This is a genomic window from Allomuricauda sp. NFXS6, assembly GCF_040148835.1.
Taxonomy (GTDB): domain Bacteria; phylum Bacteroidota; class Bacteroidia; order Flavobacteriales; family Flavobacteriaceae; genus Flagellimonas.
In genome coordinates this window covers 173,014-288,356 of record NZ_JAGEMG010000002.1, presented here as the reverse complement: position 1 = coordinate 288,356, position 115,343 = coordinate 173,014, and the positions used below count along the sequence as shown (strand labels likewise).

Genomic DNA, 115,343 nt, shown 5'->3' with positions numbered 1-115,343 from the left:
ACAGTTCCGAAGGAGTGGTTTTTGTTCCTGCCTTTGCAGGCTTGGGGGCTCCACATTGGAACCAGAAAGCACAAGGCACTATTTTTGGACTTACCCGGGGAAGCACCGATGCCCACATAGCACGCGCCGCTCTCGAGTCCATTGCCTACCAAACCATGGACATTCTAAAAGCCATGGAGGCCGATTCGGGAATTTCCATAAAAGAATTGCGTGTTGATGGCGGGGCTACGGTAAACGATATGTTAATGCAGTTTCAAGCCGATGTATTAAATACTGTTACGGTTCGACCTAAGGTTGTGGAAACCACAGTGATGGGTGCTGCGTATTTGGCAGGTCTGGCCGTTGGTTACTGGGAAAGTCCGGAAGAAATCCAAGATATATGGCAGACCGATGTGCATTTTAAGCCCACAGAAGCGCGTGAAGCAATCGATGAAGGCATCAAAAGTTGGTACAAGGCCATCAAAGCACTGGAATTCTGGACAGAAAACGCTTAATTTTCAAATAACATATACACTAATATTCCCTTATATGACTCCTTTTGTATCTGAAATTGTAGGTACTTTTTTGCTGATGGTACTCGGATGTGGCGTAAATGCCAATGTCTCCCTACAAAAAACCTACGGAAATGGTTCGGGCTGGATCGTAATCTCCACGGGGTGGGCCTTTGCTGTTTACACCGGCGTTGTTGTTGCCGGCCCTTACAGTGGTGCGCACATTAATCCTGCAGTAAGCATTGGGCTTGCTGTAGCTGGTGAATTCCCATGGAGCGAGGTTCCAAGCTATATTTTGGCCCAGTTCATCGGCGCCATGTTCGCTGCATTTTGCGTATGGCTCGTAAACAAAGAGCATTTTAATGCCACTGAGGATGGCGGGACCAAGCGAGGTGTTTTCTGCACTGCGCCTGCGATACCCAATACATTTACGAACCTTTTTTCGGAAGTATTGGGCACTTTTGTGTTGGTGTTTTCCGTACTTTATTTTACCGATGCCGTACTTTCTACCGATAATGCAATTATAGGTTTAGGTTCTTTGGGTGCTTTACCTGTTGCCCTGATTGTTTGGGGTATTGGTCTGTCCTTGGGGGGGACTACGGGCTATGCCATAAACCCAGCAAGGGATTTGGGACCTCGTATTGTCCATGCGCTACTGCCCATAAAAAATAAAGGCAGTAATGGTTGGAGCTATGCTTGGATTCCTGTTATTGGTCCTATTTTGGGCGCGGCAATAGCCGCTTGGGTTGCGCTAGCTTTGCAATAATCCCTTTAGGACGCAATGGCTTGGGCGGCAATGTACGCTCCTGTCCATGCATTTTGAAAATTAAACCCGCCGGTAATTGCATCCACGTTGATGATTTCGCCTGCAAAGTACAGGTTAGGGTGCAATTTACTTTCGAAAGTCTTGAAGTCGATCTCCTTTAAATCCACGCCGCCGGCGGTAACAAATTCTTCTTTAAAGGTACTCTTGCCTTCCACCTTAAAAGATGCGGCTGTCAATTGTTCCGCCAATGCTTGAAGCTGCTCTTTTTTAATGTCGCCCCAACGTTCCTCGGGCGCTATATTCGCTGCTTCCACCAAACGTTTCCACAAGCGCTTGGGAAGTTCGGTTACATTGGTACGCATCACGGTTTTTTTAGCTTCCACGCCTTTCAATTCCTTTAGGTAAGCTTCCATGGATTCTGTGGTGTAATCGGGCAACCAGTTTACCTTTATTCTAAAAGAATAATTGTAATCGTGGAGCATATTGGCCCCCCAGGCAGAAAGCTTCAAAATGGCCGGACCACTCAAACCCCAATGCGTGATCAAAAGTGGACCATCGGCATAAAGAACTGCATCGTCCTTGATCTTACTTTTTAGGTTCAGATTTTTTGTATCGGTATGGAATTTTTTTTTGGAAAGCACTTCCACCGTCGCAAAAGTGCTTATCCCTTGAATACCCTTGATTCTTTCATCAGTAATATTGAATGTAAACAATGAGGGCACAGGTGGAATAATGTGATGTCCCAAATTTTCCAGTTGCTTCCAGATTTTTGGGTTGCTGCCCGTTGTGAGCATCAATTTTTTGGTTTGGTAATGCTTGTTCATTGTGGTTACCTGCCACCCTTCATCCGTTTTATTGATGTCCTTTACAGAACTATTCTTCAAAACTTGAATCCCTAGGCGATTTGCTTCGCCCACCAAACAATCTATAATACTTTGTGAAGAATCGCTTTTGGGAAATACGCGTCCGTCCTCTTCAATTTTAAGGGGCACTCCCCGTTCCTCGAAAAAACCCATGACATCCATAGGAGCATGTTTATGAAAAGGGCCCAAGAGTTCTTTTTCTCCGCGAGGGTAATTAGTGGTCAACTCTTTGGGCAAAAACGCTCCGTGGGTGACATTGCATCGGCCACCTCCTGATACCTTTACTTTGGACAATACGGTTTTACCCCTTTCAAAAATGGCAATCTTCAAATCAGGGGAAAGTTCCGCTATTTGATTTGCCGCATAGAATCCTGCTGCCCCACCTCCTACTATTATGACATCGTACATTACTTCACACGTTCCGGATAATTGGTGATGATTCCATCGACCCCGAACTCAATCATTCTCTTAATATCCTCGGGTTCGTTTACCGTCCAAGTGTATACCTTAAATCCCTCTGACTGGATTTTTGCCGTATTTTCTCGCGTAAGTGCTTTAAAATGTGGGTTTATGGCAACCGCATTGAGTTCTTTTGCAACTTCAATGGCTTCCAGAGGGTCTTTTTCCGTTAATACGGCTATTTTGATATCTTTATTTATGTCCCTAATTGCCCTAAGCTCATCCCATTTAAAACTGGAAATCACAAAATTTTCCAGGCTCCATCCTTCCTTTTCTATATAATAGTTAACAATATGATTGACCCTATTGGCAGTTCCCCCACCCTTAAGCTCAATGTTCAAAGCAACCTTATTGTTCATCAGTTTTAATACATCCTGCAGCATTGGTATTTTATGCCCACCTTGCAAGGTGAGCTGGCGGACTTGAACAATGTTATACTCTTCAATATTTCCCGTGGAATTGGCCAATCTATCCACTTTTTCATCGTGAAATACAACGGTTTCCCCACTGGAAATATTGAACACATCGATTTCAATCATATCAACACCGAGTTCCATGGCTTTTTGTACCGATGCCAAGGTGTTCTCGGTCTCATGGCCCATGGCTCCACGATGTCCAATGACCAATGGTTTGGAGTTTGTCATTTCGCAACTAGTTAAGAGTAGGGTAGCTCCAAGGGCTACGAGTATATTTTTCTTCATTTTGGTTCGGTTTTGAAGGCTAAAAATACAATTTGCAAATGAAAAATATCAATTCCCTACCTTAAAGATATAGGATTGAAGCGGTTCCAGTTCTATCTGGATTTTTCCTTGCCCATGGATCACGGACATTTTCTTTTGCACCGCTCCGTAAAGTTCCTCAGTCAATGGATATTCACCATCGGCCAACAGCCATTTATCCGTTACATCTTCAGGTATTTTGAATTCAAAGGAATAACTTTTATGCTCATCAAAATTGGACAGGATGATGAGTTTTTCATCGGCGGACCATCTTACGTAGGATAGCACCCTATGGTCGTACCCTTCTGTATTATCCTTATTATAAAAGTGAGTTTCCTGGTACTCACCCATCAAGGCTTCACTATTTATAGTGAAATTCAGAAGTCGTTTGTAGAATTCCCTCAAACTTTTTTCCTCTTCGGATAGTTGACCGCCATCAAATTTTTTATTGTTGACCCATCGCTGGTGATGCGGGACTCCGATGTAATCAAAAATGGAAGTCCGTGTTGGACTGCCAAAACCGGCATCTTCTGCAGCAGGCTCCCCCACTTCCTGCCCAAAATAGATCATGGTGGGCGAGGTGCTTATGGTAGCGGAAACTACCATTGCCGGTTTTCCCAATTGAGCATTTCCAACAAAATCGGAACTAGCGATTCGTTGCTCGTCATGATTCTCCAAGAAGTGGAGCATATGGTGCTCTATGTCCGCCATTCCTTTTTGCACTACAGGAATGTGGTCTGTCCACCCATACCCCTTCATAATGTGTTTGATGCTGTCATAGAGCTCAACTTTATCATACAAATAATCCATTTTACCTTGATGTATGTAAGCTCTGTACAAACTTGGGTTGTACACTTCGGCCAATAGGAAAGCATCGGGGTTTTTCATTTTGATATTGGAGTTAAGATAGCTCCAAAATTCTACCGGTACCATTTCAGCCATATCAAAACGAAATCCATCCACACCAAAATCTAACCAATATTGGGTAATGTCCTTAAACTTATGCCATGAGTCGGGCAAAGTTTTGTCCTTCCAAAACTCATAATGGGCCTTGTGATCTTTTTGCCGGTATTCCTCAGGAAGTTCTTCAAAGTCCTTGGTGCCATCGGGACGTATTCCGTAATTGATTTTTACGGTTTCGTACCAATCATTAAAATGAGGTTGTGCCAGTCGGGAGCCATTTCCGGTCCATTTGGCAGGAACTTCTTCAAATCTGGAATCTGTCAACCTATTTCTATCTCCGCCCAGTGGCAGATAACCATCCTGCCATTCGGGAACTTTAAAGGGTTCTCCGGGGATATAATAAAAGTTGTTGTTGACGTCGTACCCCTTGGATGTATCATCCGAAGCACCAAAATCCTCCACGCCCTCAGGATTGGTCAACCCTTCATAATTTCTTGCGACATGATTTGGAACAATGTCAATGATTACTTTTAAGCCAGCATCGTGGGTCCTTTGAATCAATTGTTTGAACTCTTCCAATCGTTTTGATGGGTCGGTTGCCAAATCGGGATTTACGTTATAGTAATCCTTTACGGCATAGGGTGATCCTGCCCTGCCTTTAACCACATCGGGGTCATCATTCGAAATTCCGTAGGCTGTATAGTCGTTAATTACGGCATGATGCGGAACTCCTGTGTACCAAATGTGCGTAACGCCCAAATCTTTTATCTCTGCCAAGGCTTTCTTTGAAAAATCGGCAAACTTGCCCACCCCATTTACCTCAATCGTGCCCCAAGGTTTATTGGTGGTGTTGGTGTTTCCGAAAAGGCGGGTAAATACTTGGTAGACTACTTCTTTCTTTTTCATAGGTAGAGGGGTAGACGTTTGGCCTGGTTTATCTTTGCATGAAATTAGTACGATAGTGGTTAGGAATAGAATAAAGTTAGAAATTGTTCTCATTCCAAAGTTTAGGTAGCGCATAAGGTCAATGTACAATGGAGTCCCTGATCACTAAAGTTGGTTCCAAGATTTTGGTTTGATAGGTTTCTTCCTCGGCTTCGCTCTCTACCTTATCTATCAACATTTTTGCTGACTCTTCCCCCATTTTCTCACCATGCTGGGCCACAACGGTAAGGCTTGGGTTGGCGTATCTGGACAAAACACCATCCGTAAACCCTATAAAAGAAATGTCCTCGGGGATTCTTAACCCTTTCTCCTGCACCAATCGCATGCTGTACACAGCAAATATTTCGTTTACGCAGAGGACGGCGTCAGGCTTTTTGGTATTTAAAAAGTTTTTGATGGAAGCTTCGTCCATTTCCATGGAAGACATTTTCAAAATCATGGATTCATCAATACCCATTGTGGTTTCTCCAAGTGCCTTGCGGTAGCCCTTTGTGCGAGCTTCACTTACGCTAAGGTAGTTCTCGGTAGTAATCAAAGCAATTCGTTTTTTCCCTTGATCTATAAATTTTTTGGTAGCCTGGTAGGCGCCAAGTTCATCGTCTATGATTACCTTGTCACAATCCACTTCGTGGGTTATCCTGTCAAAAAGTACTACGGGAATACCCTGCGCAGTTACCTCTTTCAAGTGATTGTAATCGCCCTTTTGTTGTGTTTCGGAGGAAAGGGACATGATAAAACCATCGATACTTCCATTGGCCAACATTTCCATATTTATGACCTCTTTGTCGAAAGACTCTTCTGACAGACATACAATTACATTATAACCACGGGCATTGGCATATTTTTCAATTCCGCGAATTACGGTGGTAAAAAAGTGGTGTACAATATCGGGAATGACAACCCCAATGTTTTTGGTGCGCTTGTTCTTTAAACTTATGGCAATGTTATTGGGCTTGTAATTGTAAAGTTTAGCAAAGGCCTGTACTTTCTCTTTGGTATCCCTACTGATTTCCTCACTATTCTTTAGTGCTTTGGAAACTGTGGAAATGGACACTTCGAGTTCTCGGGCGATATCTTTTAAGGTAATCTTGGCTTTCAATGATAAAATTTTTGTGACAAACTTATTCCAGGTCGAAAATTACTTAATAATCATACAAAGCCCTGCACAACTCCCGATTTTTTAACAATTGGGGAACAACACTTTTTTCAAGTTATTTATTGAAAAGTTACCGATTAAAAATTAAATTTTTTTATTCCTTCGGTTATTACTAAATTCACAATTCCTACCAACATATTTAAGGATTAAGCAAACAAGTAAACTGAAATTTGTGAAATCTACACTTATTAAAGTTATCAACACGAAACCGTTTTCGTTATATTTTGCAATATACTTAAATTTAGATTAACCTTTTTTTTATATATGTTTAACACTTGAATTAAGATTAACTAAACTTAAATTAATTATTTATGAAGATTACGCTACTAAGAAGCTTTCTTTTGCTTGGAGCATTTTTATGCTTTGGGTTGGTTAAAGCTCAAACAGTATCAGGTACCGTTTCGGACGCAAATGGACCGTTGCCAGGAGCAAGCGTATTGGTAAAAGGTACTACCAATGGTACGCAGACCGATTTTGACGGGAACTATACTCTTAACGATGTGGAAGATACCGCAACATTGGTGTTTAGCTACATTGGTTACAAGACCGTTGAAATAGCGGTAAATGGACAATCCAGTATCGATGTTTCCTTGGAAGAAGACGCACAGGCTTTGGATGAGGTAGTAATTATTGGTTATGGTCAAACCACTGTAAAGGATGCAACCGGTTCTGTAGCCGCTGTAACCTCGGAAGAATTTAACGGAGGTGTAATTGCCTCACCTGAACAATTGATTCAAGGTAAAACCGCTGGTGTACAGATTACTCAAGCAAGTGGTGAGCCTGGAGCCGGAATGAACCTTAGGATTCGTGGATCGAACTCCATTCGTTCCAACAACAACCCACTTTTTGTTGTGGATGGTATTCCATTGTCCGGGGAATCAACAACCCCTTCAGGTGGTGACGTAATCAATGGTAGCAATGCCACCAGAAACCCCTTGAACTTTATCAACCCGAATGACATTGAAAGTATGTCCATTCTAAAAGATGCTTCCGCTACTGCTATCTACGGGTCTCGTGGTGCAAATGGTGTTGTAATCATTACCACTAAAAGTGGTAAAACGGGTCAAGGCGGTGTTTGGGAATTCAATTCCAACCTAAGTATTTCTTCCCCAGCTAATGAATATGATTTATTCAATCGCGATGAGTTCTTGTCGGCTACAGCCGAAATAAGAGGCCAAGCCAATGCAGATGCAGCCGATTATGGCTCCAATACGGATTGGCAAGATTATATCACCAGAACTGTTGCTTCACAAAATCAGAACCTGTCGTATTCCAGAAACTACGGTAGCGGTAATGTAAGGGCAACCTTTTCTTACGGTAAGCAATTTGGTGTGATTGAAAAATCCGCACAAGAGCGTATCACAGGAAGAATAAATGCTAGCCAACGATTCTTGGACGATAAGTTACGTTTGACCCTTCAAGCTTCGCTTTCACGAGTAAACGACGACGCCCCACCTATTAGTGGTACTTCAGGAGCAAGTGGAAACTTAATTGGTGCAGCTTACGCAGCCAACCCAACATGGCCAGCAAGTCCAAGCTTTTTCTTGGAAGGAAACCAGTTGAACCCAGCCAACTATTTGGCGAGCTGGCAGTCCGTTACCAAAACCAATCGTGCCTTGATCAACGTTTCTGCAGAGTACGATATTTTGGATGAGTTGACCGCTAAGGTAAGTGTTGGTTACGACGATTCGGAAGCCGATGCCATTACCTCCATTTCTGCAGACGCAAACAACTTTAACCGTGTTACCGGAAATGGACAAACCGCATTTAACAACTTGAATGCGTCTAGTCAACTTTTGGAAGCAACACTTAATTACCAAAAGGATTTCGACAATTCTTCCTTAGACGTTATTGTAGGTTATTCCTTCCAAGATTTCCGAAGAAGGGGATTCAACTCCCAAGGGTGGCGAGCACCAACGTCCGATTTGAATGCCATGGGTGAACTTTTGATCGAAGATGTGAATAGTATCCGAAACAGTATTGACGGGCCCTACCAACAAGCAGGTTTTGCCCCTAATGGTACTTTTGTGAACAGCATCAATCCTTTTGATGAATCAGCCGAATTAGGTATTTCATCGGGTCAATACACTTCTGTTTGGATAGATACTTTCGATAATACCGATGAATTGCAATCCTTCTTTGCCAGAGCCAACTATAGTTTGATGAACAAGTTTTTATTCACCGCAACTGTTAGGGCAGATGGATCGTCGAGATTCAGTGAAAACAACAGATACGGTTACTTCCCATCTGGTGCCTTTGCCTGGAAATTGAATGAGGAAGACTTTATCGGAGATACCTTCTCTACCTTGAAGTTGAGGTTTGGTGCTGGTATCACCGGTAACCAAGAAGGTTTGGGTTACGCCAACTACTTAAGAAGAGAAAGATTCAATGAGCCTGGAATATCTGACAATGGTGACATAATTCGTCCTGGTTCAGATGTGGTAGCAGTGCAAAACCCAGAATTAAAGTGGGAATCTACATTGGATTTGAACATTGGTATTGACTTTGGTATCAATATGGACCGGTTCAACGGATCTGTTGATGTGTATCGAAAAGAAACTCGGGATCTTTTGTTTAGAAGGGATGCCGCAGCTCCTGCTGCCGACCCATTTGTTTTTAGAAACTTAGAGGATGGCACAGTAATAAACCAAGGTATTGAAGTAGCATTGAACTACGACTTTGTGCAAACAGAGGATGTAACGTTCTCCACTTCCTTTAATGTTGCTTACAATGATAACAAGGTGGAAGGATTGAATGGACTGACTGCTAACTTTGGTGAGTTGAACGGACCTGGACTTACGGATGCCTTTGTCCAACGTTTAGGTGAAGGAAGGTCTTTATTCTCATACTACATGGCCGAATATTCGGAAGACAGCAGTGGCAACCCTAACTTTAATCCTGATGCGAAAGACTTCGTGGACAAAGATGGACTTCCTGATGTGAACGCAGGTCTATCCCTTAACCTTAGGGTGAGAAATTGGGATGCCTCAGCCTTCTTCACAGGGCAATTTGGTTTCCATGTGTACAATAACACGGCCAATGCCTTCTTGAATACGAATACTTTTAACCTGACTTCCAATGTAGACCAAAGGGCCTTGGATGTCAACACCACTCAAGAAATTTCCACATTGTACTTGGAAAAAGGTGACTTTGTTAGGTTACAGAACGCCAATATTGGTTACAATGTCCCGTTAAGTGGCGAGGGTACTCTAAAAAGTCTAAGATTGTCACTTACCGGACAAAACTTATTCTTGATTACTGACTATAGCGGATTGGATCCTGAAGTATCCTCAAGCACTGGAGATTTTGGTACTGGGATTCCAAGTGCTAGTATTGATTATACTGCTTTCCCAAGACCAAGAACAATAACTTTGGGGATCAACGCTAAATTTTAAAAAAAAGAGCAATGAAAAATATTTTAAAACACACAAACAGATATTTGGCACTTCCCCTGCTGGCAGGGGTCATGCTGACTTCTTGTACTGACTTAGAAGTAGAACCTACTGATTCCCGGTTAGCTGATGGCTTCTCAGGTTTGTCATCAGAAGCCTCTACTAGTCAAGTTACTGCGATGTACAACGATTTATATGGTTATTTTGGCACGCAAGCTAACCTGTATGCCTTGAACGAGGTAACCACCGATGCCCTTTTGGTTCCAACCAGAGGAGCTGACTGGGGGGATAACGGAATATGGCGACAATTGCACCAGCACTCTTGGACTCCAGAGCACCAATATATATTAGGTGTATGGAACGAATGGAATGGACTGCAATTAAGAGCCAGTGAAATTTTGGACACACGTTCAGAATCTTCCTCAGAGGCTAATGGGCATGCTTCATTCATAAGAGGCCTTGCTACGTTTATTATCTTGGACAACTTTGGGCAAGTACCGTTTAGAGATACGGAAGCTGCAGATCCCTTGGCAGACCCAGGGGTGTTGACCGGTGAAGATGCAGTCAGTCAAATCATAAGTGATTTGGACACCGCTATTGCCAATCTTCCTACATCTGCTGCAGGAGACGACAATGTGAGAGCTACCAAAGCTGCCGCAAGATACTTGAAAGCCAAAGTGCTATTGAACAGACATATCTATAATGGCTCAGGTAGTGCAGATTCCGCAGATATGAACGAGGTTATCTCCTTAGTTGATGCTATTGAAAATGATGGTTACGAATTAGCCGCTGATTACTTTGATATTTTTGTACCTGGTAGTGATACCGAAACTATTTGGTACGCACAGGCCTCGGCAGGTGCTAGAATTTTTCACACCTTGCACTATAGATCCACAGAATTAGGTGGAGGGGGCTGGAACGGCTTCAGTACCCTGGCCGAGTTTTACGACTTGTTCGAGGGAGATGCCGACAGTAACAGAGGTCTTAACGACGGTACCTTGCAAGATGGACAAGAAGAACGAAGAGGATTTGTTCCTCCAAACGGTGTTCCTTTTGACGGTAGTTTTGGTACAGATGAGAATAGTGATGGGATTGTTGACGGTTCCAACGTAGGTTTCGGGTTCTTAATCGGGCAACAGTACGGGCCTAATGGAGCTCCACTCGAAGATAGAAATGGTAATCCTTTGAACTTTACCAGGGAATTCTTAAGCTCGGTAGATGGACAACCAAGCCTAGTAGATAACAACGAGGTAACCGGTATCCGTGTCATAAAATATAACCCAAGGGACGGTGCATTTAACAACCACATCATTTTCTTTAGATATTCAGACGCCTATTTAATGAAGGCTGAAGCTATGCTGAGAAGTGGTGGAGATCCAACTGCCATGATCAATGAATTAAGAACAATCAGGGGAGCTGCACCTCTTGGAACAGTATCCGAGCAAGATCTTTTGGACGAAAGAGCTCGTGAATTGTATACCGAAGGTTGGAGAAGAAACGATTTGATTCGTTTTGGCCAATACACCAAAGATTGGGATTTTAAAGAAGATGACGCAATAGGAAATGCAGACCGTCAGTTGTTTCCTATCCCTGCCAACCAACTTATTCTTAACCCTAACTTGGTTCAGAACCCAGGCTATTAGAACAGACAAAGTTTAAGTTGTTTAATATATGGAAAGACCACCGATCGGTGGTCTTTCCTTTTTGATATGAAGCATATTAGTCAATTATTAATTCTTTCTTAGCAAAACATTAATGTATTTGGTGTCTGCCATGCCAAGGAATTATTTATATTACTCCTGCTATTGAAAAAAGAAATGAAAGGACAGTTCTGGATAATTTTTGGATTCTTGTCTATCTTGATAAGCTGCGGCACTCAAGAGCAGCAAACATTATTTGTTCTCAAGGACGCCAAGCACACAGGCATCACCTTCAACAATAGCCTAAAACAGACCCCGGATCTCAACATCCTAAACTACCTATATTTTTATAATGGTGCAGGAGTATCTGCGGGCGATTTTAATGGAGATGGATTGGTGGATCTATACTTCACTTCCAACCAAGGTGAAGATAAATTATATCTAAACCAAGGCAACCTTACCTTTAAAGATGTAACCGTTGCATCAAACCTAGTGAACGATACTGGCTGGACCACCGGCGTCACCCACGCCGATGTGAACAACGACGGCCTTCTGGATATATACGTTTGCAAAGTGGGAGACCACGAGACCATTCGCGGTCAAAACCTGCTCTACATAAATCAAGGGAACAACTCAAAAGGCATTCCCATATTTAAAGAACAAGCTGCCAATTATGGGCTCGATTTTATTGGCTACTCCACACAAGCTGCTTTTTTTGATTATGACTTGGATGGTGATTTGGATATGTACCTTATGAACCACTCGGTAAATCCAAACCGCTCCTATGGCAAAGGAAGCAAACGTAAAATCGTAGATTCCATGTCTGGTGATATTCTTTTTAAGAATGAAAATGGAAAATATATCAACGTATCAAAAGAAGCGGGCATCTTCCAAGGAACCATAGGGTACGGATTGGGACTCGCTATAAGTGATATCAACAACGATGGATACCCCGATATTTACATCGGTAACGATTTTTTTGAAAACGATTACCTCTATATCAACCAAAAAGATGGTACGTTTAAAGAGATTATTTCTGAAGATGATACGAAACTAGGCCACACCACCCATTTTTCCATGGGTAATGATATCGCCGACATTAATAACGATGGTTTGACGGACATTTTATCCCTGGACATGCTTCCAGAAGATTTGGAGGCCTACAAAACATCGGGGCTGGAACACCCCTACCCTGTGTACCAACAATACCTAAAAAACGGGTTTGCCCCCCAATACATGTCAAATGCACTACATTTAAATTTAGATGGCGAAAACTTTGGGGAAATTGCGAATTTGAGTGGTATCGCAGCCACTGAATGGTCGTGGGGAGCCCTTTTCGCAGATTATGACAATGATGGCTTTAAGGATCTATTTGTTTCCAACGGAATTCAAGGCGTCACCAACGATATGGATTATATCAATTATATATCCAATGAGGAAATTCAAAAAAACATAGAACAAGGCTTGTCCGACAAGGATATGGAACTTATCGACCGTCTGCCCAAGAAAAAAGTACAGAACTATTTCTATAAAAATAAAGGAGGTACAGAATTCGAAAATGTCACGGCCACCTGGGGACCTCAAATAGACTCATACAGCAATGGCTCCGTGTATACCGATTTGGATAACGACGGCGATTTGGATTTGGTGGTCAACAATGTGAACCAAGAAGCCTTTATTATGGAGAACACCCTAAAGGGTGGCAATTTCCTTAAAATCCAGTTTGATGGGAGTCCTAAAAATAAATTTGGCATCGGTGCAAAAGCAATTGTTTTTGGTAAAAATGGAAAATCGGTCCAAGAAAATATCCCCACCCGTGGATTTATGTCGGCCAAAGACAACAGTCTAAACTTTGGTGTCGGCAAAGATTCCATAATTGATTCCATTCAAATTGTATGGCCACAAGGAACCTTTGAAACCCTAAAACATGTAAAAGCAAACCAAATATTAAAGGTTTCGCAGTCCAACGCATCTGGCGACTACTATGCAACAAAGCATAACAAAACAACATCCAACTATACGACATTAAATAAATTGGACTTTGTCCATAAAGAATATCCAACCTTGGATTTTGACCGAAATCCGCTTATCCCATTTGCCTATTCCAATGAAGGCCCGTCTATCTCCGTCGCAGATATCAACAACGATGGCTTGGATGATATCTTTATCAGTGGGGGTAAAAAACAAGCTTCAAAACTGTACCTACAAGATGATGAAGGTAAGTTCAAAGAACATCAAACTGATATTTTTGAAGAAGATGCCATCAACGAAGATACCGACCACGTGTTTGCGGATATTGATAATGATGGTGACCTTGATTTGATCGTGGTCAGTGGCGGCAATGAGTTCACCAATGGAAAACCATTGCAACCCAGGCTGTACCACAACAATAACGGTACATTTTTAAAAGAAAAAACTTTGGCACAAGTTGAAATCAATGCATCTAAAATAGATGCTATGGATTTTGACAACGATGGCGACTTGGACCTGTTTATCGCTTCCAACGCTGTACCAACTCAATTCGGAGAAAAGCCAAAGCAATTCCTTCTAGAGAATGATGGAACAGGAAACTTTAAAGAAGTAACCCCTTCCTTTGCTCCAGAACTTCAAGATGTTGGAAACATAAAAGACTTTGTGTGGAAAGATATTGATGGCAACGGATTCCCAGACCTTATCGTAGCCGGACATTGGACTCCAGTAACCATCTTTATGAACAACGGGGAACAGCTTTCTTCTCAAAAAGATAACGGACTTGACAATACAAATGGATGGTGGAACAGCATTGAACTTGCAGATTTGGACAATGATGGCGATTTGGATATTCTTGCAGGTAATTGGGGTCGTAACACAAAATTCAGCGCATCCCTGGAAAAACCCATCACCCTATACATCAACGATTTTGACAACAACGGATCCATTGAAACCGTAGTGACCCATTTTCATGGTGAACGAGAGACCGCTTTTGCTTCCAAAGATGAATTGGCCAAGCAAATGCCCTTTTTAAATAAAAAATTCCTCTTCTACAAAGATTTTGCAAAAGCCTCACTAGAAGAACTTTTTGGGAAAGATAAATTAGAAGAAGCCACCAAAAGAAAAGTGTACACTCTAAGCACTTCCTATTTTGAAAATGACGGCAATAACAACTTCTCGGAGAAGCAATTACCCCACTTGGTGCAATCCTCATCCGTAAACGATATTTACTTGGTAAAAAACGATAAAGAAACGATTAATGAAATATTAATGGTGGGCAATAATTTTGAGATAAGTACCCAACTTGGTAGATTGGATGCTTCACACGGATTTTTATTGCAGAATGATGAACACGGCAATGTGGGTTGGAAGCAAAACTTGGGAATATCCGGTGCCGCCAGAAAAATTGAAAAAATAACAATCAATGGGAAAGAAGAGTTCATCATAACGATGAACAATGACGCTCCCGCTTTTTTGGTCAAAAAACAGAACGATAAATGAAACTGAAAATTATAACCATAGGGCTTCTGCTCATAGGCGTAGTGGCATGTAACAATAAAAAAGCTGCCCAATCGGAGGAAGAAGTGAAATCCGAAACACTTTTCACCCTTTTGGAGCCAGAGGAAACAGGTGTTACGTTTATCAACAAGGTAGAGAACAAGAAAAATTTCAACATATTCAAATACCGGAATTTCTACAATGGAGGTGGTGTGGCAATTGGTGATATCAACAACGATGGGCTACAAGATATTTACTTGACCGGGAACATGGAACCCAACAGACTTTACCTGAACAAAGGCAACATGAAGTTTGAGGATATCTCCGAAAGTGCAGATGTTCTGGGCAACAAACCATGGTCCACAGGTGTAGTTATGGTAGACATTAACCATGATGGCCTTTTGGATATTTATGTGAGTAATGCAGGGAACATGGAAGGTAACAACCATGATAATGACCTTTACATCAACAACGGAGACCTAACCTTTACCGAGAAAGCCGAAGAATACAATCTGGCCAAAACGGGATTCACTACCCATGCCTCCTTTTTTGATTATGACAAAGACGGTGATTTGGACGCCTATATTCTGAATAACAGCAACATTCCCGTGAGCAGTTTAGGCTACGCCGAACAACGCGAAGTAAGGGCACAAGATTGGGAAGGGGTACCCGACATTTTTAAAGGCGTTGGGGATATGCTCCTAAGAAACGACAACGGCAAGTTTGTAGATGTTAGCGAGGACGCTGGAATCTACGGTAGTTTGATTGGTTTCGGGCTTGGAGTCCTGGTTACGGACTTTAACGGTGACCTGTATCCCGATATCTACGTATCCAATGATTTTTACGAGAGGGATTACCTTTATATCAATCAAAAAGACGGGACATTTTCCGAGGAAATTAATGACTGGGCCTCTCATTTGAGCCTTTCCGCCATGGGTATCGACATCGCCGACATCAATAACGATGGACACAACGATATCTTTATTACCGACATGCTACCGGAAAAAGAGCAAAGAGTAAAATCTGTGATGGAATTTGAAGGCTACAATGTTTTTAACCTGAAGCAGAACAAGGATTTTGGTCAGCAATACATCCAAAACACCCTGCAACTCAACAACGGGAACGGTACATTCTCCGAAGTGGCCTATTACAGCGGTGTCGACGCTACCGACTGGAGCTGGGCCGGACTTATGTTCGATATGGACAACGATGGGCTCAAGGACATATTTATCACCAACGGTATCAACCACGACCTTACCGATTTGGATTTTGTAGATTTCTTTGCCAACGAAATAGTGCAAAAAATGGCACTGACAGGTAAAAAAGAATCCATTGATTCGATCATTAGCAAAATGCCTATCAAGCCGCAGCCGAACTACGCCTACAAAAATAATGGGGACATATCCTTTACCAACGCCAACAAAGAATGGGGATTTGAGCTTCCATCACGTTCCAATGGAGCAGCCTATGCAGATTTGGACAATGATGGTGACCTGGACCTAGTAATCAACAATGTGAATACACCAGCATTTATCTATAGAAACAACGCAGAATCGCAATTGGACAACAATTACATCCAATTAAAGTTCAAAGGTCCGGAAAACAATCCATTTGCCGTGGGCACCTTGGCCAAAATTTATTTTGATGGCAACATCATAAACCAAGAATTGATTCCATCAAGAGGTTTCCAATCCTCCATACAATATGATATGACCATTGGTCTGGGAAAATCGGAACAATTGGACTCCTTGCGTATTGTTTGGCCGGACGAACGTACACAAAAATTTGAAAATGTAGCGGCCAATCAAATGGTGACGCTGGATCATGCCAATGCCACAGAAACCTATACCATACCTAAAAAAGAATCCAAAAAATCCTTTCTGAAAGAAATCGACGCGGATAGGGTATCAACACACAAAGAGGATAACTATAACGATTTTGACTACGAAGGACTTATTTCCCACAAGCTTTCCCAAGAAGGCCCATCGTTAGCTGTTGGTGATGTAAACGGGGATGGCAACGAGGACTTCTTTATCGGAGGGGCAAAAGGACAACCTGGAGCTCTCTACATACATACAGGAAATGGAAATGTTTCACCAAAAAAGATTGCTGTTTTTGAAGAAGATTTGGAATTTGAGGATGTCGCGGCAGCATTTTTTGATGCCGATGGTGATGGTGATCTCGATTTGATTGTAGGTTCCGGTGGAAACAACGTTGGTCTGGAAAGAAATTATAGAGCACGCCTATATTTGAACGATGGCAACGGGAACTTTTCAAAATCAAAAAACGAACTACCATCAACATTTAAGAACATCTCCACCATCTCTCCTTATGACTATGACGATGACGGGGATATGGACCTTTTTATAGGGTCGCGCAGTGTGGTAGGGGCTTATGGCATAAATCCAGATCATCTCCTTTTGGAAAATATGGGGGACGGTACCTTCAACAATGTTACCGAGCGCTTGGGGTACGACCTAAAAGATGCGGGGATGGTAACCGATTCCAAATGGGAAGATATGGATGGTGATGGTAAAAAAGACCTAATTGTTACTTCGGAGTGGGACACCCCGAAAATTTACAAAAACACCGGCAGAAGGTTATCCAAAATGAACAGTTCGCTGGATAGTCTTTACGGTTGGTGGAACACGGTGGAAGCTGCAGATTTGGATGGCGATGGGGACCATGACTTAATTTTGGGCAACCAAGGCTTGAACCTTCACTACAAACCAACGGATTATGCCCCAATGAAATTGTACATCAATGATTACGACAACAACGGAACCATTGAGCAAATCATGACCATACAAGAAAATGGTGGTGATTACCCCATTCATCAAAAGAGAGAGCTTACGGAACAATTGCCATCGCTTAAAAAACAAAACCTTAAGGCATCCGACTATGCTGGCAGAACCATTCAGCAACTTTTTCCCAAGGAAGTAATGGACAAATCCATTGTAAAGAGAGTAGAAACCTCTGCATCGGTAATAGCAATTAACGAGGGGGGCGGAAAGTTTACCATCAAAAATTTACCGCCAAGAGTGCAACTTTCCTGTGTCTGTGACATCACTTGTACCGATGTAAATAATGACGGCAATTTGGATTTGATTATGGCGGGCAACAACTATGAGTTCAAACCACAGTTCTCAAGATTGGATGCAAGCCAAGGGAACCTGCTATTGGGCGATGGAAAGCTTGGTTTTACCTGGCAAGACTATGAAACCAGTGGGTTCAAAATCAGGGATGAAGTAAAATATTTGAAGCAGTTCAAGGATAAAAACGGTAAAATTTATGTTATTGCGGCCGTTAACAACAAAAAACCAAAGATTTTTGCTTTAAATGAATAGATTTGCCACCATATTACTTGTAATAGTCCTTTTGGTTTCATGCAACAAGGAAGGTAGTCTGTTTGAAAATCCAGAACCTCAAAAAACGGGCGTGGATTTTACCAATACGCTTACCTCTTCCGAAGACTTGAGCATTTTAGATTACCTCTATTTCTATAACGGAGGAGGTGTGTCCGTAGGCGACATCAACAACGACGGTCTGCCCGATATCTTCTTTACCGGGAACCAAGTCAAAAATAAATTGTACCTCAACAAAGGTGATCTGAAATTTGAAGATATTTCAAGTGCTGCCGGAATCCAAGGAAACAGCGATTGGAACACCGGCGTTACCATAGCCGATGTGAACGGGGACGGATTCTTGGATATTTATGTTTGTGCGGTGGTGGGCATCAACGGGTTTAACGGTTTCAACGAACTGTACATTAACAACGGGGACAATACGTTTACCGAAAGCGCCGTCAAGTACGGTCTGGATTTTGATTCGTACAGTTCCAATGCCGCCTTTTTTGATTATGACCTGGATGGTGATCTGGACATGTACCTGCTCAACCATGCCGTACATACCCAAAATTCCTTTGGCCGTTTTGATTTAAGGTATGAGCGCCGTTATGAAACAGGGGACAAATTGCTTCGCAACGATAATGGCAAGTTTAAGGATGTTAGCGAAGAAGCAGGCATTTATGGGGGTATCAACGGTTATGGCCTTGGTTTGGCCATTGCCGATTTTAATCAAGATGGATACCCGGATATTTATGTGGGCAACGATTTTCATGAAGACGATTATTATTACCTCAACAATGGTGATGGCACCTTTACCGAAAGTTTGAAACAATATTTTGGACACACCTCTCGGTTTTCCATGGGCAACGATGTGGCCGACATCAACAACGATGGGCGACCTGATTTACTATCCTTGGATATGCTTCCTGAAGATGAAGTTGCTCTAAAATCTTCCGAAGGTGATGATAACGTCCAAACCCAAAAAATGCGAATAGACCGTTTTGGGTACCATTATCAGTTTACCAGAAATATGCTGTTCGTCAACCAGCCCGATGGAAACTTTATGGAAACTGCATTAATGAGCGGTATTGCGGCCACCGATTGGAGCTGGAGCGCTTTGTTCGGGGATTATGATCTCGATGGGCATCAAGATGTGTTTATTTCCAATGGAATTCCGAAAAGACCCAATGACCTGGATTTCATCAAATTTGTGTCCAACGACCAAATTCAGCAAAAGATAGACAATACCAAACTTGTAGACCAGCAAGCTTTGGAGCTGATGCCATCAGGAAATGTACATAATTATGTGTTTCAAGGCAGCGAAGAACTTCATTTTGAGAACATGTCCAATAAATGGATTATCAAAGACACGCTTGTTTCTGGAGCCACCGCAATGGGCGACCTTGATGGCGATGGCGACCTAGACTTGGTTACGAACAACATCAACCAGCCCGCATCCTTGTATATCAACAAAACGAACGACAAGGGCAATTACTTAAAACTGAAGTTCAATTACACCGAGAAAAATATTTTCGGGATTGGAACCAAGGTTTATTCCTATCAAAATGGTAACCTACAATTCAAAGAATTGTTCCCAACACGAGGTTTTCAAGCATCTTCTGAACCAATGATACATTTTGGTTATAAAAATGTATCAGAAATAGATTCGATTAAAATCATTTGGCCGAACAAGACCAATCAGGTATTAAAAAATGTAGCCGTAAACCAAACGCTTACGGTAGAACCAAAAAACACTAGACCTTTTGATTACCATTCCCTTCGGGAAACTAAAAAACCGTTGTTCAGTCCAGTCGACGGCAACCTAGGTTTGGATTTTACGCATACGGAGGACAATTATACCGACTTTAACCGCGAAAAAATGATACCCTACCAAATATCGGATAGAGGACCCGCATTGGCCATAGGTGACTTAAGCGGGGATGGAATAGACGATATTTTCTTCGGAGGTTCCAAATACGAGCCTTCACAAATCTTTGTACAGCAGGATTCCATTTTTGTGAACCAAAAAATGGAAAGCATCCAAAAGGATTCCATTTATGAAAATGTTTCGGCAACCATCGCAGACTTTAACAACGATGGCAAAAATGATCTGATCACCACCTCAGGCGGTGGCGATTTTTACGGAAAATCCGAACCATTGATGGATTCCTATTACATTCAAAAAGATACCGTTTTCACAAAGGCAGCGCTTCCAGAATTTTATCAAAATTCGTCAGTCTTAAGGCCCTTTGATTTTGATGGTGATGGTGATCTGGATGTTTTTGTAGGCGGACACACAATTACCGCCAAGTTTGGAGCGCCGGCCAGTTCCTATTTGCTTGAAAATGATGGTGGAAGTTTCAAAGTCAACAAAAATTTTGAAGCGTTTTCCAAAGGAATGGTCACCGATGCCCTTTGGAGCGATTTTGATGGTGATGGGATTACAGACCTGATTCTCGTTGGGGAATGGATGTCGCCCAAGTTTTTGAAATACCAAAATGGTTCTTTTAACGAAGTAGAACAGGATAACATTTCTGGACTATGGCAAACTATTGAAGCTTTTGATATAGATGGTGACGGGGACATGGATTATCTGCTTGGCAACTGGGGCACCAATTCCAAGTTTAAGGCTTCAGAGGAGCATCCCATGAAGCTATATTTTAACGATTTTGATGACAACGGCCAAACAGAGACCGTAACCGCCATGGAGAAAAACGGTAACTATTATCCATTGGAGACATTGGATGGCTTGGCATCACAACTGGTATACCTTAAAAAGAAATATACCACCTATAAATCCTTTGCCGGTAAAACCGTAGAGGAAATTTTTGGGGAAGATGTATTGGATTCGTCTACCCTATTGAAGGTAACTACGCTAAAATCAGGTTATTTACGAAATGATGAAGGTAATTTTATCTTTATACCCTTCAAAAATGAGCTTCAAGTATCCCCTATTATGTCGTTTTTAGTAGCTGATTTTGATGGTGATGGAAGTACCGAGGTGCTCATTGGCGGTAATTACTTTGGCGTGAAGCCTTATCACGGTAGGTTCGATTCGTTTCCAGGTGCGCTCATCCAAAATGAAAGCAACATTGTTTTGGGCAATCAATTGGGATTGGATTTCACCAAAAAGTCAATTCGACATTTAAAAACAATTACACTCAATAATAAAAAATATTTGTTAGCTGTCTTCAATAATGATAAAGCACAAGTCTATAAAATCAATGATTAATCGCAAGGCCATGAAAAAAAGAATAAGTTTAATCGCCGCACTGTTGTTGGTTTTGGCATCATGTCAAAAAAAACAGGAACCCGTTGAAGTCTCCCCGGAAGAATTTCATGCATCCGTGGACAAAGTGATCGAAATAATGATCCATGACATATTCTCGCCTCCAGTGGCCAGTAGAATATTTGCATACTCCAATATTGCAGCATACGAAATTGTAGCCAAGAAAAACGATACATACAAATCCTTGGCAGGTCAGGTAACCGATCTAAAAAGTATTCCAGACCCAAAAAACAGTGAGAATGTCAACTACGAAATGGCTGCCTTGATCGCTCACATGGACATTAGTAAAAGGCTTATTTTTTCTGAAGAAAGAATGGAAAGCTTTAGAGATAGCCTTTATACCATTTGGATGGACAAGAACGAAACCGTTTTTAACGCCAGTAAGGAGTACGGATTGGAAGTGGCCAACTTTGTTGGGGAATGGATGGACAAGGACAACTACAAAGAGACACGTACCATGCCCAAGTTCTCCGTGGACTCTGACGATCCATCGCGATGGCAACCCACTCCCCCGGCCTATATGAACGGAATTGAGCCACATTGGGAGAAAATCCGTCCCTTCGCAATCGACTCCGCGCAGCAGTTCAAACCCATTCCGCCGCCAGAATTCTCCATGGAAAAAGACTCTGATTTTTACAAAGAGGTAATGGAAGTTTACGAAGTGCGAAAAAGTATGATCGGGAAAGGTGACAAATCCGAGGAAATTGCCATCGCACAGTTTTGGGATTGTAATCCTTATGTTTCAGTAACCCGAGGACATTTGATGTTCGCGACAAAAAAAATTACACCTGGAGCACATTGGATAGGCATTACCAAAATAGCATCCCGAAAAACAGATGCTGATTTTGCCAAAACCATTTACGCTTATACCAAAACTTCCATTGCAATAGCAGATGCCTTCATAAGCTGCTGGGACGAAAAATACAGAAGTAATCTTATTCGTCCGGAAACTGTGATCAACGAGTATATCGATGACAGTTGGGAGCCTGTACTGCAAACGCCTCCGTTTCCAGAATATACCAGCGGGCACAGCGTGGTATCAGGTGCAGCGGCCATAGCCCTAACCGATATCTTCGGTGACAACTTTGCCTTTGACGACGACACCGAAGTGGCCTACGGCCTTCCGGTGCGTTCCTTCACCTCTTTTAAACAAGCATCCGATGAAGCGGCATTGAGCCGAATGTATGGGGGAATCCATTATCGTGCGGCCATTGATGTAGGTATAAAACAAGGTAGAGATCTAGGGAAATTTATAGTGGACAAATTGGATATGACAAAAGGCTAATCCGTATTTTTGCTCCTTAGTTATGAGGAAGATTATTTCTATAGTCCTAGCCCTTGTGGTAGGAGCGGTGTTGTGGTATTTATTTTTAAAGCCCCAGGATTACCAGGTTAATTTTAAGGCAAAAGCCATTCCTGGAACCATATTCGAAACCGTAAAGGCTTGGAACAATGGCTTTGACTCGGTAGTCCCTGTGGATTACATCAATCCCAGTCATTTTGTGCAAACTGTGTTGGTAAACGATTCCATTCACGTTTACGAATGGGAAATAAACCGAGTCCACGATTCGTTGAGTGAAGTTCAGGTAAATATCAAGGATGTCAATAATTCCGTTGGCAATAGGATTGCTGTGCCTTTCTCCGATACGGATTTTGAAAAAGGCTCCAGAAAATTGCTTTTGGATTTCAACAGTTTCCTAAACGAACATCTGGAAGGATTCAACTATTCCATAGAAGGAGAAGCGGAGATATTTTCCTCATTTTGCGCTTGCGTCAAACTAAAAACAACGCCCGAAAACAAAGCCAAAGGGATGATGGCCAACTATAACTTTTTAGATGGAATCCTTGCACAAAATCAAGTCCAATTGAACGGCCCTCCTTTTGTTGAAGTATTGGATTGGGATTTGGAGAACAACAGTCTTTCCTATAATTTTTGTAATCCCATCATCCGATCGGAGAAACTTCCGAACCACCCGGATATTGAATACAAGCGCATCTTTGGTAAAAACGCCCTCAAAGCGGTCTACCATGGCAACTATATTACTTCTGACCGTGCTTGGTACGCACTATTAGATTATGCCAAAGAAAATAATATACCCGTAGAGAAAAAGCCTATCGAGGTATTCCATAACAATCCCAATATGGGAGGGAACGAATTGAAATGGACCACTGAGGTGTTTATGCCCATAAAAGAATCCGATGAATAAACTTGTACTGGCTTTTTTACTGATCGTAGCACAAGCCTGTGCCCAAAAAACCTATTTGGGCGAACTGGACCAATTGGGCAAATTTCCGTCCAAGCTTAAAGAAGTTTCCGGAATGGAGATCGACAAAGAGAGCAAAATCTGGGTCATCGAAGATAGTGGCAACAAGGACAATATTTACAGGGCGGATAAAGATGGTAATATCCAGGAATCTTTGGAAATAGACCATGCTAAAAACAAAGATTGGGAAGATTTGACCATGGATGCTAACGGAAATCTATACATCGGAGATTTTGGCAATAACAAGAACGCTCGTGAGGATTTGGTCATTTATAAAGTGCCAAATGATGAAATGGACAAAAAAAAGCCCAATGCCGATAAAATTGAGTTTCGATATCCACAGCAAAAAGATTTTCCTCCCAAAAAAGACAGTCTATATTTTGATACAGAAGGTCTTTTCCATTTAGATGACCATTTGTACATCTTTACAAAAAATAGGACGAGACCTTATTCAGGAAAAACCTTGATATATAGAGTACCCGATACGGAAGGTGAATACGAAGCAGAGTTTTTGGGGGCTTTGTTCCTTTGTGCAGATCAAGACCATTGTTCGGTAACCAGCGCCGACATTTCTCCCGATGGCAAAACCATTGCCCTGTTAACCTATGGTTTCGTGTTTTTGCTGACGGATTACAATACTCCAGATTTTACCAAATCATCCATCAGAATCATTGACCTACAAACCAACACTCAGGTAGAATCGATCTGTTTTTATGATAATGGTACACTTTTGATTGCTGACGAGGAGAACCATTATGGAGGTCGGAAGCTTTACGAACTGAAGCTGGATTAAAATCCAAAAAATTAAACTACAGACAAACCTTGAACATTTGGGCCTATATTTAGAAGTCATTAACCCATTGAGCATTTTGAACATAAAACTTAGTTCTAGGCCTCAGTTCGAGTGATTTTGAGAAACGAAAAATCGTATCGAGAACCTTTTTTAGATAAAAATTCTTTTTCTCAATACAAATTTCACTCATGCTGTCTTGAAATTCACTCGAAATAACGAATTTTATCAAAATGCACAACGGGTAAGTCATTATATTTTTTGTGACTTCAAAACATTTCTTGGGACAGGACACACCAAATCAACCACTTAATAAATTGTTCAATTTGCTTTTACTCATTTTATTCTTGACATTTGGGCACTATGATTCCCAAACAACAACATAGCCTACAGCTATTAAAAGAGCACTTTGGTTTTGATACTTTTTTACCCAATCAGCAAGCCATTATCAACAGTATTATCGAAGGAAAAGATCTTTTGGGCATAATGCCTACAGGTGGCGGAAAATCGGTTTGTTTTCAGTTACCCGCAATTCTGCTTCATGGAACGGCCATCGTGATCTCACCCCTGATCGCTTTGATGAAGGACCAAGTGGATGCCCTGCAGGCCAACGGTATCCCTGCGACATTCTACAATAGTAGCCAAGTTGCGGAAGTGCAGAGCGAAATCCTAAAAAAGCTTCGGTCAACTGAAATCAAACTCCTGTACGTAGCACCCGAAAGCCTGCCGCATTTAATGCCGTTTTTAAACGAGGACAATGTAAGTTTGTTCGCAGTCGATGAAGCACACTGTATTTCGGCTTGGGGACACGATTTCCGCCCAGCTTATACACAATTGGGCAAGCTGAAGGAGGTTTTCCCCAACGTTCCCATTGCGGCCTTTACCGCCACGGCCGACAGTGCCACGCAAGACGACATTCTCAAACAGCTCAACATAACAAATGCCGAAAGGCACATTGCCTCCTTCGATAGGAAAAACTTATTCCTTGAAGTGCGTCCGGGCACCAACCGATTCCCGCAAATAGTCCGATTTTTGGAGCAGCGCAGAGACCAAAGTGGAATCATCTACTGCCTAAGCCGAAAAGGTACTGAAAAACTCGCCGAAAAATTAAACAACAACGGATTCAAAGCACAAGCATACCATGCCGGAATGGATACTGAAGCCCGTAATCAGGTACAGGAAGACTTTGTCAATGACCGCACACCTATAATCGTGGCCACCATTGCCTTTGGGATGGGCATTGATAAAAGCAATGTACGTTGGGTAATCCATTACAATATGCCCAAAAACATAGAGAGTTACTATCAGGAAATTGGTCGTAGCGGTCGCGACCGTTTGCCTGCACGCACCTTGTTGTTTTACAGTTTTTCCGATGTTATACAGCTGCGCAAGTTTATAGAAGAATCGCAAACAAAAGAAGTGCAACTGGCCAAATTGGAGCGTATGCAGCAGTTTGCCGAGGCCCTGAGTTGTCGCCGTATTGCCTTGTTGAACTATTTTGGCGAGCATGTTTCAGAAAATTGCGGTAATTGCGATAACTGTAAAACACCGCCCCACTTTTTTGACGGCTCTATCTTGACACAGAAAGTCTGTTCGGCAGTGTATCGATTAAAAGAGCAGGTGGCCATGACCATGCTGGTGGATGTGCTTCGCGGCGCTCAAAATGTACAAGTGTTCGATAAAGGCTATCAAAACATAAAAACCTACGGTACGGTAAAAGATGTCTCTTGGCAAGATTTGCAACAGTATATCATCCAAATGGTGAATCAGGGTATTTTGGAAATCCGCTTTCACGAGAACGGACGTTTGTTGCTCACACCTTTGGCCAAGCAGATTTTATTTGAAGATCGAAAAGTCCAGCTCGCCACACTTCAAAAAGCAGAAAAAACAACCCAGGGCAAACGTACCGAAAAAACACAAGCAGTTGGTTTGTTCGATAAATTGAAAGCCCTTCGTACAGAAATAGCCATTGAAGAAAACATACCCGCCTATATCGTGTTCAGCGATGCCGCTTTGCGCGATATGGAAGCCAAACTCCCCGAAACCGAAACCGATTTTATGCAGGTAAGTGGTGTGGGCGAAGCAAAAAAAGACAAATATGCCACATGTTTCCTTAAAGTTATCAACGCTTGGGCAGCCTCCAAGAAAAGTACCCAAGAACTCTCGTTTTCACTGTTTGAAAAAGGTATGACAGTAGCCAATATTGCCACACAGCGGGAATTGAAAGAAGATACCGTATATGGCCATTTTCAAAAAGCGCACGAAGAAGGTAAGCCTATCGATCTATACCAATTTATTTCCGAAGAAGAGGTTAGGAAAATACAAGTTGCCAAAACCGAGCTCGGTGATCAGGTTGAAGGGGTAAAATCTTACTTTATGTATTTTGAGGAGCAGATTCCTTACTGGAAAATCAGAATGGCACTGTATCTTTTGGAAAACAAAAGTTGATGGCTATTGAAGTATTTAAAAACAAAAAACTGATTTACAGTGTTTTAAAAATTTCAAATGAAATATTTGTATCTTTAAAAACAACAATTTAATATAAAAATGGAACCTAAAGCCATTACAGTAAAAGAAGAACTCATCGCCTGGATTCGCGAAATAGAGGATATATCCGTATTGCAACATTTGGAAGCCATAAAAAACCGTAGCGAAAAACCCTTTGATTTTGATGAAGAATGGGATAAAGGCTATACCGTGGAGGAGGCAAGGGCAGAGATGTATAAACGGATTAAGGCATATCCTTGGAAAAAGTAACTTTCACAAAACATACAATTGATTATTTTGATGAACTGGTTTTTTCGCTATTTATGGCAGGATATTTTTCGTATGAAGAAATTGCCCAAGGCTATGTGGATAAGATTATCCATTTCATTATAACGGACATACACACATTTCCCCATAAAAAAACACCACCTAAGTTAAAACATTTAGGGAGTCGTTACATCTTTTACAATTCTACTTCCCGAACCACGTGGTACCTCTTTTTTGAAAAAAAGGACAACAACTACATTATTACGGGCATCTTGAACAATCATTGTGAAGAAGCAAAACATATTGCGCCCAACCCATAGCATCATTTTGAGTTAATTCCTAAATGATATTAAAACCCAAATCCAACACCAAAGGCAAAACGCAAACCATCTGTACTGTTAAAAAGTCCAAAATTTGCAGACAGCACATCGGCACCGTTTACGAAAAACCCTCCACCATAAGAATTGTGCCATTTATGGGAATCATCACCAGGAAACCACACACGGCCATAATCGAAACCAGCATAAAATCCTGGATTCACTGGCAATAGTCCTGTTTTGATTCCCCTAAAGCTATATCGAAGGTCCGTATTTTGATAGTAGGCCGTTTTACCGGTAAAACGTTCAAAGCGGAATCCTCTCAGACCATTGTCACCACCAATACTCGCTGCTTGATAAAATTCGTAACCATTTCCAATGGTAAAATGACCCTTGAACTTTGTGGCCAACACCAACTTGCCATCGGCAGTAAGCCTATGATCTATAGCAAAGGACGGGATGACATATCCGAACGATCTTGAAGATTCGTCCAAATTGGTCTTAAAACCTCCCTCCAGTGTAAAACTCATGCCCAAGGTGGGAAATGCTTCGCTATCGGTATTGGAATAGCTGTATTCAGCATCAACCCCAAAGAAATTCAAATTACTTTCTTCTCCATTTTCGACATAGAACTCATTGATGAACCTATTTTCGGTTTCTTCAACCTCAATATTTTCATATGCGACGCCCAGTCGTACTTTTGAACCGTAAAATCCGCGCCACACCAACGAAGGTGCAAACCTGAATGTCTGAATCCGTACCCTATTATAATCCAACTCCAAGGGTTCCTCGTCGTCATTGTTGACCGTTTCATTACCAAAACCAAAAAAGTTGCGCGTGAAATTTGGACTGGTGAACCTAAAATCCAATTCAAAATTTACCTTGTTGAATATATGGGCAAACTCACCGGTATAGCCAAAATCAAAGCCTTTGGTGGCAAAATAATAGGCGGCATTGAACGTATGCTGCTGTGTGAACGGATTTTTCCTGAAACCATTGTAAGTATACGTGTCGGTTACTCCTAACCTTAAGCCATCATCAGGGTTGTAGCCAGCAGTAGGTAATACCTGATTGTTACTGGCTTTTATATTTAAAAATTCATAAGTATTGGTATCGTAATCGTTTACCCTTTTAATTTTTCCCCCATAGGCATCATCAAAAGTGTTCTTCTTGGTCTTAAAATCGTAGACAACAAGCTTTTTGGAATCTTCGGAAGTTTGGTACACATCATTGTTTTGTCCACCTGCAATGCGCACCTTTATTTTTGAGGTTTCCGTGTTGGCATCGAATACATCATCATCATCCAAACCATAGATCCAAATTTCCTTGGTGTAATCTGGACTATACACCTTATGGAAGAACAAATCTGTATAATCCCCGCCTTTTATTCTATAGGCACTTACCTCAACATCGCCATCTGGGAGCGAAACAATATTAAAATAATCATCTTTGTCCGTTCCTGTGATTACGCTGTATTTGTTCAAAACTGCGTAGTACTCCTTGGCGGTTTCCACCAAATTTTCCTTTCGCGCCAAAAGTATCCTTTTGATTTCTGTCAAAGTTTCATCCCTGACTTCCTCGGGGAAGGCCAAGAATGCATCATCAATAATTTCCCCGTTCAAGTTTTGCTGTATAAATGCTGCCTGATCTATCCACATTTGCAGATCCGTCTCCGATAGCAAGGCCATATCCAAGGCAAATGTTCTTGGAGATGAAGTAAGTCCTTTTACGCTCCTTATTTCTTTATGGAATCCTTCAAAAATACGAAGATTGGGTACCGCCCTAGAACCAAAATTCATGATGACCCCATCTCCCCATCTGGAAAATACCTGATCTCTGTCCCTGGCAATGGGTTTATACACTTTGTTTCCGTTTTCCGTCTCAAACTCGGCCCATCTCCATTGATCTACATGCCTATCCCAATCTCCGATAAGGATATCAAAAAGTCGGGCCTTCACATATTCTTTCTGGTCTATGCTGTATTCCTCATCTTCCCTTAATTTCTCCATGAGGTCGTAAGTGCTTTCGATTTTTTTAGTGTACCCAAAACTCTCGAGATTGTCATGGCCATCCGAAACATGCTCCTCTATCATATACAGTCCGTCGCCAAACTCCTTGTTATAATCCCCCAAAACAGATTGTTTGGGCACATAGTAGAGCGCAGGGTTGGTGTGGTACATTCCCAAGGCATCGGAAAGTTTACCTATGGTAAAAGGAGCATAAGGATGGGCACCGGTGTATAGGTCCAACAACAGTTCCTCGGTATAGGTATCCGAAAACTTTCCTATTATAAATTGGTCTTGAAAGGCAATGGCCTGAAGGTATCTTTCGGCACTTTTTCGCAGCGCCCTCATTACATACTCCCTGCCATCTTTATCCGCCAATCGTAAAGAATTGGATTGATTCCCCCCACCTTTTCTAACAACGCTCAATCCACCAAAAAGGGTATCTAGCCGTACGGTAGGCGCCTTTACCTTGGTGGCGTAGTATTTTCTGTAACGCTCTCCCCACAACCATTTATGAAAACCACTTTTATCAATTTCTTCCTCATCGTATACGGACGCATATTTATAAGCAGGGAATTCATCCGCAAGTTCAATGCTCTTGCTTGACCTGTCAGGTGGAAGTACTTGGGTTTGAAACAGCAACTCATGGGAAGTCGTATCGGCACCATAAAATTGAACTCGGGATGAACCATCTTTATAGATTTTTAATATGGCATATCCTGTTCTTCCAGTTGAAAACTTACTACCGTTCAATAGACGGGTAGCCCCTGTTTTTGCTCCGGAACCGCTAACTATCTGAGGCTTACCATACTCCTCGATATATTGAAGCGAGTGCTCATGGCCCGAGGCGAAAATAATCTTGTCCGAGTATTGCGAAAGTGTCAGTATTCTGTTCCTAAGTTCATCATATCTTTTATTGGATAGGTCCTCTGCTGTGGCCCCAGAAGTTTTTCTCAAAAGATTGATAGCGGTTCCCAATATGGGTAGCGGCACCTTACCTCCGCTGGGATAAAGGCCTTGCTTAAATGAAAATTGGCCGCCGTGCGAACCGTAGGTAAATATGGGATGGTGCAAAGCAATAATAACCGTTTTGTCCCGGTTTTTTTTAATCAGGCTTTCCAGTTCTTCAAAAAAACGGCCCCTATCCCTTATTTCACACTCATCATTTATGGTAGGGTGCTTATCCCAATTGACCAAGTACCACTCCGTATCAATGGCGATTACCATCACCTTTTCATTGATTTCTATTTTTTCGATGGGACATCCATTTTCTGGTTGGTACGCATCATTGTAATCCAAAACATCTTCAACATATTCCTCTTCTCGTTTCAAGCCGACCAAACCTTCGTTGTACCAATCGTGATTGCCTGGGATAAACAATTTTTTACCTTGGAAATCTTCCAATGTTCTTAATTGGGCATCTAAATGGCTTTTGGCCTCCAAATAGGCAATGGTAGAGTCTTTTTTGTCGGGTAGGCCGGCAGGATAAATATTATCCCCTAAAAAAATCGTCGTGCTATTGCTATCCGCTCGGTCAAGAACCTTTTTAAAATTCTTTAATGTTGGATTGAGGTTGCCTATTGGGGATTTTCCGGCATCACCGATAAGGTAAAAGGTATGCTCGACTTCCTTTTCGTCCGTCTCGACATCCGCAGAAAAAGGCTCTGCATATTTTGTTTGGTAGGTGGCACAACCAGTAACCAACACAGTTAAAAGGACCAGCACGTAATGTTTTTTCATATATACGGGGTTGATTCCAAAATTTTGTACTTTGGATGCTCTAATCTGGTAATATGTCGGAAATTGTTGAAAAAACTAAACACTTCGTCTCTAAACTGTTAACGGAGGAGCTTGATTCCAAGTTCTTGTACCACAACTTACGACATACCGAACGAGTGGTTAAAAGTACTAAAGAATTGCTCAATTTTTATAAGCTAGAGGAGGTTGACAACGAAAGATTGTTGTTGGCAGCTTGGTTCCACGATGTTGGGCATATAAACGGTTGGGAAAATCACGAGGAAAGCAGCTGTGAAATCGCCAAGGAATTTCTCAAGGAAAATGATTACGATGCCGAAGGGATAGACCAAGTATGTTCGCTAATCATAGTGACAAAAATGTGCAACGAACCTTCCAATCTCCTGGAGGAAATTATCCGCGATGCCGATACATCACATTTTGCCAAAAAAAGCTACTGGGAAACCACCGATTTTTTAAAGGAAGAACTCAAAGCCTTGGGCATTGCAGATTATTCTGCCAAGCAATGGCGGGACAAGAACATTAAAATGTTCCGTGCCAAACATCATTTTTTCACCGATTATGCCAAAGAAAATTGGGAAGAAGGAAAGCAACAAAATTTAAAAAAGCTTCTCAAAGAAAAAAAAGCGGAAAAAAAGATTGCCAAAAAAGAAGCCTTAAAGGCCAAATATAAAAGCGAAAGCCCCGATAGAAGTGTCCAGACCCTGTACCGTGTAACGTTGAGAAACCACTTAAAATTGAGTGACATTGCCGATACAAAAGCAAATATTCTGTTGTCCGTTAATGCCATAGTCATATCATTGGTGCTGGCCAATTTGCTTACAAAACTGGACAACCCGACCAATACCTATATGATTTATCCCACGCTAATATTGATTACCTTCAGTATTGTGTCCATGGTACTTTCGGTGTTGGCCACAAGACCCAACATCACAAGCGGCAAATTCACCAAGGAAGATGTGGAAAAAAGGAGGGTCAACCTATTGTTCTTCGGGAATTTTCACCAAATGGGCCTGGAAGAATATCAATCGGCTGTGGAAGAACTGGTCAAGGACAAAGATTATGTCTATTCTTCATTGACCAAGGATCTCTATTATTTAGGGATTGTCCTTAACAAAAAATACAAAATACTTAGGCTCACCTACAACATATTTATGGTAGGAATGATTGTCTCGGTCATTTCCTTTGTGATTGCCTTTAGGTATTTTGGTCCGGACAGATTGGTATTCTGACCATAGACTAGGTGCTCAATTCCTCCATTAGGTCATCGTAGGTATAGGTACGCTCGGATTTTTTATCTTTTTGATAGAGAATTTCAGCCCTGATCGCCTTCAATCCCGATACACCTTGGACTCCTTCCAATTCAACAATTTCAATATTATTGGTAAAGTATCCTTTTGCTTTCAGGAAGCTGATGTAGCGTAAATACTCTTTTTCGTCCTTGCGTTGGGAATATACAATGGAGAGTTTGCCTTTTTGGGTCAAACGCTCATTGGTTCCTTTGACAAAGGACTTATCAATTCGTTTTTTGATGACCTCGTATCTAGCGTTGTAAGTACCGTCCACATCAAAACGTTTTTCATCCATTCGAAAGCGGATGGCCAAAGAAGTACTGTATACCAAAACCAATGATGCCACATCCAATTGAACGGGTAGGTGGGGCTTTAAACTGTAGTACTTGTTTTCCATTTCGCACATAACCTGAAGCTGCCACAACCTAAGGTTGCTCAAGAACAGTTCACTGAACTTCCGGTCCCTTGTAATGGAGCTTCCAATGTACATATTGTGCTCCACACCATCGGTTTTATAACGTTCAAAGTAGTGTGGGAACATTTCTTGTGCTTCTTCCTGCCTTTTGTCCAGCAGTGCGGCAAGCTTCATATTGGCCTCCATTACGCTATTATCGTAATTTCTGCGATGATCATAATAACTTTCGGTAGCCTTATCTATTTTCTGATTGTATTTTTCGAGCAATCCAGCAATTTCAACATCTTCTTTTTGAAGATGGCTGAAAACAGGATCCACCTCATCTTTCACAAAATCAAAAACCGCTTGTTCTGTATGGGTGAACAATGCTTCCTTGACCTCGTTCAAATAATTGTTTACGCGAAACATCAACTCTTCATAAATAGGAAGCTTGTATTTCTGAAAAGCAATTTTCAAAATATCGCTGATTTCGGAGAGCTGGATCATTAAATCCCTCTGAATGGCAAGGTTGCGTTCTTGTGAAGAGTCCTTTATATCTATCTGACCATACAACGGATATACATTCTTGAAAACAATTTCCTTGAAAACAGCTTCGTTACCGGCAAGCTCATCTGCCATAAAACGTTTGGCCTCTTCTTGAAACTTCCAATACACCGATTGGTGCACCGAAGTACACTCATGCTGAATCACGGCATCAATCAAGTTTTCTTCTTCCTCAACGGTGCGCATTACAGCTGCAACAATGTATGGCATTACATCATCCAACTTGTTTGCGTTCACACTATTGAGCTCGTTCACCTTGCCCGACACCAGCTCAAGTACCCCTAATAAATTTCCATCAACGGCAATAGGGGCCAAAATAGCACTCTTAATGCCTTGCTCCATAAGGCTTTTGTAGGGTTGGACCTCTCCCTTTGACCCATTAAAATACTTTTCCACATTGGATATGGCGAAGTACTTGTTCTCTTTGAACAATTTTTCGTGGGTATGGTTGCAGAACATGGAATCACATTCTTCCATATCCCTGCCATTAAGGATATAGCTCTCCATCCCTTTCCCGTATATTTTAAAAAATCGATTGGCATTGGAATCATAGCCCGAAAACCCGACTTTTATATCATTAAGATTAAAAAACGACCTAAATGTATCTTCAAAGCTTTCCATAAAGGTCTCTTCACCTTTTTGGGCGCGCCCTATCAAGGTAGATTTGATTTCAGAAACGGAATGCTCCGCGGTTACATCGAACATATTGGAGATAACAAAGCCCTTGGCTATAAAGCTGTTTGGCGGAATTTTATCTTTCCAAATATCCAGATTGTAGAAATTATCCAGCAACTCGTCCACATCGTCTTGGGTGAGTTCCTTGGCCTTTTCGGTCGGAATGATTTCCATAAAATCCGCATTGTACAAAATACGGTATCTGCGCATCACCCCATTGGTATCCGGTATGTCGTAAAAGAAAGGACGTTTAAAGTCCAATTTAAAACCGTAATAAAACTGAAGAATCACGGCACATCGCATAATGTAATCGAACTCCCTTGGAATATTGGTTATTGCCAAATCAAAATCCTCACCGGCATCCTTCAATATCTGACGAAATCGTTCCGATGAATTGAATACCAAATTCTCAAAAGGTGTGGATGCCGTTTTGATTTCATTTTTCGTCAAAATCGGAGAAAAAGAATCTTCCAAAATAATCCGGATAACATCCTTGTGCTTGTCCAACAAGGACAAATCGGTAAAACCATCCCTTAACTCAGGGTACGGGGCCTGAGTATCCAATACATATTTTGCCCTTTCGGCAATGTGTCGATTGGGACTAGTAAGCTGTTCGTCGTAATGTTCCAACAACTTATTGAAACTTACCAACTGAACCAGCGGGCTTTCCGTATTGAGGTCGTGCTGCATACCCTTTTTAGTCGAAGTTTAGACATCAAAGTTACAAAAACTAAAAATGCAGATTCTTTAATAAGTATCTTTATAGACAAATCGCCATTTTTAAGGATATTTAGCAAAACTTTTTCATGTCCTCTTCGACCCGATTAGACCGTGCCTACAAAAACGCCATGACGATTCCGTTCGACGAGGATTCCAAATTTATCTTTTTTAGTGATTGCCACCGAGGCGACAATAGTTTTGCCGATGATTTTGCCAACAACCGAAACATCTACTTTCATGCGCTCAACCATTATTATCGGGAAGGCTTTACCTATATTGAATTGGGCGATGGGGACGAACTTTGGGAAAACATCAGTTTCGATTCCATTTTTGAAGCACACAAAAACGTCTACCAACTTTTACGCAGGTTCCATTTGGAAAAACGGCTCCATATGATCTGGGGCAACCACGATATGGTATACCGAGACCCTGATTACGTGAATGAAAACCTTTCCCATTATTTTGAACCTATTGATGGCTCCGACAAAGAGCTTTTTGAAGGAATCACCTACCACGAAGCACTAATTTTAAAGCATTCGGACACGGGACAAGAAATTTTTTGTGCCCACGGACACCAAGCCGATTGGTGGAACTATGTGTGTTGGCGTATTGGTCGATTTTTGGTCCGGGTGCTCTGGAAACCCCTACAAGTGGTGGGGATTGCAGACCCAACAAGCCCCGCTAAAAATTACAAAGAGCTTATCCGTATTGAAAAGCGCATAAAACGATGGATTCTTAAAAAGAATCTGCTTATCACCCTTGCTGGGCATACCCATAGACCTCGATTCCCTGAACCAGGTCAAATTCCCTTTTTTAACGATGGGAGTTGCGTTCATCCAAGAAGTATCACGGGCATTGAAATTGAAAAGGGTGAAATCTCCTTGATCAAATGGCATATTGACACCAAGCCTGATGGCACGCTTCAAATTGTAAGGGTTTTGCTGGAAGGCCCTGAAAAACTACAAGATTACATCGACCACTAAGTCCGTTTTGCCATTGTTTTGATGGCATCCACAAATTGGTCCAACTCCTCGGTTGTGGTAAATACATTCGGAGTGATTCGGCATCCGTGCACGTTTTCAAAGTCGATGGCCACGGTCCAAACATTGAACTCCTCCAAAAGGGTTTTGGCCATATCTGCGGGTTTCATGTTCTTTAGGCCCACATTTGCAATACCGCAACTTCGGTAAGGTTCAATAGGGGTGTTGATCACCACATTGTCCACTTCACGTAATTGGTCGCTCCAATAGCGTTGCAAGTAGCGCATTCTGTTTTCCTTGCGCTCCATCCCGATCATTTCCAGATAATCCACGGAATCATTTATGGTCAAATCAGTATGTACAGGGTGGGTGCCCGTATGGTTAAGCCTTCGGATTTTGGTCTTGTCGTTTTCATGTTCTGCCAGCAAAGGCCATATTTTGGGAATATTCTTTTCGGCCACATAGAGCATCCCTGCCCCTAAAGGGGCACATAACCATTTATGCAAACTGCAACCGTAGTAATCACAATCCAATTCGGCCAAATCAACATTTATATGTCCAACACAATGGGCACCGTCAACCATCACCTCAACACCGTGCGAATGTGCCATATCACAAATCTTTCTGATAGGCAAGATCTGACCAGTTACATTCACCATATGGCACACCATCAAGAGTTTGGTTTTGGGTGTGAATTGAGATTCATAAAGGGAAACGATTTCTTCGTCCGATTCTGGATGGTTGGGCAGGGATACTTTTTTGCAGACAATGCCATAACGGTCCTCCATTTGATGAAAATGCACCTGCATAGCTCCATAATCCTGAACCGCAAAAACAGCTTCATCACCCTTTTGCCAAGGGTATCCTCCAATGATCATATCCAAAGATTCCGTGGTGTTTCTTGTAATGACCAGTTCTTTTTCCGAACAATTGACAAGCTCCGCTACACGAGCGGCCGCTTTTTTCTTGTTATCCCATTGCACGGTCCGCATGTAGTAAGAACCTTCATAATTAACGCGCTGTATGTGTTCAGTGTATTTGTTCAAAATTGGAGTGGGAATAATGTTGTAGTAGCCGCTTTCCAAATTGATGTAATCCGGCTTTAACTTATAATCTTCCCTTATCCGTTCCCAAAACGCTTCGCTATCCTTATCCGGATATGGAGTTGCTGCTATTTTGGTGTTATCCAAGGTAATTGGAAAAAGTGGTGCGGCCATGGCGGCACTGCCCATATAATGTAAGAATTGTCGCTTTTTCATTTTTGGTCTCGGGTTGATTAAAAAAAGAATGGTAATTTTCAGTTTTACTTTGTCTTCAAGATACAATTTACTGCCTTAAAATGGATGATGTAACCGTTATATTTGATCAAATCCCCATTAAGCACGACCTTGCGTCCCACCTTATGCTATTGGGCATTGTTCAAGGGTTTTTCTTGGCCTTTGTCATTTTTTTGAGGGCAAAACGAAAATCCGCCATCAATTTGTTCGGTTGGTCCCTCTTGGTGCAATGCTTGGTTTTTTTGGATGTCTACCTCTGTTATACGGGGCTCATAAAATACATCATCCACTTTAATGATTCCACGGAATTTTTGGTACTCCTCATCACCCCGACGCTCTATTTTTTCTTGTACACCCTATTGGAACGCAAGCCCATCACCCTAAAAAGACATTGGCCCCACTTCGTACTTCCATTTCTTTATGCGGTATCGCAAGTCAACTATTATTTAAGCCCCGTACAGGTCAAAATCAATGCTTATTTGGGTGCGTACCACCGTAATTTGGGTTTTTTGGAGGTTCCTGGAGATATGGACTATTCCTATCATCATATCAAAGATCAATTCAGATGGTTGGTGCTGGTCAGTTTTGCATTTTATCTGATTTTGTCGCTTTTATTGGTCTTAAAAACAAGAAAACGGGGATGGACATCGTCAAAACACATAAAAGTGGACAAGTATATTTTTTCCAGAAACACTGTGATTTTCTTTTTTGTGCTGATGCTGTCCTTGTTCCTTATTTATTTGAATTACGATGATGATAGTGGAGATCATATCATTGGCATAATGCAAACCGTCACCATTTTCATTACCTCGTTCTTTATGCTCTCGGAATCACGTTTTTTTGAAAAATCTTGGATTGCGGATAAATATGAGACCCTTGCCAACAATGCCATCCAATTTGAATCCATTGAAGGTTTTGTGATGGCATCCCAGTACTATTCCAACCAAGACATTAGCCTAAAGAAAGTAGCGGACGAACTGGGCACCAATGGCAACACTGTATCCAAACTCATCAATTCAGAAACTGGGACCAACTTCAACGATTACATCAATCAAAAACGAATTGCCTTGGCCCAAGAAAGATTATTGGATGATGAATTCAAACATCTCACAGTGGAAGCCGTGGGGCAGTCCGTAGGTTTCAAATCCAAATCTGCTTTTTACAACGCCTTTAAAAAATATACAGGGCAATCACCTTCCGCATTTATGAAGCAGAAAAGAGGGTAATTTCTCCATAATTGCAATTCAGGACGTTTCACCAATCAAAAAACATCTTGGATCAAACCACACTTTTCATCTTTGGAAAAAATTAAAAAGATGAAAACCACCATTAGACGTTACGATTTGGATTGGCTACGGGTCATTGTATTCGGGCTACTTATTTTTTATCACGTAGGCATGTTCTTTGTGCCCTGGGGTTGGCATGTAAAAAACAATGAGATTTATGATTGGCTCCGCTGGCCGATGCTATTCCTGAACCAATGGCGACTGCCCATCCTTTTTGTAATATCGGGCATGGGAACCTACTATGCTTTGGGCAAAAGAAGCATGGGCAAATTCATATGGGAGCGTTTTCTACGGTTAGGCATCCCTTTGGTTGCTGGAATGATTCTCATCGTGCCCCCACAAATATATTTTGAGCGGTTGGCAGAGGGTACGTTTTCAGGTTCGTATTGGGAATATTTTACCACGGTCGCTTTTGATGGTATCTACCCGGAGGGCAATCTAAGCTGGCACCACCTTTGGTTCTTACCGTATCTTTTGGTTTTTTCGTGGATTTTGGCACCGCTATTTGTCTATTTGAGAAGGCATCAAACACTTTTTATCGAATGGGTCAAACGTTTGATTCAAAAAAACTGGGGCATCTATGCTTTTGTGATTCCACTCTACTTGGTAGAATCGCTGGTTGAACCTTTTTTTCCGATAACCCATGCTTTGGTGGATGACTGGTTCAATTTTATATTCAGTATCATCCTCTTCTTTTATGGTTTTGTTTTGATAGCCACGGGAGAGGTGTTCTGGGGAACAGTTGCCAGAATGAAGCAAAAAGCACTTGCTTTGGGCATCATGTGTTTTTCGGGACAGTTGATTATTTGGCTGTTTTTTGAAGATGGGTACGTAATTCATTTTACGGAAGCATTGCTGAAGGTAACGAATATTTGGTCTTGGATATTGGTACTCTTTGCCTATGCCGCACAATACCTCAACACGCCCAGTAAAGGACTAGCCTATGCAAACAGGGCCGTTTACCCCTTTTACATTTTGCACCAGACGGTGACCGTCGCCATTGCCTATTATTTGATGAATTTGAACTGGGGCTTTGTGCCAAAAGCATTCATTTTGGTTGTAGGGACATTTGGAATCAGTTGGTTGATCTACGACTTGATCATTCTTCGTATTCCGTTGTTGCATCCAGTCTTTGGTTTAAAAGGAAAGAAGAAGCGAAAGCCTGCAGATTAACGATTTAACTACAATTTATAATGCTGATGGCAAGGTATTTGCTAAATTTATAATTGGATTATCATCCGTGATGCCATGAAAAAGAAGATTTACATTGTTTTGGGAGCAGTTTTGTTTAGCTTGCCTATGTTTGCACAGGGAGACATACCTACTACCCGACCATTGAAGATTGGCGACAACAACAAACTCGATGTAAAAGCAAGCAACCAAGGCACATCACTTCGTATGCCTTCGGTACTCGACGAAAACCTCACTTCCAAAAACGAAAAGCCCGGTGTTAAAATGTTGCCAGATAGGGAACTCCTGCAAGCCGGTCATGATATGGTCATAGACCCAAAAGTAATGGAGAAAAGGGAGAAAGGAGCCAACGAACATTTTGGCGATCAGTATTTGGGCGATTTTAAAACCACGGCCAAATTTGTTGGTATCGTTGCCAGAGACCATGAATATGTGGATGGCGACCGTATCAAAATTTACGTGAATGGAGAGCCAGTAGAATATAATTTACTGCTATCAGGTTCCTTTAAAGGAATCAACCTCGATTTGGTGGAAGGGTTTAACCGCGTAGAGTTTGAAGCCCTGAACCAAGGTTCTTCAGGCCCAAACACGGCCCAAGTCGTGGTAACCGACGATAAAGGCGTGGTCATCCACAACAACCGCTGGAACCTATCCACAGGGTCCAAAGCCAGTCTCATCATTATCAAAGAAGAGGATAGTGGCATAGAAAAAAGCAACTAAACAGTTTCCTTAATATTTTTCGCCCGGTGAATACGTTGCCTTAGCTCGTTTTAATACGTCTTCCTTGTAATATGCCGCATCTTTAAATTCCTTGTCCGCGTAGCGTTGCGCCTGATCATTAAAATGCGGCGAATCAGGATCTCCGCTTTGACCTCCAGCTAACATGGTTTTCGCCTTCACTTTATCACCAAATTCTACTGCAGCCACAAAACTATTGCCTCGTGTGCCGTAAATCTTTTTGGTGTTGTTATCATATCGAGCTCCGTAGGCGGCCAAAGCTCCCCATCTTCCACTTGCAAACCCGATCGGAATACTTGGTTTGTCATCATCAAAAGCTTGGCGAATGTCCCCGTTCAAACGTTGGTAACGGTTGACTTCACCCCAAGGCATTTTCCAAGTACCAAAATCGGACTCCAAAATATTCAAGGTTTCCTTTAGAAAACTCAATTTTTTCTGATTGTCCCATTCATCACCCCAATATTCCACCCATTGCATCGAATACATACCTTCGGGTCGTTCTGCTTTTGAATAGCAAAGCGTTCCATAATAATGCGCCAAGGTCATCGCTACGGATTCTTTGGAGGTTGTGTAATCCCAACCCCGTAAAACTTCAATGGCTTCTGCTAATTCTGGGGTTGGATTTTCATCATACGCTTTCACCAACCCTGGAATCAACGCTTCAAAAGCTGGCAAATAAGGGTCGTGTGCCATTTCAATAAGACCGTCCAAAGTATAACCACTTCGCCCAGTCAACAACTCAATGGCGTGAATGCCCCTAAAATTTTCTTGATCCCGCGACATATAATTGGGGTAATCTTCTCGTTTGGGACTAAATTCCAATGCAGAAGTATACGGCGTAGAATTACAATTTTGAATCCATCCATTTTCTGGGTTGAGCACTAAAATATTTTCATCTACAGAGTGTAGACCTTGCCAATCCGTTTTGGGATTGCTCCCGTCCACTGGCTCGGTATAATCAAAAATGGTATCACGTCTTGGCACAAAGTTGCCGTGGAAGTATGCAATATTCCCTTCGGCATCGGCATAAACGGTATTGTTGGACGAATTGGTTCTGATATCCATCATCTTTCTAAAACCATCATAACCATCCTGTTTGGTTCGGATGTAGGATTGCTCCAGTGCTTTTACGGGCTCCCACATCATAGCAGAAGCGGTCCATTGGTCGTCCACTTGATGGGTAATTGGGCCGTGATGCGTTCGGTACATCGGGAAGGTTTTCTCTTTCAGACTTTCACCATCTTTATATTTTAATGTCACCGCACTGGAATCCACAGGTCGTAATTCCTCTCCATATTGATAAAACAACTTTCCATCATTTTTAATGATGGTTTCCTTGAACTCATCCATCACATCCGTATAGGTTGATGTATGCATCCACCCTGTTTTCTCGTTGAAGCCTTGATACACAAAAAATTGACCCCAAGTTACAGCTCCGTAGGCATTCAAACCTTCTTCGCTAACCACGTGCACCTCACCCCTGAAATAAAATGAGGTATGTGGGTTGATCAATAGCATCGCATTGCCCGATTCGGTCAAATCTCCAGAAATGGCAATGCCATTGGAACCTTGCGGTTCGGCCATCTCTTCCTCTTTTTTAAGTTGAAGGGCGTCCATCTCTGGCAGTTCCATCCCGCTTTCATAAAAACTTTTGATTTTTCTTGTGGATATTCGCTCAATATCCCCTCCAATCGATCCTTCACTAAAATACATCGGCATCCAAGGCTCAAAACGGGTCAATAATTTAGGTTCAACCTCGGGATGTGTATGCAAATAATAATTGATTCCATCCGCAAAGGCATCACAGAGTTCTTTTAGCCATTCGGGACTTTTCTCATAATTGGCCTTAGCCTCTTCTTCCGTCATAAACAATTTGGCACGGAGATCACTGTACAAGGCATCTTCCCCTTCAACTTCGGCCAATCGTCCGGTAGCCCAAATATAGTTTTGCTCCACTCGATTAAAATCATCCTCACATTGTGCGTAGAGCAAACCAAATACGGCATCGGCATCCGTTTTTCCGTAAATGTGCGGAACCCCAAAATCGTCTCGGACAATCGTAATATTTTCAGCTTGTGCTTCCCATTGTTCCACCTCATTTTTAGGTTTATCGGAACAGGAAATCAATAAAAAAAGTGCTGCAAAAATTGTAATTCTCATTTCGGGGATTAGTTTAGTTAGTTTGGTGAAAATACGGGAAATCGGGAACAATTACCAACTTCCGCTGGCTCCACCACCTCCAGAACTTCCTCCACCACCAGAAAAACTACTGGAAGAACCCCCACTCGAACCTGAACCGAAGGAATGGGTTCCCGAAGATGAAAAGGTTTTGCTCATATAATCCTTATCCGATTTAAAAAAGGACAGTTTTAAGTCTTCATCACCCTTGGTCCTCATTTTTTTGAAAACCAATACAATAGTGAGCGCAATAAATGCAACAACTACAAATAAGATCCAAGTAAAATCTTTGACCAGTCCGCTCAATGCATCATCCAAGCCCAACAGCAGTGACATAAAAAATATGGGCATTCCCATAAATACCAATCCAAAAATCATAGGAATTACCATAAATCCTCCCATAAACACCCCACGAATCACGGCAAGTTTACCAATCAACATTCCTCGGACTATTTCAATTAAGGTGGAATACCCTTTATAAAAAACAAAGCCACCTGCAGCCACGAACATCATCAAGAACAAACCAATAACACCTAACAGCCACCACGGCATTTCGTTATCGGCCTCTATTTCTGCTTTGAACTCGTCCAAAGCTTCGGGATTGTTCAAAAACTCAATAATTTGGTCTGTGGCCATATCCAATCCTCCGAAATAATTTTCCTCCTTAAATTTGGGGATCATTGTATTTCGGATAATGCGTGAGGCTACGGCATCGGTAATGTAGGGCTCTAGCCCATAACCTACCTCTATTCGGACTTCCCTGTCCAATTCGGAAAAAAGAATCAGAATTCCATTGTCCTTGCCCTCTTGACCGAGCTTGTTTTGGTTGAAAACTTCTAAAGCGTATTGTTCAATGGTCGCATTGCCCAATTCTTCTATGGTCAAAATCACCAATTGATTGGTGGTCTCAGATTCAAATTGATATAATTTAGTGCGAAGCTCTTCAAGTTGTGGTTGGGTAAAAATGCGGGCATTATCAGTGACGATTTCCGTCAATTTGGGATACCCTTCCTGCGCAACACAAAGGGAGAAAACCAAAAAAAGAAATCCAAACAATCGTGCTTTAAGCATAGTCCATTTGTAATTCGAAGACTTAAATATAGCATTTGTAATCTTTTCAAACCCATAAACCAGGGATTCGGCAGCCTTTTTAATTTGCCGTAACTTGCAAGCTCTTTCTAAAAATTGTTATGCCCAATAAAAAAGTAAGCATCCTCACCGCTTTTAAAACCATCATTTGGCCCAAACGTAAACTCGTTTTTTTGGGTCTATTTTTGATTGCCATTAGCAAAGCTGCCAGTTTTGTTGCTCCAATTGCCTCAAAACATCTGATTGATGACGTCATAGTTAATAAAGACGTGGATATGCTCAAATATTTGGTCGCAGGAGTAATGTTGGCCATTCTCGTGCAGGCAGTCACTTCGTTTTTGTTGACCAAAATTTTAAGTGTACAGGCGCAATACTTGATTTCCGAGCTCAGGGCTCAGGTACAGAAAAAAGTGCTGGCATTGCCAGTTCGGTTTTTTGACAATGCCAAGTCGGGAGCTTTGGTATCCCGAATTATGTCGGATGTTGAAGGAGTTCGGAATTTAATCGGTACTGGGTTGGTGCAATTGGTGGGAGGTATCATCACAGCCTTAGTTTCCTTGACATTACTTATGGACATTAGCGTTTTTATGACGCTTTTCACCTTTATTCCACTGACCATATTTGCCATAATTGCCTTAAAGGCCTTTAAAATAATTCGCCCAATTTTTAGGAATCGAGGTAAAATAAATGCCGAGGTGAAAGGTAGATTGACAGAAACTTTGGGAGGCATACGTGTCATTAAGGGGTTTAATGCGGAAAAGCAGGAAGAAGAGGTTTTTGAAGTTGGTGTGGAACGTTTGTATGAAAATGTGAAAAAGAGTTTGACCACCACCGCTTTTATGACGAGTTCGTCCACCTTTTTGTTGGGTGTGGCAACCACCAGCGTAATGGGTTTTGGCGGCTATAAAATCATCCAAGACACCCTTACCGTAGGCCAATTCGTAGAGTTTACCGTGTTATTGGGTCTGATGATTGCCCCAATTGTGCAAATGAGCAGCGTGGGAAGCCAGTTGACCGAAGCCTTGGCCGGTTTGGACCGTACCGAGGAATTGATGAATTTGGAAGAAGAATCGGATGAGGAAAACCGTAACATTATTTTAGATGATGTAGTCGGTAAAATGTCTTTTTCCGATGTCTCTTTTTCCTATGAGGAAGACAAACAAGTACTGCACAACATTAGTTTTGATGTGGAACCTGGGCAGGTTATCGCTTTGGTCGGGAGTTCCGGTTCGGGCAAATCAACGATTGCCGGTTTGGCCGCCAGTTTTTTAAATCCTGATTCGGGGAAAATCACTGTTGATGGGCACGACCTTTCTAAAGTGAATTTGAACAGTTTCCGTCAGCATTTGGGAGTTGTACTGCAAGATGATTTTTTGTTTGAAGGTACCATTCGAGAAAATATACTTTTCCCACGACCTGATGCCAGTGAGGAAAAATTGCTCGAAGCCGTAAAAGCCGCCTACGTGGATGAATTTACCGACCGTTTTGACAAGGGTTTGGATACGCTAATAGGGGAACGTGGTGTAAAACTTTCAGGAGGTCAACGCCAGCGCATTGCCATCGCTCGCGCTATATTGGCCGACCCAAAAATTTTGGTTTTGGACGAGGCCACCTCCAGTTTGGATACCGAATCCGAAGCGCTTATTCAAAAAAGTTTGGGGGAGTTGACCAAGGGCAGAACCACTTTTGTGATAGCCCACCGATTGAGCACCATCCGCAAAGCTGACCAAATATTGGTCATTGAAAACGGCCATATCTTGGAACAGGGCACCCACGAAAAATTGATAGCCTCCGAAGGAAGATACTACAACCTGTTTACTTATCAAGCAAGGATTTAAGGTTCTTCAGGCGCCAATTCCACTTCCAGTCCGTCCAACTCCTCGGTAATATGGATTTGGCAACCCAAACGGCTGTTGTCCTCCACAAAAAAAGCTTCGGCCAACATGGCCTCTTCATCATCAGACTTTTCAGGTAGTTGATGGTCGGATTTTACATAGCATTGGCAAGAAGCGCACATCGCCATTCCTCCACAAATACCGATGGTTCCTTCAGGAGCAAGTTCGTAGGAACGTACTACTTCCATCAAGTTCATGTTCATATCTGTTGGTGCATCCACTTCGTGCAGTTCACCGTCTCGGTCTATAATTTTTATTTTGATATCGCTCATACCTATTTGAGGCTTGATCAAGCTTCCTAACGATTAAATATTTATGTTATTCTTAGTCTATTGTCTTAACAACAGCTTTTGGTGCTTCTTTTTTACTTCCGTCAAATCCGGTAACACCGCCAACGGTCGTGTATTTCATCACGTATTTTTTATCCGGGAATATTTTTTGATAGGCACTTTGGCACATCAGTGTGGCCTCATGGAAACCGCAAAGAATCAATTTTAGTTTGCCCGGATAGGTGTTGACATCACCAATGGCATAGATTCCAGGAATGTTGGTCTGGTAATCCAAAGAATTATTCACCTTGATGGCATTTTTTTCTATCTCCAATCCCCAGTTGGAAATTGGACCCAACTTTGGAGACAATCCGAACAACGGGATAAAATTATCGACCTCCACATCGGTTTCTTCGGAGGTAGATGTGTTTTTTACGGTTACTTTCTCCAGCTGATCTTTCCCTTTTAGAGCAACTACCTCGGCGGGGGTCATCAAATTGATTTTCCCCTCATTTTTGAGTTGTTGTACTTTTTCAACAGAATCCAAAGCCCCTCTAAATTCATTTCTCCGGTGTACCAATGTTACTTCTTTGGCAACATCCGCCAAAAAGATGGACCAATCTAAAGCGGAATCGCCTCCACCAGCAATCAACACTTTTTTATCTCGGTATATTTCGGGCTCTTTGATCATGTAGGCCACCCCATTGTCCTCATATTTCTCCAAGTTTTCCAACAACGGTTTTCTTGGCTCAAAACTGCCAAGTCCACCAGCTATGGCAACAATGGGTGCATGATGCTTGGTTCCTTTGTTTGTTGTTACTATAAAGGAGCCATCATCCAGTTTTTCAATGGTCTCTGCCCGCTCTCCCAAGGTAAAACCCGGCTGGAACGGTTTGATTTGCTCCATTAGGTTGTCCACCAAATCGCCCGCCAGTACTTCGGGGAATCCAGGAATGTCGTAAATGGGTTTTTTAGGATATATCTCGGAACATTGTCCACCAGCTTGTGGCAATGCATCTATTAAATGACATTTGAGTTGTAAAAGACCTGCTTCAAAAACAGCAAAGAGACCCGTAGGTCCCGCTCCAATTATCAGAATATCGGTTTTGATCATAGACTAAAAATTTGGCACGCAACTTAACGCTTGCCCAAAAAATGATTTATGATTTTAATCAGTTAGGAAATATTGATTACCTCTTCAATTTGTGGCGCGTATTTTTTAATGGTCATTTCCACGCCACTCTTTAGTGTCATTTGGTTCACGGTGCAACCAATACAGTTGCCTTCCAAACGCACTTTTACGGTATTGTCTTCAATGGAAATCAAAGTAATATCTCCACCATCGCTCTGTAAAAACGGACGTATCTCCTCCAACGCCTTTTCTACATTACTCCTTGTTTCTTCTGATGTCATTGTTGTCATGGTCACTTCTTTTTAACAGCGGAACAACCTGCCATTGTTGTAATTTTTATTGCTTCTGTCGGGGGAAGGTCTGTATTCCTTCTCACCAACTCCTGAACCACATTTTTCGTAAGCTCTTCAAAAGCTTCTTCTGTTGGAGTAGCTGTCTGCAAGGCGGCTGGTCTTCCAACATCACCTGCTTCCCTGATGCTCTGTACCAATGGAATTTGTCCTAAAAATGGAACCTCAAGGTCTTCCGATAGATTTTTTGCACCGTTCTCACCAAAAATATAATATTTGTTATCGGGTAGCTCCGCAGGTGTAAAATACGCCATATTCTCCACGATTCCCAAAACAGGGACATTAATCGCCTCCTGTTGGAACATGGCCACCCCTTTTCTAGCGTCGGCCAAAGCGATTTCTTGCGGAGTACTGACCACTAAGGCACCTGTTACGGGCAAGGATTGCATAATGCTTAAATGAATATCTCCGGTTCCTGGTGGCAAATCCAGCAAAAGGAAGTCCAGTTCACCCCAATGCGCATCAAAAATCATTTGATTTAATGCCTTTGCTGCCATGGGACCCCTCCAAATTACGGCTTGGTTGGGTTGGGTGAAAAATCCGATAGAAAGCAATTTCACACCGTAATTTTCCACAGGTTTCATTTTGGTTTTCCCCTCTACTTTGATAGATAATGGTTTTTCTGAAGCCACATCAAACATAATGGGCATGGACGGTCCATAAATATCCGTATCCAACAATCCTACCTTAAAGCCCATTTTTGCCAAGGTTACCGCTAGGTTTGCCGTAACGGTAGATTTACCAACGCCGCCTTTTCCAGATGCCACGGCTATAATATTTTGTATTCCCGGAATCGGTTTACCCTTGATTTGGTTGACCTTGGGCTTTGCGGGAGTATCAACCTTTAGGTTGACTTTTATTTTGGCCTTTTCGTATACTTCGCGGTGGATAATTTTTAAAATCTCTACCTCGGTTTTCTTTTTTGCCTGAAGACTAGGATTTTTGATGGTAACATCCACTTCTACCTCATCACCGAATACCTGAACATTGGTCACGGAACCGCTCTCCACTAAATTTTGGCCTTCACCGGGTGCGGATATTTTTTCCAATGCCTTGAGAATATCTGTTTTTTTCAACTTCATGAATCCAATTTTTACAAACCAATTGTTTGAACTGGTTCTAAACTACAAAGATACGGTGTTGGCATTAGATTAAGAAGTTGTACTGCTGAATTTCAAAAAAATCATGTATTGAAATATGTGGAGTGGAATAAATGGGTACAAGTGAAACAAAACCGATGGATTATCGTGTTGGTTTTTTTGAAAAACTGTAGTTTAGAAGCTGCTATTTGAAATTATCAACCAACATGCTACCAAAAACCAGAATCCCCCACATTGCTCTATTGCTTATCTCATTGGCTTGGTTTTCTTGTTCCACCAACAAAAACACCTTTACCAAAAGAGATGTAAAGAAGTCGGAAAAATTGATCGGGCTTTATTTTGAAACTAAATATCGTGATACCCTATACCCCTATTTGAAAAGAAACCGAAGTGGGTTTGATTCGTTAAGAAAATACCCATTGGCCAATGATATTTTTCCTGCTATCCGTTTTGACCCCACCCCTTTTGGTTTTTCCATACCCGAGCAACAAAATGGAACTGAGTGGAACATACCAGATAATGTGGAAATCCCAGAACCTTATGATTTGTTGGCATTTTACACCATTCCGCAATTGGCTTCGTTGATCAAAAATCAAAAAATAACGGCCACGGAGCTGACTAAATTTTTCTTGGATCGACTGAAAAAATATCAGCCGGCCCTTCAATGTAGCATTACCATTACGGATAGTTTGGCTTTGGAACAGGCCAAGCGAGCCGACGAAGAAATCAAAAACGGGAAGTATCGTGGTATTTTACATGGAATCCCTTATGGCACCAAAGACCTGATGTCGGTTCCTGGATATCCAACCACTTGGGGCGCAACTCCGTACAAAGACCAAATAATAGATGAAACAGCAACGGTTGTGAAAAAGCTTGAAGATGCCGGGGCCATTTTAGTGACCAAACTGGTATCGGGGGCCTTGGCCCGTGGCGATGTTTGGTTTGATGGTAAAACCAAAAATCCCTGGGACACAACCCAAGGCGCCAGTGGTTCTTCGGCTGGTTCAGGTTCTGCAACATCGGCAGGACTTGTTCCTTTTGCTTTGGGGACTGAAACTTTGGGCTCCATTACGTCTCCAAGTACCCGAAACGGAGTTACCGGTCTACGGCCAACTTACGGTAGAGTTAGTCGCCATGGAGTAATGAGCTTAAGCTGGTCCATGGATAAAGTGGGCCCATTGGGTAGAAATGCCGAGGACTGTGCCATTGTTTTCGAAGCCATTCAAGGAAAAGATAAAAATGATCTGACCACCGTTGACCTTCCTTTTGGCGTTGATTGGAAAAAAGATGTGAAAAGTCTGAAAGTGGCCTATCTAAAAAAAGATATTGAAAAGGACACCACGGAAACTGGTGAAAATCTTAGAAACGCACTCAAATCACTCAAAGAATTGGGCATTGAACCCACTGCAGTAGAAATGCCTGAAGATGTGCCTTATCGTGGATTTGATATTATTTTGAGAGCCGAAGCGGGTGCTTTTTTTGATGAACTTGTCCGTTCGGGCGGGGTTGACGTAATGGTAGAACAAGACCAACGTTCCCGTGCCAATTCCCTTAGACAAAGTAGATTTATTCCTGCTGTGGAATACATTCAGGCAAACCGACAAAGACAGGTACTTATCCAAAAAATGCAGGATTTGATGAAGGATTACGATGTGTTGATTTCACCCACATTTGGAAATGACCAACTTTTGGCAACCAATCTTACAGGGCATCCCGTAATTTCGGTTCCAACGGGTCTGGATGACGAGAACCACCCTACAAGCATGACTTTTGTGGGCAATTTGTACGATGAAGCGAGTATTTTATTGCTGGCAAAAACATTTCAGGATGCCACATCGTTCGACGAATTGCACCCACCGGGATATATGGATTAAAGCTCCGAGGCTGGATCCCAAAAGTATTTTTGAAAGTCTACGATTTGATTTTCCTTTACCGGGATGCCCTCGTTTTCCAGAAGTTGCTGCATAATGTTGCTTCCGTCAAAATGATGTTTGCCCGTTAACACCCCTACACGATTTACCACGCGATGCGCAGGCACATCTTTTGCCAAGGAATTGTTCATGGCCCAACCCACCATTCGGGCGCTTCGGGCTGCCCCTAAATATTTCGCAATGGCTCCGTAAGAGGTTACCCTGCCGTAGGGAATCTGTTTGGCCACTTCGTAAACTTTGTCAAAGAAGTTTTTTTCTTCCATGTTAGCGGTACATTATACGAATCAAGGTAATCACGAGCAGCAAAAGCATCAAAGCGCTTAAAATGTAATTGGAGTTCTTGGAGAAACGGTTGGTCTTGGTCTCCATCTTATCAAAATAAAAGGTGTAGAGGTACAGAACAGAAAAAGTGCCAGCTCCTGCGGCGACCACAAAAGTGGTAATGTCCTTGGCTTCAAACTTTATCCATCCCGCTTCGTTCCACATGGCGTTTAACCCGCTGTAATACGGAATGGTCAATAAATTAAGGGCGGCCAACAAAACTCCCTTGAAAAAACTGTTCTTTTTGCTCAGATTGACTTCTTTAATGGCTTGTGCCTTTGCTTTGTTACGCTTTGCCATTGCGAAAAAATAAACAGCAAAAAAAGCGAACACCGCCACTGCAATTTTGAACAACACATCGATCACCTCTGGATTTTTATATAAAAACTTTGAGATATAAACGGCAATATAGGCTTGCACCATAATGGTACTGGATACTCCTAAACTAAAAATAACCCCGTTCAATTTTCCTTTTTCCACACTAACCTTGGCGGCATTCATATTGAGCAACCCCGGCGGTACGGTAGCCATAAAGGCTGCCGAAAATGTGGCGAAAAAGAGAATGAGTACGTGGGTCATTGGTTAGTTGATCCTAAATTGGATGTATGTAATTGGTTTTCCTTTTTCAAGATACTGATTTTCGTAGAAAGTTTGGATTTTGAGTACTTCGGGAGGCGCTCCTTCGTTTTTATATACATCGTGATTGGCATATATAATTTCGTGTCCCAAACCTTGCAAAAGACCTAAGGTGTATCCGTGCATATATTCGCTATCGGTCTTCAGGTTGATTATTCCTCCTGGTTTCAGGATTTTTTTGTATCGCTCCAAAAATACGGGGTTTGTCATTCGGTGTTTGGTCCGTTTATATTTAATTTGTGGGTCGGGAAAGGTAATCCATATCTCGCTAACCTCTCCTTCACCAAAAAGGTGGTCCACCAATTCAATTTGGGTACGTAAAAAAGCTACGTTGTCCAAACCTTCCTCCAAAGCGGTCTTGGCACCGCGCCAAAATCGCGCTCCTTTTATGTCTATGCCAATGTGGTTTCTGTCCGTGTTCATTTGGGCGAGACCTACAGTATATTCACCCTTGCCGCAACCCAGTTCCAATACAATTGGATTGTCGTTGCTAAAAAAGGATGCCCAATTGCCCTTATACTTGAATCCTGCCAAAACATCTTCCCTTGCAGGCTGCACCACATTGGCAAATGTTTCGTTCTCCTTAAACCTTTTCAGTTTGTTCTTACTTCCCACTTTGGTATTGAATTGAGCAAAAAAATTAATGATTTGGCAAAACTAAGGAAATCTAAAAGCAATTTACATTTTGTTTTTTTGTTGTTATGAATTCTTCCAAACGTATTCTGGTCACCCCGTTAAATTGGGGGCTGGGACATGCCACTAGATGCATTCCAATAATTAAGGCATTGTTGGATCATGGGCATCGGCCCTACATTGCATCGGATGGGGTCGCCCTAGCTCTGCTCAAAAAAGAATTTCCCGATTTGCCAGCTTTTGAATTGCCCTCCTACAAAATATCGTATGCGGAGAAAGGCAGGAATTTTAAAATAAAAATGATTTGGGATTCCCCCAAGGTGCTCAAAGCCATTGCCAAGGAAAAGAAAGCCGTGAAACGTTTGGTTAAAGAACACGGTTTGGAGGGTATTATTTCGGACAACCGATTGGGTGCTTACTACAAAAAAGTACCCTGCGTGTTCATCACCCATCAACTCAATGTACTTTCCGGAAATACAACTTGGATGAGCTCCAAGGCGCATCAAAAAATTATAAAAAAGTTTGATGCCTGCTGGGTTCCCGATGTAAAGGACAAACCCAATTTGACGGGCAAATTGGGCCATTTGAAAAAATCCAAGTTAAATATCGTCTATTTGGGTCCTTTGAGCCGATTTGAGAAAAAGGAACTCCCCATTACCAACGATTTGATGGTTCTGCTTTCCGGCCCTGAACCACAACGCACCTTGCTGGAAGAAAAACTACTTGATGAATTACAAGGGTTCGAGGGTAACATTCTTTTTGTTAAGGGTAAAATTGAGGATGAACAAGTCCAGGAAGAAATTAAGACGTCAAAGGGGAATATTCTGCATTATAATTTTATGAAGTCCGATGAACTGGAAAATGCCCTGAACCAAAGTGCAAAAGTGCTCTGCAGATCGGGATATACAACGGTCATGGATTTGGCCAAACTGGAGAAGAAGGCCTTTTTTATCCCCACACCGGGTCAATACGAACAGGAATATTTGGCCAAAAGAATGCAAAAACAAAGGCTTGTTCCATTTAGCACTCAAGAAGACTTTAAACAGAGTGACTTATCAAAAATAAATGACTTTGCTGGTTTGGCTCAATTTGAATCGGTTGTCGATTTTTCTTCGTTGTTTGCGATTTTCTCCACAGCAGAAGCCTTTTCTAAAGTAAAAGAGAACTCGGAACCTACGTCCACTTCGCTTTCCACATAGATTTTTTCGCCATGGGCCTCCACAATATGTTTTACAATGGAGAGTCCAAGACCTGAACCACCTTCGTTTCGGCTTCCGCTTTGATCCACACGGTAAAAGCGTTCAAAAAGTCGTGGAATGTGTTGTTTGGGGATACCTCCGCCATTATCGGTAACTCGAACGATTACCTTGTTTTTGATAAGGTTTTCCACGCTCACCTCTGTGGTTCCCTTGGGCAGACCATATTTGATGGAATTGACCAAAAGATTGCTGATTACCTGTTGTATTTTCTCCTTGTCCCCGTTAACGTAGATAGGTTCGGTATAGTCCATGTCAAAAGTGAGTGAGATTTCCTTGCGGGCAGCTTTCATCTCCAAAAGATCAAATGTATTTTGAATGAGCTCAATGATATCAAAATCCTCCCGTTCCAACTTTAGCTCACCCGCTTCCAGTTTGGTGATCAAGTCAAGGTCCTTTACAATATAAATCAATCGCTCTACGCCCTTATTGGCTCGTTGAAGGTATTTTTTACGGAGTTTTTTGTCCTTCATGGCACCATCCAAAAGCGTTAGAATATAACCTTGAACGGTAAATAACGGTGTTTTCAGCTCGTGGGAAACATTGCCCAAAAAATCCTTGCGGTACTCTTCGCGAATCTTAAGGGTATCGATTTCTACTTTTTTTCCTTCGGCAAACTTTTCGATTTCCTGCACCAATGTCCTCATGTCCGTGGTTACGGGTTTGGAGGAAAAGGAGGTAGACTCCAATAGGGACACATCATCATAAATTCTTTTGATTCGCCTGTAGATAAAACGCTCTACCCTTATTTGTACGATTACAAAGCAAATTACGAAACAAATAAGTGCGAAAAGTAGGGTATGTAGCCAATTAAGGTAGTCCACATTCCAATGAAACCCTACAAATACCGCGGTGATCAAAACAGTGATTACCAAAGAAGACCGTAACGCAAACTTGTATGATTTCTTTAGCTTAATGGCCATTAGAGCACAAACTTATACCCCACGCCTTTAACGGTTTTAAAGTGGTGGTCACCGATTTTCTCGCGTAATTTTCTAATGTGAACATCAATGGTTCGTCCGCCAACGACTACTTCGTTGCCCCATACTTTGTCCAGAATAACTTCTCGTTTAAAAACTTTGTTGGGTTTGGACGTTAGCAGCGATAAGAGTTCAAATTCTTTTCGGGGAAGGACCATTTCTTCACCATCATTAACGATTTTGTACTCCTCCCTGTTAATAACGATATCACCCACCTTGACAATGTCCTCCACCTCCTTTTTATCGTCCTTCAATCTTCGTAGCAGGGCTTTTACTTTGCTCACCAAAACCTTTGGTTTTATGGGTTTGGTAATGTAATCATCAGCTCCTGCATCAAATCCGGCCACTTGGGAATAATCTTCTCCCCGCGCTGTAAGGAAAGTAATTATAGTATGGTCCAGTCCGGGTGTGTTTCGGATCACTTCACAGGCTTCAATACCATCCATTTCGGGCATCATCACGTCCATAATAATGAGGTGCGGGCTCCTTTTCTTGGCTTTTGCCACACCCTCAACACCGTTTTTGGCAGTGTATACTTCGTAGCCTTCGGCTGAAAGGTTGTAGCTTATAATTTCCAGAATATCAGGTTCATCGTCAACCAATAGAATCTTAATGTCCTTGTTTTTCATGGGATGGTATTTCTGTGTTAATCGCCCAAATGTAAAGATAATACACTTACGGGATAAACGCTTAACGTTGATTTAATCTAGTAACATTATTGTAACACAAGTGAAATAAACACTTAACATACAACTAACACCGCTTTTACAACCCGTGGCGTTCTTTGCAACCGTAACAATAGGTAAAATCACCTGATTAATTAAAACGACAAAACAAAAAGATTATGAAAAAAATTCTTTTTTCCTTATTGACCATTGCCTCTTTCGCTATTAGCTCTTGTAGTAGCGATGACAATGGCCCAACTCCTGGTCCAGATCCGGACCCGGATCCAGACCCAACCGGAGAGACAATAACAAAAACTGGTGCCATCACTGAAGATGAAACTTGGGAAGCCGAAAACATTTACGTTTTGGATGGAAAGGTTATCGTTAGTGAAGGGGTAACGCTAACTATCGAAGCCGGTACAATTATTAAAGGGGAAGAAGGGCAAGAAACCCTTGCTTCTGCTCTTGTGGTCGATCAAGGAGGTACATTGATGGCAGAAGGTACGCCTAGCAGCCCAATTATCTTTACATCTGTACTCGATGGTATTGAGCCTGGTGAAACAACCGGAACATTGACCACTGCCGATACAGGTCTTTGGGGAGGTGTAATTGTTTTGGGTAATGCTCCCATCTCTGTTAACGGAGATATCGAGACTGCCCAAATCGAAGGGCTTCCTGCAGATGAGGACTACGGACAGTACGGCGGTAACGACCCTGCCGATAATTCTGGATCCTTGAAATACATTTCTATCCGTCACGGAGGTATTACCATAGGACAGGACAACGAAATCAATGGATTGACACTAGGTGGTGTTGGTTCAGGCACAACCGTTGACCACATCGAGGTGGTAGCCAACCAAGATGATGGTATCGAGTGGTTCGGTGGAACCGTGAACGTAACAAACGCATTGGTTTGGAGCCAAGGGGATGACGGTTTTGATGCCGATCAAGCTTGGTCAGGCACATTGAGCAATGGTGTAGTTGTAATGTCCTCAGAATCCGGCTCAGGTCTTGAACTTGATGGACCAGAGGGTAGCGTTGCAACCGAGGATGGTTTTACTATGGAGAACATCACACTTATCGGCGCTGGAACATCCAGCTTTTACGCTGACCTTAGAGATGGACTTATCGCCAACTTGAACAATGTTTTTGCTTATGATTTTAGCGCTGAGGCCACAGTAAATATTAACGGTGCCGATTCTGCAACCGAACTTACCAATGACAGAATAGCTTTCTCTAACTGGGAAATTGTTTTGCCAGAAGGATTGGTTATGGCCGATATTTTTGGTGGAGACTTTACCGAAGGTGACGAAAGCAAATTCTTGGACAATGCTACTGCTGTAGGTACAGGTAGTGTTGGTGCGGATATAAATGCATTCTCTTGGACCTTGGCAGCTTCCGAAAGTGCCATTCCTGCAGCACCGCTAGGAACTACTATCACAAAATCCGGTATCCTTACCAATGATGAAACATGGACAGCTGAAAACATCTATATCTTGGATGGAAAGGTAGTCGTGGATGATGGCGTGACCTTGACCATTGAGCCAGGTACTATTATTAAAGGTGAGGAAGGACAAGAAACACTTGCCTCTGCACTAGTTGTTGACCAAGGTGGTACATTGATTGCAGAAGGTACCGCAGATAGCCCTATCATCTTTACCTCCGTTTTGGACGGTATCGAGCAAGGACAAACCACGGGAACACTGACCACTTCCGATATTGGTCTTTGGGGAGGTGTGATTGTTTTGGGTAAAGCTCCTATCTCCGTAAACGGGGACGTAGAAACCGCCCAAATCGAGGGAATTCCTGCCGACGAATCCTACGGACAGTACGGTGGTACCGACCCGGCCGATAACTCTGGATCCTTGAAATACATTTCCATCCGTCATGGAGGAATCACCATAGGACAGGATAATGAGATCAACGGATTGACACTAGGTGGTGTTGGTTCCGGTACAACGATCGACCACATTGAAGTGGTTGCCAACCAAGATGATGGTATCGAGTGGTTCGGTGGAACCGTGAACGTAACAAACGCATTGGTTTGGGCTCAAGGGGATGACGGTTTTGATGCCGACCAAGCTTGGACAGGTTCCATGACCAACGGTGTAGTGATTATGTCGACTGAATCAGGTTCTGCTCTTGAACTTGACGGACCAGAGGGAAGTGTTGCCACAGAAGGCGGTTACACCTTTGAGAACATCACCCTTATCGGTGCTGGAACATCCAGCTTTTACGCTGACCTTAGAGATGGACTTATCGTCAACCTGAACAATGTTTTGGCGTACGGATTTGGTACCGATGCCACAGTAAACATTAGCGGTGCCGATTCTGCTACCGAACTTACAAACGACCGTATTACTTTTTCCAATTGGGAGATAGTTTTGCCAGAAGGTGTTCTTTTGACCGATATCATCGGTGGAGACCTAGTTCCTGCAGATGCCAGCAAGTTTAATGACAACGCTACAAGCATTGATTCTGTAGATGATGCCACGGTAGGTGCAGATGCATCCGTATTTACCTGGACTTTTGCATCCTCCGAAGAGGCGTTGTAAACCTTAGTTAAATACCAAATAAAATAATGTCCAAAGGTTCTTTTTTAAGGCCTTTGGACAATTTTTGTTAAATAAAAATGCTACTTAAATCATAGAAATGCTAAAAAATATTCTTTTGGCGACCACCTTGTTTCTTGCACAATGGTGTTTTGCTCAGACTGGAACCATTAGTGGAAAAATAATGGATGGAGAGTTTAACGATATTCTGCCATTTGCCAATGTATTGATAAAAGGAACCACCGTTGGAGCTACTTCCGATTTTGAAGGAGCCTATGCTTTGGACGTAGAGCCAGGTACCTATACCGTTACTTTCTCTTACCTTGGCTATACCACACAAGAAATAACAAATGTTGTTGTAGAAGCCAACAAAACAGTAGAGGTAAATGCAACTTTAGAGCCTGCAGCCTCTCAATTGGATGAAGTGGTCCTGACCACCACAGTAAGACAGAATACCGAAGCTTCCGTTTTGAACCTTCAAAAAAACTCGGTTACCTTGATGGATGGTTTGTCTCTAGAATCAATAAAATCAACCGGGGCCAGTAATATTGCTTCTGCTATTAAGCGAGTTCCAGGGGTTTCTGTACAAGAAGGCAAGTACGTATATGTTAGAGGTTTGGGAGACCGATACACTAAATCCATACTGAATGGAATGGACATCCCCGGATTGGATCCTGACAAGAACACCGTACAAATGGACATTTTCCCGACCAATATTTTGGAAAACGTAATTGTTTTGAAATCCGCAGCAGCCGAATTGCCCGCAGACTTTACTGGTGGTGTTGTGAACATTGTCACCAAGGATTTTCCAACACAAAAACAAATGTCCTTTTCTGCATCCGTGGGTTACAACCCAAGTATGCATTTTCAGGATAACTACTTGAGCTATGAAGGTGGTGGCACGGACTTCTTAGGTTTTGATGATGGCACAAGGGAATTGCCCATTTCACCAAACACTGATGTTCCCAGCCCTTCAGATTCACAAAACAATAGTGCTTTGGAAGGTATTACACGTTCTTTCAATCCAACTCTGGCGACCGAAGAACAGACCTCAAAGCCAGATTTTAGTTTAGGTTTCAGTTATGGTAATCAATTTAATGTCGGCGAAAACAGATTAGGTTTCATCGCTTCTTTGGATTATAAGAACACCACCTCTTTCTATGATGGTTTCGAAAATGGAATCTATCAAAAAAGTCCTGAAAGCGAGATTTACGAACTTCGTTTTGACAGAAGACAACGCGGAAATCTTGGAACCAACAATGTTTTGGCATCTGCACTGACCGGACTTTCATATAAAACTGGAAAATCCAAGTACCGGTTAAACCTGTTGCATATCCAAAATGGAGAATCCAGGGCAGCCCTTTTCGATCAAAGAACAGAAATATCAAATGCCATTGATGTGGTAAAGGATAATTTGGAGTATTCTGAGCGTTCAGTTTCCAACTTGCTTCTTTCGGGAAAGCATACATCCGAGGATGCTTCTTTTGTAACCGAATGGAGTCTTTCCCCTACCTTGACCAGCGTTCAGGACAAGGATGTGAGGCTGACCACTTTTATCATCAATCCTGATGGTTTTACCATTAGTTCAGATGCCGGTTTCCCTACTCGCTTATGGCGTGACCTAGAAGAAGTAAATGCCGTAGGTAAAATTGATTTTTCCAAAAGCTATGAACTTTTTGGAAACAAATCGATGTTAAAGTTCGGTGGACTTTATAGCTATAAACAAAGAGATTATAGCATATATAATTACAACATTGCATTTTTCAATTTTAGTACCGCAAGTCTAAATGGAGACCCAAATGCAATTCTTGCAGATGAGAACATCTGGACAACGGAAAACAATTCTGGATCCTTTGTTAGGGGTAACTTTCAACCGGCCAACACTTTCGATTCCGAGCAAAACACAATGGCATTCTATGCATCCAACGAGTTTAAGTTCGCCGATAAGTTTAGGGCCATATTGGGATTAAGAGCAGAACAGTTTACCACATATTTTACCGGACAGAACAATACGGGAACCGAGGTTTACGACAACGAAAAGACCTTGGACGTGCTTGATTTCTTCCCTTCCGCCAACTTAATTTATGAGTTCAAGGAAAATACCAATTTTAGACTTTCTTATTCAAGAACAACAGCCCGACCAAGTTTCAAGGAACTGTCCATAGTACAAATACCAGACTTGTTGACAGGAATTCTATTTCTTGGAAACCTTGATCTTCGGCCTACCTATATAAACAATTTTGATTTCAGGTTTGAAGTATTTGGTGATAGGGCCCAGATGTTCGCCATTAGCAGTTTTTATAAAAAGTTTGATGACCCAATAGAAATTATTGCGTTTGACATTACAGCTCCCAACCAGTTTACTCCAAGGAACTCTCCTTCGGCAACCGTGGTCGGTGTAGAGTTGGAAGCCAGAAAAAACTTCGGGTTTATTGCTGAAGACTTGGAAGATTTGAGTGTAAACTTGAACCTGTCCATAATTGATTCGCAAATTGATATGGCAAGAGGCGAAAATCAGGAATTTGAATCTCGTCAAATCTTTGCAAGGGACGGAGAAACCATTGATGGCAGCAGACAACTTCAAGGCCAGTCTCCCTATTTGATCAATGCAGGCTTGAACTACGACAACAGAGAAACGGGCTTGGAAACGGGAATCTTTTACAACGTACAGGGGAAGACCTTGGAAGTGGTTGGATTTGGTGTAAACCCAGATGTATTCACTCAACCGTTCCATAGTTTAAACTTCAATTTCTCAAAAACCTTGGGAAAAGAGCAGCGTTCAAAAATCAGTATCAAGGCCAATAACATTCTCAACGATGAAAGAGTAAGTTTGTATGAATCCTTCGGAGCAACGAAGCAAAATTTTTCTTTTAGAGATCCAGGGATGTCATTTTCTTTAGGTTATAGTCTAAGTTTTTAAGGTTTAACACCTATTTTACAATGGAAGCCCCCGATAGGTCGGGGGCTTCTTTTTTGCATTTCATCGAAAAGTAACCCCCTATTCGTCAAACGGTTCCACTTTCGCATTGCAATTTTTATATATTTGTGGCATACCGTTTGCAACCATTAACGTATGAAGCACTTTTACCTAGTCATGTTTTTATTTGTCTGTACGCTTGGGTTTTCTCAGGAAAGCGCCAAATCAAGTATGGATATTGACGGGTTTAAGCTGTACCCCAACCCAGTTACACAAGGCAAGGTCTTTATTGAGACAACTCATAATTCACCTAAAAAAATTCTCGTTTTTGATGTTTTGGGAACAAAAGTGCTCGAGACTACCATTTTGGGAAAAGAACTCAACCTTTCCGAATTGGACAAAGGGGTCTACATTCTTAGGGTATTTGAGCAGAACAAAGTGGCCACTAGAAAGCTTATTGTGAAGTAGTTCACCTCTGCCACCCACATTTTCACGCTTCCAAACCACAGCTATCAACGCTTTACAACCCATTTTAGTGTTTTCACAACATAAAATGGTCAAAACTGCCCTGTTTATCTACTTTTATATTGCACATAGACCCCAAATCAGCATACATGAAGAAAATCTACTTTGTTTTACTTATGGCTTTACCTCTATTTTCTTTCGGTCAAGACCTGGTTACAGTTAACAATGAGCCCGTACAAGAGCTCAAGGGTTTTAAAATGTACCCTAACCCCGCTTATGGGAATGAAGTTTATATTACTACAGAAACCAACGGAACCAAAGACATTAAAGTTTATGATGTTTTCGGCGAAGTTGTGCTCACCAAAAGAATCAGTACGAATACCTTGGACATATCTAGATTGGTGCCGGGTGTATATGTGCTCCAAGTAACGGAACGCAAAAAAACAATGACACGAAAACTGGTCGTTAAATAAAAAACCAACACTTTTTAAGAGGCTATCTAAAAGGTCGATCATCGTCAACCTGAACTTGTTTCAGGTTCTCATAGTAATTTGTTTATCAGTATAATGAGATTCTGAAATAAATTCAGAATGACGTATTTCAATACCTTTTAGATAACCTCTTTTTATTTTTGGGTACTTTTGAACCTGAATGAAAGAGTTTGACACCCATCGGATTTTCAACATTGCCCATACGGAGGATTTTAACGCTTTGGCATTGGATGTTTTTAGGTTTCAATATGAAAACAACAAGGTGTACAAACAATTTTGCGAGCTTCTGAAAAAAACGCCTCAAAAGGTTTCACACCACCTTGAAATTCCTTTTTTACCTATATCCTTTTTTAAGACACACCGGGTAACCTCAACCCAAAAAAAAGCATATACCCTATTTACCAGCAGCGGAACCACGCAAAGCATAACCAGTAAACACTTTGTTCCTGACATAGCACTTTACGAAGAAAGTTTTCAAAGGGCATTCAAGCAGTTCTACGGTAAGCCTGAAGACTTTTGTGTGCTCGCCCTTTTACCCTCATATCTGGAGCGAAAAGGCTCTTCCTTGATCTATATGGTGAACAGTCTCATTCAGAAATCTGAGCATCCCGATAGTGGGTTTTATCTTCATAATTTGGAAGAGCTCCATCAAAAGCTACAGGAATTGGAGCAAAAAAAGACCAAAACCTTATTGATTGGAGTTTCGTTTGCGCTTTTGGATCTTTCCGAGCAATTTCCGATTGCCTTAAAAAACACCATTGTTATGGAGACGGGAGGCATGAAAGGTCGTCGTAAAGAATTGATTCGGGAAGAACTGCACCATATTTTAAAACAAGGGTTGGGCGTTGATTCCATTCATTCCGAGTATGGAATGACGGAACTTTTGTCCCAAGGATATTCCAGAGGTGATGGGATTTTTACTACTCCGCCTTGGATGAAGATAATAACTCGCGACACCGAAGATCCATTAACGATTCAGCCCAACAGAAAAACCGGAGGTATCAATGTAATCGACCTTGCCAATATTTATTCCTGCTCCTTTATCGCTACGCAAGACTTGGGAAAAACCCATCCCAATGGAAGTTTTGAGGTCCTCGGTCGTTTTGATGATTCAGACATTAGAGGCTGTAATTTGATGGTGCTTTAAACTTAAAACCAAATCATTTTCTCCCAGTTACACACAAAACACGACCAGTTATGACAATGTAACCATCAAGTTGTCAAAGTTTTGCGTAATTTATTTACGTAACCAAACAAACACAAGATGAATAGAAATGCATTTTTAAAAAGAAGCGTCTTCTCCGCAGCAGCACTTACTTCGTTGCCAGCATTTGCCCATTTTTCTTCCAAGAATGAAAAAAATGACCAACCACTCAATCCTAAAATTGTGAGACAAGGTGAAGGACAGCAAGTAAATGTACTTGGTGATCAACAAACGTTTAAACTGACCAGTGAGGACACCAATGGCCTTTTTACTTTGATTGAAGAAGTGAATCCGCCAGGAACCATGATTCCACCACACGTGCACACGAACGAGGACGAAATTTTTAAAGTATTGGAAGGGGAGCTCGAAGTTACCGTAGGTGATGAAACCACCATTTTAAAAGCAGGTGATTTGGCTTTTGCACCGAAAAATGTTCCGCACACATGGAAGGTAGTAGGTGATCAAGATTGTAAAACCATTCTGAGCGTTTTTCCGGCAGGACTGGAATTAATGTTCGAAGAATTGGGCAACTTACCTGCTGGACCACCCGATTTTGCCAAAATAAGTGAGATTTGCGGTAGGTATGGAATTACATTTCTAACATAAAAATAAGAGGGTGTCTAAAAATTCTTTATGACTTGACTTGTCAGGTTGAGCCTGTCGAAACCGATATTGATTATTGGTAAGTTGAAAAATATTTCGACAAGCTCAATATGACATCGCCTTACTTTTTAGATACCCTCTTGTAATTTATTCCACTACGAGAACAAAATAGTTCTTCTTGCCCCGTTGGAGCAGCACAAATTTATCATTGATCAAGTCGGATGCTGTTATCAGATAATCTTCCTTTACCTTTTCCTTATTAACCGAAATGGAGTTTTGTTTCAGCTCTCTTCTTGCTTCACCATTGGAGCCTAAAAAGTTGGTCTTTGCCGCCAATGCACCGATCATATCCAAACCAGGCTCAAGCTCATCTTTGGCAACGGTGGCTTGGGGTACCCCATCAAAAACATCCAAAAATGTTTTTTCGTTCAATTGCTTCAAATCTTCGGAGGTAGATTTTCCAAATAAAATGTTGCTAGCCTTTATGGCGTTGTCCAAATCATCCTTGGAATGTACCATTACGGTAACTTCTTCCGCCAATTTCTTTTGAAGCATTCTCATATGGGGTGCTTCTTTATGTTCGGCCACCAAATCCTCAATTTCCCTTTGGCTCAAAAAGGTGAAGATTTTGATGTACTTCTCCGCATCCTCATCGGAGGTGTTCAGCCAATATTGGTAAAATTTATAGGGAGATGTTCTTTCTGCATCCAGCCAAACATTGCCGCCTTCGGTTTTTCCAAATTTGGTTCCGTCGGCCTTGGTGATCAAAGGGCAGGTAAGGGCAAAGCCCTTTCCACCAGCGATTCTTCGGATAAGTTCGGTACCTGTTGTAATGTTTCCCCACTGATCGCTACCGCCCATTTGCAGGCTACAATTGTGGTTTTGGTAGAGGTACAGAAAGTCGTATCCTTGAACCAACTGATAGGTAAACTCGGTAAAGGACATCCCTTCTTTGGCATCAGAAGAAAGTCGTTTTTTCACGGAGTCTTTCGCCATCATATAATTTACAGTGATGTGTTTACCAACATCGCGAATAAATTCCAAGAACGAAAAGTTCTTCATCCAGTCGTAGTTGTTCACCAAAACCGCAGCATTGGCCTCACCACTTTCAAAATCCAAAAAACGACTTAATTGTTCTTTTAGGGCATCCTCGTTATGACGAAGTGTTTTTTCATCCAAAAGATTTCGCTCCGCGGATTTACCCGATGGATCACCGATCATTCCCGTGGCACCGCCAACCAAAGCATATGGCTTATGGCCTGCCAACTGAAAGTGCCTCAACATCATTACACTCACCAAATGGCCAATGTGAAGAGAGTCCGCCGTAGGATCTATGCCCACATAAGCAGCGCGCATTTCTTCCATAAGGTGTTCCTCGGCTCCCGGCATCACATCGTGTACCATTCCCCTCCATTGCAGTTCTTGAACAAAATTCTTCGTCATGATCGGTTTTTTGGAATAGCTGCAAATATAAAATGAAGTTGGCATTTCACTCAATTTTTACGGCACAAATAGGTACTTTTACTTTATGATTTTGGTTACAGGAGGTACTGGACTGATCGGTTCCCATTTACTTTTCCATTTAATCAGCAATGGGAATACCGTCAGGAGCAATTATAGGACCAAAGCGTCCATTGAAAAAGTCCGGAAAGTTTTTGGCTATTATTCGGAAGACCCGTCCACTTTGTTGGAGCAAATTGATTGGGTACAAGCCGACATTACAGATCTTGGCGGTTTGGACTGCCTTTTTGATGGTGTCCAACACATATACCATTGTGCCGCTTTGATTTCCTTTGATCCCAAAGATTTTAAACTATTGGAACGCACCAATGTGGAAGGTACGGCCAATATTGTGAACCTTTCTCTAAAATACGGCATTAAAAAACTGTGCTATGTAAGCTCAATTGCGGCAATTGGACCCAGCATCAAACAAAAAGAAGTAACCGAGGAAAATGAATGGAACGAAGCCAAAGCCAATGTCTACGGAATTACGAAATACAATGCAGAACTTGAGGTGTGGCGTGGCTCACAGGAAGGACTAAACATTGTTATTGTAAATCCCGGAGTAGTTATTGGACCCGGCTTTTGGAAATCGGGCAGCGGAACTTTTTTTACCTATGTATCCAAGGGGAAGAAGTATTTTATTCCCGGTGGAACCGGGTTTGTCACCATATCCGATGTGATCGACGCAATGACCAAATTGATGGATTCCAACATCCAAACAGAGCGTTTTATTTTGGTCAACCAAAATATGACCTACGAGAAACTGTTTCAAAAGATTGCTCCCCAAATGGGTGTTTCCCCACCGAGCAAAAAAATTTCAAAATTTATATTGGAATGTTTTTGGCGCTGGGATTGGGTTCGTAGTTACATTTTTGGCAAAAGAAGAAAATTGTCCAAAGCGGTTGCCCAAGGACTGTATCACCAAAAACATTACAGTAGTGAAAAAATAAAATCAGAGTTCGATTTCTCCTTTGAGGATATGGATGAAGCCATCACCTTTTGTTCGGAACAATTTATTGAGGAGAAGTAGCCTCTTTCTTCTCCAACTTTTTTATTTTAACTTCTTTTAAAGAATCAGTTCGTTTTATATTTGCTTGCCTAACACTGTCGTTCCTTCGCTTCCCAATGGCTTCCAAAGTATCTTTTTTACGCCCCAGTCGCTTTTCAACATTCTCGTAAATGGATTGATATTCCAAAGGAATTGAGGCATAATACAAGTCACTTTCGGAAAACTGAGTACTATCGATATCATATTTTTTATAGAGGAATTCCATAACATCGATACCTGAATCTTTGAACTTTCTTGAAGCTCCGGATTTTGCGGCATTCAAAATAGCAAGATCATGAAGAATCTCCGTCATTTTTTCTTTCGGAATCAGGTTTTCGGGTTCCTCCACCACCTTTTCCGCACAGGAGACCAAAATTGTACCCAAAAATAATGTGACGATATACTTCATCCCCTAACGATTAAACGTGAGCCTTTTTGCATTCTTTTCGGCACTGAACATGCCATTTTCATAGGCCAACAAACCATTCACAAAGGTTCGTTTGACTTCGGAGTCAAAAGTAACACCTTCAAAGGGAGACCAACCGCATTTATAGAAAATATTGGCTTTTTTAACCTCATTTTTAGCGTTCTGGTTCACCTGTACCAAATCTGCATAATAACCTTCACGAATAAATCCGCGTCGGTCAATGTCAAACAAAATGGCGGGGTTATGGCACATTTTCTCAACCATCTTTTCCAGACTTATCATACCTTCCTTGTGTTTTTGGAGCATGGCCAAAAGAGCATGCTGTACCAATGGCCCTCCAGAAGGCGCACTGGTGTATGGGTTGTCTTTTTCATCTAGCGTGTGTGGTGCGTGATCGGTGGCTACCACATCAAAACGGTCGTCCAAAAGGGCTTCCCACAGTTTTTCCCTATCGTTTTTGGTCTTAACGGCAGGGTTCCATTTTATGTGGGTTCCCTTTGTGGCATAATCTTCATCTGAGAACCAAAGGTGGTGGATACATACCTCCGCAGTAATTTTCTTCTCCTCCAACGGGATCTTATTGGTGAAAAGATCCGTTTCAATCCCTGTTGACACATGGAATACATGCAATCTTGCCCCTGTTTTTTTGGCGAGGGCAATGGCTTTTGATGAAGATAGATAGCAAGCCTCGGCACTTCGGATGATGGGGTGCATTTCAATAGGAATATTGTCCCCGTACATTTCTTTATACTTGGCCATATTGGCCTTGATAGTTCCTTCATCCTCGCAATGGACTGAAATCACCATTTCGGTATTGCTAAAAATCTGTTCCAAAACTTTCTCGTCGTCCACCAACATATTTCCTGTGGAAGAGCCCAAGAATAATTTAACGCCAGAACAGGCATTCCTGTCCAAACGTTTCAATTCTTCCAAATTATCGTTGGTTCCTCCAAAGAGAAAGGAATAATTTGCTGATGAATCCTTGGCCGCTATGGCAAATTTTTCCTCCAGTTTCTTAATCGTGGTGGTCTGCGGGACGGTATTGGGCTGTTCCATAAAAGTGGTGATGCCCCCAGCTATGGCGGCCCTGCTTTCGGTAGCAATGGTACCTTTGTGGGTAAGTCCAGGCTCCCTAAAATGTACCTGATCATCAATAATTCCAGGTAACAATAGGTCACCCTCCAGATCTATGGTCTTGGCATTGGCATCGGAGATATCGGCATCGATTCGGGCAATAAAGTCGCCTTCCAACAACACATCGGATTCAAAAATGCTGTTCTCGTTAACGATTTTGGCATTCTTTAGCAATATTTTTGACATAACTAAAAGCTCTTTTTAAAAAATATACTTCTAAATTTCATGGCGATTACTCCAAAAATGGCTTCTCGAATAATGGCCGAGTTCATTTTTGATTTACCGCTTACCCGATCGGTAAAAATAATCGAAACCTCTTCAATCTTGAATTTTTTGAGATAGGCCCTATACTTCATTTCTATCTGGAAGGCATACCCTATAAAACGTACTTTATCCAAATCAATGGTTTCCAAAACCTTTCTATGGTAACAGACAAAGCCTGCTGTGGGATCGTGTACCTTCATTCCCGTAATGATCTTTACATAAAAAGATGCTCCGTAAGAAAGTAAAATCCTGGACAAAGGCCAATTGACCACATTTACTCCTTTCTTGTAACGAGATCCAACTGCAACGTCGGCACCATTTAAGCAAGCTCGGTGCAAACGGGAAAGGTCGGCAGGTCGGTGCGAAAAATCGGCGTCCATCTCAAAAATGTACTCGTAACCCTTCTTCAAGGCCCATTTAAAACCATGTATATAGGCGGTTCCCAAACCTGATTTTTCCTTGCGGACCTCCAAAAAAAGCCTTTCGGGAAATTCCTTTTGTAGCTTTATTACGCAATCTGCGGTACCATCAGGGGAATTATCATCTACCACGAGCACATGGAAATCCTTTTTTAGGTCGAAAACCGTTTTAACTATGGCCTCGATATTTTCAATTTCATTGAATGTGGGTATAATGACTAAGCCGTCTGCCATTCGCGCTAGATTAGAATGTCAAAAATACGGTTTTCTATCTTGCCTATGCAAGTCTGCTTTGGCAAGCTAAATTGTGACTAGCCCAATATTTGTAACTTTGCGCTTTTAAAATCTCATTTTGATGGCTCAAAAGTTTCCCAGGCTTTTTTTTATTCTCTTAGCGGTTATTTTTGCACTCAACCTTGTTCAGGCATCCATCACCGAGCTAATCTACGATGAAGCTTACTACTGGTATTATGCACAAGATATGGCATGGGGATATTTTGACCATCCATCCATGGTTGCTTTTTTGATCAAAATCAGTGGTTTTCTCTTTGATGGTGAACTCGGGGTAAGATTTATGAGTTGTTTGCTGTCTGCTGGCACCTATATCTTGCTGTGGCTATTAGTGGACAACCCAAAGAAAAAGGATTATGTAGTTCATTTCTTCCTATTGGTGTTCTCTTTTACCTTGATGAACGCCTACGGGTTTTTGACCCTGCCCGATACCTCTCTATTGTTTTTTACGGCTTTGTTCCTATGGCTTTACAAACGCTTTTTGAAGGATGAGGGTATCATCACAACAATTGGTTTGGGATTGGTGATGGCCGCTCTTATGTACAGCAAATACCACGCTGTTTTAGTGATTTTGTTCGTGTTCATATCCAACTACAAACTTATTTTCAACAAAAAAGCTTGGTTGGCGGTGATATTGGCCCTGATTATCTACATCCCACATTTTGTATGGCTCTATCAAAACGATTTTGTTTCCATCACATTCCATTTATATGAGCGTCCCAATCAAGCCTATTCTTTTAGCGAGTTTACCTTGGGCTTTTTCTTGAACATTATTGTGATCATTGGTCTTCTGTTTTATTGGGTATATGGGGCATTTTTCAAGTTTAGGGTTACGGACAAGTTTTCCAAAGCATTGGTTTATTTGGTTTATGGGGTATTAATTTTCTTTTTCATCTCCAGTTTTAACCGTAGGGTACAAGCGCAATGGGCCATTGTGATTTCAATTCCTTTGGCCGTAATAGCGTTCAACCATTTATTGCAAAATGCAAAAAGTAGACGCTGGATGTATCGAATCGGTATGGTGAGCTTGGTACTTTTAATGTATGCAAGGGCATGGATGGTATATAAGCCATTGTTCCCTATGCTATATGAAACCCATGGCAACAAGGAATGGGTGAATGACCTTAAATCAAAGTCTGGTGGGATACCCATTATTTTTGAAAACTCTTACAGACGCTCTTCGATGTATGAATTTTATTCGGGCATTCCCGCTATTTCCCTGAACAACTATATGTATCGGAAGAATCAATATTCCATTGACGATTCCGAAGAACGAGTGCGCGGGAAAAAAGTGTTGTACGTTTCCAAATATAGGAAGAGCGGCGATGTACGATACATGCATCCGGATAGTTCCTTTTCCTATGGAAATTATATAGAAGATTTTCAGCCGTACCGGAAACTGGAATGTATTGTGGAAAAACCTGAAAGCGGTATCAAATATTCCCTGAAAGTTTACAATCCATATCCGTTCGATGTGCCTTTGGAACAATTAAAGTATACCATCTCATACTCCAATAAGCACAAGCAAGTAAAGCAAATGCGGTCTTTAAAGGTTAATCCTACCGCACCGCAAAGGTCTTTATTAAAATCAAAAGACACCATAAATTATACCTTTGAGCTACCCATATCCACTATGGAAAATCCGTCGTATTTTAGAATTGGAATAGCGGAAAACAACCTGCCTCCGGGGCTTAATGGCAAACCCATCAAAATTGAATAATGGAACCCATTGAAAAAACAATCGTTTCTATGGATTGGATGACCCTAACATTGTTTGTGGGCCTGGTTGTCTTGGCCCTTGGCAAGTATCTGTTTCACAAAAAGTTTCTGAACTTTATCATTCTCCCTTTTAACGATAAGTACATTCTGCTGCACAATAAAAAAGGGCAGTTTTCCCATTGGTTCCACCTCCTGCTTACCCTCTTTCAAATTATAAACCTGTCGTTGTTTATTTTCTTGGTACTACAAACCTTTGATTTATTTCCTTTTGAAAAAACCATTACAAACTATATTATAATTTTAGGCTTTTTAGCCTTGTTTGAGCTGGTCAAATTCCTACTTCAAATGTTTACGGGATTTGTTTTTAACAATCTAAGTCTAATGGGCAGCCTCATTTTCAGTAAAATTTCATATCTCAATTATAGCAGCATAGTTATTGCAGTTGCCAATATTTTATTGATATACATTACAACAAACTCAAAAACAATTATATATGTAGCGCTATCATTGATTTTCCTAATAAATGGTATTGGTATCACCAAGGTGTTGAAGAACCATCAAAAAGCACTGTTCCCTTATTTTGTGTATTTTATTTTGTACCTTTGCACACTCGAAATTGCGCCCTTGGTGTTAATTGGAAGCTATTTTAAAGGTTGAAAACTTATGAAAGTAAAAACAATTTTGGTTTCCCAACCAGAACCCAAAGTCGAAAACTCACCTTATTCACGATTAATTGAAAAAGAGAAAGTTAAGGTTGATTTTGTTCCTTTCATCCACGTTGAAGGCGTAGAGGCCAAAAATGTGAGACAACAGAAAATCGACTTGAACAACTTTACGGCAATTATCCTGACCAGCAGAAACTCTGTAGATCACTTTTTTAGGATTGCCGAAGAAATGCGCTTTAAAGTTCCGGATTCCATGAAATATTTTTGTCAGTCAGAGGCGGTAGCCTACTATCTGCAGAAATATGTGGTGTACAGAAAAAGAAAAATTTATGTTGGGAAACGAACTTTTAACGAGTTAATTCCCTTGATCAAGAAGTACAAGGATGAAAAGTTCTTGTTACCGTCCTCAGATTCGTTAAAACCTGTTGTCCCAGAACTATTGGACGAGGTAGGGGTGAATTGGACGCGTGGAATTTTCTACAAAACGGTAATCAGCGACCTTTCGGACCTTAGAAATGTGTATTACGACATTTTGGTGTTCTTCAGCCCTTCAGGAATTGAATCCCTGATGAAGAACTTTCCCGATTTTGAACAAAAAGAAACAAGAATCGCTGTTTTTGGCAACAGTACGGTTAAAGCAGCTACAACTGCCGGACTTCGAATAGATATTCAGGCTCCAACGCCCGAAACTCCATCGATGACCATGGCATTACAGAAATATATTACCAGCGTTAACAAATAAAAAACGAACTTGGTTACAAAGTAAAACGCCCTCGGTCAATACCGAGGGCGTTCTTTTTTTAAAAAGCATAGCGTTGGGGTCCTCCTCTTCGGATTTCCTCACTGGCGTACTCCTCAAACTTTTTAAAATTCTCCCTAAATGCATTGGTGAGCTTAAAAGCCGTTTTGTAATAGGCCTCGTCATCGTTCCAAGTGGCCCTTGGACTCAATACCTTAGTGGGAACACCTGGACACTCCCTTGGCTGTGCCACTCCGAAGACGGAATGGATATGGTATTTTTCGTAATTGTAGAGACCCAGCTCACCGCTGAGCGCGGCACGGATCATCGCTCTTGTATACTTTAACTTCATTCGGGTGCCCACCCCATAAGGTCCTCCGGTCCATCCCGTGTTCACCAACCAAACGTCCACACCGGACTCCTTCATTTTTTTGCTCAGCATCTCCGCATATTTGGCCGGGTGCAAAGGCATAAAGGGAGCTCCAAAACAGGCCGAGAATGATGGCTGAGGCTCCACAACCCCAGCTTCCGTACCTGCCACCTTGGCCGTATAGCCCGATATAAAGTGGTATGCCGCTTGTGATGGTGTCAACTTGGATATTGGAGGCAATACCCCAAAGGCATCCGCAGTAAGGAAGAAAATGTTCTTTACGTTTTTCCCTATTGATGGCTGCTGGATATTATCAATATGATAGATAGGATAACTCACCCTAGTATTCTGGGTAATGGTAGTATCCTCAAAATCCACCACTCCATTCTCATTCATGATTACATTTTCCAGAATTGCCCCTTTTTTTATGGCACCATATATTTCTGGTTCCTTTTCCTCCGAAAGGTCAATTACCTTGGCGTAGCAACCACCTTCAAAATTGAAAACGGTATTCTTGGAAGTCCAGCCATGCTCATCGTCCCCAATAAGTTTTCTGTCGGGATCTGTGGATAATGTAGTTTTTCCTGTTCCAGATAGTCCAAAGAAGATAGCTGTATCACCTTCTTCTCCCACATTGGCAGAACAGTGCATGGGCAAGGTGTTCTTATCTACAGGAAGAATAAAGTTCAACGCTGAAAAAATTCCTTTTTTTATCTCTCCAGTGTATCCTGTACCACCGATCAAAGCTATTTTTTTGCTAAAATTAAGGATGGCAAAATTATGTTGACGCGTTCCGTCAACCTTTGGGTCGGCCTTAAATCCTGGTGCATTGACAACGGTCCAGTCTGGTTCAAAGTTCTGCAGTTCCTCCATGGTGGGACGAAGGAACATATTGTAGGCAAACATATTCGACCAGGGATACTCATTGATCAGCCGAATGTTCAGTTTATATTCTGGATCGGCACAAGCATAGGAGTCCCTCACATAAAGCTCCTTGTCGTTCAGGTATGCGATTACTTTATCGTAGAGCGTATCGAACTTGTCGCTATCGAAAGGGATATTGATGTTGCCCCACCAGACCTTATCGGCGGTAATGTCGTCCTTGACAATAAAACGGTCCTTCGGGGACCTTCCCGTAAACTCCCCGGTGTTCACGGCCAAAGCACCCGATGCCGATTCCTTGCCCATATTTTTTTCAATGGTAATGTGGTGAAGCTCATCAGGGGAAAGTTGGTAGTTGATGTTGTTGTGATTTATCCCGTACGGTGTTAACGAAATCGTTTTCGTAACTGACGCAGAATTCTTCATGGTTTTGTTTTTATGTTACTGCAAAACTAGAAAATATTCAGTTTTAGCCCTTTTAAAACTTGCTTAATTGGTCACTTTTTGGGATAAAATGTGATATCCCAAATAAATCCATCCAGCGATTAACAAAACACCCCCGATGGGTGTTAAAAAACCGATGATTTTAAAATCAAAATCGGTTAAACTGTTTAATGCCAGCAAGTAAATTGAAAAAGAAAACAAAATCACACCAAAAATCACAAGCCGAAAAACGGTCTTTTTAATCTTATCAGCTACCCCAGTCCATATTCCCAGAAAAAGTAGAAACAGGGCATGGTACATCTGATATCTTACGCCTGTTTCAAAGGTGGCAACAGCATCTGCATCCACTAATTTCTCCAATCCATGCGCCCCAAAAGCACCAAGCATAATGGCCAACATGCCCATAACTATTCCAACCAACAAAATTGTTCTGTTCATAACTTTTACTTACTATTTTTTTAAAAATATAACATTTTAATACCTTAGTGACCGTTCAATTCAAAAGTAAACAAAACACATGGTCCGTACTATTTTAGTTGTTGGAGCAGGTAAATCAACCTCATACCTTATAGATTATTTTCTTGAAAGATCAAACGAAGAAAACATTCATCTCAAGATTGGTGATATCCATCCAGAGAATATTCCCGATAAATTTACCCAACACCCAAATTGTACCGTGTTCTCCTTAGACATCTTTAACGAAGCTGAAAGAAAAAAAGCTGTTTCCGAAGCCTCCATCGTGGTTTCTATGTTACCTGCACGTTTGCACATCAATGTAGCCCATGATTGTATTGAGTTTGAAAAGCATTTCATCACCGCCTCGTATGTCAGCGATGAATTGAAGGAACTGGATGCAGTCGCAAAAGAAAAAGGGCTTGTTTTTATGAATGAAATTGGCCTAGACCCGGGAATTGACCATATGAGCGCCATGGAAGTAATTGACCGAATCCGTGATGCGGGCGGTAAAATGTTGCTGTTTGAATCTTTTACCGGAGGTTTGGTGGCTCCCGTCAGCGATACCAATCTGTGGAACTATAAGTTTACATGGAACCCCAGAAATGTAGTGCTGGCAGGACAAGGAGGGGCGGCTAAGTTTATACAGGAAGGAACCTACAAATACATTCCTTACCAAAAACTTTTTAGAAGAACCGAGTTTATGAATATAGAAGGCCATGGTACTTTTGAGGCCTATGCCAACCGGGATTCCTTAAAATACCGTGAAGCTTATGGCCTACAGGATGCTTTGACACTATTTAGAGGAACGATGCGAAGAGTCGGTTTTTCCAAGGCATGGCAAATGTTCGTCATTCTCGGGATGACGGACGACAGCTACACCATTGAAAATTCAGAAGGGATGTCCTACCGGGAATTTGTTAATCTTTTTCTTCCCTACTCACCCACCGATTCCGTGGAATTAAAAATGAGACATTACCTTAGAATTGATCAAGATGATATTAGGTGGGGCAAATTGCTGGAACTGGACATCTTTAATCCTGACAAGAAAATACCCTTGAAAAATGCTTCGCCGGCACAGATGCTTCAACATATTCTACAAGACAGCTGGACGTTAAAAGAGGATGAGAAAGATATGATAGTCATGTATCATAAATTTGGATATCTACTGAATGGGGAAAAGAAACAAATCGATGCCAATATGGTCGTCATTGGCGAAAATAGGGCCTATACGGCAATGTCAAAGACAGTTGGATTGCCTGTTGCCATTGCCACCCTGCTCATTCTAAATGGAAAAGTCACAACACCTGGAGTACAAATTCCATTGAACAAGGAAGTGTACAAACCTATCCTAAACGAATTGAAATCACATGGCATACAATTTAATGAGTACCAGGTTCCATACTTAGGGTACAATCCAGATTCCGTTGCCAGCTAGATGCTATAATATTTTCAATATATTTAGCTTCAAATCAAAATCCATATTGTGAAAAACAATAACAATTCGGTGAAAATCGACGGTATTGACAAGAAAATCCTAAGATACCTGATGGAGGATGCAAGAAAACCCATCCTCGAAATTGCAAGAAACATTGGGATTTCCGGGGCCGCCATACACCAACGTCTTCGTAAGCTGGAAAGTTCAGGTCTTTTGGCAGGTTCCAAGTTTATCATCAACCCCAAAGTTTTGGGTTATTCCACGATGGCCTATATTGGTATTTATTTAGATAAGGCAATGACCAACCCAAGGGCCGTAAAACAATTGGAAGAAATTCCAGAAGTATTGGAATGCCACTACACCACGGGCAACTGGTCCATACTAATCAAAGTATTGTGCAGGGACAATGAACACCTGATGCAAGTACTCAACAAAAAAATACAGCAAATAGATGGGGTTTCCCGCACAGAAACCTTTATCTCCCTAGATCAGCAAATTGATCGACAAATACGTATTTGATATTTGTATTGAATCTAAATAAACATTACATTTGTACCTATGAATGTAATATTTCAATCCACATATTACACCCTTTACCAAGCTGCGGACGAGCGTTGTTTTTACATTGATTTCGGTCAAAAAATAGTGCGTATGTCCCTCTGCCAGCTACTTGCACTTCGTCATAAAGTGATGAACATTACCATTGAAGACCATTTTGACAGTGATTTGAATGCCCACGGATTTGAAGTCCTTATGCTTTGTAACAAGGAGCATCTCTTCGTTCTAAACACTTTGGAAATTTTAGATTTGAAAAACTTAATAGGGTATGGTTTTGTAGAAATTGGTCTGTCTGCAAAAAAAGAGCTTCAAGCCTACTAGAATATTTATTTTAATCCAGTCTTAGTTGGTTTTTAAATAAGGAGCCAAACTAGACCATACAGATAAATTTCTGTAACTTTAGAAAACAATCACATAAGACATTTATACTATGAAAGATATAGCAAGACAAAGTATGAGCATAAAAGTGGAATCCATGGATATGCTCAACGGACAAATAAAAATGGAAGCCCATGCTTCTGCCACCTATTTGGCCATGGCTTCATGGTGCGAACAGAACGGCTTTTTTACCAGCGCCAAGTTTTTCTTTAAACAGGCCGAAGAAGAGCGAGAGCACATGATGAAGATTTTTAACTTTTTGGTGGATACGGGCGGAAATCCGATTTCTCCCGAGGTAACCGATATCAATCACGACTATTCTTCCATAGTGGATGTATTTGAATCTACCTTGGAGCACGAAGTAAAAGTGACAAAGTCGATTCATAACATTGTGAAAAAATCACGAGACATAGGAGATTTTGCCACAGAGAAATTCTTGGATTGGTTCGTAATGGAACAAATTGAAGAGGAGAACACCGTTAGGGATATCTTGGACATGATAGAAGTTACAGGTACCGAAGGTGTGGGGCTTCAAATGATCGACAACCAAGTAGCAGAATGGATTGATTAAATAAATCCAATCACAATAACCAAAAAGTGGCAGATTTTAGTCAACCTGAACTTGTTTCAGGTTCTCATCGTGATATTTTTATCAGTTTGACGAGATTCTGAAATTAACCTGCATTCCGGCAGGGAGGTTCAGAATGACGACTTTCCAACTCATATAAAATAAAAAGGGGCCAGTCGGCCCCTTTTGTATTGCTAATACTGAGTATAAATCAATCGTTTAATCCCTGCCACCAAAGACCTGAACGGCCCAGTACAACAAAGAGGCCAAAGCACCCAATGCTGCCACCAAATAGGTTCTTGCCGCCCATTTAAGCGCGTCTTCTGCTCCTGAGTACTCTTCTTGGGTCACCATGTTTTTCTGTTTTAGCCACACCAATGCCCTTTTACTGGCATCATATTCCACAGGAAGGGTCACAAAACTGAACAAGGTAGCAAAACCCATCATAATCAATCCGGCCACGGCAATATAAAACCCTAAACCTCCAGCAACTCCAGTTGCCGCCATCAACATAATACCACCGAACACCACCCAAGTCGACATTCCAGAGGTTACGCTAACAACGGGAACCAATTTGGAACGCATCGTCAACCATTCATAAGCTTGTGCATGCTGTACGGCATGTCCACATTCGTGTGCTGCCACCGCAGCCGCCGAAGCATTGCGCTGGTTGTACACACTCTCACTAAGGTTAACGGTTTTGTTTTTGGGGTTATAGTGATCCGTTAGCATTCCAGGGGTTGAAATCACCTTTACATCGCGAATACCATGGTCATCCAACATTTTCTGGGCAATTTCTGCACCGCTCATGCCATTTCGCAAATGCACCTTTGAATATTTTTTGAACTTACTTTTTAATCGACTGCTTACCAGCCAGCTGACCAGGGCAATTCCACCAATCAATATATAATATGTCATCATAGCCTTATCTCTTTTAATTGAATATAAATATACCACATAAAAGCAAAAACCCCGCCAAATAATGGCAGGGCTGTTTTACTGTCAAAATGTTAGTTTTCTATACCAACACGGGTTCTAACTGAAAGGTTTCGGCAATTTCTTTATAAACTATCTCACCTTCAACTACATTTAATCCTTTTTCTAAGGATCTATCCAACTTACAGGCACTACGCCATCCCAAATTGGCCAATTTTAGCACATAGGGCAGTGTTACATTCGTCAAGGCAACAGTAGAAGTATAAGGCACCGCCCCTGGCATATTGGCTACACAGTAATGAACCACATCGTCAATAATATAAATGGGGTCCTCATGGGTCGTTGGCTTGGTGGTTTCCACGCATCCTCCTTGGTCTACCGCTACATCAACTATAACGGTTCCCGGATGCATGTCCTTTAGCATATCCCTAGTGATCAAATTAGGGGCTTTTGCTCCTTTTAAAAGAACACCACCGATTATTAAATCGTTTGTTTTGATATGATTTCTGATATTGAACTCGTTCGAAAAACCGGTCACCACATGGCTTGGCATAATATCGTTCACATATCTCAGTCGTTTCATGTTTACATCCAAAATGGTTACTTGCGCACCCAAACCTGCTGCCATTTTAGCAGCCTGAATACCTACGGTACCTGCTCCAAGAACCAAAACACGACCCGGGGACACGCCAGGAACTCCCCCCAAAAGCACTCCTTTGCCTTTTACCGGCTTCTCCAGATATTTAGCTCCTTGCTGAATGGCCATTCTACCGGCAACTTCGGACATGGGAGTAAGCAATGGCAATGTTCCATCTTCATCCTCTACGGTTTCGTATGCAATACAAATGGCTTTGCTCTTGATCATAGCTTTGGTCAAAGCTTCGCTCGATGCAAAGTGAAAATACGTAAAGACGATTTGTCCTTCTTGGATTAAATTATACTCTTCAGCAATGGGCTCCTTTACCTTTACAATCATATCGCTCATGGCGTACACCTGACCGATAGTATCTAAAATAGTGGCTCCCGCCTGTTGGTAATCCTGATTAAAAAATCCGCTTCCCTCACCTGCGCCGGACTGCACATATACGGTGTGGTTGTTCTTTACTAATTCAAATACCCCGGCTGGCGTCATGCCCACCCGGCTTTCGTTGTTTTTGATTTCTTTAGGTATCCCAACAGTCATATTGTTGTTTTTAATGGTTGATGGGTCAAAGTTGAATAAAAAAATTAGATTACAACACAAATAATCGGCAAAAAGTAGGGGTTAAAGGTCAAAATATGTGTTTTTTAACATATATACCCTAATTTTAGTGGGTACAAATATATTTTTTTATTGTTTTTAGTTTTTAACCCCTTATTTTTTAGGGGTTAAAATTTTATAAAATAAAAAAGCATACCTGTCGGCATGCTTTTTAGGGGTATTTCTATAATATTGTTATTGATTTTATCGTAAAACTAGGCATTCGTCAATCTTAACTTGCTTGCCTCTCGGCAAAGGTAGGTTTCAGATTCCCATTAAACCGGTTATCAACCTGATGAGATTCCGAAACTAGTTCGGAATGACGGTAAACTAGATATTGCTGTTATCCCACAATATTCACAATCTTTCCTGGTACCACAATTACCTTTTTAGGTACTCTACCATCCAACTGAGCCTGTGTTTTTTCGTGGGCCAAAACAGCAGCTTCAATTTCATCTTTGCCCATATCCAATGGCAACTCCAATGTAAAACGCATTTTACCATTAAAGGATATGGGATATTCCTTGCTGCTCTCCACCAAATGTTTTTCCTCAAACTTGGGGAATGGTGCTTCGGCAATGGAACCTGTATGGCCCAAACGCTCCCAAAGTTCCTCGGCAATGTGAGGTGCGTAAGGTGAAACCAAAATGGCCAAGGGTTCCAAAATAGCTTTGCTAGTGCATTTTTGAGCCGTCAGTTCATTAACACAAATCATAAAAGTGGATACGGAAGTGTTGAACGAAAAGTTCTCGATATCCTCTTCCACTTTTTTGATGGTCTTGTGCAAGGTTTTTAGGTTTTCGGCGGTAGGTTTCGCGTCAGTGACGCTTCGACTGCGCTCAGCGTCCGAATCGAAAAAGGGGGAATAGAGTTTCCAAAGTTTCTTTAAAAAGGAATGCACTCCGGTGATACCCGCTGTGTTCCAAGGCTTGGATTGCTCTAAGGGACCCAAGAACATTTCGTACAAACGCAACGAATCTGCTCCGTATTCCCCACAAATGGCATCGGGATTCACCACATTGTATTTGGATTTGGACATTTTTTCGACTTCGCGGCCTACAATATATTTTCCATCTTCAAGAATGAACTCGGCATCCTTATATTCTGGTTGCCATTGTTTGAAGGCTTCCACATCCAATTCATCCGATGCATTGACCAAAGAAACATCTGCGTGGATACTATCAAAATGCTTCCATTTAGTTTCTCCAATATGTCTACCGCCCGGTTTACTTTCTAGCGGCTTCAAAATTTCTAGGATTTCATTGGAATAATCATCTAGAAAACCTTTATCCTTAACTGCCTTGTCAATAATTCCTTTTGATATAAATATGGTTTCATCAGAATACTTTTGATTCCATCTATATACAAAAGCACTCGTCCCCGTAATCATCCCTTGGTTGATCAATTTTTGGGCAAATTCGTCTTTGGGCACATAGCCCATATCAAACATAAACTTCTGCCAAAAACGGGAATACAACAGGTGGCCCGTAGCGTGTTCGCTACCGCCTATATACAAGTCCACATCTTGCCAATAGTTGATGGCTTCGGGAGAGAAAATAGCGTCATCATTCCGTGGATCCATATACCTATTAAAGTATTGGGAACTTCCCGCCCAACCGGGCATGGTGTTCAGTTCCAGAGGATACACTCCTTGATGAGATTCCAAATCAAGTTCGGAATGACCGTCATGCTGAACTTGTTTCAGCATCCCATCCCCCTTGTCCGACCCTTCGACTGCACTCAGGGTGACAAGGTCATTGGAAACTACTTTATTGTTCTTAGCATCCCACGCCCACTCCGTGGCGTTGCCCAATGGTGGCTCACCTGTTTCGGTGGGGAGGTATTTTTCCACTTCGGGGAGCTCCAACGGCAAATATTTCTCCTCGATCATTTGCGGCATACCGTCCACATAATACACGGGGAACGGTTCTCCCCAATACCGCTGACGGCTAAAAACGGCATCGCGCAGACGGTAGTTCACCTTTCCTTTGCCATGTCCGATCCTTTCCAATTCGGCAATGATTTTCTTCATCGCTTCTTTATAAGGTAAACCGTCTAGAAAATCAGAATTGGCAATCACCGTTGTTTCCTTGTCCGCAAAAGCCTCTTCGGAAATATCGACCCCTTCAAAAATGTTGGGGATAGGTATGTTATAATGTTTGGCAAAATCGTAATCCCGTTGATCGCCACAGGGCACGGCCATAACCGCTCCCGTTCCATAACTGGCCAACACGTAGTCGCTAATCCAAATAGGAATAGGTTCCTTGGTGAACGGATGCTCTGCATACGCGCCCGTGAACACTCCGGAAATGGTTTTTACATCGGCCATACGGTCACGTTCGGAACGTTTTGCCGTGGCTTCCACATAAGCATCCACCTCAGCTTTTTGTTCTGGCGTAGTGATTTTGGCCACCAACTCGTGCTCGGGTGCCAAGGTCATAAAGCTTACCCCAAAAATGGTGTCGGGTCGGGTGGTGAAGACTTCTATTTCAAGTGATGAGTTTTGAGTTTTGAGTTTTGAGTTTTCATTCTCATACACTCCTAACTTTTCACTCATAACTCTGAACTTAACCGACGCCCCCACAGAACGTCCAATCCAGTTGGTTTGGGAGTCCTTTAAAGGTTGTGGCCAATCAATTTTATCCAAACCGTCCAACAAACGCTGGGCATAAGCGGTAATGCGCATACTCCATTGCGTCATTTTTTTACGGACAACGGGATGACCACCGCGTTCGGAAACTCCGTTCACGATTTCATCATTGGCCAAAACGGTTCCCAAAGCGGGACACCAGTTGACTTCGGTATCCGCCAAATACGTCAATCTATATTTTAAAAGAATTTGCTGTTTTTCCTTTTCAGAATATGCATTCCAATCCGCAGCGCTAAAACTTGGTGTATCATCATCACAAGTAGCTTCGACATTGGTATTTCCTTCTTTTTCAAAAATGGAAATCAATGTGGAGATGTTTTCTGCTTTGTCGGATTTCTTGTTGTACCACGCATTGAACAATTGGATGAAAATCCATTGCGTCCATTTATAATATTGTGGGTTGGAAGTGCGCACTTCGCGGCTCCAATCAAAAGAAAAACCAAGCTGATCTAATTGCTCGCGGTATCTATTGATGTTATTTTCCGTAGTGATAGCTGGGTGCTGACCTGTTTGAATGGCATATTGCTCCGCAGGCAACCCAAAGGAATCGTATCCCATGGGGTGCAATACATTGAATCCCTTATGTCTTTTGTAACGCGAATAGATGTCCGTGGCAATATACCCCAACGGATGCCCTACGTGCAACCCTGCCCCTGACGGGTAAGGGAACATCGAAAGCGCATAAAATTTAGGTTTGTCGGAATCGTTGGATGCCTTAAAAGTTTCATTTTCTGCCCAATACTTCTGCCATTTGGCCTCAATCTCGCGGAAATCGTAATTCATTGTTAATCTTGTTCAATTTCGTGTGCAAAAATAGGTTTAATCCCCTAAATACAATTTACTTTTCTATTTTTACGTACTGATTCTACTATATGAGCCAATATATTGAACGATATCAGCGTCGAAAACTGATTTCCTCTTACTTTTCCGTGGCTTTGAGCATTGCCCTAGTCCTGTTTCTTTTAGGTGTTTTGGGCCTTTTGGTGCTCAATACCAAAAAATTGGCAGACCACTTTAAGGAGCAAATCACGATTTCCGTGTTTTTGAAGGACAATGCCAAACCTGTGGAAATAGATCAACTACAAAAAAGTTTGATGTTGGCGGAGTACACCAAATCTGCCGAATATATTTCCAAAGAAGATGCGGCGGAACAATATAGCGAGGACATTGGTGAAAATTTTGAGGAGTTTTTGGGCTACAACCCTTTAAAAAACTCCATCGACGTCAATCTTAAGGCCGATTTTGTATCGCCTCAACAGATTGATGAGATTGCAGAGGAACTTGCGGCCAAAGCTTACGTGGACGAAGTAAGTTATGATAAACCCTTAATTTCCCTGCTCAACAATAATGCTCGAAAAATTAGTCTTTGGATTCTGGTGGCCAGTGCCGCTTTTACAGTAATCGCTGTTTTGCTGATCAACAGTTCCATACGACTGTCCATATATTCCAAACGGTTTATCATCAAAACCATGCAAATGGTTGGGGCCACGAAAACGTTTATCCGAAGACCATTTATTTGGACAAACATTAAATTGGGCATGGTCGGAGCCGTTGTAGCACTGATTGGATTGGGTGTTTTGGTGTATTATATCGATAAGAATTTCCCCGAACTCAATCTTTTGCAAGATTATATGGTACTCATCATTTTGTTCGTTGGTGTATTTGGTTTGGGCGTGATTATTTCTTGGGCGAGCACCCATTTTGCAACCCAACGCTTTTTAAACCTGAGGACGGACGATCTTTATTATTAACTTTGCGACATGAGCAAGAAAAACAACAACGGTAAAAAACCACCTAAAGAGTTTGTTTTCCAAAAGAAAAACTATCTCTTTCTTTTTATAGGTATTGCCTTTATAGCCTTAGGATATATTTTGATGAGCGGTGGTGGAAGCGACGACCCAGAAGTCTTCAATCCAGAGATATACAATTTTAGAAGAATTCGCCTTGCGCCTACATTGATCCTTATTGGCCTTGGTATTCAGGTGTATGCCATTTTGTTGAATCCTAACAAGAAAAACAAGGAGTAATTTGGAATTAATTGACGCCATAATCCTTGGGATTATTCAAGGATTGACCGAGTTTTTACCTGTTTCCTCCAGTGGTCATTTAGAATTGGGAAAAGCCATTTTGGGAGCGCAGGCCGTTCCCGAAGAAAGTCTTTTGTTTACCGTAATACTCCACTTTGCGACAGCCCTGAGCACCTTGGTGGTCTTCCGAAAAGATGTGTTTGACATTTTGAAAGGGCTTTTTCAATTTAAATGGAATGAAGAAACCCAATTTTCTTTAAAAATCATCATTTCCATGATTCCCGCTGCTTTGATCGGCCTTTTTTTGAACGATTTTATCGAGGTTTTTTTTGATGGCGCTATTGTAATCGTGGGAATAATGCTCATCATTACGGCATTTTTACTGTATTTGGCAGATTTGGCCAAAACTACCGAAAAAGGAGTGTCGTTCCGTAGTTCTTTTATAATTGGAGTGGCACAGGCCGTGGCCATTCTTCCAGGTATTTCACGAAGTGGAGCTACCATTTCGGCTGCCGTGCTTTTGGGCGTCGATAAAACCAAATCGGCCCGTTTTTCCTTTTTAATGGTCGTTCCTTTGATTTTGGGCAAAGTGGCCAAAGATTTAATGGGTGGCGAAATCAATTTTCATGGTGACCAAGCCATAGCCATGGGAGCAGGATTTGTAGCTGCTTTTATTGCCGGATTAGCTGCTTGCACATGGATGATCAAATTGGTGCGCCAAAGCAAGCTTAGCTATTTTGCCATTTACTGTTTAATTGTGGGTCTACTAGCCCTTGCGTGGAGCATTTGGGGATGATTTTCGAAAAACTTTTTATCAACTACTATATATTAGCCAAGAAAAACAACAAAGAGCTAACGCATACTAGATTGATTGAAAAATCCACGCGCTTAACAACATTTGTCTTAACCTTTAGTATAGTCTACTTATTTTTTCTATTGTCATATTTCGTGGATACTTTTTTTCAATATAACCTTCCTCTACGTACTTACAAATGGGAATTAATTATTGCAATCAGCACATTAGTTTTATTGTTCGATTATTTTTTTAAGAAAAGTTTGATGAAAAAGTATCCAAACAATTTAGAAGCTACATATTCTAAAAAAGTTTTCCATATCTATATTTTAACATCAATATATCTGATCGGACCACCAATACTTCTATTTTTATCATTAATAATCTTTTAGTTTTGAACACCAAAGAAGATTTTTTAAACGGTCAAATTTTATTGATAGATAAACCACTGGAATGGACTTCCTTCCAAGCGGTGAATGCGCTCAAATGGGCCATCCGAAAAAAATTCGGCCTTAAAAAGATAAAAATTGGTCATGCAGGCACCTTAGATCCTTTGGCCACGGGATTGTTGATTATCTGTACAGGAAAATTCACCAAAAAAATCCCAGAGCTTCAAGGACAGGTGAAAGAATATACCGGAACTTTTACTTTGGGTGCTACTACACCTTCCTATGATTTGGAGACCGAAGTGAACGAGACCTTTACTACAGACCACATTACGGATGCATCCATCAAAGAAGCTACCCAACAATTCTTAGGTGAGATTGACCAAGTACCTCCCATCTTTTCAGCACTAAAAAAAGATGGCAAGCGATTGTATGAACTTGCTCGCGAAGGCAAACAAGTAGAAATAAAATCACGTAAAATAGAAATCCTTGAGTTCGAGATTACCAAAATTTCGCTCCCAGAAGTGGCGTTTAGGGTGGTCTGCAGCAAAGGAACCTATATCCGTTCCTTGGCACATGATTTTGGGAAAGCTTTGGACTCTGGAGCTTATTTATCCGAGCTCAGAAGAACCAAAATAGGGGATTTCAACGTAAATAATGCTACAAGCCCCAATGTTTTCAAGGAAAATCTTGAAGTAAACACCGAGACCTAGGAAGGTTGGGATAAAATATTTTTGCAAAAAAGCGGTTATAGTTAGACCATGAACTTAAACAAGAGCCAGTTATCACTTTTGATTACTTTCTTCGCTATGTCCATAGTGGTTTTATTGTTGTTCAATATTCACTTAGGGGGCATAAAAGAGGATGAGTACGTTATTGAAATGAGCTTGGCCGATGAGGATATTGAGAAACTTCTCGAAGAAGAAGAGGAACGTTTAGAGGAGATGCAGGCCAATAGCGACCCCATTAAAAGTCATATGGCCGTAAACCAAACGGCGAAACCCAGTGTTGGGAACCCAGAACCTCTAAAAACCTTGGAGGAGCTCATGGAGGAGCGAGCGCTCAGCAGCGAAACCGGTGAATATGCCGACAATTCCGGTTTTGAAGAGCAGTTAAAGCAGTTAAAGGCCAAACGGGACGAAAACAAAGATAAACTGGGTGAACGTGATGCGCAGAAAGAAGAATTTACCGATTATTTAAAGGATAGACGCACTTCCATTTCTTACTCCTTGGTTGAACGAAATGCATATTATCTCCCACCACCGATTTATACTTGTATTGAAGGAGGTAAGGTTGTAGTAAACATAACCGTAGACAATAATGGGTATGTAACCGAAGCAAGTTTTAACGACAAAAGTTCTGGAACCAGCAACGGTTGTTTGGTAGATAATGCCATTGCTTATGCGCTAAAAGCTCGCTTTAGCCCGGATTCCAAAAATTCTCAGATCGGCACAATTACTTACCTATTCCAGAGCAAGTAATTCCAAAACGTCTTCTAAGATATTTTGACCTTTGTTTTTGTTGTACCACATCTGAAGTTCTTGTTTGAACTCATCTGTTAATTTACCGTGTTCCCTTTTACAATCCTCCACCATTTGGGTCGCAATACTTGGCCTTGGGCCCCACTCTCCTACTATTTCATTGTTGGCCTTGTCCAAAACAATCACTTTGGGAATGGAACGGGCACCATTGGTCAAAAAAGCATCCATTAAATCGAGGTTTTCATCGCGCAAAACCACCTTTAAGGAAATATTTGGACTTGTCTCGGCGATTTTATTGATTATGGGCAAACTTGCCGCTGCATCTCCACACCAACTTTCGGTCAATGCCAAAAACACCAGTTTCGTATCCAATGATCTTATCTTTTGCTCAATGTCTACCGGAACTTTAAACGTTTTATCCCAACGAGCCATTCTTTTATCGCCAAGTTTTGTATAATTGATCATAGCTTCGGATTGTTCAGTTCCCGTGGTTTTTCCAGTTTTCGCCAATTGACTTACCAAATCACGGTATTTTGCATAATCCATCCCCTTTGCGATGTTTTCTCGAACTATATCCAATCTATTTTTTTCCAAAACTTCCATAAAATAATTTTTTTTAAAAGTACACAGGGCTATCGACCTATTTTCTGACTTTTGTCATTGGTTGTTTTTACAACCTAATCCTTACAAACCTATTGAGTATTTTTGAAGGCTTCCTATATTCCAAAAACCGTCAATTCGAAATTCTGAAAGGATCTTGCCTGCAGGCATGTACGATTTTTCTTTGGTTTCGACTTCTCTCAACCACCAAAAATTACTCGAACTGACAAATTTCAATCATAAATGCGCAACGGGTTCTTACAGGTTCTTAGGATTTATGGCCAAACTCTTGAACAGTTTTGCCTTGGTATAGAAAAATTTGTTCTGCATCTCGTTTCGCTTCAGGTAGGCATCAATGAGTTTACTCTCCCTGGAATTGATCAAGAATAGTGAACTTTCACCAAAACTGAACTTTCGCTCTTCAGCATTCAGCATGGTGGAATAGTCGTTCACAATATCCTTGATGAGTTGGTTCTGCTCGATAAAAGAATCCAGTTCGTTATAAATGGCTATTACTTTGTTCTGTATTTCCACCTGAGCATTGTCCCTTTCAAACTCCGCGTCACGAAGTTTGAACTTGGCCAATTTAAGGTCTCCACGCTCCTTCCTCAAAAAAATGGGCATCTGAAACGTAAGTCCCGCTTTGTAGTTCTCCGTAACAAAGGAATTCATTAACTCGGGTGTGGGCGTTAAGAAATTATATTCGGCATTGAGCTTGGGAAGCAATTTATTTGCCTTTAATCGTTTATCAACGCTCAATCCCTCTATTTTATAATTCAAAGACATTAGTTTGGGGTGAGTTTCCAAAGTAAAACTATCCAGTGGCACCCCCTCTATTTCCAAGGTTGAATTGATATCCATTTCGGGCTCAAGGTTGGGTCGTATCCCTGGTTGAAGCTCGACAGGCACATCCTCGATCCACAAAAAGTTACTGAGCTCCAATGATTTTTTCATCAAGCGTACTTTGGCCTGTTGATAGCCCAAATCCCTGTTCCGAACGGCAATTTTAGCTTCCACGGTATCAATTATGGCAATGTCTCCGGCCAAGGCGCTTTCTTTGATCCCTTGAAAACGTATTTCGGCATTCTCCAAAAAGTCTTGATACACCTCGGCATCCCTATAGGCTTGCAACCAATCAAAATAGGCCAATGATGCGTTGTACAACACTTGGTTGACCAGTAAATCCTGGTCCGCCTTCGCCTGCTCCCTAAAAAATTTGGCTTTTCTCAGTGTCGCCATTCGCTCGTTGATCCAAAACCCCTGTAGTATAGACATCGAAACCCCTGCACTGTATAGGCCATCTTCGGGAAGAGTTTCATCTGGATTAATAAAATCACCTTGGTCTTGCTGAAAATTCCCTTTGAACTCGATTCCGAACCATGTCGGTATCTTGAAGGTAGCATTCAACCGGTCCCAATATTCGCTATCCTTGAACTCTTTTCTGTCAAAATCCACTTCCACCTTGGGGTCAAAGCCTCCCCGGGCCCTCATAAGTTCGGCCTGCCCAATCGCAATGTTCAGTTGCGCTTGCTTGGCAATGGGATGGTACTTTTTAACATATCCCAAATACTCCTTAAACCCAAGCACGGTGTAATCCTGTTGAGCATAAAAAAAGCTTACGGTAAAGAAAGAGAGGGTAAAAAATAAAAGTAATCTTCTATTTCTTCGTGGCATTTGCGCTTGTATTTTGAGGTTGATAATAATTTGGCGGGAAGCCGTTCAACTGTCTCCACAATTCAAACCAGATAGGGACATCTTCCAAAAGCGCCATGGTACTCGCCCCCGATCCTACACGGATATCCTTTGGCCACGGCGCCTCTTCCTCGTCCGGAGCCAACAATATTCGGTACTTCCCATTTGGACTGATAAAATTTTCGATGGCCACAACCTTACCTCCAAATGTTCCGTAGGACACGTTGGGCCAACCGCTAAAAACTATGGCTGGCCAACCATCAAACTGAATACGCACCTTTTCATCCACGTGAATCAGGGGAAGGTCTATGGGATCTACAAATGTTTCTACGGCAACATCGTAATCCGAAGGCATAATGCCCACCAACTGAGCTCCTTCTTTAAATGTTTCCCCAATTCCTGATTGTATCGCCTTGGTGATGTATCCATTTTGAGGAGCTTTGATGTAGGCCATATCGTCCCTCATTTCATAATTGGTGTACTCGTTCTCCAATTTGGTCACCTGTGCTTCCGAGTCAAACTGATTGGATTGGGCTGTGTACAGGTCGCTTTGCGCCTTTGAAATTTTGTCCGCATACTCTGCCCTTACCCTATTTATTTCCACTTGGGCATTGATGACATCGTTTTTGCTGGTCAACAATTTGTTTTCCTGACTGATCAATTTCGCTTGGGTTTCTTGTAATTTTAAGCGCTTCTCTTCCACATCGGTCACTGCTTTTAGCCCCTCTTCCTCTAACTTGTCCACCCGGTCGAATTGACGCTGTGCAATCATAATATTGGTTTTTGCCGCCTCTAGGTCAATGCTGTCGCTTTTTACCTTTAATTTGGACTGTATCAGTTTGTTTCTGGCTTGTTCCAATTTAAGTACCAGCTCGCTGTTAAGTGCCTTTATTTGCTGGTTCAAGGCTTTTACTTTTTCTTGGTAGGATGTCACGGACATATTTTTGGCCGTGATCTGTTTTCCGGTACGCACCAACAAATCCGGGTCAAAATATTCGCTTTTTATCTCGGATATAAAGAGAATGGTATCGCCTTTTTCCACATAATCCCCTTCCCTTACATACCATTTCTCTATTCGCCCAGGAATTGGGGACTGAATGGTCTGAGGGCGTTGATCGGGCGTAAGCGTGGTCAGGAATCCTCTACCGGAAATATTCTGCGTCCATGGCAAAAACATCATAAAGACCGCAATGATGGAAAATGTAGCCAAAAAACGGTTGAATTGCTTGTAATGTCTTTTATGAAAAACTTTTTTGCCTGCCTCATAACCGGTAAGGTCAACCTTCTCGTTCAATTTATTATTTGAAGAAATATTCAGCATGAGCTTTATTTTACGTTAATCAATCTACCTTTTTCCATTCGGATTATTTGGTTACAGCGACTTGCCCATTTCGGGTTTTCACTTACAACCACCAAGGCCCATCCATTGGCTGGATCGGTTAAAAACTCTATCATTTTATCGGTTCCCTCTTCATCATATTGTTCCAAGGGATCTTTGAGGATCATAAGCTTCGGCCTTGTTACAATACTTCTGGCCAATACAATCTTTTTGGAAATAAAATCGGGTATTTTTTTGCCTTCGGGATATAAAATGGTTTTGAGTCCTTGGGGCTGTTCTTTTACAAACTCTGTTAAGCTCACTTTTTCCAAGGCCCAATAGACATCTTCCATGGGAATATCTTTGTTTCCAAAAGTTATATTGTCCAACAAGGTTCCCTCAAACGGATACTCTTCTTTAAGCGAGTGACCCAAATAGGAGCGGTATTGACTTAATTTAATTCCTTGTAACGCCACATTGTTCACATACAATTTACCTTCATCAGGTTCCAATATCCCGGCAATCATCCTGAGCAATGTTGACCTACCCGACCCACTTTTTCCGTGTATCAACAATTTGGTATCGGGCTTTATGGTAAGCGATAAATGATCTATGATTTTCTTTTCCAGCCCAGGGACCCTGTAAACGATATTGTCCAACTCAATAGTCAAGCCCTCATTCTCTTTAAATGGAGTTTCCCCCTGTTGCGGCTCAATTTCCTTGTCAACTACCTGGCCCATTTTCTCCAAAGAAGTGAGAAGATCGTAGAAGGTCTCAAGGCCTAAAATCAACTTTTCAACTGAATTGATCACTAATAGAATAATAATCTCCGCAGCCACAAATTGACCGATGTTCATCTGTTGCTCCAAAACCAAAAGGCCACCGATCAACAATAATCCGGCCGTTACCAATACCTTAAAACCTATCATTTGGATAAACTGCAAGACCAAAACCTTGAAATGGCTCTCTCTTGCTTCCAAATAATCTTCGACAAGCGCATCGTTTTTATCCAGTGCATGGGATGTTTTTCCTGAAAGCTTGAAGCTTATGATGGAACGCGCAATCTCTTGTACCCAATGTGCCACCTTATATTTAATCTTGGACTCTTCCAAGCTGGTATCCAAACCTCTTTGTGCTGTGAACTTGAACACAATATAAATGAGCAACAGCAACAGCAATCCATAAATAATAAAGAAGGGGTGATAGAAAGACAGTAATAGTAATCCAAAGATAATCTGCAGCAAAGCGGCTGGAAAATCGATAAGTATTTTGGACAATGATTTTTGTACCGTAAGCGTATCAAAAAAACGATTGGCCAACTCAGGAGGGTAATAGTACCGCAACTCGCTCATCTTAATTTTTGGGAAACGGTAGGCAAACTCAAAGGAAGATCTAGTGAAAATTTTCTGCTGAAGATTTTCGATAATACGTATCTGCATTAGTTGAAGCGCTCCCACAAAAGCAACTCCAAGGGTTACCAATACCACAAGAACAATCCATGATGTACTTACCCTTGCCCCCTGTATAAGGTTAATAATGGCCTGGATTCCCAAAGGGAGTGAAAGGTTAACCAAACCGGCAAAGATTGCATAATAAAATATCTGAAAAATGTCCTTTTTGTCCAAAGTTAAAAGGCCGACTAATCGTTGCCAAGCGGTGAGTATTTGTTTAGCCATGTATATTTTGATTTAAAGTCCGAAATATGAGATTTGTGAAAAATTCGGTAGGCGTAATGGAATCATTGCAATTGGTTAGCGTAGGAAAATTTTCCTTTAAAAAATATTGGTGCAGGGCCCCCTCCATTACATTGCTAGCCAAACTTATGGGATAAGGGTATTTACCGTCCACTGCAGCGATCATTTCGCTCAAACGGTTCACCAATCTTTTGTAAACCACAAAATAACCATCCTTGTTTTCTTGGTTTACCTCTTTTACCAAATACGATTTTGAATATTCATTGATGACAAGCCTGTTCAGCACAACCTCGTTGACATGTGATATGGAGCTGTCCTCCTCCACGTTCTGGGTTAGGATTTCAACCGCTTTTTCCAATTTTTTTACCGGATCTGAAATTCCGTTGGTGGCGAATACCATTCGATATTCCACCCAACCCCAATACCAAGTTGCCAAATAGAGCAAAAGCTTATGCTTGTTTTCAAAATATCGGTAGATCGAACTTTCATTGGAGTTTATTTTGACACCCAATTTTTTGAACGTAAAATTGTCAAATCCCATCTCATCTATCATCAAAATACTTTGCTCTACAATATTCTTCCCCAAAGTCGAAGACTCAGGATCCTTTATGTAGAGTTTTTCATTGACTCCAATTTTTAAGGACTTCATCAATAAATCCATCGCACATTACTTTTAAAATTTATTCTCGCGAATATAAAAGTAATACTATTAATATCTAATACTTTAACTTTCAATTAACTCTTATGTTTTTCCCTTACTTTTGATGTAAAGCGAACAGCAATGGATAAACATAGATGTGGTTGGTGTGTGGGCGACAACCTCTACGAAACCTACCATGATCAGGAATGGGGGGTCCCTGTGAAGGACGACAAAACCCTTTTCGAATTTTTGATTTTGGAGACCTTTCAGGCTGGTTTGAGCTGGGTCACCGTATTAAGAAAACGTGAAAATTTTAGGAAGGCCTTTGATCAGTTTGACTACAACAAGATTGCGCATTACGATCAAACCAAGATTGACAGCTTATTAAAAGACCCCGGAATCATCAGAAATAAATTAAAAGTATATGCTACCGTTTCCAACGCCAAAGCGTTTATGGAAGTTCAAAAAGAATTCGGTAGTTTCAGTAAATACATTTGGGGTTTTGTGGACCATAAACCGATCAAAAATGCGCGGAAAAACTATAAGGACGCTCCTGCAACAACGGAATTATCGGACACACTGAGCAAAGATTTAAAAAAGAGAGGGTTCAAATTTGTGGGAAGTACCGTAATTTATGCCCACATGCAGGCCACGGGCATGGTAAACGATCACGAAGTAAACTGTTTTAGGTACAATGAAGTGTAATTATCTCCTTTTTGCAATGTGCTGTATGGCTCAAATGGTCTTTGCACAGAACAAATACGAACGAGAATCCAGAATAGAAGTGGAAGAATTCCCTAAGAAATCCTATGGGATCATCCAAGATTATTTGAAAGATGCCAAACGGGTGCGCTTCTATCAGGAAACGGACAGCATCAAAAAGAGTTTCGAAGCCAAGTTCAAAAAAGGACGCTTGCACTATAGTGTGGAATTCGACCAAAATGGCACTTTGGAAGATGTGGAGTTCAATATAAAGGAAAGGGATATTCCAAACGATACTTGGGGAACGATCCTATACTACCTTGATGAAAACCATACCAAGTACAGGGTAAAAAAAATTCAACAACAATACCCTGTTATGGAAGACCAATCCATAGAACAAACGCTCCACAATGCTTTTCAAAATCTTATTTTACCGGAGGTAAATTACGAACTGGTGTTTGCTACCAAAGAGAACAAAGGTTATCAAGAGTATGAGGCCTTGTTCAATTCTGAAGGAAGACTGATGCGTATTCGCAAATCTTACCCATTAGGTTATGACCATGTACTCTACTAAGCTCCTTTCTTTTTTTGCACTTTTTTTATTGCTGCAAACTGTGAGTGGCCAGGAAAACTTTACCGCCTATTTCCAGCCCCAAATTGCCGTAAATTATAAGGTGGCCGGTTTATATTCCCAAAATTTTTCGGTTCTGAGCAGAAACTACATCTACGACAGGGAAGAGTTACTGTTTAAGGGAAGGCAGTTGGACATTACCCATTATTCCAATCTAAAAATCAGGGACAACCAAAGTATTGCGCTTGGCATAAAATATAGGTTTCGGAATAATTTTGAGGACAAGGAGAACGAACTACGGTTTACACAACAATACAATATCACCCACAAACCCCATATCGTCCGTTTTGGACATAGGGTTAGAGCCCAACAACGCATCACAAACTCTTTGACCGTTCACAGATTCCGCTACCGCTTTGCGATGGACTTTCCCCTGATCGGGGAAAAACTAGATCTTGGGGAACCCTATTTTGTTGGAAGCTTTGAAAACCTCTTGAGCGTTGCCAAAAGCAATGCCCCGCAATACGACATTCGACTATCGGGACAGCTAGGTTGGCAACTGGACCGCGACATAAAATTTCAGATGGGATTGGAATATAGAATGGAAGATTACAGCTCGGTTCTGCCGCAAAACATACTTTTTTTATTGACGAGTGCTCAATTGTCCCTGTAAAATTTTTACAAATTCCTTTCTGGGCATCAATTCGGCACCCAAACTCTCCAAATGATTGGTGTGCACCTGGCAGTCAATAAGCTCATAACCTTTTTCACCTAGCTCTTGTGCCATTTTTATAAAAGCAAACTTGGACGCATTGGGACGCAAACTGAACATACTTTCCCCACAAAACACTCGTCCCAGATCAACCCCGTAAAGTCCACCAACGAGTTCTCCATCCTCCCAAACCTCAAAGGATTTGGCATATCCTTTTTTGTATAGGTTCATATAGGCATTTTTCATCTCGGGCGTAATCCACGTCCCTTCCTGCCCCTTACGTTCTATTTGGGCACAGTAATCCATCACCTGTTCAAAACACGTATTTTGGGTAAGGGCAAATGCACCGTCTCTAATAACTTTCCGCATACTTTTGGAGACTTTTACCTTTTTGGGAAAAAGCACCATACGAGGGTCAGGGGTCCACCAAAGGATCAACGAATCATCATTGAACCAGGGAAAAATTCCGTTTTGGTAGGCCAGCAACAACCTTTCTGGCGACAAATCCCCTCCAACGGCAAGCAGACCATCTTCGCTAGCGGTATCAACAGGTGGAAACTCCAATCTTTTGTCCAAAAAATGTAAGGGAGTATTTTCCAAAGTCAATTTTTTCTAAAAATACAAATCGGCTTAAAAAAAAGAAAATCCGAACCTAGAGGTCCAGATTTTTGTTTGAAAAATAGTTTTCTCCGATTAAAAGGGCAAGTCGTCATGGTCTTCCTCGTTCAGGTCGTCCGCCGGTTCAAAAGCTTCCATTGGCGGAACGGGAGGCATATTGTCGGCACCCTGTTCTTGTTGTAGGTTTTCGATCCGCCACCCTTGGATAGAGTTGAAATACTTGGTTTCCCCTTGTGGATTCACCCACTCTCTACCTCTAAGATTAATACTGATTTTTACCATTTGGCCAACACTGTAGTTGTTTAGCATATCGCACTTATCCTGCACAAACTCCACCAATATATGTTGTGGATATTGCTCCTCGGTGGTCACTACCACTTCTCTTTTCCTGAAACCGTTGTTACCATATGTTTTGGTCTCATCTATCATTTTGATTCTTCCCTGAACTTCCATGCAATGTTAATTTTTGTTGAAAACTCAAAAGTACATAAAATGAATTCCAAAGGCAGCCGTTATTTCAACGAACTATCAACATGTTTTCCAATTACCTATCTTTAAAAAGAATTTGACCACCAATGAACTTTACTCCAAAAAGGAAAGCTTCCAACATTATAATGCTGATTTCGGCATTTGTCATTGTGAGTCTTATTTTATGGAATACCAACAGTTTTTTTAGAAAATTTAAGGAGGAGGAAAGGTTAAAAATGGAAATATGGGCCACCGCCCAATTGGAACTGATCCAATCGTCGGTGGATCAAGAATTGGGAAATCTTACGCTCAAGGTACTGGGCAACAACACATCCACCCCCATGATTTTGATGAACCAAGAAGGATCTTACAAAACACACAATATTCCAGAAGATAAAGTTGCGGATAGTGCTTACATCCAAAAAAAGATTGCCCAGTTCAAGAATGAAAACCAACCCATACAGATAATTCAAGAGGACGAATTGTTGGAAACATTATATTATGGCAACTCCGAGGTCTTGAACAAATTAAAATACTACCCCTTGGCTTTACTGTTGATCATTTTCTTGTTCGGTGCGGTTATCTTCTTTTTCTTCCGCACCAACAAGGCATCGGAACAGAACAAACTTTGGGCGGGCATGGCAAAAGAAACGGCCCATCAAATAGGAACACCGCTTACATCCTTATTAGGTTGGAACGAACTTTTAAAATCGGAGGACATCAACCCTGAAGTCACACAAGAAATAGCAAAGGATATTGATCGTTTGGAGACCATTACCGAGCGTTTTTCCAAAATTGGTTCCGTTCCCGAATTGCGCGAACATGACATTGTGACCGAAACCAAAAAAGCTTATGAGTATCTTAAGCAGCGTAGTTCCAAACTGGTTCATTTTTCATTCAGCTCCAATGTGGAAGAGTCTCTTGTTTTGATGAACCCTCCCCTTTACAATTGGAGCATAGAGAATTTGGTAAAGAATGGTATCGATGCCATGAAGGGGAAAGGCAACATTGCCATTCAGATTGAAAAGAAAGGCCAAAACATCCATATTTTGGTTTCGGACACTGGTCATGGCATCCCAAAAAGTGACTTTCAAAATATTTTTAATCCAGGGGTCACATCAAAGCAAAGGGGCTGGGGATTAGGGCTTTCCTTGGTAAAAAGAATTGTTGAAGAGTACCATAAAGGAAAAATTAAAGTATTTTCGTCAAGTAAGGAAGGAACTATCATGCAAATTTCTCTGAAAGCAATAGAAAATTGATTTACTTATGGCCAAGGAAAGACAACTTGTAATTCAAGAAGCTGATATCACTAATAACTGCCCCGAATGTTTTAATCAGGAACTGAAGATTACTTTTTACCAAAAGCATACTTTTAACGCCCTTTACCACAGGACCACGGGTGTGGTCACCCACGAAATCAAGTGTAAAAAATGCAACTCCGTTATATATCCCGTAAACTGGACCCCTGATATTGAACGGGTTTTTGATTACTACAACAAACTGGTAAAGCCAGACAGGCCTGCCGTACGGTTCACCATGCTGTTTTTCATCATTTTGGTACTGATGCTGTGCTTGGTGGCGGCAGGAGTCTATTTTTACATAGAAGGCATTAATTAAGACAAGTCCTTATTTTAGCCGCAACACTTTCAAATTCTTCTTTGGAAAGTTCTACTTTGTGTTGAAAAGTGGCATTAGCCATACTTTGAAGCGGTATTAGATGCACATGAACGTGTGGCACTTCCAAACCAATAATCGACATTCCCACACGCTTGCAAGGTATCGCTTGTTCTATGGCAATGGCAATTTTCCGTGAAAAAGACATCAATTTCATATAAGATTCCTCATCAAGATCGGTAAGCTTGTCCACCTCCTTCTTGGGAATGCATAGCGTATGTCCTTTGGAGTTGGGGTTTATGTCCAAAAACGCATAGTTATCATTATCCTCCGCAATTTTATAGGAGGGTATTTCGCCATTGATGATTTTTGTGAAGATGCTGGCCATTTTTGATTCGATTTAAAAATAAAAAAATCCCGTCTTTCAACGGGATTAAATATAACCAATTTAGTTACTGCTACGCTCTTGTTATCTCTAAAACTTCAAATTTCAAGGTTCCGTTTGGCACCTTGATCTCTGCGACATCACCCACTTTTTTCCCTAACAATCCTTTCCCAATGGGAGATGTTACGGAAATCTTACCTGTTTTAAGATCGGCCTCACTTTCTGCTACCAGGGTATATTTCATTTCCATACCATTGGCTTGGTTCTTTAACTTCACGGTGGAAAGCACCAATATTTTGGAAGTGTCCAATTGGGATTCATCAATCAAACGGGCATTGGCCAAGGTTTCTTCCATTTTGGAAATTTTCATCTCCAAAAGTCCCTGAGCTTCTTTGGCCGCATCGTATTCTGCATTCTCGGAAAGATCTCCTTTGTCCCTTGCCTCTGCAATGGCCTGTGAGGCTTTGGGACGTTCCACGTCTTTCAAGTGGTTCAATTCGTCCCTCAATTTCTTTAATCCTTCAGGCGTATAGTATGAAACTTTGCTCATAACGTTAATTTTTAATGCAAAGAGACATTGAAGAAAATCAAAAAATTTCCCCAATGTACTCTTCTTTACAAATACAAAAAATCCTCAACTATACCCATGACCTGCATGGTATTTTTGCGAGGATTTAACGCAAATATAGGCAATTTTTCATCAACTTTGTCCAAGAAACATTTTCAAACATTGACTATGAAACACTTGTGGGCCATTGTGATTATGGTGCTTATTTTATCCTGCAGCTCGGATACCAGCGACCGAAATCCTTATTTGCAAGAGGTTCGTTTTCGATTTGAATTGAATCTGAACCTCCCCTTGTACAATAATTTACAAAATATTGGAAACCCCGTTTATGTGGGCAACAACGGCGTAGGTACAAGAGGTGCTTTTGTTATCAATACAGGGTCGAGCTTTATGGCATGGGAAGCCAGTTGTCCCAACCATGTTCCCAATGAATGTTCCACAATGACCATCGAAGGGCAGAACGCCGTTTGTAGTTGTGAGGGATATACTTATAATTTATTTACGGGGCAGCAATTAGACAGGCCCGATGATGGAAATCGATATCACGACCTTTTATTTTATAGGGCCGAACAAAGTGGAAACGTTGTAGTTATATCCAATTAATTTTTAGCATGAATTACAGAAAACTCGGAAAAACAGGAATAAAAGTCTCTGAAATCTCCTTGGGCACTTGGCAGGTAGGAGGTAAATGGGGCTCTGGATTTAATGATGCTTTAGCTGAACGGATCATCAATGAAGCTATAGATGCCGGTGTAAATTTTTTAGATACCGCAGATGTTTACGAAGCCGGGGCAAGTGAGGCCGCCGTGGGCCGAGTAGTAAAATCAAGATCTGAAGAAGTTTTTGTGGCCACAAAATGTGGAAGGCAAATTAACCCGCACGTGAATGAAGGCTATACTGTGGACTTACTGCGAAAATATGTGGAGGACAGCTTAAAAAACACCGGGCTGGATTGTTTGGATTTGATTCAACTGCACTGCCCTCCAACAGAAGTGTATTACCGTCCCGAAATTTTTGAGTTGTTCGATCGATTAAAGGATGAAGGCAAAATAAAAAACCTCGGTGTCAGCGTGGAAAAAGTGGAAGAAGGTTTAAAGGCCATTGAATATTCCAATGTCAACACGGTCCAAATCATATACAACATGTTCAGGCAACGCCCATCGGGACTGTTCTTTGAACAGGCAAAGAAAAAGGACATCGGTGTAATTGTCCGCGTGCCTTTGGCCAGCGGGTTGCTTACAGGTAAATTTTCTCAGGACTCCACCTTTGACGAAGAAGACCACAGGAACTTTAACAGGGAAGGGGCTGCTTTTGATAAGGGCGAAACCTTTAGCGGTGTTCCTTTTGATGTTGGGCTGAAAGCCGTAAATGAACTTAAAAAGGTATTTCCTGATAGCGAAAACCTGGCTCCCATCGCACTTCGTTGGATATTGGATTTTCCCGAGGTCAGTTGTATTATTCCTGGAGCATCCAAAGTAGAGCACCTAAAAAGCAATCTTGAGGCTGTAAAATTACCTCCGCTTACGGAAGATGAAAGGGAGGCTGTAAACCAAATTTATAACAAGCACATCAAAAAGCACGTGCACCAACTTTGGTAGTATCTTATCTTGTTTCCAGGATTTTTTCCATGACCCAAGCCGTATGCAAACCAGTCTTTCCAGTTGATGGATGTACTGCATTGCCCAAAAGGTGCTGCTTTATATTTTCCACATGAAACTCCTGAATATGATCGGGGTAGGGAATTTCCAAAGTTTGATATCCCGATGCATTCTCCAATTCAATCGGTGCTTCATCCAAAACGGCAAAACGAATGCTTCCTTGGGAACCCAAAATTTCGACTTTGTCCGTTCGGTGATACGTTCCAAAATTCCAACTGCCTGCACCGGTAATGCCACTCTCGTGTATCCAATTTGCAGTTACTGCATCAAAAGCGGAATATAAGTCGAGTTGATTGGTTCCAAAACCGTTGGTATCTTCAATATCACCCAATAGAAAGGCAAACAAATCCAGCCCGTGACTGGCCAAATCATCAAAATATCCGCCTCGGGCAATCGTGGCATCGGTACGCCAGTTATATTTTTTGCTCAAATCAACCTTATTGGGCGGTTTGGTTTTTTGCCAATGAATATGCCGTACTTTACCTATTTGCCCATCATTCAACCATTGTTTAATTTTTAAAAAACGGGGCAACGAACGACGATAATACGCTACAAAAAGCGGAATATTCTTAACCTGAAAGGCTTCATAAATCGCCAAACTATCCTCGTAGTTTGGAGCCATAGGCTTTTCAATACAACAGGGTTTACCAACCTGGGCCACCTTTAACGCATACAATTTATGTGTGTCGGGAGGTGTAGCGATGTAAATAGCATCAATATTAGGGTTATTGATAACCTCATCGGCATTGGTGGTCCATTTTGGAACGTTGTGCCTTTTGGCATAGTCTTCGGCTTTTTCTGAATTGCGCCGCATAACCGCATCAACCTGAAAGCCAGCAGTGTTTTTATAAGCTGGCACACTTTTCTTTTCCGCCACACTGCCGCAACCAATCACGCCCCAGCGAAGGGGTTCTTCTTCGGAGAAATGAAAACGGGATTCTGTCATTCGTTAAAATTACAGATTCCCGTTAAAAATAATTGAGCTAAAACACAGTTCTCGATACAAAATCCTTTTTGGATTTTACTCGAACTGACTTCTTGTTACCTTAACTTCTTAAAAATTGAGCGTTGCCCCCAAAAGAAAGTTGATTCCTGCCTGCGGATAGTATCCGGCACCTTCGATGGTTGTGATGGTTCCTGGGTTGGAAAAATCATCATCAAAAGTGAAGAAATACCCATTGGACACGATATCGGCATCAAAAATATTGTTCACCAGGCCCGATAAAACAATGCTTTTTACAAAGGAATTGGTATTGATGGTATATTGAATATTGAAATCCGTTTGTGTGTAGCTATCCAAAACCGAAGTGTCGGAGTCAATATTTCCCATATACTGCTTGCCTACAAATTTTGACAGCAACGACACCTGAAAGTCCTCATTGGGCTGATAGGAAATGATATTCCCGGCAATCAATTGTGGCGAATAGGCGATATTGGTATTTCCCAAATTCTGAAGTTCTCCGTCGCGCTCAAAAAAGAAATCAATATTTCTGTTGTCGCTCAAGGCTATGTTCGGTCTCCATCGAAAGGTGTTGGATAATCTAACGTTTGCATCAATTTCGAGACCCAAGCGGTAGCTATCCCCAACATTGGATCGTAGCGGAGCTCCCACATCGTTCAATTCCCCTGTCAACACCAACTGATCCTTGTAGCGCATATAGTACACATTGGTGTTCAACTGGAAACTTGGGGAAACGTATCTCCATCCCAACTCAAAATCGTTGAGTTTTTCTGGTTTTGGGCTTCCGCTCTCGTAATCGTTACGGTTGGGTTCCCGATTGGCCCTTGCGTACGAGAAGTAGAAGTTGTTGTTTCGGTTCAAATCGAACGTAATACCTGCTTTTGGGTTAAAAAAGCTGAAGGTATCATCCACCAGACCCGTGTCATCACCATTGGCTTCATAGGTCACACCTCGGTATTGCACATCTCCGAACAACGACCATTGGTCCGTTAATTGATAGTTGGCCTTGGTGTAGATGTTGAAATCCGTTTTGGTGGAAGTATCATCGTAATATCTGTCCCGAATTTCACTGTTACTGGCGAATTCCGCCCAAATGATTTCCCCAAAATGGTCCCCTTTGTACTCGTTGTAACCTCCACCCATAATAAGTTCGAGATTGTCGTTATTGTACGTAGCTGAAAAAATGGTTCCGTAAAAGTCATTGTCCAACCAACGGCGGCGAATCAAATCCGTGTTTTCGACCAAATCACCGTTTACGATAATGGGCTCCAGACCATAAGTGGCGAAATCATCGTCTTCCCTATATTGTTCAAAGAAGCCCCGACCTCGTGTATAGTGCACGGCCAAATGGGTGTCCCAAGCGGAGTTCCAGGTTTCGTACCAATGCAGTTGAAAATGGTCCTGCTTGTAATTATCTACCTCATTTTCGTAGAATTGGGTATTACCGTTATCATCGGTATAAATTCCGGCCGAATTAAACGTACGGTCATTTTCCAATTGTTCTGCGGTTATCCCGTTCCAAGCTTGATAAGTAATTTCATGCCCGCCAAAAAGCAAAGCTTTGATCAAGGTGTTATCATCATTATAAACCCCTTGAAGGAAATAACCGTCCAATTCCGAAGATGCGCGATCTACATAACCATCGGAGGTTACTCGAGATAGTCTCCCGGAGAACTCAAAATGGTCGTTCAGCAATCCTGTACTGAACTTGACATTGTTTCGTAAGGTATTGAAACTTCCCACAGAAGACGAAACCCTTGCATAGGCCTCTTCAGAAAATGCATCGGTGAGCATGTTCAAACTAGCGCCAAAGGCTCCCGCCCCATTGGTGGAGGTGCCCACACCGCGCTGCAGTTGCAAACTTTGGGTGGAAGAGGCAAAATCGGGCATGTTCACCCAAAAGGTTCCCTGCGATTCGGCATCGTTGTAAGGTACACCGTTGATGGTCACATTTACCCTTGTGGCATCGCTACCACGAACACGTATGCTCGTGTAGCCAATCCCCGCTCCAGCATCGGACGTGGTGACCACTGCTGGCATAAAATTCATAAGAACAGGAATATCCTGACCCAAGTTCCGTGGTGCCAGTTCCACCTTGTCCAAATCGGAAAAAGTAATCGGGAAATCCTTGGTTACCCTCACGGCCTGCACCAATACTTCGTCCAACACCACTTTTTCCCCTTCGAGACTGTCGATGGGTTCTTCTTGAGCACTCAGTGTAAACGTCAACCCAAATAGGGCTATTGTCGCACATAGGGTTTTAATGTAATTCCGATGGTTGTTTTGCGTCGGTCGCAATAAGCCAAAAAGGGCTCTTTTTTGAATAATTGAATAGAGTTTCATCCGTAAAAATGTTACGAATAAAAGGGGTCATTATTCTTTGTTAGTAATTGATTGTTGTTTCTAAAAGAAACATAGAAATTCCAAGATGCGGCTTGCGCATTCCCTTGGCAGCATTACCCGCCCAGGTTCATTGGGTATAATCTCAGCCTTTTGGTAAAAGCACCCCTTTGAGATACCGCAAATGTAAGATGCGATTATTGATTTTCATAAAAAACATTTGGGAAATTTAACTTTTGATAACAACTATACCCCCCAAATGCCAGCGTATATAATGGTATGCACTATAAATCCAAAAATAGATTTACCCTTAAAATAGTACTGAGCTATACAGTTTTGGGCATTTTGGCCATGCTTGCTGCTTTCTTTATCTATAATGAGTTCAAAAGCTATGCTTCAGCGAGCAATCAAGGGGTGAGCAACAAAAAACTTTTGAAGACCAATAGATTGCTCACCCAGCTTTATGATGCCGAAAACCTATCCAAATTGGCTCTACAGACCAAAAACCATAAGGATTTAAGGTCTTATGCGCAAAAGGTAGATTCCATAACCCAATTTATAGATTCGCTTAAACCTTTGGCAAAAAATAACAACGGAGATCAAACTTCCAAATTGGACAGTGTTCAAGAGCTATTGAAACAAAAGGTATTCAACAATGCGGAATTGCGGAACCTAAAAGTGAAGAATGAAAGTAAAGCTTCGTTGGATTCAGTTTTAAAAGCTTTCCATAAGATGGAGGTGGATATGGGGAGAATAACCCCTGAGACCTTTGCGCCCAACTTTGATGATTTGCCACCCCAAACCCAAGAATACATCAAAGAGTACGTGGCCATACTCAATAAAAATATTCCTCTTTCCGATGGTAATACCGACGCCAAAAACATCGATTCCATTTTGGAGGTCTCCAAATCCATTTTAAACAAGGCCAAAATACAAACAGCTTCGGCCAAACGGACCGTATTGGAAAAAGAGCTTGAGATTTACCGAACGGATTTAGAGCTTTCCCAAAAAATGCGAAGTATTCTATCAGACTTTGAGCGGGAAATGGCTCAGAACACATATCTGGACAATCTTCAAAAAGAGCAAGCGTTAAAAAAAAGTTCTCGCCTGGCAGTGGGAGCAGTTATCCTGGGATTAATAACGGTGATATTGTTTACTCTTTTGATTTCCAAGGATTATTGGAAAGTACAGGAATACCGAAAACGGTTGGAAAAGGCCAAAAAATATTCCGAATCATTATTAAAAAGTAGGGAACAATTGATATCAACCGTAAGTCACGACCTGCGAACTCCCCTAAACACAATAAGTGGCTATTCCGACTTGATTCAACAAAGTGGATTGGATAGCAAACAACTGAATTACTTCAAAAAAATTAAGACTTCCTCTGCCTATGTAGAGAACTTGGTAAACGATCTTTTGGACTATTCCAAATTAGAAGCTGGAAAAATTCAGCTGGACAAAGTTCCCTTTGCCCTATCTCAATTGATAGAGGAAACCACAATCAATTTTGAAGAAATACAATCAAAAAAAGGAGTGTCGTTGCAATTGGAAATAGCCAATGACCTCAAAACGCCTATTAACAATGACCCTTTTAGAATACGGCAAATATTGTCCAATCTGATAGGCAACGCTTTTAAATTCACAAACACAGGTTATGTAAAAGTTTCTGCTGTTGCTTTGGTTGAAGAAAAAAATAAAACCAAATGGGTACGGATTGATGTGGAGGATACGGGCATTGGAATTCCTATCGAAAAACAGGAAGCCATTTTCCAAGAGTTCACACAAGCAGGGGAGTCCTCTCAAAAAGCAACGGTTGGATATGGTCTTGGTTTGACCATTTCCAGAAAATTGACAGAGTTATTAGGTGGCTCTTTAAGTTTAAAGAGCGAAGTAAACAAAGGAAGTGTTTTTACTTTACATATTCCTGTGGAGTTCTCCAATATTCAAATCAATGAAAACCATGTAAAAAAGCCCATTCCACGAACACAAGAACTATCCGTTTTGGTGATTGATGACGATAACAATATGCTTGGCCTGATCACAGAGGTATGTAAAATCAACCATATCCAAACGACAACTTTTACAAACTTTGATGATTTCGACCTTTCAAGAATCCATATGTTTGATGCTGTGCTTACAGATATTCAAATGCCAAAAGTTAATGGTTTTACAGTTCTGAAAGCACTTAAAAGTGCTGGTTTTGACAAACCTGTTACAGCCATGACGGGACAGCAGAATTATGACAAAACACCATTTTTTGAAGCTGGTTTTTCGGATGTTTTACAAAAACCTTTTACCGCCAGTGCCCTATTGAAAGTTTTAAAGTCGGCCGAACAAGTCAATGCGGTCCATCAAATTCCAGATACGGATTCGTCCTTGTTCACAATTGTTAATATCTCTCCCTTTTTGGATGATTTTGAGTCAATTCAGGAAGTTTTACATGTATTTTGGAGCAATTCGAGCAAAAATATGGAGTTTTTACTTTTAGCTGTTGGCGACAAAGATTATTCTGATATTCGAGCCATTTCCCATAAAATGTTGCCGATGTTCAGGCAATTAGAGGTACAAGAAGCCATTGATTTACTGGAAACCTTGGAAAATATTTCGGATGAAATCAAAGGAGAGAAGGTATTTGAGATGCTTTCAGACTTAAAAATAGTATTGTCACAACTAGAAAGAGAAATCCAAGATTATTTGGCTACACATTCAATTGATGTTGATTGATTTTGTTGTAGAGTGTTTTTCGGGTTATTTGTAGCAGTTTGGCCGCTTTGCTTTTATTAAAATTGGCTTCCTTCAATGCGCTGAGAATCCTTTCCTTTTCATAATCCGATTTGGAGAATTTCTCCTCATTGGCATTGTTAACTCCTTTTACCACCTTATCTGCCAAGGCGTTGGGAAACATAGTTCCCGTATCAGAAAAAAGAACGGCCCTTTTGATTACATTTTTCATTTCCCTCAAATTTCCCGGCCAATTATACTCCTGAAGGATTCGCTTGGTTTCATCGGAAAACTCTATAATATTCTTATTCAATTCTGAATTGGCCTCGACCAGAAAATAATCTGCAAATAGAAGAATATCTTCTCGCCTATCTCTCAAGGACGGTACCTCAATTGAAAACTCATTGAGCCGATGGTACAAATCCTCCCTAAAACTACCATCTTCCAAAGCTTGGGAAAGGTTCTCGTTGGTAGCAGCAATAATTCGAATATCCAGCTCAATTTCCTTGGTACTGCCTACTCTCTTAATTTTTCGTTCCTGAATGGCCCGTAGTAATTGAACTTGGTGCTCATAAGAAAGATTTCCTACCTCATCCAAAAAAAGTGTCCCTCCATTGGCTGCCTCAAAATGGCCCTGTTTATTATCAATGGCACCTGTAAAACTACCTTTTACATGACCAAAAAATTCACTAGTGGCAATTTCCTTGGGTATTGCACCACAATCTACCGCGACAAACGGTTGATCACTTCTTTTACTTGCCCAATGAATGGATCTCGCTGTTACTTCTTTCCCAGTGCCACTTTCACCCGTAAGCAGAACGGACATATTCGTAGGAGCAACCAACTCCACATACTGCTGAAGTTTTTTCGATTTTTCTCCCTGACACTTTAAAAAATTGGATGTTTTCTTTTCCTTTACTGCTGATTTTGAGTTTTCAGTGGCAACGTTGGCTTCCGAAGCTTTAGTATTCAGAGCCTCATTGATAACAGAGAGTATATTTTCGGGGGTGAAAGGTTTTGAAATATAATCGAAGGCGCCTTTTTTAATGGCGTTGACGGCTGTTTTTACCTCCGCATAGCCTGTCATTAAAATAACTTGGGTTTTGGGAGAGTTGCGTTTTACCTGAGGAAGCAAAGTAACACCGTTGCCTTTCGGTAATCGTACATCGGACAAAATTATATCGAAGGTAGATGATGCCAGAAGCTCCTCGGCATCTTTTATGGAATAACTTATAGATACAGCGAAACCATTCTTGGTCAAAAACTTTTGAAGCATTTGACAGAATGCAGTATCGTCTTCAATGATTAGGATTTTGGGCATATCTCAGTTACATAATATACGGCCCACACCTCTCTGCAGATGCTTCAACCTTTATAAAATTATCACAAAAAAGAAGGGGCTGCGAATGCAGCCCCTTGTAACCAAACTAACTAACCAAACGTGGGGTGAATTACATATCTATCCAGTTCCCTTCAGCGTCGGCATACACTGTTCCAGATGTGCCATCTTCAAGGGTAAGATCTAGCTTGTATTGATCTTTATCGTTTTTGTACGCTTTACTAATTTCAGCAGTAGGGTAATTTGATTCCACGGCACTTGTTACGGCAGATGGAAGGTCGGATACGCTGATTTCTTCAAAATCTCCTACCACAATTTCTATGGCGTTATTTGTTTCCAATTCTGGAATTTCTACATTGGCAAATGCTGTTACTCCTACAAATGATAGTACTGTTGCTAAAGCTAAATTTTTCATGGTATATAATTTTAATTGTTAAACTTGACTAACTAGGTGAAAACATAGTGCCAACTCTCCAAATCATTCCTATATTCTATTATTTAACTGTATATCAATATTTTAAATATTTTGTTGAATTATCCGATGTGTGTAAAAGTGTATAGTGCCCTAAACAAAGTGTATAAAATTTATACAAGAAAGGCTGCCGAAGCAGCCTTTCATATTCGCCAATGTACGGTCACAAGGAAAAAAGACCATCTATATACTGGCAAAATGGATAATACATGGATAGTGTTTAATTAGCATCACCCTTGCTTTTTGTATCCTTATTCTTATTTCTACTTTTTAAATACGAAATCAATATGTACAGGCCCAAAGCCAAGGACACCACATTGAAAAACAGCACTATTTTATAAAACATACTTGTTTACGTTGTTGCCTATCGTTTTCAAAAAATGTGAAAAGAAAGCCGCACAATGTGCACGGCCTTCTTACCAAATCAACCAACCTAGTTGCGACAACCCGCAAGGATCATCAATGTTTAATCATTTCATCGAAAAAAGTTTCGAGTGTACTATTTGGACACAGCTTTTAGTGTTAGGTCACACCAATGCACAAAAAAACCCACTCTTTTCAAAGGAGCGGGCCTAATCCATTGTACTTTAATTTTTTATGCTTGATGGGTTGGCTTCAAAAGATCGTTCACCGTTTTAACGGGATTGAAGGTCACCAATGGCACCTCCACAAAAAGGGTGTTCCAAAAGGCCATGCCACCGTTCCATAAACCAGGGAGTTCCAAAGCTTTCAGTTCTTTCCCTTCTTTGGTTTTTCCGGTAATAAAACCTTGCTTGGTGTCCACAAAATCCAGTAGGTTGAATTTTTCTCCTTTATGGTTTCGAACACCACATACTAGATCCACTGGGTTAAAGTGTGTCGAATTCTGCACTATATCAGCTTGTGCCTTATTATTCATATCTATCTGGGCGGACTCAATAATTTGAAGGGATATGTTCCCTTCACCATCTTTTATCCAAAAAGGACCTCCGCCGGGCTCTCCTTCATTTTTTACCATTCCGCAAATTCGGATAGGGCGATTGATTCTATCCATTAAAATGGATTTTTGTTCATCTACGCTGAAATCATCATAATTTTTTGGCATACGAACATTGAGGTCTTTTTCCAAAAATGCTTTTATCTCATCAGCCTTTTCAATGGATATATCTCCTTCCAAAAGCTTGGCATAGGCAAAAGCTTTATCCTGAACCTTTTTCAGAACACCTGCCAACATTTTTTTACTGTTGGAAACGGTTTCCAAATTTTTATCGATGACCACATTGTCGATGTTCTTAATGAAGATAATATCGGCGTCTTGATCATTCAGGTTTTCGATGAGCGCTCCGTGCCCGCCTGGACGGAACAAAATGGAACCATCACTATTTTTGAAGGGTTTATTGTCCATATCCACGGCAATGGTATCAGTGGAAGGTTTTTGATTGGAGTAAGAGACATCAAATACGGTATCCGTTTTCTTTGAAATTTTTGGACCTACCGAGGCTTCTTCCTTGGCAAACATCTCATCGTGTTGTTGCGAAACGGTAAAATGTAGATTGGCCTTGCCCTTTGTTTTGGCATAGAGTGCAGCTTCTTTCAAATGCTCTTCAAACGGGGTTGCCGTACCAGTCTCGTATTTATGAAAAGGCAACAGTCCTTTTGGGTAAAAACCATAATCAAGACCATTCTCAGTCAACATCTCCTTTACAAAAAGATAAGCTTCTTCATCCTTATTGGATGCTTTGCCCTCTATTCTGTACATTATCAAATCGTAAAAGGGAAAATCCGAAAGGTTTTCGGTAAATTTTTTGGCATCGGTATCGCCCGTGCGTTCTATGTATTCGGATAGATTTTCTTTTGATGGCTCGTAACTATCCAGAAAATTGAACATCGCCTTGAACATCCGTGATGCCGCTCCGGAAGCGGGAACAAACTTCAATAGTTCAAGGTTTTTTCTATTATCCTCAAAATATTGAATCAGGTCGAGTTGCTCCTTTTCGGAAAACCTGAGTATGCCATTGCCCACCACAGCTGCCTGCGATAGTTCAACAAAAGGGATCCCTTCTTTAAACGTTTGTATTTGGTTTTGTACTTTTTCTTTGGAAATTCCTTTGGAATCCAGTTGTTTCAAGTCTTTAGAACTTAATTCGATCATGTTTTTGGAGAAGTTTATCTATGTGTTTTACTGCTGTGGATAGCCTTGACGCTTTATCCCCTCTTAAAATAACGAATTTCCTGTTATTATTCTCCAAAGCTTCTTTAAAATGTAAAAACATTCGTTCTCTTTCATCTGGCTTGTCTCGCAGATCATCAGCTTCCCAAGGTGTATCTATGTATGTCAAGAAGTAAAGGTCGTAGTTGTTTTTTAGTGCATATTCTTCTAAAAGTGGATCGCAAATACTATTGTAATAGACTTCTGAGTATACTTTGGTCTCCAATAGATCAGTATCACAAACAAGCACTCGATTTGCCTTTTTGGCCAATTGGTTCTCCAAACGCATTTGACCATAGGCTATTGGCAACAAATCATGAGGTTCACAGGTTTTTTGCTCTCTGTCCCATTTATCTTGAAGGTATTCGCGGGCATATTCGGGCACCCATTCCGTATGGTAATGCGCCGCCAATTGTTTGGACAAAGTGGTCTTGCCCGTGGATTCAGGTCCAAAAAGGACCACTTTTATGAGGTTTGTGGGCTCTTGGCCAAGTTTTTCTTCCATGCTAGATATCCCTGTATAGCTAGAACAGTAAAAATGAGGTATTGTAAGGAGAACATTCCCCATCCCCGATATGCATATAAAGGTACAGTTATTAAATCACCCAAAATCCAAAGGGTCCAGTTTTCCAGTTTTTTATTGGCCATATACCACATTGCCGTAAAGAAAATACCCGAAGTAAAAATGTCAACATAGTTGGTAGGACCTATTTCGGCTCCAAACGCTACGTACACGCCGTAGGTGACCAACATGGTCAATAGGAAAAACCCAAAGCCGATTAATTTTTCCTTGGTATCGGTCCTCGTGATGTTCACAACAGGCTCTCTATTATCCTTTCTTCTGGCCCAGTTCCACCATCCATAAATACTCATAATGGAATAGTAGAAATTCATCATCATATCTCCGAACAAGTCGTCCACAAAAAAGATATACGTAGTTATTACCGTAGCCACCAATCCCGTGGGGAACACCAAAATATCTTCCTTTTTGGCATAGACCACGCTGGCAATCCCAAAGAAAAAAGCAGTAGCCTCTAAAATAATCAGGGATAGTTCCCGGTCTTCGTAGGGACCGAGAAAAAAATCAAAAATGGGGTTCATACTCGCTTCGGTCGGATTTTACCATTTTCATGGTCAGTACCACATGGTCCAAGTTCTCAAAACTTTCCTTGATTTCTGAATGGAGCAGTTCCATGACCTTATCATAATCACCAAACACCTGTGTGCTCAATGGATTTTCTAAAACAGTGAGTCCCGAATCTCGCAGTTTTTTTATGAAGGCAATAATCGGTGCTTCAAAATCATCCTGAAGGGGGGATAAAGTCAGTTCAACGGATATTTTCATGGTCAGCTATGGTTTCCTGGCAAAACTACGAAAAGGATTCATCATCCTCCCATCATTTTTAAGGCGTACACACAGGTAAATCCTTCAAACTCCAAAAATTCCACTTCGTAATGCGATTTTTTGCCTTGGTACATGATCTCGGCCACGGTTCGGGTATCCTCAAAAGTGAAGTCCATTACGTTAATGTGCCTTAAAAAGCTGAGACCTTGCTGGGCACAGATTTTGTACAATGATTCCTTGGCACCCCAAACGATGGTCAATTTTCGCATCAATGCTTCCGAATTGGCCAAAGTCTTGTATTCTTGAATGGGTGTGAATTTATGTGCGATTTTCAATATTTTATCACGCTGCTTCTCAATATCGATGCCCACTTCATCACTTTCGCTAATGATGATTCCGGTAAAGTTATGGGAGTGCGTAATGGAAATATAATTTCCATCTTTAAGATGGGGCTTCCCAAAGTCATCGTAATAAAGGTCGTAATCTACATAACCAGCCTCTGCCATAAGGTGTCGAATGCTCAAAAAAGCCCTTCTATGAGCTTCTGATTTCATGCCGTCCATACGCTTTTGACAGTGCTCCGTAAGCTCCACGTCTTTTGAAAGTTCGGCCTCCGGCTCGGTAACCTTCCAGATATAAACTTTAGTGGTTGGTGAAACTGTTATTGTTTTGTAAACGGGCATGAACTAAAGTTAAGCGAATTTGTATCTTTGTGCTCTATTTAAGCGAAGCTACAAAAGTAAATTTATAAAAAGTATGAGCACAAAGACAATTCCGTATGTACCTTACAAAGTAAAGGATATCTCTCTTGCAGATTGGGGAAGGAAAGAAATTGAGCTTGCCGAGGCCGAAATGCCAGGACTTATGGCTCTGCGCGAAGAGTACGGCAGCGAACAACCTTTAAAGGGTGCTAGGATTGCCGGTTGTCTCCACATGACCATTCAGACTGCTGTGTTGATCGAAACCTTGGTCGCACTCGGAGCAGATGTTACCTGGAGTTCCTGCAATATCTTTTCCACGCAAGACCATGCAGCTGCCGCTATCGCTGCTGCTGGCATCCCGGTTTATGCTTGGAAGGGGATGAACGAAGAGGAATTTGACTGGTGCATTGAGCAAACTTTGTTTTTTGGCGAGGACAGACAACCCCTGAACATGATCTTGGATGATGGTGGCGACCTTACCAATATGGTTTTGGACCAGTATCCAGAATTGGCCAGTGGTGTAAAAGGACTATCGGAAGAAACCACAACAGGAGTGCACCGCTTATACGAAAGAATGAAAAAGGGAACACTCCCAATGCCGGCCATCAACGTGAACGATTCCGTGACCAAATCCAAATTTGACAACAAATATGGGTGTCGCGAAAGTGCTGTGGATGCTATCCGCAGAGCTACCGATACCATGTTGGCGGGTAAACGTGTGGTTGTTGCAGGTTATGGCGATGTTGGAAAAGGAACTGCTGCCTCTTTCCGTGGTGCGGGTGCCATTGTTACCGTGACTGAAATTGACCCGATTTGTGCTCTGCAGGCCTGTATGGACGGTTTTGAAGTGAAAAAACTGGAAACCGTAGTGCCCAATGCCGATATTGTTATTACTACAACAGGTAACAAAGACATTATCCGTGAAGAGCATTTTAGAGCCCTTAAAGACAAAGCTATTGTTTGCAATATTGGGCATTTTGACAACGAAATAGATATGGCATGGTTGAACGGAAACTATGGGAACACCAAAGATGAAATCAAGCCACAGGTGGACAAATACACCATAGATGGAAAAGACATCATCATTTTGGCCGAAGGTAGACTGGTAAACCTAGGTTGTGCCACCGGCCACCCAAGTTTTGTTATGAGCAACTCGTTCACCAACCAGACCTTGGCACAAATTGAACTTTGGAAACATAGTGACAAATACGCCAACGAAGTGTATATGCTACCCAAACATTTGGACGAAAAAGTAGCCAAATTGCACTTGTCGCGTTTGGGAGCTGAGTTGACCGAGCTTAACAAAGAGCAAGCAGACTATATCGGTGTAAAAGTAGAAGGGCCATTCAAGCCGGAATATTACCGATACTAAGCACAAATGCTTTATAAAACAAAAACCCATGGCGAAACCATGGGTTTTTTATTGGGCTAGTTTTATGAATCAACCAAATAGAAGCAAAGTAATAGCTTCGTTAAATAATAATCCTTCCAATCCCTTTATGATTATTACCTTTATTCGTTCAAATGTGAAGAAATATGAACAGCAATTGGTACACCATACAGAATATTGATACAGTAGATTCACCATCCATAGTCTTATACTCGGAAAACCTCAAGTTTAACATCGACCAGATGATAGCTATGGTTGATGGAAACACGGAACGATTGATGCCTCACGTAAAGACCAATAAAATGCCCAAGGTAATGGAGCATTTGTTGGCGGCTGGGATTTCCAATTTTAAATCTTCCACTATTTCCGAAGCGGAAATTGCAGCCCAAGCTGGTGCCAGGTCCGTTTTGATCGCACACCAATTGGTGGGGCCCAAAGTGGAACGCCTTATGGATTTGGTAAAGCATTTTCCAGAAACCCAGTTTTCTACCATTTTGGACAACGAAGACAGCGCTGAGCTTTTGAACCAGAAAGCTTTGGCGGAGAGTTTGACCATCGATATATATATAGATATCAACAACGGAATGAACCGTTCCGGTATTGAAGTGGGCAAGGAACTGGATGAGCTAATGGTATTTCTCAATACGTGCAAGGCTCTTTCTTTTAAAGGATTTCATGTCTATGATGGACATTTGCGTGACCCTGATTTTTCCGATAGGAAAACCAAAATTGAAAAGGGACTGGAAATTGTCAGCACCTATTTTAAGGCTGTTCAGGAAAAATTTCCAGATGCTCAAATGATTTGCGGCGGAACCCCCTCGTTTACTTCCCACTTATTGGAGGAAAATAGAATTACCAGCCCCGGGACTTGTGTTCTTTGGGATTGGGGTTACGGTGAAAAATTGACGGAGCAGGATTTTAAACCTGCCGCTCTTTTGGTGACCCGAATAATTTCCAAACCTACGAAAGGAGTCTTAACCGTTGATTTGGGTCATAAATCCGTTGCCGCTGAAAACCCGATTGACAAAAGGGTCAAATTTCTTAATCTAGAGGATTACGAATTGCTTTCACAAAGTGAAGAACATGGTGTAATCAAGGTAAAAGAATGGGACAAATACAAAGTCGGAGATGTTTTTTATGGCATTCCGTATCACATTTGTCCCACTATTAATCTACATGATCAGGTTTCTGTAATCGAAAACGGTAAAAAAATCGACACTTGGGAAATTACTGCTCGAAAACGAAAGCTTATGTTCTAGACCAAGTCCAAGAAAGCTTTTCAACCTCACTCCAATATCACCATTAGGTTATAAAACCATTAAAAAATGATGGAAAGCAAAAAAGGCTCCGCAAATGCGGAGCCTTTTTTATGATATATTGTTGTTGCTGGTTAAGCTTCAAAAGGTTCGATGGAAACGTAAGATTTACCACCAACTTTCTTTTCAAACTTAACAACACCATCTACCTTGGCGTGCAAAGTATGGTCTTTTCCTGCGTATACATTGTCGCCAGGATTGTGCTTGGTACCACGTTGTCTAACAATAATGTTACCAGCAGTTGCTGCTTGACCACCAAAAATCTTAACACCTAAGCGTTTCGATTCTGATTCTCTACCGTTTTTTGAACTACCTACACCTTTCTTGTGAGCCATGATATATAAATTTTAGTTCTTTTCTTTTATTTGCTTAACGCTTCGATCAACTCGGCTTTCTTCATGGAAGAGTAACCGGTAATTTCTTTGGCTTTTGCCATTTCCTTCAATTCAGCAACTGTTTTGGAACTCAAGTCCTCAGCTGCTTTCGGAGCTGCCTTTTTCGGAGCTTCCTTCTTTGGGGCATCAGCTTTTTTCTCTGCCTTTTTGGGTTCGGCTGCTGGTTTTGCCTCAGCCTTAGCTTTTGCAGGAGCAGCTTTTTTGGCGCCTTTTGCTACAATACCTTCAACAACGATTTCGGTCAAATATTGCCTGTGACCGTTTTTCTTCTGGTAACCTTTACGTCTTTTCTTTTTAAAGACGATTACCTTATCTCCTTTAAGGTGTTTTACAACTTTGGCCTCTACAGCCGCACCTTCTATGACCGGGGCGCCAATGGTTACGTTATCACCATCTTCCAAAAGAAGAACTTTGTCGAAAGTAACTTTTTTACCTTCTTCTTCTTGCAAACGGTGAACGTACACTTTTTGGTCTTTTGCAACTTTAAATTGCTGCCCTGCCATCTCTACAATTGCGTACATAATGCGTTAATTAGATTAAAATTACTGCGCTTTATCAAAATTAGCGGGTGCAAATATACTGCTAAATCATTAATCTACAAGTATTCTTACTTGATTTAGCCCATAATTTTTTTGGAATTATTGCTTGTTTTAAAGAGTTGCATAAAAGACAAGGTCAAAACCAAAGTAGTGGCAAAGCCCATAACGGCCACCGTAAAAAAGACAATTCCCTGAAAATTCTTGTAATCTCCGGACCAGGCTGCGGAGAGTTTATCCAAGAAGGTATTATCCAATTCCGTCGCATAAAACGCAAAGAAAATGGTAAATAGCAGCGTGGCCACAAAACCAGTGGTAATGCCGGCCGTGAACCCTTTTCCATAGCTAAAGCTTTTGCCTTGCCTTATTTTGGTGTACTTAATTGTCTCGTAAATACCAAAGCCCGTGATCAGGCCATTGAAAAGGCTATAAAAAACATTGGTGTGCTTTCCCATTAGGGCCAGGATCAAAAAATAGG

The 115,343-nt window shown here is 41.5% G+C and carries 98 protein-coding genes (2 of these 98 only partly in view); 50 read left to right on the top strand and 48 right to left on the bottom strand.

All coding sequences use genetic code 11. The features are described from left to right. Together glpK and J4E06_RS04540 are read left to right on the top strand one after the other, a co-directional pair. Positions 1-494, top strand: the end of a protein-coding gene (gene glpK, locus J4E06_RS04545) for a glycerol kinase GlpK (protein ID WP_349522858.1). It extends 1,003 nt beyond the left edge of the window; 494 of the gene's 1,497 nt are visible here — the last part of the coding sequence; its start codon lies off the left edge, out of view; it ends in the stop codon at positions 492-494. A gap of 34 nt (positions 495-528) precedes the next feature. Then, a complete protein-coding gene (locus tag J4E06_RS04540; RefSeq protein WP_349522857.1) occupies positions 529-1,257 on the top strand; it encodes an MIP/aquaporin family protein in 729 nt (242 codons plus the stop codon). Between the two features lie 5 nt (positions 1,258-1,262). Here J4E06_RS04540 and J4E06_RS04535 read toward each other — a convergent pair whose 3' ends face one another. From J4E06_RS04535 to J4E06_RS04520, 4 genes are read right to left on the bottom strand one after another with little or no spacing between them, the layout of a single operon-like run. After that, the gene (locus tag J4E06_RS04535; RefSeq protein ID WP_349522856.1) at positions 1,263-2,528 is read right to left on the bottom strand and encodes a BaiN/RdsA family NAD(P)/FAD-dependent oxidoreductase; all 1,266 of its coding nucleotides are present in this window, start codon (positions 2,526-2,528) and stop codon (positions 1,263-1,265) included. Next, positions 2,528-3,280 (bottom strand): glycerophosphodiester phosphodiesterase, encoded by a 753-nt coding sequence (locus J4E06_RS04530; protein ID WP_349522855.1) that lies wholly within the window; start codon positions 3,278-3,280, stop codon positions 2,528-2,530. Before J4E06_RS04530 ends, J4E06_RS04535 begins: the two co-directional genes overlap by 1 nt. Before the next feature lie 48 nt (positions 3,281-3,328). Then, the gene (locus tag J4E06_RS04525) at positions 3,329-5,200 is read right to left on the bottom strand and encodes an alpha-amylase family protein (protein WP_502877334.1); all 1,872 of its coding nucleotides are present in this window, start codon (positions 5,198-5,200) and stop codon (positions 3,329-3,331) included. 25 nt (positions 5,201-5,225) lie between these two features. Further along, positions 5,226-6,245, bottom strand: coding sequence for a LacI family DNA-binding transcriptional regulator (locus tag J4E06_RS04520; RefSeq protein ID WP_349522853.1), 1,020 nt, complete (start codon positions 6,243-6,245; stop codon positions 5,226-5,228). A 368-nt stretch (positions 6,246-6,613) separates the two neighbouring features. Between J4E06_RS04520 and J4E06_RS04515 the strand changes: the two genes are divergently transcribed. The 11 genes from J4E06_RS04515 (at position 6,614) to J4E06_RS04465 (ending at position 27,566) form a co-directional block, all read left to right on the top strand. After that, on the top strand, positions 6,614-9,697 hold the full coding sequence (locus J4E06_RS04515; protein WP_349522852.1) for a SusC/RagA family TonB-linked outer membrane protein: 3,084 nt from the start codon (positions 6,614-6,616) through the stop codon (positions 9,695-9,697). Between the two features lie 11 nt (positions 9,698-9,708). Beyond that, positions 9,709-11,337, top strand: a complete 1,629-nt coding sequence (locus J4E06_RS04510) for a RagB/SusD family nutrient uptake outer membrane protein (protein ID WP_349522851.1) — start codon at positions 9,709-9,711, stop codon at positions 11,335-11,337. Positions 11,338-11,499: 162 nt separating this feature from the next. Further along, on the top strand, positions 11,500-14,805 hold the full coding sequence (locus J4E06_RS04505) for a VCBS repeat-containing protein (protein ID WP_349522850.1): 3,306 nt from the start codon (positions 11,500-11,502) through the stop codon (positions 14,803-14,805). Beyond that, positions 14,802-18,149 (top strand): FG-GAP-like repeat-containing protein, encoded by a 3,348-nt coding sequence (locus J4E06_RS04500; protein ID WP_349522849.1) that lies wholly within the window; start codon positions 14,802-14,804, stop codon positions 18,147-18,149. The genes J4E06_RS04505 and J4E06_RS04500 overlap by 4 nt, the downstream gene beginning before the upstream one ends. After that, positions 18,142-21,381 (top strand): VCBS repeat-containing protein, encoded by a 3,240-nt coding sequence (locus tag J4E06_RS04495; RefSeq protein WP_349522848.1) that lies wholly within the window; start codon positions 18,142-18,144, stop codon positions 21,379-21,381. The genes J4E06_RS04500 and J4E06_RS04495 overlap by 8 nt, the downstream gene beginning before the upstream one ends. A gap of 10 nt (positions 21,382-21,391) precedes the next feature. After that, positions 21,392-22,723: a vanadium-dependent haloperoxidase gene (locus J4E06_RS04490; protein WP_349522847.1), complete on the top strand. Its 1,332-nt coding sequence runs from the start codon at positions 21,392-21,394 to the stop codon at positions 22,721-22,723. Between the two features lie 22 nt (positions 22,724-22,745). Next, the gene (locus J4E06_RS04485) at positions 22,746-23,645 is read left to right on the top strand and encodes a GyrI-like domain-containing protein (protein WP_349522846.1); all 900 of its coding nucleotides are present in this window, start codon (positions 22,746-22,748) and stop codon (positions 23,643-23,645) included. Beyond that, the gene (locus tag J4E06_RS04480; protein ID WP_349522845.1) at positions 23,638-24,495 is read left to right on the top strand and encodes a hypothetical protein; all 858 of its coding nucleotides are present in this window, start codon (positions 23,638-23,640) and stop codon (positions 24,493-24,495) included. The genes J4E06_RS04485 and J4E06_RS04480 overlap by 8 nt, the downstream gene beginning before the upstream one ends. A gap of 360 nt (positions 24,496-24,855) precedes the next feature. Next, complete coding sequence (gene recQ, locus J4E06_RS04475) at positions 24,856-26,940, top strand: DNA helicase RecQ (protein ID WP_349522844.1); 2,085 nt, start codon at positions 24,856-24,858, stop codon at positions 26,938-26,940. A gap of 99 nt (positions 26,941-27,039) precedes the next feature. Beyond that, a complete protein-coding gene (locus tag J4E06_RS04470) occupies positions 27,040-27,249 on the top strand; it encodes a hypothetical protein (RefSeq protein ID WP_349522843.1) in 210 nt (69 codons plus the stop codon). Continuing rightward, positions 27,237-27,566 (top strand): hypothetical protein, encoded by a 330-nt coding sequence (locus J4E06_RS04465; protein ID WP_349522842.1) that lies wholly within the window; start codon positions 27,237-27,239, stop codon positions 27,564-27,566. Before J4E06_RS04470 ends, J4E06_RS04465 begins: the two co-directional genes overlap by 13 nt. A 29-nt stretch (positions 27,567-27,595) precedes the next feature. On the opposite strand, the gene J4E06_RS04460 is transcribed toward J4E06_RS04465, so the two are convergent. After that, entirely contained in the window at positions 27,596-31,309 is a 3,714-nt protein-coding gene (locus J4E06_RS04460; protein WP_349522841.1) for a metallophosphoesterase, read from the bottom strand. A 53-nt stretch (positions 31,310-31,362) separates the two neighbouring features. Between J4E06_RS04460 and J4E06_RS04455 the strand changes: the two genes are divergently transcribed. Then, positions 31,363-32,556, top strand: coding sequence for a Pycsar system effector family protein (locus tag J4E06_RS04455; RefSeq protein ID WP_349522840.1), 1,194 nt, complete (start codon positions 31,363-31,365; stop codon positions 32,554-32,556). A 7-nt stretch (positions 32,557-32,563) separates the two neighbouring features. Here J4E06_RS04455 and J4E06_RS04450 read toward each other — a convergent pair whose 3' ends face one another. Continuing rightward, a complete protein-coding gene (locus J4E06_RS04450; RefSeq protein ID WP_349522839.1) occupies positions 32,564-34,939 on the bottom strand; it encodes a GAF domain-containing protein in 2,376 nt (791 codons plus the stop codon). Between the two features lie 116 nt (positions 34,940-35,055). On the opposite strand from J4E06_RS04450, the gene J4E06_RS04445 reads away from it, so the two are divergent. Next, positions 35,056-35,952, top strand: a complete 897-nt coding sequence (locus tag J4E06_RS04445) for a metallophosphoesterase (protein WP_349522838.1) — start codon at positions 35,056-35,058, stop codon at positions 35,950-35,952. Here J4E06_RS04445 and J4E06_RS04440 read toward each other — a convergent pair. Next, complete coding sequence (locus J4E06_RS04440) at positions 35,949-37,208, bottom strand: aminotransferase class V-fold PLP-dependent enzyme (protein ID WP_349522837.1); 1,260 nt, start codon at positions 37,206-37,208, stop codon at positions 35,949-35,951. The genes J4E06_RS04445 and J4E06_RS04440 overlap by 4 nt on opposite strands. A gap of 80 nt (positions 37,209-37,288) precedes the next feature. Here J4E06_RS04440 and J4E06_RS04435 point away from each other — a divergent pair, with 80 nt between their 5' ends. The 3 genes from J4E06_RS04435 to J4E06_RS04425 all read left to right on the top strand — a co-directional run bounded on the left by J4E06_RS04435 (position 37,289) and on the right by J4E06_RS04425 (position 40,423). Continuing rightward, positions 37,289-38,452: a helix-turn-helix domain-containing protein gene (locus tag J4E06_RS04435; protein WP_349522836.1), complete on the top strand. Its 1,164-nt coding sequence runs from the start codon at positions 37,289-37,291 to the stop codon at positions 38,450-38,452. A gap of 90 nt (positions 38,453-38,542) precedes the next feature. Beyond that, entirely contained in the window at positions 38,543-39,685 is a 1,143-nt protein-coding gene (locus J4E06_RS04430; protein ID WP_349522835.1) for an acyltransferase family protein, read from the top strand. A 75-nt stretch (positions 39,686-39,760) separates the two neighbouring features. After that, positions 39,761-40,423, top strand: a complete 663-nt coding sequence (locus J4E06_RS04425) for a hypothetical protein (protein WP_349522834.1) — start codon at positions 39,761-39,763, stop codon at positions 40,421-40,423. A 9-nt stretch (positions 40,424-40,432) separates the two neighbouring features. Here J4E06_RS04425 and J4E06_RS04420 read toward each other — a convergent pair whose 3' ends face one another. Continuing rightward, entirely contained in the window at positions 40,433-42,601 is a 2,169-nt protein-coding gene (locus J4E06_RS04420; protein WP_349522833.1) for an acylase, read from the bottom strand. A gap of 51 nt (positions 42,602-42,652) precedes the next feature. Next, positions 42,653-43,690 carry a TPM domain-containing protein gene (locus J4E06_RS04415; protein WP_349522832.1) on the bottom strand — a complete coding sequence of 346 codons (1,038 nt, stop codon included), beginning with the start codon at positions 43,688-43,690 and terminating at the stop codon, positions 42,653-42,655. Between the two features lie 119 nt (positions 43,691-43,809). On the opposite strand from J4E06_RS04415, the gene J4E06_RS04410 reads away from it, so the two are divergent. Then, positions 43,810-45,546 (top strand): ABC transporter ATP-binding protein, encoded by a 1,737-nt coding sequence (locus J4E06_RS04410; RefSeq protein WP_349522831.1) that lies wholly within the window; start codon positions 43,810-43,812, stop codon positions 45,544-45,546. Here the strand turns inward: J4E06_RS04410 and J4E06_RS04405 are convergent. From J4E06_RS04405 to J4E06_RS04390, 4 genes are all read right to left on the bottom strand, one after another. Beyond that, on the bottom strand, positions 45,543-45,875 hold the full coding sequence (locus J4E06_RS04405; RefSeq protein ID WP_349522830.1) for a 2Fe-2S iron-sulfur cluster-binding family protein: 333 nt from the start codon (positions 45,873-45,875) through the stop codon (positions 45,543-45,545). The two genes, J4E06_RS04410 and J4E06_RS04405, sit on opposite strands and share 4 nt — an antisense overlap. Positions 45,876-45,927: 52 nt before the next feature. Next, positions 45,928-46,986 carry an NAD(P)/FAD-dependent oxidoreductase gene (locus tag J4E06_RS04400; protein ID WP_349522829.1) on the bottom strand — a complete coding sequence of 353 codons (1,059 nt, stop codon included), beginning with the start codon at positions 46,984-46,986 and terminating at the stop codon, positions 45,928-45,930. 62 nt (positions 46,987-47,048) lie between these two features. After that, complete coding sequence (locus tag J4E06_RS04395; protein WP_041801799.1) at positions 47,049-47,285, bottom strand: NifU family protein; 237 nt, start codon at positions 47,283-47,285, stop codon at positions 47,049-47,051. 11 nt (positions 47,286-47,296) lie between these two features. After that, positions 47,297-48,436, bottom strand: coding sequence for an Mrp/NBP35 family ATP-binding protein (locus J4E06_RS04390; protein ID WP_349522828.1), 1,140 nt, complete (start codon positions 48,434-48,436; stop codon positions 47,297-47,299). A gap of 224 nt (positions 48,437-48,660) precedes the next feature. Between J4E06_RS04390 and J4E06_RS04385 the strand changes: the two genes are divergently transcribed. Then, complete coding sequence (locus J4E06_RS04385; RefSeq protein ID WP_349522827.1) at positions 48,661-50,328, top strand: amidase; 1,668 nt, start codon at positions 48,661-48,663, stop codon at positions 50,326-50,328. On the opposite strand, the gene J4E06_RS04380 is transcribed toward J4E06_RS04385, so the two are convergent. Genes J4E06_RS04380 through trmB form a run of 3 tightly spaced genes read right to left on the bottom strand, consistent with a single transcriptional unit; the run spans position 50,325 to position 51,957 of the window. Next, on the bottom strand, positions 50,325-50,648 hold the full coding sequence (locus tag J4E06_RS04380; protein WP_349522826.1) for an MGMT family protein: 324 nt from the start codon (positions 50,646-50,648) through the stop codon (positions 50,325-50,327). The genes J4E06_RS04385 and J4E06_RS04380 overlap by 4 nt on opposite strands. Position 50,649: 1 nt before the next feature. After that, complete coding sequence (locus J4E06_RS04375) at positions 50,650-51,285, bottom strand: LysE family transporter (protein WP_349522825.1); 636 nt, start codon at positions 51,283-51,285, stop codon at positions 50,650-50,652. Between the two features lie 3 nt (positions 51,286-51,288). After that, a complete protein-coding gene (trmB, locus tag J4E06_RS04370) occupies positions 51,289-51,957 on the bottom strand; it encodes a tRNA (guanosine(46)-N7)-methyltransferase TrmB (RefSeq protein WP_349522824.1) in 669 nt (222 codons plus the stop codon). 86 nt (positions 51,958-52,043) lie between these two features. Here trmB and J4E06_RS04365 point away from each other — a divergent pair, with 86 nt between their 5' ends. Beyond that, entirely contained in the window at positions 52,044-53,174 is a 1,131-nt protein-coding gene (locus tag J4E06_RS04365; RefSeq protein ID WP_349522823.1) for a glycosyltransferase family protein, read from the top strand. On the opposite strand, the gene J4E06_RS04360 is transcribed toward J4E06_RS04365, so the two are convergent. Both J4E06_RS04360 and J4E06_RS04355 read right to left on the bottom strand, forming a co-directional pair. Beyond that, positions 53,060-54,154 carry a sensor histidine kinase gene (locus J4E06_RS04360; RefSeq protein WP_349522822.1) on the bottom strand — a complete coding sequence of 365 codons (1,095 nt, stop codon included), beginning with the start codon at positions 54,152-54,154 and terminating at the stop codon, positions 53,060-53,062. The two genes, J4E06_RS04365 and J4E06_RS04360, sit on opposite strands and share 115 nt — an antisense overlap. After that, positions 54,154-54,840 (bottom strand): response regulator transcription factor, encoded by a 687-nt coding sequence (locus J4E06_RS04355; RefSeq protein ID WP_349522821.1) that lies wholly within the window; start codon positions 54,838-54,840, stop codon positions 54,154-54,156. Before J4E06_RS04355 ends, J4E06_RS04360 begins: the two co-directional genes overlap by 1 nt. A 215-nt stretch (positions 54,841-55,055) precedes the next feature. Here J4E06_RS04355 and J4E06_RS04350 point away from each other — a divergent pair, with 215 nt between their 5' ends. The 6 genes from J4E06_RS04350 (at position 55,056) to J4E06_RS04325 (ending at position 63,111) form a co-directional block, all read left to right on the top strand. After that, the gene (locus J4E06_RS04350; RefSeq protein ID WP_349522820.1) at positions 55,056-57,431 is read left to right on the top strand and encodes a beta-helix domain-containing protein; all 2,376 of its coding nucleotides are present in this window, start codon (positions 55,056-55,058) and stop codon (positions 57,429-57,431) included. A gap of 97 nt (positions 57,432-57,528) precedes the next feature. After that, positions 57,529-60,348 carry a TonB-dependent receptor gene (locus tag J4E06_RS04345; protein WP_349522819.1) on the top strand — a complete coding sequence of 940 codons (2,820 nt, stop codon included), beginning with the start codon at positions 57,529-57,531 and terminating at the stop codon, positions 60,346-60,348. 153 nt (positions 60,349-60,501) lie between these two features. Beyond that, the gene (locus J4E06_RS04340) at positions 60,502-60,813 is read left to right on the top strand and encodes a T9SS type A sorting domain-containing protein (protein WP_349522818.1); all 312 of its coding nucleotides are present in this window, start codon (positions 60,502-60,504) and stop codon (positions 60,811-60,813) included. Positions 60,814-60,959: 146 nt separating this feature from the next. Then, positions 60,960-61,283 (top strand): T9SS type A sorting domain-containing protein, encoded by a 324-nt coding sequence (locus J4E06_RS04335; RefSeq protein ID WP_349522817.1) that lies wholly within the window; start codon positions 60,960-60,962, stop codon positions 61,281-61,283. Positions 61,284-61,461: 178 nt separating this feature from the next. After that, positions 61,462-62,448 (top strand): LuxE/PaaK family acyltransferase, encoded by a 987-nt coding sequence (locus J4E06_RS04330; RefSeq protein WP_349522816.1) that lies wholly within the window; start codon positions 61,462-61,464, stop codon positions 62,446-62,448. 117 nt (positions 62,449-62,565) lie between these two features. Continuing rightward, on the top strand, positions 62,566-63,111 hold the full coding sequence (locus tag J4E06_RS04325) for a quercetin 2,3-dioxygenase (RefSeq protein WP_349522815.1): 546 nt from the start codon (positions 62,566-62,568) through the stop codon (positions 63,109-63,111). A 144-nt stretch (positions 63,112-63,255) separates the two neighbouring features. Here J4E06_RS04325 and tyrS read toward each other — a convergent pair whose 3' ends face one another. After that, positions 63,256-64,551, bottom strand: coding sequence for a tyrosine--tRNA ligase (gene tyrS, locus J4E06_RS04320; RefSeq protein ID WP_349522814.1), 1,296 nt, complete (start codon positions 64,549-64,551; stop codon positions 63,256-63,258). A gap of 85 nt (positions 64,552-64,636) precedes the next feature. Here tyrS and J4E06_RS04315 point away from each other — a divergent pair, with 85 nt between their 5' ends. Then, on the top strand, positions 64,637-65,641 hold the full coding sequence (locus J4E06_RS04315) for an NAD-dependent epimerase/dehydratase family protein (protein ID WP_349522813.1): 1,005 nt from the start codon (positions 64,637-64,639) through the stop codon (positions 65,639-65,641). On the opposite strand, the gene J4E06_RS04310 is transcribed toward J4E06_RS04315, so the two are convergent. Genes J4E06_RS04310 through J4E06_RS04300 form a run of 3 tightly spaced genes read right to left on the bottom strand, consistent with a single transcriptional unit; the run spans position 65,625 to position 68,137 of the window. Beyond that, positions 65,625-66,068 carry a DUF4296 domain-containing protein gene (locus tag J4E06_RS04310; protein WP_349522812.1) on the bottom strand — a complete coding sequence of 148 codons (444 nt, stop codon included), beginning with the start codon at positions 66,066-66,068 and terminating at the stop codon, positions 65,625-65,627. The two genes, J4E06_RS04315 and J4E06_RS04310, sit on opposite strands and share 17 nt — an antisense overlap. Positions 66,069-66,071: 3 nt before the next feature. Next, positions 66,072-67,406, bottom strand: a complete 1,335-nt coding sequence (locus J4E06_RS04305; RefSeq protein WP_349522811.1) for a dihydroorotase — start codon at positions 67,404-67,406, stop codon at positions 66,072-66,074. A gap of 2 nt (positions 67,407-67,408) precedes the next feature. Further along, positions 67,409-68,137, bottom strand: coding sequence for a polyprenol monophosphomannose synthase (locus tag J4E06_RS04300; RefSeq protein WP_349522810.1), 729 nt, complete (start codon positions 68,135-68,137; stop codon positions 67,409-67,411). 121 nt (positions 68,138-68,258) lie between these two features. Here J4E06_RS04300 and J4E06_RS04295 point away from each other — a divergent pair, with 121 nt between their 5' ends. Genes J4E06_RS04295 through J4E06_RS04285 form a run of 3 tightly spaced genes read left to right on the top strand, consistent with a single transcriptional unit; the run spans position 68,259 to position 71,320 of the window. Continuing rightward, the gene (locus J4E06_RS04295) at positions 68,259-69,914 is read left to right on the top strand and encodes an ArnT family glycosyltransferase (protein WP_349522809.1); all 1,656 of its coding nucleotides are present in this window, start codon (positions 68,259-68,261) and stop codon (positions 69,912-69,914) included. Further along, complete coding sequence (locus J4E06_RS04290; protein ID WP_349522808.1) at positions 69,914-70,570, top strand: DUF4271 domain-containing protein; 657 nt, start codon at positions 69,914-69,916, stop codon at positions 70,568-70,570. Before J4E06_RS04295 ends, J4E06_RS04290 begins: the two co-directional genes overlap by 1 nt. Before the next feature lie 6 nt (positions 70,571-70,576). After that, positions 70,577-71,320 carry a uroporphyrinogen-III synthase gene (locus tag J4E06_RS04285; protein ID WP_349522807.1) on the top strand — a complete coding sequence of 248 codons (744 nt, stop codon included), beginning with the start codon at positions 70,577-70,579 and terminating at the stop codon, positions 71,318-71,320. Between the two features lie 58 nt (positions 71,321-71,378). On the opposite strand, the gene pckA is transcribed toward J4E06_RS04285, so the two are convergent. Further along, positions 71,379-72,995, bottom strand: a complete 1,617-nt coding sequence (gene pckA, locus J4E06_RS04280; protein ID WP_349522806.1) for a phosphoenolpyruvate carboxykinase (ATP) — start codon at positions 72,993-72,995, stop codon at positions 71,379-71,381. A 63-nt stretch (positions 72,996-73,058) separates the two neighbouring features. Continuing rightward, complete coding sequence (locus J4E06_RS04275) at positions 73,059-73,451, bottom strand: DUF423 domain-containing protein (protein WP_349522805.1); 393 nt, start codon at positions 73,449-73,451, stop codon at positions 73,059-73,061. 79 nt (positions 73,452-73,530) lie between these two features. Between J4E06_RS04275 and J4E06_RS04270 the strand changes: the two genes are divergently transcribed. The 4 genes from J4E06_RS04270 (at position 73,531) to J4E06_RS04255 (ending at position 76,411) form a co-directional block, all read left to right on the top strand. Beyond that, positions 73,531-74,904, top strand: a complete 1,374-nt coding sequence (locus J4E06_RS04270) for a saccharopine dehydrogenase family protein (protein WP_349522804.1) — start codon at positions 73,531-73,533, stop codon at positions 74,902-74,904. A gap of 48 nt (positions 74,905-74,952) precedes the next feature. Beyond that, complete coding sequence (locus tag J4E06_RS04265) at positions 74,953-75,423, top strand: Lrp/AsnC ligand binding domain-containing protein (RefSeq protein ID WP_349522803.1); 471 nt, start codon at positions 74,953-74,955, stop codon at positions 75,421-75,423. Positions 75,424-75,462: 39 nt separating this feature from the next. Next, on the top strand, positions 75,463-75,783 hold the full coding sequence (locus J4E06_RS04260; RefSeq protein WP_349522802.1) for a hypothetical protein: 321 nt from the start codon (positions 75,463-75,465) through the stop codon (positions 75,781-75,783). A 109-nt stretch (positions 75,784-75,892) separates the two neighbouring features. Beyond that, positions 75,893-76,411, top strand: a complete 519-nt coding sequence (locus J4E06_RS04255) for a ferritin (RefSeq protein ID WP_349522801.1) — start codon at positions 75,893-75,895, stop codon at positions 76,409-76,411. Between the two features lie 216 nt (positions 76,412-76,627). Here J4E06_RS04255 and J4E06_RS04250 read toward each other — a convergent pair whose 3' ends face one another. The 3 genes from J4E06_RS04250 to J4E06_RS04240 form a co-directional block, all read right to left on the bottom strand. After that, on the bottom strand, positions 76,628-77,329 hold the full coding sequence (locus tag J4E06_RS04250; protein WP_349522800.1) for a zinc metallopeptidase: 702 nt from the start codon (positions 77,327-77,329) through the stop codon (positions 76,628-76,630). A gap of 97 nt (positions 77,330-77,426) precedes the next feature. Further along, complete coding sequence (ald, locus tag J4E06_RS04245; RefSeq protein ID WP_349522799.1) at positions 77,427-78,527, bottom strand: alanine dehydrogenase; 1,101 nt, start codon at positions 78,525-78,527, stop codon at positions 77,427-77,429. Positions 78,528-78,927: 400 nt separating this feature from the next. Beyond that, on the bottom strand, positions 78,928-82,017 hold the full coding sequence (locus J4E06_RS04240; RefSeq protein WP_349522798.1) for a leucine--tRNA ligase: 3,090 nt from the start codon (positions 82,015-82,017) through the stop codon (positions 78,928-78,930). Between the two features lie 89 nt (positions 82,018-82,106). On the opposite strand from J4E06_RS04240, the gene J4E06_RS04235 reads away from it, so the two are divergent. From J4E06_RS04235 to J4E06_RS04215, 5 genes are all read left to right on the top strand, one after another. Then, positions 82,107-82,985: a cell division protein FtsX gene (locus J4E06_RS04235; protein ID WP_349522797.1), complete on the top strand. Its 879-nt coding sequence runs from the start codon at positions 82,107-82,109 to the stop codon at positions 82,983-82,985. Between the two features lie 9 nt (positions 82,986-82,994). Continuing rightward, the gene (locus J4E06_RS04230) at positions 82,995-83,261 is read left to right on the top strand and encodes a DUF3098 domain-containing protein (protein WP_349522796.1); all 267 of its coding nucleotides are present in this window, start codon (positions 82,995-82,997) and stop codon (positions 83,259-83,261) included. Between the two features lies 1 nt (position 83,262). Further along, positions 83,263-84,057, top strand: a complete 795-nt coding sequence (locus J4E06_RS04225; protein WP_349522795.1) for an undecaprenyl-diphosphate phosphatase — start codon at positions 83,263-83,265, stop codon at positions 84,055-84,057. A gap of 391 nt (positions 84,058-84,448) precedes the next feature. Continuing rightward, a complete protein-coding gene (gene truB, locus J4E06_RS04220; RefSeq protein ID WP_349522794.1) occupies positions 84,449-85,153 on the top strand; it encodes a tRNA pseudouridine(55) synthase TruB in 705 nt (234 codons plus the stop codon). 48 nt (positions 85,154-85,201) lie between these two features. After that, positions 85,202-85,921, top strand: a complete 720-nt coding sequence (locus J4E06_RS04215) for an energy transducer TonB family protein (protein ID WP_349522793.1) — start codon at positions 85,202-85,204, stop codon at positions 85,919-85,921. Here the strand turns inward: J4E06_RS04215 and J4E06_RS04210 are convergent. From J4E06_RS04210 to J4E06_RS04190, 5 genes are all read right to left on the bottom strand, one after another. Continuing rightward, the gene (locus J4E06_RS04210; RefSeq protein WP_349522792.1) at positions 85,904-86,524 is read right to left on the bottom strand and encodes a thioredoxin family protein; all 621 of its coding nucleotides are present in this window, start codon (positions 86,522-86,524) and stop codon (positions 85,904-85,906) included. The two genes, J4E06_RS04215 and J4E06_RS04210, sit on opposite strands and share 18 nt — an antisense overlap. A 255-nt stretch (positions 86,525-86,779) precedes the next feature. Then, positions 86,780-88,195 (bottom strand): TolC family protein, encoded by a 1,416-nt coding sequence (locus tag J4E06_RS04205; protein ID WP_349522791.1) that lies wholly within the window; start codon positions 88,193-88,195, stop codon positions 86,780-86,782. Further along, on the bottom strand, positions 88,179-89,534 hold the full coding sequence (locus J4E06_RS04200) for an HlyD family secretion protein (protein ID WP_349522790.1): 1,356 nt from the start codon (positions 89,532-89,534) through the stop codon (positions 88,179-88,181). The genes J4E06_RS04205 and J4E06_RS04200 overlap by 17 nt, the downstream gene beginning before the upstream one ends. A 5-nt stretch (positions 89,535-89,539) precedes the next feature. Then, positions 89,540-91,207, bottom strand: coding sequence for a peptidase domain-containing ABC transporter (locus J4E06_RS04195; RefSeq protein ID WP_349522789.1), 1,668 nt, complete (start codon positions 91,205-91,207; stop codon positions 89,540-89,542). Next, a complete protein-coding gene (locus J4E06_RS04190; protein WP_349522788.1) occupies positions 91,200-91,886 on the bottom strand; it encodes a TetR/AcrR family transcriptional regulator in 687 nt (228 codons plus the stop codon). Before J4E06_RS04190 ends, J4E06_RS04195 begins: the two co-directional genes overlap by 8 nt. Positions 91,887-92,006: 120 nt before the next feature. On the opposite strand from J4E06_RS04190, the gene J4E06_RS04185 reads away from it, so the two are divergent. The 3 genes from J4E06_RS04185 to J4E06_RS04175 are packed head-to-tail and all read left to right on the top strand — an operon-like array spanning position 92,007 to position 93,811. Beyond that, positions 92,007-92,570 carry a DNA-3-methyladenine glycosylase I gene (locus J4E06_RS04185; RefSeq protein ID WP_349522787.1) on the top strand — a complete coding sequence of 188 codons (564 nt, stop codon included), beginning with the start codon at positions 92,007-92,009 and terminating at the stop codon, positions 92,568-92,570. Then, positions 92,560-93,141 (top strand): hypothetical protein, encoded by a 582-nt coding sequence (locus J4E06_RS04180; RefSeq protein WP_349522786.1) that lies wholly within the window; start codon positions 92,560-92,562, stop codon positions 93,139-93,141. Before J4E06_RS04185 ends, J4E06_RS04180 begins: the two co-directional genes overlap by 11 nt. Then, positions 93,128-93,811: a DUF2490 domain-containing protein gene (locus tag J4E06_RS04175; protein WP_349522785.1), complete on the top strand. Its 684-nt coding sequence runs from the start codon at positions 93,128-93,130 to the stop codon at positions 93,809-93,811. The genes J4E06_RS04180 and J4E06_RS04175 overlap by 14 nt, the downstream gene beginning before the upstream one ends. Here the strand turns inward: J4E06_RS04175 and aat are convergent. Next, positions 93,782-94,456, bottom strand: a complete 675-nt coding sequence (gene aat, locus J4E06_RS04170) for a leucyl/phenylalanyl-tRNA--protein transferase (protein ID WP_349522784.1) — start codon at positions 94,454-94,456, stop codon at positions 93,782-93,784. The two genes, J4E06_RS04175 and aat, sit on opposite strands and share 30 nt — an antisense overlap. Before the next feature lie 87 nt (positions 94,457-94,543). Further along, positions 94,544-94,921 carry a DUF3127 domain-containing protein gene (locus J4E06_RS04165; protein ID WP_349522783.1) on the bottom strand — a complete coding sequence of 126 codons (378 nt, stop codon included), beginning with the start codon at positions 94,919-94,921 and terminating at the stop codon, positions 94,544-94,546. Positions 94,922-95,043: 122 nt separating this feature from the next. On the opposite strand from J4E06_RS04165, the gene J4E06_RS04160 reads away from it, so the two are divergent. After that, on the top strand, positions 95,044-96,195 hold the full coding sequence (locus J4E06_RS04160) for a sensor histidine kinase (RefSeq protein WP_349522782.1): 1,152 nt from the start codon (positions 95,044-95,046) through the stop codon (positions 96,193-96,195). A gap of 7 nt (positions 96,196-96,202) precedes the next feature. After that, a complete protein-coding gene (locus J4E06_RS04155) occupies positions 96,203-96,553 on the top strand; it encodes a hypothetical protein (RefSeq protein WP_349522781.1) in 351 nt (116 codons plus the stop codon). Here J4E06_RS04155 and J4E06_RS04150 read toward each other — a convergent pair. Together J4E06_RS04150 and greA are read right to left on the bottom strand one after the other, a co-directional pair. Further along, the gene (locus tag J4E06_RS04150) at positions 96,546-96,938 is read right to left on the bottom strand and encodes an HIT family protein (protein ID WP_349522780.1); all 393 of its coding nucleotides are present in this window, start codon (positions 96,936-96,938) and stop codon (positions 96,546-96,548) included. The two genes, J4E06_RS04155 and J4E06_RS04150, sit on opposite strands and share 8 nt — an antisense overlap. 70 nt (positions 96,939-97,008) lie before the next feature. Then, positions 97,009-97,485: a transcription elongation factor GreA gene (gene greA, locus J4E06_RS04145; protein WP_349522779.1), complete on the bottom strand. Its 477-nt coding sequence runs from the start codon at positions 97,483-97,485 to the stop codon at positions 97,009-97,011. A gap of 186 nt (positions 97,486-97,671) precedes the next feature. Between greA and J4E06_RS04140 the strand changes: the two genes are divergently transcribed. Continuing rightward, positions 97,672-98,106: a Rieske (2Fe-2S) protein gene (locus J4E06_RS04140; protein WP_349522778.1), complete on the top strand. Its 435-nt coding sequence runs from the start codon at positions 97,672-97,674 to the stop codon at positions 98,104-98,106. A gap of 8 nt (positions 98,107-98,114) precedes the next feature. Further along, positions 98,115-99,101, top strand: a complete 987-nt coding sequence (locus tag J4E06_RS04135; RefSeq protein WP_349522777.1) for an aldo/keto reductase — start codon at positions 98,115-98,117, stop codon at positions 99,099-99,101. A gap of 4 nt (positions 99,102-99,105) precedes the next feature. On the opposite strand, the gene J4E06_RS04130 is transcribed toward J4E06_RS04135, so the two are convergent. Next, a complete protein-coding gene (locus tag J4E06_RS04130) occupies positions 99,106-100,107 on the bottom strand; it encodes a Gfo/Idh/MocA family protein (protein WP_349522776.1) in 1,002 nt (333 codons plus the stop codon). Positions 100,108-100,215: 108 nt separating this feature from the next. Then, positions 100,216-102,465, bottom strand: coding sequence for a TonB-dependent receptor (locus tag J4E06_RS04125; protein ID WP_349522775.1), 2,250 nt, complete (start codon positions 102,463-102,465; stop codon positions 100,216-100,218). Between the two features lie 276 nt (positions 102,466-102,741). On the opposite strand from J4E06_RS04125, the gene J4E06_RS04120 reads away from it, so the two are divergent. Continuing rightward, positions 102,742-105,186 (top strand): hybrid sensor histidine kinase/response regulator, encoded by a 2,445-nt coding sequence (locus J4E06_RS04120; protein ID WP_349522774.1) that lies wholly within the window; start codon positions 102,742-102,744, stop codon positions 105,184-105,186. Here the strand turns inward: J4E06_RS04120 and J4E06_RS04115 are convergent. The 7 genes from J4E06_RS04115 to J4E06_RS04085 all read right to left on the bottom strand — a co-directional run bounded on the left by J4E06_RS04115 (position 105,161) and on the right by J4E06_RS04085 (position 111,210). Beyond that, on the bottom strand, positions 105,161-106,504 hold the full coding sequence (locus J4E06_RS04115) for a sigma-54-dependent transcriptional regulator (RefSeq protein WP_349522773.1): 1,344 nt from the start codon (positions 106,502-106,504) through the stop codon (positions 105,161-105,163). The two genes, J4E06_RS04120 and J4E06_RS04115, sit on opposite strands and share 26 nt — an antisense overlap. A 130-nt stretch (positions 106,505-106,634) precedes the next feature. Next, entirely contained in the window at positions 106,635-106,937 is a 303-nt protein-coding gene (locus tag J4E06_RS04110) for a hypothetical protein (protein WP_349522772.1), read from the bottom strand. A 652-nt stretch (positions 106,938-107,589) separates the two neighbouring features. After that, on the bottom strand, positions 107,590-109,125 hold the full coding sequence (locus J4E06_RS04105) for a DUF4301 family protein (RefSeq protein ID WP_349522771.1): 1,536 nt from the start codon (positions 109,123-109,125) through the stop codon (positions 107,590-107,592). Continuing rightward, positions 109,106-109,687, bottom strand: coding sequence for an AAA family ATPase (locus tag J4E06_RS04100; RefSeq protein ID WP_349522770.1), 582 nt, complete (start codon positions 109,685-109,687; stop codon positions 109,106-109,108). Before J4E06_RS04100 ends, J4E06_RS04105 begins: the two co-directional genes overlap by 20 nt. Next, on the bottom strand, positions 109,648-110,283 hold the full coding sequence (gene pnuC / locus J4E06_RS04095) for a nicotinamide riboside transporter PnuC (RefSeq protein WP_349522769.1): 636 nt from the start codon (positions 110,281-110,283) through the stop codon (positions 109,648-109,650). Before pnuC ends, J4E06_RS04100 begins: the two co-directional genes overlap by 40 nt. After that, positions 110,267-110,527, bottom strand: coding sequence for a YkoF family thiamine/hydroxymethylpyrimidine-binding protein (locus tag J4E06_RS04090; RefSeq protein WP_349522768.1), 261 nt, complete (start codon positions 110,525-110,527; stop codon positions 110,267-110,269). The genes pnuC and J4E06_RS04090 overlap by 17 nt, the downstream gene beginning before the upstream one ends. A gap of 41 nt (positions 110,528-110,568) precedes the next feature. Then, on the bottom strand, positions 110,569-111,210 hold the full coding sequence (locus J4E06_RS04085; RefSeq protein ID WP_349522767.1) for a 4'-phosphopantetheinyl transferase family protein: 642 nt from the start codon (positions 111,208-111,210) through the stop codon (positions 110,569-110,571). A gap of 73 nt (positions 111,211-111,283) precedes the next feature. Here J4E06_RS04085 and ahcY point away from each other — a divergent pair, with 73 nt between their 5' ends. After that, positions 111,284-112,600, top strand: a complete 1,317-nt coding sequence (ahcY, locus tag J4E06_RS04080; RefSeq protein ID WP_349522766.1) for an adenosylhomocysteinase — start codon at positions 111,284-111,286, stop codon at positions 112,598-112,600. A 164-nt stretch (positions 112,601-112,764) separates the two neighbouring features. Continuing rightward, the gene (locus J4E06_RS04075; protein WP_349522765.1) at positions 112,765-113,877 is read left to right on the top strand and encodes a D-TA family PLP-dependent enzyme; all 1,113 of its coding nucleotides are present in this window, start codon (positions 112,765-112,767) and stop codon (positions 113,875-113,877) included. A gap of 131 nt (positions 113,878-114,008) precedes the next feature. Here the strand turns inward: J4E06_RS04075 and rpmA are convergent, their stop codons facing one another. The 3 genes from rpmA to J4E06_RS04060 form a co-directional block, all read right to left on the bottom strand. Then, positions 114,009-114,269 carry a 50S ribosomal protein L27 gene (gene rpmA, locus J4E06_RS04070; protein WP_349522764.1) on the bottom strand — a complete coding sequence of 87 codons (261 nt, stop codon included), beginning with the start codon at positions 114,267-114,269 and terminating at the stop codon, positions 114,009-114,011. Between the two features lie 26 nt (positions 114,270-114,295). Beyond that, a complete protein-coding gene (rplU, locus tag J4E06_RS04065; protein ID WP_349522763.1) occupies positions 114,296-114,850 on the bottom strand; it encodes a 50S ribosomal protein L21 in 555 nt (184 codons plus the stop codon). Between the two features lie 95 nt (positions 114,851-114,945). Then, on the bottom strand, positions 114,946-115,343 hold the 3' portion of the coding sequence (locus J4E06_RS04060; protein WP_349522762.1) for a DUF4199 domain-containing protein. 58 nt of this gene lie beyond the right edge of the window; only the last 398 of its 456 coding nucleotides appear in the window; its start codon lies off the right edge, out of view — the gene reads right to left on this strand; it ends in the stop codon at positions 114,946-114,948.

What these genes read in the sequence shown, in the direction of transcription:
- J4E06_RS04155 (WP_349522781.1), top strand. Translation starts at nt 96,203, where the DNA reads ATGGCCAAGGAAAGACAACTTGTAATTCAAGAAGCTGATATCACTAAT.
- J4E06_RS04195 (WP_349522789.1), bottom strand. Translation starts at nt 91,207, where the DNA reads ATGGCTAAACAAATACTCACCGCTTGGCAACGATTAGTCGGCCTTTTA.
- J4E06_RS04255 (WP_349522801.1), top strand. Translation starts at nt 75,893, where the DNA reads ATGAAAGATATAGCAAGACAAAGTATGAGCATAAAAGTGGAATCCATG.
- J4E06_RS04260 (WP_349522802.1), top strand. Translation starts at nt 75,463, where the DNA reads ATGAATGTAATATTTCAATCCACATATTACACCCTTTACCAAGCTGCG.
- J4E06_RS04240 (WP_349522798.1), bottom strand. Translation starts at nt 82,017, where the DNA reads ATGAATTACGATTTCCGCGAGATTGAGGCCAAATGGCAGAAGTATTGG.
- J4E06_RS04275 (WP_349522805.1), bottom strand. Translation starts at nt 73,451, where the DNA reads ATGAACAGAACAATTTTGTTGGTTGGAATAGTTATGGGCATGTTGGCC.
- J4E06_RS04300 (WP_349522810.1), bottom strand. Translation starts at nt 68,137, where the DNA reads ATGGCAGACGGCTTAGTCATTATACCCACATTCAATGAAATTGAAAAT.
- J4E06_RS04355 (WP_349522821.1), bottom strand. Translation starts at nt 54,840, where the DNA reads ATGAAAAACAAGGACATTAAGATTCTATTGGTTGACGATGAACCTGAT.
- J4E06_RS04455 (WP_349522840.1), top strand. Translation starts at nt 31,363, where the DNA reads ATGTCGGAAATTGTTGAAAAAACTAAACACTTCGTCTCTAAACTGTTA.
- J4E06_RS04400 (WP_349522829.1), bottom strand. Translation starts at nt 46,986, where the DNA reads ATGATCAAAACCGATATTCTGATAATTGGAGCGGGACCTACGGGTCTC.
- pckA (WP_349522806.1), bottom strand. Translation starts at nt 72,995, where the DNA reads ATGAAGAATTCTGCGTCAGTTACGAAAACGATTTCGTTAACACCGTAC.
- J4E06_RS04110 (WP_349522772.1), bottom strand. Translation starts at nt 106,937, where the DNA reads ATGAAAAATTTAGCTTTAGCAACAGTACTATCATTTGTAGGAGTAACA.
- J4E06_RS04515 (WP_349522852.1), top strand. Translation starts at nt 6,614, where the DNA reads ATGAAGATTACGCTACTAAGAAGCTTTCTTTTGCTTGGAGCATTTTTA.
- J4E06_RS04445 (WP_349522838.1), top strand. Translation starts at nt 35,056, where the DNA reads ATGTCCTCTTCGACCCGATTAGACCGTGCCTACAAAAACGCCATGACG.
- J4E06_RS04190 (WP_349522788.1), bottom strand. Translation starts at nt 91,886, where the DNA reads ATGGATTTATTGATGAAGTCCTTAAAAATTGGAGTCAATGAAAAACTC.
- J4E06_RS04345 (WP_349522819.1), top strand. Translation starts at nt 57,529, where the DNA reads ATGCTAAAAAATATTCTTTTGGCGACCACCTTGTTTCTTGCACAATGG.
- J4E06_RS04160 (WP_349522782.1), top strand. Translation starts at nt 95,044, where the DNA reads ATGAACTTTACTCCAAAAAGGAAAGCTTCCAACATTATAATGCTGATT.
- J4E06_RS04360 (WP_349522822.1), bottom strand. Translation starts at nt 54,154, where the DNA reads ATGGCCATTAAGCTAAAGAAATCATACAAGTTTGCGTTACGGTCTTCT.
- J4E06_RS04285 (WP_349522807.1), top strand. Translation starts at nt 70,577, where the DNA reads ATGAAAGTAAAAACAATTTTGGTTTCCCAACCAGAACCCAAAGTCGAA.
- pnuC (WP_349522769.1), bottom strand. Translation starts at nt 110,283, where the DNA reads ATGAACCCCATTTTTGATTTTTTTCTCGGTCCCTACGAAGACCGGGAA.
- recQ (WP_349522844.1), top strand. Translation starts at nt 24,856, where the DNA reads ATGATTCCCAAACAACAACATAGCCTACAGCTATTAAAAGAGCACTTT.
- J4E06_RS04325 (WP_349522815.1), top strand. Translation starts at nt 62,566, where the DNA reads ATGAATAGAAATGCATTTTTAAAAAGAAGCGTCTTCTCCGCAGCAGCA.
- J4E06_RS04330 (WP_349522816.1), top strand. Translation starts at nt 61,462, where the DNA reads ATGAAAGAGTTTGACACCCATCGGATTTTCAACATTGCCCATACGGAG.
- J4E06_RS04415 (WP_349522832.1), bottom strand. Translation starts at nt 43,690, where the DNA reads ATGCTTAAAGCACGATTGTTTGGATTTCTTTTTTTGGTTTTCTCCCTT.
- J4E06_RS04375 (WP_349522825.1), bottom strand. Translation starts at nt 51,285, where the DNA reads ATGACCCACGTACTCATTCTCTTTTTCGCCACATTTTCGGCAGCCTTT.
- J4E06_RS04100 (WP_349522770.1), bottom strand. Translation starts at nt 109,687, where the DNA reads ATGGAAGAAAAACTTGGCCAAGAGCCCACAAACCTCATAAAAGTGGTC.
- J4E06_RS04495 (WP_349522848.1), top strand. Translation starts at nt 18,142, where the DNA reads ATGAATAGATTTGCCACCATATTACTTGTAATAGTCCTTTTGGTTTCA.
- J4E06_RS04390 (WP_349522828.1), bottom strand. Translation starts at nt 48,436, where the DNA reads ATGAAGTTGAAAAAAACAGATATTCTCAAGGCATTGGAAAAAATATCC.
- ahcY (WP_349522766.1), top strand. Translation starts at nt 111,284, where the DNA reads ATGAGCACAAAGACAATTCCGTATGTACCTTACAAAGTAAAGGATATC.
- J4E06_RS04540 (WP_349522857.1), top strand. Translation starts at nt 529, where the DNA reads ATGACTCCTTTTGTATCTGAAATTGTAGGTACTTTTTTGCTGATGGTA.
- J4E06_RS04470 (WP_349522843.1), top strand. Translation starts at nt 27,040, where the DNA reads ATGGAACCTAAAGCCATTACAGTAAAAGAAGAACTCATCGCCTGGATT.
- J4E06_RS04535 (WP_349522856.1), bottom strand. Translation starts at nt 2,528, where the DNA reads ATGTACGATGTCATAATAGTAGGAGGTGGGGCAGCAGGATTCTATGCG.
- J4E06_RS04350 (WP_349522820.1), top strand. Translation starts at nt 55,056, where the DNA reads ATGAAAAAAATTCTTTTTTCCTTATTGACCATTGCCTCTTTCGCTATT.
- rpmA (WP_349522764.1), bottom strand. Translation starts at nt 114,269, where the DNA reads ATGGCTCACAAGAAAGGTGTAGGTAGTTCAAAAAACGGTAGAGAATCA.
- J4E06_RS04460 (WP_349522841.1), bottom strand. Translation starts at nt 31,309, where the DNA reads ATGAAAAAACATTACGTGCTGGTCCTTTTAACTGTGTTGGTTACTGGT.
- J4E06_RS04250 (WP_349522800.1), bottom strand. Translation starts at nt 77,329, where the DNA reads ATGATGACATATTATATATTGATTGGTGGAATTGCCCTGGTCAGCTGG.
- J4E06_RS04530 (WP_349522855.1), bottom strand. Translation starts at nt 3,280, where the DNA reads ATGAAGAAAAATATACTCGTAGCCCTTGGAGCTACCCTACTCTTAACT.
- ald (WP_349522799.1), bottom strand. Translation starts at nt 78,527, where the DNA reads ATGACTGTTGGGATACCTAAAGAAATCAAAAACAACGAAAGCCGGGTG.
- tyrS (WP_349522814.1), bottom strand. Translation starts at nt 64,551, where the DNA reads ATGACGAAGAATTTTGTTCAAGAACTGCAATGGAGGGGAATGGTACAC.
- J4E06_RS04425 (WP_349522834.1), top strand. Translation starts at nt 39,761, where the DNA reads ATGAAAAAGAAGATTTACATTGTTTTGGGAGCAGTTTTGTTTAGCTTG.
- J4E06_RS04480 (WP_349522845.1), top strand. Translation starts at nt 23,638, where the DNA reads ATGAATAAACTTGTACTGGCTTTTTTACTGATCGTAGCACAAGCCTGT.
- J4E06_RS04075 (WP_349522765.1), top strand. Translation starts at nt 112,765, where the DNA reads ATGAACAGCAATTGGTACACCATACAGAATATTGATACAGTAGATTCA.
- J4E06_RS04525 (WP_502877334.1), bottom strand. Translation starts at nt 5,200, where the DNA reads ATGAGAACAATTTCTAACTTTATTCTATTCCTAACCACTATCGTACTA.
- J4E06_RS04180 (WP_349522786.1), top strand. Translation starts at nt 92,560, where the DNA reads ATGAAGTGTAATTATCTCCTTTTTGCAATGTGCTGTATGGCTCAAATG.
- J4E06_RS04435 (WP_349522836.1), top strand. Translation starts at nt 37,289, where the DNA reads ATGGATGATGTAACCGTTATATTTGATCAAATCCCCATTAAGCACGAC.
- J4E06_RS04380 (WP_349522826.1), bottom strand. Translation starts at nt 50,648, where the DNA reads ATGGAAGAAAAAAACTTCTTTGACAAAGTTTACGAAGTGGCCAAACAG.
- J4E06_RS04410 (WP_349522831.1), top strand. Translation starts at nt 43,810, where the DNA reads ATGCCCAATAAAAAAGTAAGCATCCTCACCGCTTTTAAAACCATCATT.
- J4E06_RS04385 (WP_349522827.1), top strand. Translation starts at nt 48,661, where the DNA reads ATGCTACCAAAAACCAGAATCCCCCACATTGCTCTATTGCTTATCTCA.
- J4E06_RS04485 (WP_349522846.1), top strand. Translation starts at nt 22,746, where the DNA reads ATGAGGAAGATTATTTCTATAGTCCTAGCCCTTGTGGTAGGAGCGGTG.
- J4E06_RS04185 (WP_349522787.1), top strand. Translation starts at nt 92,007, where the DNA reads ATGGATAAACATAGATGTGGTTGGTGTGTGGGCGACAACCTCTACGAA.
- rplU (WP_349522763.1), bottom strand. Translation starts at nt 114,850, where the DNA reads ATGTACGCAATTGTAGAGATGGCAGGGCAGCAATTTAAAGTTGCAAAA.
- J4E06_RS04340 (WP_349522818.1), top strand. Translation starts at nt 60,502, where the DNA reads ATGAAGCACTTTTACCTAGTCATGTTTTTATTTGTCTGTACGCTTGGG.
- J4E06_RS04105 (WP_349522771.1), bottom strand. Translation starts at nt 109,125, where the DNA reads ATGATCGAATTAAGTTCTAAAGACTTGAAACAACTGGATTCCAAAGGA.
- J4E06_RS04150 (WP_349522780.1), bottom strand. Translation starts at nt 96,938, where the DNA reads ATGGCCAGCATCTTCACAAAAATCATCAATGGCGAAATACCCTCCTAT.
- J4E06_RS04135 (WP_349522777.1), top strand. Translation starts at nt 98,115, where the DNA reads ATGAATTACAGAAAACTCGGAAAAACAGGAATAAAAGTCTCTGAAATC.
- J4E06_RS04270 (WP_349522804.1), top strand. Translation starts at nt 73,531, where the DNA reads ATGGTCCGTACTATTTTAGTTGTTGGAGCAGGTAAATCAACCTCATAC.
- J4E06_RS04395 (WP_041801799.1), bottom strand. Translation starts at nt 47,285, where the DNA reads ATGACATCAGAAGAAACAAGGAGTAATGTAGAAAAGGCGTTGGAGGAG.
- J4E06_RS04165 (WP_349522783.1), bottom strand. Translation starts at nt 94,921, where the DNA reads ATGGAAGTTCAGGGAAGAATCAAAATGATAGATGAGACCAAAACATAT.
- J4E06_RS04205 (WP_349522791.1), bottom strand. Translation starts at nt 88,195, where the DNA reads ATGCCACGAAGAAATAGAAGATTACTTTTATTTTTTACCCTCTCTTTC.
- J4E06_RS04440 (WP_349522837.1), bottom strand. Translation starts at nt 37,208, where the DNA reads ATGAAAAAGCGACAATTCTTACATTATATGGGCAGTGCCGCCATGGCC.
- J4E06_RS04290 (WP_349522808.1), top strand. Translation starts at nt 69,914, where the DNA reads ATGGAACCCATTGAAAAAACAATCGTTTCTATGGATTGGATGACCCTA.
- J4E06_RS04295 (WP_349522809.1), top strand. Translation starts at nt 68,259, where the DNA reads ATGGCTCAAAAGTTTCCCAGGCTTTTTTTTATTCTCTTAGCGGTTATT.
- J4E06_RS04200 (WP_349522790.1), bottom strand. Translation starts at nt 89,534, where the DNA reads ATGCTGAATATTTCTTCAAATAATAAATTGAACGAGAAGGTTGACCTT.
- J4E06_RS04115 (WP_349522773.1), bottom strand. Translation starts at nt 106,504, where the DNA reads ATGCCCAAAATCCTAATCATTGAAGACGATACTGCATTCTGTCAAATG.
- J4E06_RS04090 (WP_349522768.1), bottom strand. Translation starts at nt 110,527, where the DNA reads ATGAAAATATCCGTTGAACTGACTTTATCCCCCCTTCAGGATGATTTT.
- J4E06_RS04315 (WP_349522813.1), top strand. Translation starts at nt 64,637, where the DNA reads ATGATTTTGGTTACAGGAGGTACTGGACTGATCGGTTCCCATTTACTT.
- J4E06_RS04500 (WP_349522849.1), top strand. Translation starts at nt 14,802, where the DNA reads ATGAAACTGAAAATTATAACCATAGGGCTTCTGCTCATAGGCGTAGTG.
- J4E06_RS04310 (WP_349522812.1), bottom strand. Translation starts at nt 66,068, where the DNA reads ATGAAGTATATCGTCACATTATTTTTGGGTACAATTTTGGTCTCCTGT.
- J4E06_RS04420 (WP_349522833.1), bottom strand. Translation starts at nt 42,601, where the DNA reads ATGAGAATTACAATTTTTGCAGCACTTTTTTTATTGATTTCCTGTTCC.
- J4E06_RS04175 (WP_349522785.1), top strand. Translation starts at nt 93,128, where the DNA reads ATGTACTCTACTAAGCTCCTTTCTTTTTTTGCACTTTTTTTATTGCTG.
- J4E06_RS04335 (WP_349522817.1), top strand. Translation starts at nt 60,960, where the DNA reads ATGAAGAAAATCTACTTTGTTTTACTTATGGCTTTACCTCTATTTTCT.
- J4E06_RS04130 (WP_349522776.1), bottom strand. Translation starts at nt 100,107, where the DNA reads ATGACAGAATCCCGTTTTCATTTCTCCGAAGAAGAACCCCTTCGCTGG.
- J4E06_RS04235 (WP_349522797.1), top strand. Translation starts at nt 82,107, where the DNA reads ATGAGCCAATATATTGAACGATATCAGCGTCGAAAACTGATTTCCTCT.
- J4E06_RS04215 (WP_349522793.1), top strand. Translation starts at nt 85,202, where the DNA reads ATGAACTTAAACAAGAGCCAGTTATCACTTTTGATTACTTTCTTCGCT.
- J4E06_RS04430 (WP_349522835.1), top strand. Translation starts at nt 38,543, where the DNA reads ATGAAAACCACCATTAGACGTTACGATTTGGATTGGCTACGGGTCATT.
- J4E06_RS04450 (WP_349522839.1), bottom strand. Translation starts at nt 34,939, where the DNA reads ATGCAGCACGACCTCAATACGGAAAGCCCGCTGGTTCAGTTGGTAAGT.
- J4E06_RS04120 (WP_349522774.1), top strand. Translation starts at nt 102,742, where the DNA reads ATGCACTATAAATCCAAAAATAGATTTACCCTTAAAATAGTACTGAGC.
- J4E06_RS04365 (WP_349522823.1), top strand. Translation starts at nt 52,044, where the DNA reads ATGAATTCTTCCAAACGTATTCTGGTCACCCCGTTAAATTGGGGGCTG.
- J4E06_RS04230 (WP_349522796.1), top strand. Translation starts at nt 82,995, where the DNA reads ATGAGCAAGAAAAACAACAACGGTAAAAAACCACCTAAAGAGTTTGTT.
- J4E06_RS04490 (WP_349522847.1), top strand. Translation starts at nt 21,392, where the DNA reads ATGAAAAAAAGAATAAGTTTAATCGCCGCACTGTTGTTGGTTTTGGCA.
- greA (WP_349522779.1), bottom strand. Translation starts at nt 97,485, where the DNA reads ATGAGCAAAGTTTCATACTATACGCCTGAAGGATTAAAGAAATTGAGG.
- J4E06_RS04125 (WP_349522775.1), bottom strand. Translation starts at nt 102,465, where the DNA reads ATGAAACTCTATTCAATTATTCAAAAAAGAGCCCTTTTTGGCTTATTG.
- J4E06_RS04510 (WP_349522851.1), top strand. Translation starts at nt 9,709, where the DNA reads ATGAAAAATATTTTAAAACACACAAACAGATATTTGGCACTTCCCCTG.
- J4E06_RS04210 (WP_349522792.1), bottom strand. Translation starts at nt 86,524, where the DNA reads ATGGAAGTTTTGGAAAAAAATAGATTGGATATAGTTCGAGAAAACATC.
- J4E06_RS04140 (WP_349522778.1), top strand. Translation starts at nt 97,672, where the DNA reads ATGAAACACTTGTGGGCCATTGTGATTATGGTGCTTATTTTATCCTGC.
- J4E06_RS04305 (WP_349522811.1), bottom strand. Translation starts at nt 67,406, where the DNA reads ATGTCAAAAATATTGCTAAAGAATGCCAAAATCGTTAACGAGAACAGC.
- J4E06_RS04085 (WP_349522767.1), bottom strand. Translation starts at nt 111,210, where the DNA reads ATGCCCGTTTACAAAACAATAACAGTTTCACCAACCACTAAAGTTTAT.
- J4E06_RS04405 (WP_349522830.1), bottom strand. Translation starts at nt 45,875, where the DNA reads ATGAGCGATATCAAAATAAAAATTATAGACCGAGACGGTGAACTGCAC.